At 52.7% G+C, this 102,158-nt stretch carries 115 protein-coding genes, 1 tRNA gene, 1 pseudogene and 2 other annotated features (2 of these 119 running past the window's edge); of the genes and pseudogenes, 8 read left to right on the top strand and 109 right to left on the bottom strand.

The window, feature by feature from the left end:
* On the bottom strand, positions 1-57 hold the beginning of the coding sequence (locus KI215_RS01145; protein WP_212773818.1) for a stage II sporulation protein M. Its footprint begins 555 nt before the window's first position; only the first 57 of its 612 coding nucleotides appear in the window; it begins with the start codon at positions 55-57; the stop codon falls past the left edge of the window.
* A gap of 129 nt (positions 58-186) precedes the next feature.
* Here KI215_RS01145 and pdaB point away from each other — a divergent pair, with 129 nt between their 5' ends.
* Positions 187-951, top strand: a complete 765-nt coding sequence (gene pdaB / locus KI215_RS01140; protein WP_212773817.1) for a polysaccharide deacetylase family sporulation protein PdaB — start codon at positions 187-189, stop codon at positions 949-951.
* 138 nt (positions 952-1,089) lie between these two features.
* Here pdaB and KI215_RS01135 read toward each other — a convergent pair whose 3' ends face one another.
* Positions 1,090-1,677, bottom strand: coding sequence for a KinB-signaling pathway activation protein (locus KI215_RS01135; protein ID WP_212773816.1), 588 nt, complete (start codon positions 1,675-1,677; stop codon positions 1,090-1,092).
* Between the two features lie 132 nt (positions 1,678-1,809).
* On the opposite strand from KI215_RS01135, the gene gerD reads away from it, so the two are divergent.
* Positions 1,810-2,439 (top strand): spore germination lipoprotein GerD, encoded by a 630-nt coding sequence (gene gerD, locus KI215_RS01130; RefSeq protein WP_212773815.1) that lies wholly within the window; start codon positions 1,810-1,812, stop codon positions 2,437-2,439.
* Positions 2,440-2,493: 54 nt separating this feature from the next.
* Here gerD and KI215_RS01125 read toward each other — a convergent pair whose 3' ends face one another.
* The 70 genes and pseudogenes from KI215_RS01125 to KI215_RS00780 all read right to left on the bottom strand — a co-directional run bounded on the left by KI215_RS01125 (position 2,494) and on the right by KI215_RS00780 (position 58,254).
* Positions 2,494-4,215 (bottom strand): cell wall-binding repeat-containing protein, encoded by a 1,722-nt coding sequence (locus tag KI215_RS01125; protein WP_212773814.1) that lies wholly within the window; start codon positions 4,213-4,215, stop codon positions 2,494-2,496.
* A gap of 147 nt (positions 4,216-4,362) precedes the next feature.
* Entirely contained in the window at positions 4,363-6,063 is a 1,701-nt protein-coding gene (locus KI215_RS01120) for a cell wall-binding repeat-containing protein (RefSeq protein ID WP_212773813.1), read from the bottom strand.
* A gap of 223 nt (positions 6,064-6,286) precedes the next feature.
* Positions 6,287-7,054, bottom strand: coding sequence for an ABC transporter permease (locus KI215_RS01115; RefSeq protein ID WP_212773812.1), 768 nt, complete (start codon positions 7,052-7,054; stop codon positions 6,287-6,289).
* Positions 7,051-7,731: an ABC transporter ATP-binding protein gene (locus tag KI215_RS01110; RefSeq protein ID WP_212773811.1), complete on the bottom strand. Its 681-nt coding sequence runs from the start codon at positions 7,729-7,731 to the stop codon at positions 7,051-7,053. Before KI215_RS01110 ends, KI215_RS01115 begins: the two co-directional genes overlap by 4 nt.
* A 184-nt stretch (positions 7,732-7,915) precedes the next feature.
* Positions 7,916-9,025, bottom strand: a complete 1,110-nt coding sequence (locus KI215_RS01105; RefSeq protein ID WP_212773810.1) for an Mrp/NBP35 family ATP-binding protein — start codon at positions 9,023-9,025, stop codon at positions 7,916-7,918.
* Between the two features lie 49 nt (positions 9,026-9,074).
* A complete protein-coding gene (gene cwlD, locus KI215_RS01100) occupies positions 9,075-9,839 on the bottom strand; it encodes an N-acetylmuramoyl-L-alanine amidase CwlD (protein ID WP_212773809.1) in 765 nt (254 codons plus the stop codon).
* Between the two features lie 63 nt (positions 9,840-9,902).
* Positions 9,903-10,424 carry a hypothetical protein gene (locus KI215_RS01095; RefSeq protein ID WP_212773808.1) on the bottom strand — a complete coding sequence of 174 codons (522 nt, stop codon included), beginning with the start codon at positions 10,422-10,424 and terminating at the stop codon, positions 9,903-9,905.
* 421 nt (positions 10,425-10,845) lie between these two features.
* Positions 10,846-11,238 (bottom strand): 30S ribosomal protein S9, encoded by a 393-nt coding sequence (gene rpsI, locus KI215_RS01090; RefSeq protein ID WP_205494233.1) that lies wholly within the window; start codon positions 11,236-11,238, stop codon positions 10,846-10,848.
* Between the two features lie 20 nt (positions 11,239-11,258).
* Complete coding sequence (gene rplM / locus KI215_RS01085; protein ID WP_205494232.1) at positions 11,259-11,696, bottom strand: 50S ribosomal protein L13; 438 nt, start codon at positions 11,694-11,696, stop codon at positions 11,259-11,261.
* A gap of 458 nt (positions 11,697-12,154) precedes the next feature.
* Entirely contained in the window at positions 12,155-12,910 is a 756-nt protein-coding gene (truA, locus tag KI215_RS01080; protein ID WP_212773807.1) for a tRNA pseudouridine(38-40) synthase TruA, read from the bottom strand.
* A 122-nt stretch (positions 12,911-13,032) separates the two neighbouring features.
* Positions 13,033-13,839, bottom strand: a complete 807-nt coding sequence (locus KI215_RS01075) for an energy-coupling factor transporter transmembrane component T family protein (RefSeq protein WP_212773806.1) — start codon at positions 13,837-13,839, stop codon at positions 13,033-13,035.
* The gene (locus KI215_RS01070) at positions 13,823-14,632 is read right to left on the bottom strand and encodes an energy-coupling factor transporter ATPase (protein WP_246512155.1); all 810 of its coding nucleotides are present in this window, start codon (positions 14,630-14,632) and stop codon (positions 13,823-13,825) included. The genes KI215_RS01075 and KI215_RS01070 overlap by 17 nt, the downstream gene beginning before the upstream one ends.
* The gene (locus KI215_RS01065; protein ID WP_212773804.1) at positions 14,629-15,522 is read right to left on the bottom strand and encodes an energy-coupling factor transporter ATPase; all 894 of its coding nucleotides are present in this window, start codon (positions 15,520-15,522) and stop codon (positions 14,629-14,631) included. Before KI215_RS01065 ends, KI215_RS01070 begins: the two co-directional genes overlap by 4 nt.
* Before the next feature lie 96 nt (positions 15,523-15,618).
* Positions 15,619-16,008, bottom strand: a complete 390-nt coding sequence (gene rplQ, locus KI215_RS01060; protein WP_205494223.1) for a 50S ribosomal protein L17 — start codon at positions 16,006-16,008, stop codon at positions 15,619-15,621.
* Positions 16,009-16,041: 33 nt separating this feature from the next.
* The gene (locus tag KI215_RS01055) at positions 16,042-16,986 is read right to left on the bottom strand and encodes a DNA-directed RNA polymerase subunit alpha (RefSeq protein ID WP_212773803.1); all 945 of its coding nucleotides are present in this window, start codon (positions 16,984-16,986) and stop codon (positions 16,042-16,044) included.
* A 174-nt stretch (positions 16,987-17,160) separates the two neighbouring features.
* Positions 17,161-17,559: a 30S ribosomal protein S11 gene (rpsK, locus tag KI215_RS01050; RefSeq protein WP_205494219.1), complete on the bottom strand. Its 399-nt coding sequence runs from the start codon at positions 17,557-17,559 to the stop codon at positions 17,161-17,163.
* A gap of 17 nt (positions 17,560-17,576) precedes the next feature.
* On the bottom strand, positions 17,577-17,945 hold the full coding sequence (rpsM, locus tag KI215_RS01045) for a 30S ribosomal protein S13 (protein ID WP_212773802.1): 369 nt from the start codon (positions 17,943-17,945) through the stop codon (positions 17,577-17,579).
* Positions 17,946-17,962: 17 nt separating this feature from the next.
* A complete protein-coding gene (gene rpmJ, locus KI215_RS01040) occupies positions 17,963-18,076 on the bottom strand; it encodes a 50S ribosomal protein L36 (RefSeq protein ID WP_003322638.1) in 114 nt (37 codons plus the stop codon).
* Between the two features lie 112 nt (positions 18,077-18,188).
* On the bottom strand, positions 18,189-18,407 hold the full coding sequence (infA, locus tag KI215_RS01035) for a translation initiation factor IF-1 (protein ID WP_173224352.1): 219 nt from the start codon (positions 18,405-18,407) through the stop codon (positions 18,189-18,191).
* 5 nt (positions 18,408-18,412) lie between these two features.
* Complete coding sequence (locus KI215_RS01030) at positions 18,413-18,718, bottom strand: KOW domain-containing RNA-binding protein (protein WP_212773801.1); 306 nt, start codon at positions 18,716-18,718, stop codon at positions 18,413-18,415.
* Positions 18,719-18,732: 14 nt separating this feature from the next.
* Complete coding sequence (gene map / locus KI215_RS01025) at positions 18,733-19,488, bottom strand: type I methionyl aminopeptidase (protein WP_212773800.1); 756 nt, start codon at positions 19,486-19,488, stop codon at positions 18,733-18,735.
* Positions 19,485-20,138, bottom strand: coding sequence for an adenylate kinase (locus KI215_RS01020; protein WP_212773799.1), 654 nt, complete (start codon positions 20,136-20,138; stop codon positions 19,485-19,487). The genes map and KI215_RS01020 overlap by 4 nt, the downstream gene beginning before the upstream one ends.
* Positions 20,139-20,264: 126 nt before the next feature.
* The gene (secY, locus tag KI215_RS01015) at positions 20,265-21,569 is read right to left on the bottom strand and encodes a preprotein translocase subunit SecY (RefSeq protein WP_212773798.1); all 1,305 of its coding nucleotides are present in this window, start codon (positions 21,567-21,569) and stop codon (positions 20,265-20,267) included.
* Positions 21,569-22,002, bottom strand: a pseudogene (gene rplO, locus KI215_RS01010) (50S ribosomal protein L15). The gene secY and the pseudogene rplO overlap by 1 nt, the downstream one beginning before the upstream one ends.
* A 34-nt stretch (positions 22,003-22,036) precedes the next feature.
* A complete protein-coding gene (gene rpmD / locus KI215_RS01005) occupies positions 22,037-22,225 on the bottom strand; it encodes a 50S ribosomal protein L30 (RefSeq protein ID WP_212773797.1) in 189 nt (62 codons plus the stop codon).
* Between the two features lie 12 nt (positions 22,226-22,237).
* Positions 22,238-22,735, bottom strand: coding sequence for a 30S ribosomal protein S5 (gene rpsE / locus KI215_RS01000; protein ID WP_212773796.1), 498 nt, complete (start codon positions 22,733-22,735; stop codon positions 22,238-22,240).
* Between the two features lie 17 nt (positions 22,736-22,752).
* A complete protein-coding gene (gene rplR / locus KI215_RS00995) occupies positions 22,753-23,121 on the bottom strand; it encodes a 50S ribosomal protein L18 (RefSeq protein WP_205494194.1) in 369 nt (122 codons plus the stop codon).
* Positions 23,122-23,151: 30 nt separating this feature from the next.
* On the bottom strand, positions 23,152-23,688 hold the full coding sequence (gene rplF, locus KI215_RS00990) for a 50S ribosomal protein L6 (RefSeq protein WP_212773795.1): 537 nt from the start codon (positions 23,686-23,688) through the stop codon (positions 23,152-23,154).
* A 31-nt stretch (positions 23,689-23,719) separates the two neighbouring features.
* Positions 23,720-24,118: a 30S ribosomal protein S8 gene (gene rpsH / locus KI215_RS00985; protein WP_212773794.1), complete on the bottom strand. Its 399-nt coding sequence runs from the start codon at positions 24,116-24,118 to the stop codon at positions 23,720-23,722.
* Between the two features lie 24 nt (positions 24,119-24,142).
* Positions 24,143-24,328 carry a type Z 30S ribosomal protein S14 gene (locus KI215_RS00980; protein ID WP_205494188.1) on the bottom strand — a complete coding sequence of 62 codons (186 nt, stop codon included), beginning with the start codon at positions 24,326-24,328 and terminating at the stop codon, positions 24,143-24,145.
* Between the two features lie 37 nt (positions 24,329-24,365).
* Positions 24,366-24,914, bottom strand: a complete 549-nt coding sequence (rplE, locus tag KI215_RS00975; protein WP_205494186.1) for a 50S ribosomal protein L5 — start codon at positions 24,912-24,914, stop codon at positions 24,366-24,368.
* 30 nt (positions 24,915-24,944) lie between these two features.
* Entirely contained in the window at positions 24,945-25,325 is a 381-nt protein-coding gene (gene rplX / locus KI215_RS00970) for a 50S ribosomal protein L24 (RefSeq protein WP_212773793.1), read from the bottom strand.
* A 45-nt stretch (positions 25,326-25,370) separates the two neighbouring features.
* On the bottom strand, positions 25,371-25,739 hold the full coding sequence (rplN, locus tag KI215_RS00965) for a 50S ribosomal protein L14 (RefSeq protein WP_212773792.1): 369 nt from the start codon (positions 25,737-25,739) through the stop codon (positions 25,371-25,373).
* Positions 25,740-25,771: 32 nt separating this feature from the next.
* The gene (gene rpsQ, locus KI215_RS00960; RefSeq protein WP_212773791.1) at positions 25,772-26,035 is read right to left on the bottom strand and encodes a 30S ribosomal protein S17; all 264 of its coding nucleotides are present in this window, start codon (positions 26,033-26,035) and stop codon (positions 25,772-25,774) included.
* Positions 26,032-26,244 carry a 50S ribosomal protein L29 gene (rpmC, locus tag KI215_RS00955; RefSeq protein WP_205494174.1) on the bottom strand — a complete coding sequence of 71 codons (213 nt, stop codon included), beginning with the start codon at positions 26,242-26,244 and terminating at the stop codon, positions 26,032-26,034. Before rpmC ends, rpsQ begins: the two co-directional genes overlap by 4 nt.
* Complete coding sequence (gene rplP / locus KI215_RS00950; RefSeq protein ID WP_205494172.1) at positions 26,241-26,666, bottom strand: 50S ribosomal protein L16; 426 nt, start codon at positions 26,664-26,666, stop codon at positions 26,241-26,243. Before rplP ends, rpmC begins: the two co-directional genes overlap by 4 nt.
* Positions 26,667-26,668: 2 nt before the next feature.
* Positions 26,669-27,328 (bottom strand): 30S ribosomal protein S3, encoded by a 660-nt coding sequence (gene rpsC / locus KI215_RS00945; RefSeq protein ID WP_205494163.1) that lies wholly within the window; start codon positions 27,326-27,328, stop codon positions 26,669-26,671.
* 14 nt (positions 27,329-27,342) lie between these two features.
* Positions 27,343-27,675 carry a 50S ribosomal protein L22 gene (gene rplV, locus KI215_RS00940; RefSeq protein ID WP_212773790.1) on the bottom strand — a complete coding sequence of 111 codons (333 nt, stop codon included), beginning with the start codon at positions 27,673-27,675 and terminating at the stop codon, positions 27,343-27,345.
* 36 nt (positions 27,676-27,711) lie between these two features.
* Positions 27,712-27,993: a 30S ribosomal protein S19 gene (gene rpsS, locus KI215_RS00935; RefSeq protein WP_205494156.1), complete on the bottom strand. Its 282-nt coding sequence runs from the start codon at positions 27,991-27,993 to the stop codon at positions 27,712-27,714.
* Positions 27,994-28,038: 45 nt separating this feature from the next.
* Positions 28,039-28,869 (bottom strand): 50S ribosomal protein L2, encoded by an 831-nt coding sequence (gene rplB, locus KI215_RS00930; protein ID WP_205494154.1) that lies wholly within the window; start codon positions 28,867-28,869, stop codon positions 28,039-28,041.
* Positions 28,870-28,895: 26 nt separating this feature from the next.
* On the bottom strand, positions 28,896-29,183 hold the full coding sequence (gene rplW / locus KI215_RS00925) for a 50S ribosomal protein L23 (protein WP_205494152.1): 288 nt from the start codon (positions 29,181-29,183) through the stop codon (positions 28,896-28,898).
* Positions 29,180-29,806 carry a 50S ribosomal protein L4 gene (gene rplD, locus KI215_RS00920; RefSeq protein WP_212773789.1) on the bottom strand — a complete coding sequence of 209 codons (627 nt, stop codon included), beginning with the start codon at positions 29,804-29,806 and terminating at the stop codon, positions 29,180-29,182. The genes rplW and rplD overlap by 4 nt, the downstream gene beginning before the upstream one ends.
* A gap of 27 nt (positions 29,807-29,833) precedes the next feature.
* A complete protein-coding gene (gene rplC, locus KI215_RS00915; RefSeq protein ID WP_212773788.1) occupies positions 29,834-30,460 on the bottom strand; it encodes a 50S ribosomal protein L3 in 627 nt (208 codons plus the stop codon).
* 42 nt (positions 30,461-30,502) lie between these two features.
* Positions 30,503-30,811, bottom strand: a complete 309-nt coding sequence (gene rpsJ, locus KI215_RS00910) for a 30S ribosomal protein S10 (RefSeq protein WP_205494146.1) — start codon at positions 30,809-30,811, stop codon at positions 30,503-30,505.
* A gap of 505 nt (positions 30,812-31,316) precedes the next feature.
* Complete coding sequence (gene tuf / locus KI215_RS00905) at positions 31,317-32,507, bottom strand: elongation factor Tu (protein WP_212773787.1); 1,191 nt, start codon at positions 32,505-32,507, stop codon at positions 31,317-31,319.
* A gap of 238 nt (positions 32,508-32,745) precedes the next feature.
* Positions 32,746-34,821 carry an elongation factor G gene (gene fusA, locus KI215_RS00900; RefSeq protein ID WP_212773786.1) on the bottom strand — a complete coding sequence of 692 codons (2,076 nt, stop codon included), beginning with the start codon at positions 34,819-34,821 and terminating at the stop codon, positions 32,746-32,748.
* Between the two features lie 34 nt (positions 34,822-34,855).
* A complete protein-coding gene (rpsG, locus tag KI215_RS00895; protein WP_212773785.1) occupies positions 34,856-35,326 on the bottom strand; it encodes a 30S ribosomal protein S7 in 471 nt (156 codons plus the stop codon).
* Positions 35,327-35,361: 35 nt separating this feature from the next.
* Positions 35,362-35,775, bottom strand: a complete 414-nt coding sequence (gene rpsL / locus KI215_RS00890; protein WP_212773784.1) for a 30S ribosomal protein S12 — start codon at positions 35,773-35,775, stop codon at positions 35,362-35,364.
* A 153-nt stretch (positions 35,776-35,928) separates the two neighbouring features.
* Positions 35,929-36,177 carry a 50S ribosomal protein L7ae-like protein gene (locus tag KI215_RS00885; RefSeq protein WP_212773783.1) on the bottom strand — a complete coding sequence of 83 codons (249 nt, stop codon included), beginning with the start codon at positions 36,175-36,177 and terminating at the stop codon, positions 35,929-35,931.
* Between the two features lie 255 nt (positions 36,178-36,432).
* On the bottom strand, positions 36,433-40,047 hold the full coding sequence (gene rpoC, locus KI215_RS00880) for a DNA-directed RNA polymerase subunit beta' (protein WP_212773782.1): 3,615 nt from the start codon (positions 40,045-40,047) through the stop codon (positions 36,433-36,435).
* 73 nt (positions 40,048-40,120) lie between these two features.
* Positions 40,121-43,675, bottom strand: coding sequence for a DNA-directed RNA polymerase subunit beta (rpoB, locus tag KI215_RS00875; protein ID WP_212773781.1), 3,555 nt, complete (start codon positions 43,673-43,675; stop codon positions 40,121-40,123).
* A 235-nt stretch (positions 43,676-43,910) separates the two neighbouring features.
* A complete protein-coding gene (locus tag KI215_RS00870; protein ID WP_212773780.1) occupies positions 43,911-44,522 on the bottom strand; it encodes a class I SAM-dependent methyltransferase in 612 nt (203 codons plus the stop codon).
* Positions 44,523-44,587: 65 nt separating this feature from the next.
* Complete coding sequence (gene rplL, locus KI215_RS00865; RefSeq protein WP_212773779.1) at positions 44,588-44,953, bottom strand: 50S ribosomal protein L7/L12; 366 nt, start codon at positions 44,951-44,953, stop codon at positions 44,588-44,590.
* Positions 44,954-45,040: 87 nt separating this feature from the next.
* Positions 45,041-45,553: a 50S ribosomal protein L10 gene (gene rplJ, locus KI215_RS00860; protein ID WP_205494110.1), complete on the bottom strand. Its 513-nt coding sequence runs from the start codon at positions 45,551-45,553 to the stop codon at positions 45,041-45,043.
* Between the two features lie 20 nt (positions 45,554-45,573).
* Positions 45,574-45,706: a sequence feature (ribosomal protein L10 leader region), on the bottom strand.
* 71 nt (positions 45,707-45,777) lie between these two features.
* Complete coding sequence (gene rplA / locus KI215_RS00855) at positions 45,778-46,476, bottom strand: 50S ribosomal protein L1 (protein ID WP_212773778.1); 699 nt, start codon at positions 46,474-46,476, stop codon at positions 45,778-45,780.
* Between the two features lie 93 nt (positions 46,477-46,569).
* Positions 46,570-46,995, bottom strand: coding sequence for a 50S ribosomal protein L11 (gene rplK / locus KI215_RS00850; protein ID WP_212773777.1), 426 nt, complete (start codon positions 46,993-46,995; stop codon positions 46,570-46,572).
* Between the two features lie 159 nt (positions 46,996-47,154).
* Positions 47,155-47,688 (bottom strand): transcription termination/antitermination protein NusG, encoded by a 534-nt coding sequence (gene nusG / locus KI215_RS00845; RefSeq protein WP_212773776.1) that lies wholly within the window; start codon positions 47,686-47,688, stop codon positions 47,155-47,157.
* Positions 47,689-47,746: 58 nt separating this feature from the next.
* A complete protein-coding gene (secE, locus tag KI215_RS00840; protein WP_212773775.1) occupies positions 47,747-47,971 on the bottom strand; it encodes a preprotein translocase subunit SecE in 225 nt (74 codons plus the stop codon).
* A gap of 33 nt (positions 47,972-48,004) precedes the next feature.
* On the bottom strand, positions 48,005-48,154 hold the full coding sequence (gene rpmG / locus KI215_RS00835; protein ID WP_212773774.1) for a 50S ribosomal protein L33: 150 nt from the start codon (positions 48,152-48,154) through the stop codon (positions 48,005-48,007).
* A 365-nt stretch (positions 48,155-48,519) separates the two neighbouring features.
* Entirely contained in the window at positions 48,520-49,182 is a 663-nt protein-coding gene (gene sigH / locus KI215_RS00830) for an RNA polymerase sporulation sigma factor SigH (protein WP_212773773.1), read from the bottom strand.
* Between the two features lie 77 nt (positions 49,183-49,259).
* The gene (locus KI215_RS00825) at positions 49,260-49,769 is read right to left on the bottom strand and encodes an NYN domain-containing protein (RefSeq protein WP_212773772.1); all 510 of its coding nucleotides are present in this window, start codon (positions 49,767-49,769) and stop codon (positions 49,260-49,262) included.
* A 12-nt stretch (positions 49,770-49,781) separates the two neighbouring features.
* Positions 49,782-50,516, bottom strand: a complete 735-nt coding sequence (gene rlmB / locus KI215_RS00820) for a 23S rRNA (guanosine(2251)-2'-O)-methyltransferase RlmB (RefSeq protein ID WP_212773771.1) — start codon at positions 50,514-50,516, stop codon at positions 49,782-49,784.
* 342 nt (positions 50,517-50,858) lie between these two features.
* Positions 50,859-51,299: a Mini-ribonuclease 3 gene (locus KI215_RS00815; protein ID WP_246512153.1), complete on the bottom strand. Its 441-nt coding sequence runs from the start codon at positions 51,297-51,299 to the stop codon at positions 50,859-50,861.
* Positions 51,296-52,696 (bottom strand): cysteine--tRNA ligase, encoded by a 1,401-nt coding sequence (gene cysS, locus KI215_RS00810; RefSeq protein ID WP_212773770.1) that lies wholly within the window; start codon positions 52,694-52,696, stop codon positions 51,296-51,298. Before cysS ends, KI215_RS00815 begins: the two co-directional genes overlap by 4 nt.
* On the bottom strand, positions 52,665-53,387 hold the full coding sequence (cysE, locus tag KI215_RS00805) for a serine O-acetyltransferase (protein ID WP_212773769.1): 723 nt from the start codon (positions 53,385-53,387) through the stop codon (positions 52,665-52,667). Before cysE ends, cysS begins: the two co-directional genes overlap by 32 nt.
* A 41-nt stretch (positions 53,388-53,428) precedes the next feature.
* Positions 53,429-53,666, bottom strand: a binding site (T-box leader).
* Positions 53,667-53,830: 164 nt separating this feature from the next.
* On the bottom strand, positions 53,831-55,297 hold the full coding sequence (gene gltX, locus KI215_RS00800) for a glutamate--tRNA ligase (RefSeq protein ID WP_212773768.1): 1,467 nt from the start codon (positions 55,295-55,297) through the stop codon (positions 53,831-53,833).
* 33 nt (positions 55,298-55,330) lie between these two features.
* Positions 55,331-55,813, bottom strand: a complete 483-nt coding sequence (gene ispF / locus KI215_RS00795; protein WP_212773767.1) for a 2-C-methyl-D-erythritol 2,4-cyclodiphosphate synthase — start codon at positions 55,811-55,813, stop codon at positions 55,331-55,333.
* On the bottom strand, positions 55,810-56,454 hold the full coding sequence (gene ispD / locus KI215_RS00790; protein WP_212774998.1) for a 2-C-methyl-D-erythritol 4-phosphate cytidylyltransferase: 645 nt from the start codon (positions 56,452-56,454) through the stop codon (positions 55,810-55,812). Before ispD ends, ispF begins: the two co-directional genes overlap by 4 nt.
* A gap of 130 nt (positions 56,455-56,584) precedes the next feature.
* The gene (locus KI215_RS00785; RefSeq protein ID WP_212773766.1) at positions 56,585-57,673 is read right to left on the bottom strand and encodes a PIN/TRAM domain-containing protein; all 1,089 of its coding nucleotides are present in this window, start codon (positions 57,671-57,673) and stop codon (positions 56,585-56,587) included.
* Positions 57,674-57,756: 83 nt separating this feature from the next.
* Positions 57,757-58,254 (bottom strand): CarD family transcriptional regulator, encoded by a 498-nt coding sequence (locus tag KI215_RS00780; RefSeq protein WP_212773765.1) that lies wholly within the window; start codon positions 58,252-58,254, stop codon positions 57,757-57,759.
* A 244-nt stretch (positions 58,255-58,498) separates the two neighbouring features.
* Between KI215_RS00780 and KI215_RS00775 the strand changes: the two genes are divergently transcribed.
* Positions 58,499-58,894 carry a nucleoside triphosphate pyrophosphohydrolase family protein gene (locus KI215_RS00775; protein WP_212773764.1) on the top strand — a complete coding sequence of 132 codons (396 nt, stop codon included), beginning with the start codon at positions 58,499-58,501 and terminating at the stop codon, positions 58,892-58,894.
* A gap of 268 nt (positions 58,895-59,162) precedes the next feature.
* On the opposite strand, the gene pssA is transcribed toward KI215_RS00775, so the two are convergent.
* From pssA to KI215_RS00730, 9 genes are all read right to left on the bottom strand, one after another.
* Positions 59,163-59,867, bottom strand: coding sequence for a CDP-diacylglycerol--serine O-phosphatidyltransferase (gene pssA / locus KI215_RS00770; RefSeq protein WP_212773763.1), 705 nt, complete (start codon positions 59,865-59,867; stop codon positions 59,163-59,165).
* Positions 59,868-59,972: 105 nt separating this feature from the next.
* Positions 59,973-61,052: a DNA integrity scanning diadenylate cyclase DisA gene (gene disA / locus KI215_RS00765; protein WP_212773762.1), complete on the bottom strand. Its 1,080-nt coding sequence runs from the start codon at positions 61,050-61,052 to the stop codon at positions 59,973-59,975.
* Positions 61,052-62,431, bottom strand: coding sequence for a DNA repair protein RadA (radA, locus tag KI215_RS00760; protein WP_212773761.1), 1,380 nt, complete (start codon positions 62,429-62,431; stop codon positions 61,052-61,054). Before radA ends, disA begins: the two co-directional genes overlap by 1 nt.
* Before the next feature lie 112 nt (positions 62,432-62,543).
* Complete coding sequence (gene clpC, locus KI215_RS00755; protein ID WP_212773760.1) at positions 62,544-64,985, bottom strand: ATP-dependent Clp protease ATP-binding subunit; 2,442 nt, start codon at positions 64,983-64,985, stop codon at positions 62,544-62,546.
* A 17-nt stretch (positions 64,986-65,002) separates the two neighbouring features.
* Positions 65,003-66,082: a protein-arginine kinase McsB gene (locus KI215_RS00750; RefSeq protein ID WP_212773759.1), complete on the bottom strand. Its 1,080-nt coding sequence runs from the start codon at positions 66,080-66,082 to the stop codon at positions 65,003-65,005.
* 15 nt (positions 66,083-66,097) lie between these two features.
* Complete coding sequence (locus tag KI215_RS00745) at positions 66,098-66,625, bottom strand: protein-arginine kinase activator protein McsA (RefSeq protein ID WP_212773758.1); 528 nt, start codon at positions 66,623-66,625, stop codon at positions 66,098-66,100.
* Between the two features lie 5 nt (positions 66,626-66,630).
* Entirely contained in the window at positions 66,631-67,101 is a 471-nt protein-coding gene (locus tag KI215_RS00740) for a CtsR family transcriptional regulator (protein WP_212773757.1), read from the bottom strand.
* A 142-nt stretch (positions 67,102-67,243) separates the two neighbouring features.
* On the bottom strand, positions 67,244-67,933 hold the full coding sequence (locus KI215_RS00735) for an MgtC/SapB family protein (RefSeq protein WP_212773756.1): 690 nt from the start codon (positions 67,931-67,933) through the stop codon (positions 67,244-67,246).
* 66 nt (positions 67,934-67,999) lie between these two features.
* Complete coding sequence (locus KI215_RS00730) at positions 68,000-68,683, bottom strand: HAD family hydrolase (protein WP_212773755.1); 684 nt, start codon at positions 68,681-68,683, stop codon at positions 68,000-68,002.
* A gap of 233 nt (positions 68,684-68,916) precedes the next feature.
* Here KI215_RS00730 and KI215_RS00725 point away from each other — a divergent pair, with 233 nt between their 5' ends.
* Complete coding sequence (locus KI215_RS00725) at positions 68,917-69,792, top strand: ABC transporter ATP-binding protein (RefSeq protein ID WP_212773754.1); 876 nt, start codon at positions 68,917-68,919, stop codon at positions 69,790-69,792.
* Positions 69,773-70,585 (top strand): ABC transporter permease, encoded by an 813-nt coding sequence (locus KI215_RS00720; protein WP_212773753.1) that lies wholly within the window; start codon positions 69,773-69,775, stop codon positions 70,583-70,585. Before KI215_RS00725 ends, KI215_RS00720 begins: the two co-directional genes overlap by 20 nt.
* A gap of 471 nt (positions 70,586-71,056) precedes the next feature.
* Here KI215_RS00720 and KI215_RS00715 read toward each other — a convergent pair whose 3' ends face one another.
* The 5 genes from KI215_RS00715 to KI215_RS00695 all read right to left on the bottom strand — a co-directional run bounded on the left by KI215_RS00715 (position 71,057) and on the right by KI215_RS00695 (position 75,670).
* Positions 71,057-72,169 (bottom strand): site-2 protease family protein, encoded by a 1,113-nt coding sequence (locus KI215_RS00715; RefSeq protein WP_212773752.1) that lies wholly within the window; start codon positions 72,167-72,169, stop codon positions 71,057-71,059.
* A gap of 265 nt (positions 72,170-72,434) precedes the next feature.
* Entirely contained in the window at positions 72,435-73,643 is a 1,209-nt protein-coding gene (locus tag KI215_RS00710) for a nitrate/nitrite transporter (protein ID WP_246512152.1), read from the bottom strand.
* Positions 73,644-73,669: 26 nt separating this feature from the next.
* A complete protein-coding gene (locus KI215_RS00705) occupies positions 73,670-74,272 on the bottom strand; it encodes an ANTAR domain-containing response regulator (RefSeq protein WP_212773750.1) in 603 nt (200 codons plus the stop codon).
* A gap of 223 nt (positions 74,273-74,495) precedes the next feature.
* Positions 74,496-74,571, bottom strand: a tRNA-Ala gene (locus tag KI215_RS00700).
* Positions 74,572-74,857: 286 nt separating this feature from the next.
* Positions 74,858-75,670, bottom strand: a complete 813-nt coding sequence (locus tag KI215_RS00695; protein ID WP_212773749.1) for a serine/threonine-protein kinase — start codon at positions 75,668-75,670, stop codon at positions 74,858-74,860.
* Positions 75,671-75,972: 302 nt separating this feature from the next.
* Between KI215_RS00695 and KI215_RS00690 the strand changes: the two genes are divergently transcribed.
* Positions 75,973-77,124, top strand: a complete 1,152-nt coding sequence (locus KI215_RS00690) for an MFS transporter (protein ID WP_338048315.1) — start codon at positions 75,973-75,975, stop codon at positions 77,122-77,124.
* Positions 77,125-77,465: 341 nt separating this feature from the next.
* On the opposite strand, the gene KI215_RS00685 is transcribed toward KI215_RS00690, so the two are convergent.
* The 4 genes from KI215_RS00685 to KI215_RS00670 all read right to left on the bottom strand — a co-directional run bounded on the left by KI215_RS00685 (position 77,466) and on the right by KI215_RS00670 (position 80,891).
* The gene (locus KI215_RS00685; RefSeq protein WP_212773748.1) at positions 77,466-77,936 is read right to left on the bottom strand and encodes an SRPBCC family protein; all 471 of its coding nucleotides are present in this window, start codon (positions 77,934-77,936) and stop codon (positions 77,466-77,468) included.
* Between the two features lie 249 nt (positions 77,937-78,185).
* On the bottom strand, positions 78,186-79,766 hold the full coding sequence (locus KI215_RS00680; protein ID WP_212773747.1) for a DHA2 family efflux MFS transporter permease subunit: 1,581 nt from the start codon (positions 79,764-79,766) through the stop codon (positions 78,186-78,188).
* A gap of 36 nt (positions 79,767-79,802) precedes the next feature.
* The gene (locus tag KI215_RS00675) at positions 79,803-80,456 is read right to left on the bottom strand and encodes an HlyD family secretion protein (RefSeq protein WP_212773746.1); all 654 of its coding nucleotides are present in this window, start codon (positions 80,454-80,456) and stop codon (positions 79,803-79,805) included.
* Positions 80,457-80,474: 18 nt separating this feature from the next.
* Complete coding sequence (locus KI215_RS00670) at positions 80,475-80,891, bottom strand: MarR family winged helix-turn-helix transcriptional regulator (RefSeq protein ID WP_212773745.1); 417 nt, start codon at positions 80,889-80,891, stop codon at positions 80,475-80,477.
* A gap of 342 nt (positions 80,892-81,233) precedes the next feature.
* On the opposite strand from KI215_RS00670, the gene KI215_RS00665 reads away from it, so the two are divergent.
* Positions 81,234-82,031: an SDR family NAD(P)-dependent oxidoreductase gene (locus KI215_RS00665; RefSeq protein WP_212773744.1), complete on the top strand. Its 798-nt coding sequence runs from the start codon at positions 81,234-81,236 to the stop codon at positions 82,029-82,031.
* Between the two features lie 134 nt (positions 82,032-82,165).
* Here KI215_RS00665 and KI215_RS00660 read toward each other — a convergent pair whose 3' ends face one another.
* Together KI215_RS00660 and KI215_RS00655 are read right to left on the bottom strand one after the other, a co-directional pair.
* A complete protein-coding gene (locus tag KI215_RS00660; RefSeq protein ID WP_212773743.1) occupies positions 82,166-82,390 on the bottom strand; it encodes a zinc ribbon domain-containing protein in 225 nt (74 codons plus the stop codon).
* Positions 82,391-82,409: 19 nt separating this feature from the next.
* The gene (locus KI215_RS00655; protein ID WP_212773742.1) at positions 82,410-83,768 is read right to left on the bottom strand and encodes a vWA domain-containing protein; all 1,359 of its coding nucleotides are present in this window, start codon (positions 83,766-83,768) and stop codon (positions 82,410-82,412) included.
* A gap of 265 nt (positions 83,769-84,033) precedes the next feature.
* Between KI215_RS00655 and KI215_RS00650 the strand changes: the two genes are divergently transcribed.
* Positions 84,034-84,837 carry a hypothetical protein gene (locus tag KI215_RS00650; RefSeq protein WP_212773741.1) on the top strand — a complete coding sequence of 268 codons (804 nt, stop codon included), beginning with the start codon at positions 84,034-84,036 and terminating at the stop codon, positions 84,835-84,837.
* A gap of 203 nt (positions 84,838-85,040) precedes the next feature.
* Here KI215_RS00650 and KI215_RS00645 read toward each other — a convergent pair whose 3' ends face one another.
* From KI215_RS00645 to KI215_RS00565, 17 genes are all read right to left on the bottom strand, one after another.
* Positions 85,041-85,439, bottom strand: a complete 399-nt coding sequence (locus KI215_RS00645) for an Imm1 family immunity protein (RefSeq protein ID WP_212773740.1) — start codon at positions 85,437-85,439, stop codon at positions 85,041-85,043.
* Positions 85,440-85,452: 13 nt separating this feature from the next.
* Positions 85,453-86,952, bottom strand: coding sequence for a deaminase (locus tag KI215_RS00640; RefSeq protein ID WP_212773739.1), 1,500 nt, complete (start codon positions 86,950-86,952; stop codon positions 85,453-85,455).
* Between the two features lie 195 nt (positions 86,953-87,147).
* A complete protein-coding gene (locus tag KI215_RS00635) occupies positions 87,148-87,774 on the bottom strand; it encodes a hypothetical protein (protein ID WP_212773738.1) in 627 nt (208 codons plus the stop codon).
* Positions 87,775-87,837: 63 nt separating this feature from the next.
* Positions 87,838-88,650 carry a hypothetical protein gene (locus KI215_RS00630; protein WP_212773737.1) on the bottom strand — a complete coding sequence of 271 codons (813 nt, stop codon included), beginning with the start codon at positions 88,648-88,650 and terminating at the stop codon, positions 87,838-87,840.
* Between the two features lie 44 nt (positions 88,651-88,694).
* Positions 88,695-89,630 (bottom strand): hypothetical protein, encoded by a 936-nt coding sequence (locus KI215_RS00625; RefSeq protein ID WP_212773736.1) that lies wholly within the window; start codon positions 89,628-89,630, stop codon positions 88,695-88,697.
* Between the two features lie 53 nt (positions 89,631-89,683).
* Complete coding sequence (locus tag KI215_RS00620) at positions 89,684-90,064, bottom strand: TadE/TadG family type IV pilus assembly protein (RefSeq protein ID WP_212773735.1); 381 nt, start codon at positions 90,062-90,064, stop codon at positions 89,684-89,686.
* A 14-nt stretch (positions 90,065-90,078) separates the two neighbouring features.
* A complete protein-coding gene (locus KI215_RS00615) occupies positions 90,079-90,642 on the bottom strand; it encodes a Tad domain-containing protein (protein ID WP_212773734.1) in 564 nt (187 codons plus the stop codon).
* Between the two features lie 18 nt (positions 90,643-90,660).
* Positions 90,661-91,971 (bottom strand): vWA domain-containing protein, encoded by a 1,311-nt coding sequence (locus tag KI215_RS00610; protein WP_212773733.1) that lies wholly within the window; start codon positions 91,969-91,971, stop codon positions 90,661-90,663.
* Between the two features lie 81 nt (positions 91,972-92,052).
* Complete coding sequence (locus tag KI215_RS00605; protein WP_212773732.1) at positions 92,053-92,268, bottom strand: hypothetical protein; 216 nt, start codon at positions 92,266-92,268, stop codon at positions 92,053-92,055.
* Between the two features lie 90 nt (positions 92,269-92,358).
* The gene (locus tag KI215_RS00600) at positions 92,359-93,273 is read right to left on the bottom strand and encodes a type II secretion system F family protein (protein WP_212773731.1); all 915 of its coding nucleotides are present in this window, start codon (positions 93,271-93,273) and stop codon (positions 92,359-92,361) included.
* A 12-nt stretch (positions 93,274-93,285) separates the two neighbouring features.
* Entirely contained in the window at positions 93,286-94,212 is a 927-nt protein-coding gene (locus tag KI215_RS00595; protein ID WP_212773730.1) for a type II secretion system F family protein, read from the bottom strand.
* A complete protein-coding gene (locus KI215_RS00590) occupies positions 94,209-95,570 on the bottom strand; it encodes a TadA family conjugal transfer-associated ATPase (protein WP_212773729.1) in 1,362 nt (453 codons plus the stop codon). Before KI215_RS00590 ends, KI215_RS00595 begins: the two co-directional genes overlap by 4 nt.
* A 17-nt stretch (positions 95,571-95,587) precedes the next feature.
* Entirely contained in the window at positions 95,588-96,760 is a 1,173-nt protein-coding gene (locus KI215_RS00585) for a CpaE/TadZ family protein (RefSeq protein ID WP_212773728.1), read from the bottom strand.
* A gap of 30 nt (positions 96,761-96,790) precedes the next feature.
* Positions 96,791-97,570 carry a CpaB family protein gene (locus tag KI215_RS00580; protein ID WP_212773727.1) on the bottom strand — a complete coding sequence of 260 codons (780 nt, stop codon included), beginning with the start codon at positions 97,568-97,570 and terminating at the stop codon, positions 96,791-96,793.
* 126 nt (positions 97,571-97,696) lie between these two features.
* Positions 97,697-99,043, bottom strand: a complete 1,347-nt coding sequence (locus tag KI215_RS00575) for a tetratricopeptide repeat protein (protein WP_212773726.1) — start codon at positions 99,041-99,043, stop codon at positions 97,697-97,699.
* A 42-nt stretch (positions 99,044-99,085) separates the two neighbouring features.
* Positions 99,086-100,609, bottom strand: coding sequence for an Hsp70 family protein (locus tag KI215_RS00570; RefSeq protein WP_212773725.1), 1,524 nt, complete (start codon positions 100,607-100,609; stop codon positions 99,086-99,088).
* A 43-nt stretch (positions 100,610-100,652) separates the two neighbouring features.
* Positions 100,653-102,158, bottom strand: partial view of an Hsp70 family protein gene (locus KI215_RS00565; RefSeq protein ID WP_212773724.1) — the 3' portion only. Its footprint extends 39 nt past the window's final position; the window shows 1,506 of its 1,545 coding nt (coding positions 40-1,545); the start codon falls outside the window, past its right edge — the gene reads right to left on this strand; it ends in the stop codon at positions 100,653-100,655.

Genomic DNA, 102,158 nt, shown 5'->3' with positions numbered 1-102,158 from the left:
CCCTGCCACCGCAATCCACCGTCGTTCCTCTCGCAGCGCCCGCATCAATCGTACCATGTCCACTTTCCCCTTTCACGCCGGGATGAATCTGTCCCTTTTTTGATCATATCGCGGCTCGTCCCTCCATACATTTAAGTATGGGACAAAGGACAGGTTTCCCAATCCGTATTGCAAGGAGGTGGAGGGATGAATTTCTTCTGGATCTGGTCCGGTAAACGGCTGAAACGATATTTTATCGCCGTCGTCGCACTTCTTTTTGCCTTGGGAATTTATTATGCCGACCATCAGCATATCCAAGTGTTCCTGCCGTTCGATTCCGGGCCGTCAGCTGTCTACAGCGTGGATACACAGAAGAAGGAAATTGCCTTGACGTTCGACATCAGTTGGGGGGAGGAGAGAGCCGGTCCCATTTTGGATGTATTGGAACAAAAAGGGGTGAAAAAGGCGACTTTCTTCCTGTCGTCCCCTTGGGCGGAAAGTCATCCCGACATTGTCAAACGCATCGTGGATGCCGGATATGAAATCGGCTCGCACGGCCATCGTCACGACAACTACAGCCAGTACAACGAAGCACAAATCCGCACGCAAATCACGAAAGCGCACCAAATTCTCTCCAAAGTGACAAGCAAAGAGCCAAACCTGATCCGGTTTCCCAATGGCGACTTCGATAAACGAGTCCTGCGTATCGCAAACAGCCTGGGGTATACGACAATCCAGTGGGATACGGATTCCCTGGACTGGATGAATCCCGGCACGCAAAAAATCGTCAGCCGTGTTTTAAGCAAGGCCCATCCCGGCGACATCATCCTTATGCATGCGAGCGATTCCTGCAAACAGACTCACGAAGCACTTCCGCAGATCATCGATGGATTGACATCCAAAGGGTACAAATTCGTTACTGTCTCTGAATTGATCGCCGGTGCCAAGACAGACACCAAAGCGGTGGAATGAACAACCTGTACGTAAGTGAAACTGCCGGTCCATTTTGCAAAAAGCCGTCTCCCGTGTCGTCCAAATCCAGCTGGGAGATGGCTTTCACTCTTCAATGGATCATGAATCCCTATTCTGAAATTTTTGGCCTGACCGTGTTTATGTCTTTTCTCCTGACCTGCTGGTTGGCGCTACCAACCGGTGCAACTGCAAAATCTGCCAGGCATTGCACACCATCAGCGTGAGAACCATGAAAAACACCATCACAAGGGGCGCTTGTTTCAACGAGGGCCCCGCTTCCATGATGGTGGCAACCACCATGAAAAACAGTGTCGGTATAAAAGCGGTCCGATTCGTCAGGCGGACTTTGACATAGGCTACAATCCATGCGAGGATCAGGACACTGATCGGCAGTCCCAACTGGGGCCAAATCCCGCCGACTTCGCCAAACTTCACAATGCGCAAATAAGCCAGATCAACCAACACCAAAACAGTCAGCAACACCTGAATCAAGCGAAACCAAAACGGATCGCGGAAAAATCCGTTACCCAGCCAGTTGAACATCAAATAAGCAAAAAACCCCAGTTCCGCCACTGCTGCAAACATCAGACCCGCAAACAGTTGTTTTTTGATGTCCAAACCGAGCGGTCCTGCTATCCCATTGAGCACTCCGCCTACCACGACGGCGCCAACCGCCCCCCACACCATCGTCGTCCAAAACAGATAAAACCATTTCCGTAGCGTCATTGTTTCGTCGCTCCCCGTTTCACTCACTGCAACTGGATTGTACCAAATGGAGAACCCCTTTGGCCAGTCGGCATAATCGAAGCGGATTTCATCCATATTAATGGTATGAGCAAATGGAAACGGGGGCGAACCATGCGGTACCTAGCCTTTCTGACCGGTCTGGTGATCTTGGTGACGGCGGGCTGCAGCCCCGCTCAAAAACCAGAAGAATCTCAAGGACCGGACTATCAGCAGATGAAACAGATGGTGATGGACGTCCTTCACACCAAAGAAGGAGAGAAAGCGCTTCAGGAAGTGATGAAGGACCCCGAATTCAAAAAGAATATGGTCTTTACACAAAAGGACCTGGAAATGGCGGTTGCCAGATCCTTTACGGACCCCAAAGCGAAAAAGGAATTGGAATCGCTGTTGAAAAAGCCGGAAGTGGCCAAAAACCTGTTCAAAACGGTGGAAAACGAGCAGAAAAACCTGATGAAGCAACTGATGAAAGATCCGCAATACCAACAATTGATGATCGATATCATGAAAGATCCACAGTTTGAGAAAAATGTCCTGCAATTGATGAAAAGCCAGCAATACCGCAAAGAAACCATGAAAGTAATGGAAGATGCCCTGCAAACCCCCAGCTTCAAGGAGAAATTCATGAAACTCCTGCAAGAGGCGGTGAAACAAGCCCAGAGCCAAAAAGGCGGGCAAGGACAAGGGGGTGGAGGTGGTCAAGGCGGACAACAAGGCGGCAGTCAAGGTCAAGGCGGTCAGTAGACAACAAAAATGAACACCCCGACAGCATGATTGTCGGGGTGTGAAACCATCGCTTTACGGAATATACCCGTATAACTGTTTGGCCACTTGATCGGAAACCGAGGCCGGTCCACCGAAAATGTAAACCACATCGGTATTGCCCTCGTTGACATCCAGATACCGTTGCACCTTGGGATCCAGTTTGGTTGACGGTGTCAACAGAATCGGCGCACCCATATAGGCGGCCAGCGGTGCTCCGGAAAGTGCATCGGTAAACAGGTCGCCACGGGCAAAAGTTAATGCGAACGGCGGCAATCCGAAGTAATGGATGACATTGACCCCCACTTCATATCGGTCCGCACCACCTATACGCTCCACTGATGCACCGGGACGAGCTTGAAGCAATTGGGCTTTCACCTGATCGGAAACGGTGCCTGGCCCACCGACGATAATGAAGTTTTCGATCTGCGGGTTTTTAGCGATGAAGGTTTTAATGGAGGCGGGCAGTTGATCTTTGAGCGTCAGCAGGATGGGTATGCCACCCCAACCCGCCACACTGGAACTGCTCAAGGCATCGGAAAAAACGGTTCCGCTTACGACGATCGCAGTATCCGATCCGATCTCAGCCACTTTGGAACTTACGGCTGCCGAAACGGCAAACCGATCGGAACCGGAAATTCGCTCCACATCTTGAATACCCAGTTGTTTCAACTGTGTTTCCACAGAAGTTGAGATGGAACCGGTGCCTCCCAGAATCACTGCCCTTTCGGGAGCCAATCGCTTGATCTCCTCCTTGATAGCAGTGGGCAGTCCATTGGTGTTGGTCAACAGAATCGGAGCCCCTTCCAATGCAACGGCCAAAGGCACTCCAGACAAGGCGTCGGTGAACACATCCCCACGCGCCAGCACAACGGTGGATGGACGGAAGAAACGGTAGCTGATCTCCTTGCTGATATTGGCCGACACTTCAAACCGGTCTTTTCCACCCATGCGTTTCAAGCCCGGTTTGATCACATGGAACCCTTTCCATAATGCACTGCCGTCATGGTTCAGTGCCATCAATGACATGGTGTTGAATCCCAATTGCAAATAGACATCCTGTTGCACATCTTGCGGGTTGTTCAGCTCCAACGGCTCATCATCATTGACGAACAGCACGGCCATCGGCGCGTCTGTACTGGCTTTCACCGTCAGTTTCTGATCTGATTTGTTCATCCGATAGAAGCTTTTGTCCGGGCTGGTCACATTCCATTGCGGCAGCTTTTGGGAGATATACGTGAAGGGGATTCCGGTCAGCTTTACCGAATAATCGACAGAGGTTTCCGAGCCTCCGAAGACGACCAGACCGTAAGCCCCGGCGGGCAAATTATCACCGTCGTAGTAGACGTTGTCATCATCGGGATCCATCGGGACAATCATATACCCCACCGAGCCGTCGGATGGTGACAACTCCACATGTACCATACCTCCGTCAGTTTGAAACGCATGCTGGTGAACGGTGAAAAAGTCGATTTGCCCTTGGAACAGCGCCTCGTTTTCAACTGTTTGCGCATTGGCGGGATGCTTGTCTGCCCTGTTCATCATGGGACGGAATCGCTGATCCTGCTTGGCTTCTTTCCACTGATGGAGCAACAGTTGCTTTTTGACCAATACCTTGCCTTTCTGGACCGCAGGCTGTTTCCGGAAGACCTGTTTCGCAGCGTCCGCAGAAGGCGTCGAAAATCCTGTAGCGACAAGCGCAACCACCAACACCACCACAAGCAAAACCGAAAATCGACGCGCATTTGACAACGCCACCGAACTCCTCTCCAATTTTCCAAATTTCAACTGCAACTCCATTTTAATGGGTTCAAGGGCACTTGTAATGAGTCGAAAGACCTAAAATACGACTTTCGACATAAAAAATCACCGGCCAGTATGGCCGGTGATGAGAGAGTTGCTCGCTCAATTGAGATAATTGGACAATTGTTGTTCCGTCGTGGAAGACACCGATCCGTAACCACCCAAAATATACATTTGGTCGGTTTCCCCGCGATGTTCGGAAAGGAACGCATCCACGTTGGACTCCAGCTTGGTCGAGGTGGTCAACATGATGGGCGCACCGGTGAATACCGCCAACGGACCACCGGACAGCGCATCGGCAAAGACATCCCCGCGGGCGAACACCATCGTGGACAGATCCATACCGTAATGATCCATACCATATTTGGCGACGTTGATGGCCACCTGATAACGGTTGGCGCCGCTGATGCGTTCCACGGTGCCGTATTTGCTCAATTCGTTTTTCACGTTTTCGGATACCGTCGCCGGTCCGCCGACGATGATGAAATGCTTGATATTCGGGTGACTTTGGATGAACGAAGCGATGGAAGCCGGCACTTTATCCTGCCCCACCAGCAAAATCGGCATGCCCATCTGCCCCGCCAAGCTGGACGACGACAGCGCATCCGGGAAGTTCAACCCGCTCGCCACAATGGCGGTGTCTTGGTACGGGCTCGCCACTTTGGCAGCCACGGCGGCCGACACAGCGAAACGGTCGCTTCCGGCAATACGCTCAATCTCGCTCACGCCCAGCGACTTCAACTGGCTTTCCACCGTGGTGGAAACGGACCCCGTTCCGCCAAGAATGATGGCTCTGCGCGGATGAAGCCGTTGGACTTCCGATTTGATGGAGCTGGGAAGCGAACTGGTCGCCGTCAGCAAAATCGGAGCTGCTTCCTGAGCCGCCAGCGGACCTCCGGACAACGCGTCCGTGAACAGGTCGCCGCGGGCGATCACAATCGTATCCGGATACAGACCGATTTGCTCCAGTTCTTTGCTGATGTTGGCCGATACCTCATAACGATCCGCTCCCGCCAAACGCTTCAGGCTGGGCACAATCAAATCGTAATGAGACATCACTGCGTTGCCGGTGTTGGTGTCCAGCGCATAGAAATCGGCGGTATTCCAGCCTCCCCGCAGGTTCATGTTGTACGAGAAGGCACCGGGTGCCGTCAGGCTGACCGGCTCTTCGTCGTTCGGATATACATCCAAACTGTCGGCGTCGGTGCTCCCTTTGAACGTATAGCTGGTCGTTCCCTTGGCCAGCCGGGTTTCATGACCGCTCGGATTGGTGACGGAGAGAGAAGGCAATTGGGTCGGGGCGTTGCTGAACGTCACACCGCTCAGTTGGTAATGATAGCTTACCGGTGTGTCGGATATGCTGTACACAGCAAACACATAATCCCCTGCAGCCAACTGATTGCCTTCCACGGGTTCTCCCGTATACGCATCATAGATCTCGTAATCCAGCCATTCACTGGGGGCGAGATCCTTCACTTCCAGTGTACCGCCGCTGCTCACACTGAAAAAGTATTCATGGGATGCGTACACATCCAGCTGGTTTTGGTAATCCACCGTGGACACATCCATCGCCCGGATCGTGCCCGACTCGGTCGACGAGGTGCGTGCCGCCTGCTTCATCTCGGAAGCATGGTCACGAATGGCCTCCTGCAAACGTTGCTCCCAGGCTTGTTTTTTCAAATCCGCTTGAGCGGAAGCCGCGTCTGACCGTCCTTCCGCATGAACCGCAGGCGAAAAGACCATAGTGGATACCAGCGCCAACGACAATACGGAAGAAACCAACTTGATCGATTTGTTCGGCAAACAGACCTCTCCTTTCAACCCCTAAAAAGTAGCAAAATAGGACCCGAGCGATACTCATTATAAACCGTTGGGTCCTTGAAGTAATGGGCCTAAAGTCCCAGAAAATGATTTTATTTTTGGTGGAAATAATGGGTTTCCAGGATAGGATTTACATGGGCGAGAGAGTAACCTGCTTACCCGGGAAAAGGGATTGATGAAACACCATCCTAACACCTGACACGACCTAGGTCGTGTCAGGTTCACGCCACCCGATCCATTGGTGAGCCGGTGTGAACAGTGTCGGATAGACGAGAAATCCCAACAAAATGCTGGTCAATGCAGAAGAGGCCGTGAACGAAAACATGATCAGCAATTGGTACCGTACGGCTTCAATCGGATTGGTACCCGCAATGATCAATCCGGTCATCATCCCGGGCAACTGAACCAGACCGACAGTTTTCAACGAGTCAATGATCGGAATCATGCCAGAACGAATCGAGCGCTTCAACAAACGCGCACTGGCCTGACGGCGTGTTGCACCGAGAGACAATGCGACCAGAATTTCCTCGCGCATCGATTCGGACAGTTCTTTCATCCGGTTGAGCAACAGGGACGAAACCACCATACTGTTACCGATGACCATCCCGCTGACAGGAATCAAAACCTGTACCTTGACCGGTATCAGTTTCAGCCAGATCATCATCAGCAAAGTGAATCCGGTAACAACGGACAATGTAAAGAAAATGCGTATGAAAACCCAGGGAATGCCCTTGCCGCGGGTCGCCGAATTGCGTGCGGCGACCACGATCATCACTGTCCACATCAACACCATCCAATAGACGCTCTGCTGACTGAAAACGAAATGCAGTACATACCCGACCGCGATCAACTGAATGGCTGCGCGTATCGTACCGATGACAAGATCTCTTTCCAACCCCAGCCGTAACCATAGCGAGAACCCCATCGCCACCAAAACAAACGCCAGTGTCCAAACGGTTGCGGTTGCAGTCATGTATTCACCCCCTCCTTTCTCTGCAATTGGCCGTTTTCAAGGACCCAGATTTCCTCGGCGATTCGCTCGGCCTGTAGCGGATCATGTGTGATCCAGACGATGGTTTTTCCCGCCTTGTGCAAGCGACAAATCTCCTGTTCCACCATTGATGCTCCTTCCGGATCCAGTGCGGAAGTGGGCTCATCCAGCAACAGTACAGGTGAGTCCAATGCCAAAGACCGGGCCAAGTTGACCCGTTGTTTTTCTCCACCTGACATCTGTTCCACACGCCGCGTCAGATACGATGCGGGCAATCCCACCCGCTCCAACAATTGCGCCAATTCCTCCCGGTCAGCTCTCTCTCCCACCAATTTGTAGGGATAGGACAGGTTGTCTTCCACCGTTCCGGGCAACAGCACAGGCGTTTGAAATACATAGTGCACCTCCCGTCGAAGCCGAATGGGGTGCCACTCGGTCAAGGGTTTCCCCTGGTAAGTGATGCTTCCCCGATCCGGATCCTCCAAGCGGTTGAGCAAGCGGAACAATGTGCTTTTCCCGGTACCGGAAGGCCCCATGACGGCAATCATTCGCCCCGCATCGATCGAGGCGGTCACCCCGTCGAGGGGGCGCCACTCCCCTTCCGCTGTCCGGTATATCTTGACCACATCCTGTAATTGGATGAGCGGTGCTCGTCCCATCGTCATCCTCCCTTCACAAAAAAAGCACCGGTAAACCCGGTGAAAGAGATTAATTCGCCTCAACCCCTTGAATGCTTGCACGGCTCTTTTTCCTCTTGCCCTAAACGCTTCCATTCAAAGGATCGATCGCTGATCATGATTATTCTGACCTGAATCGGTCATTTCTTTCCCCATGCGTTTTCCGTCAGGCAGTGGTTACTTGTGTCAAGCGAATCACCTTTTGTGCCAATTGACGGTACAGTTTCCCTGTTTCCGTTTCCGGCCGGTAAACGGAAGGCGCAAAATCAGGCGCGTCCATGTCGTTGTCCGGTGCCCCCAGCGGGATCTGCACCAACAATTCAGTGCGCAGTTCCTGTGCCAATTTTTCCCCGCCGCCTTTCCCGAACACGTAATCGCGGTGACCGCACTCGGAACATTGATACCACGACATGTTCTCCACCACACCCAAGATTTCGTGTTTGGTGTGCAACGCCATCGCACCTGCGCGGGCGGCGACAAATGCAGCGGTCGCATGCGGCGTCGTAACGATGATCTCCGAGCTTTGCGGGATCAATTGATGCACGTCCAAGGCCACATCCCCGGTTCCAGGCGGCAAGTCCAACAGCATGTAGTCCAATTCGCCCCAGTGCACCTCGGTGAAGAAGTTGCGCAACATCTTGCCCAGCATGGGACCGCGCCAGATGACGGGGGAATTGTCCTGTACGAAAAAGCCCATCGACATTACTTTGACTCCGAAGCGTTCCACCGGCAAAATCGTTTTGTCGATCACGGTGGGTCGCTGTTCGATCCCCATCATATCCGGAACACTGAACCCGTAAATGTCGGCGTCGATGATCCCCACTTTTTTTCCTTCACGTGCCAAGGCGACGGCGAGGTTGACCGTGACCGTCGATTTGCCGACGCCCCCTTTCCCGCTAGCCACGGCGATAAACCGGGTCGGAGAGTCCTCCGCCAATAGCGGAGAAATCGGCTGTCCCGGTGCCGGTCCGCCTCCAGCCGACGCCCCCTTCCGTTCCGCTTGCAGACGAGCAGACAGGGCAGCACGCTCTTCATCGGTCATGGAACCGAAACGCACGTCCACTTCCTTGGCACCCAATGACTCGATGGACCGTACCACATCTTCACGGATTCTTTCCTTGAGCGGACATCCTTGGATGGTCAAAATCACATCCAGTGATACTTTTTTCCCTTGGATGCGAATATTGCGAATCATATTGAGCTCAACCAAGCTCTTGTTGATCTCGGGGTCTTTCACATCGCGCAGGGCATCCAATACTTTTTCTTCGGTCAACATCGATGACAACACCCCAGTGTTCATTCAGTTTCAATGCCATTATATCACACTATCGTTCCTCATCCGGTAAGCGTTCACCCGAAAAGAACCGGAGAATCCCGTAATAGATGGCCGCCGCCAGCTTTTTTTGATATCCCTCATCCCTCAGCATCGCCGCTTCCTGGGGATTGGACAAAAAACCGACCTCAACCAAAGCGGCCGGCACCGGCGAAGTTTTCAACAGGAAGACCTCACCGTTTTGTTTGGATAACCGGGTTGTGTTGCCCAGCTTGTGAACCAATTCTTTCTGAATCCAGGTAGCCAATCGTTTGTTGGCCTCCCTGCTGGGATGATAAAACGTCTGAGCCCCTGACCAACGGGAAGAAGGTATCGCATTGAGATGAATGCTGATCAAGGCGTCCGCCCGACTGCTTTTAATCAATCGCGCCCGCGAGAACAAATCCTGCGTTTTGCGACGGCTCAATCCTTTGGTGCCTTCCTCGGCCAAATCGCGGTCGGATTCCCGAGTCAACACGACAAGGGCACCTGCTTCCTGTAAATAGTCTCGAAGATAAAAGGTGATCGGTAAGGTCACATCTTTTTCCACCAACCCGTCTGCACTGACGGCCCCGCCATCGGGTCCACCGTGACCCGGGTCCAGCACGATTACCTTTCCTGCCAGCGGCATATTCCACGCTGTACGGAAACCCGAGTCCGTCCATTTGTACAATCCGATCGCCACCACGAAGGACAACGCGACAAGTGCCAACCACCCGCCTGAGCGCCTGCCGATGATCTGCCGCCTCAGCAGTACCCACCACCAAGATTCCCGCATAAAATCCCGCCCTTTTCGCGATTGATCCTGTCCCATGTATATGGGACGAGCGGGTTGGATATGTTATCGTTTTTCCAGGCGTTGGGACAAGCCGTGGTGGACACCCAGCGAAAACCATTCCGGAACCATTGCTTCCATCGCGATCCAGACCGACTCAACCGCCCAGTCGGCCAATATGACGGACAAGCTGAACTCGTCGGCGATCGATTGGATCAGGGCCTTTCCCCGAGGTTCATATGCTTCATCGTAGATCCCCACCCATCCCAAGGGACGGCTTGCAATACGCGGGAGACGCCGGTCGTGAAAAATGGACTGACTGGCTGTGAGTCCCAGCAAAAACGATTCATATGCAAGCCGATACAACGCTTCGCAAACCGGAATCTGACGTTCTTCCGGCAAATACACCAGCGTGGGAATCATCACTTTATCCATAAAACGATCCATTCGGTACCACGGAAAACCTTCCAACGCTTCCTGCCGAAGGCGTTCCTCCCGGGCAGCCCGCAACCGTTCGAATGGTATGACGCGTGCCATATTGCCATCTCCGTTTCCAATCTCCAACCAACCGGAACTCCGGCAAACCATCCAGAGTGTATCTCCCTATTGTCTGGTTGTATCACATCAGCTTATCAGCCGCTCGTGGGAAACAGACTACTCTTTCCCGATCATGCCTGGGGTGCTGGTAAAAGCGTAAGGGGGCAAATGCTTTCCCGGGTGAGCGAAGACCTAATCCCTGCCGAGCAAAGACCCGGAAAGCGCAGGAATGAAATTACGGACAACTTCCTCCTCTAAGAAAGCTCCGAGTTGGAGTGGCCATCAACTGCTTCCTTGCAGGGCGCAGGTAAAGCGAGCCGGAAAAGCATTTGCACAATATTCACCAGACATGCTCTACAGTACACGCGCTTAGGTTCCCTCTGCCCACGGCTCTTCATGCGCAAAATGACTGATCACATGCGAGAAAACAAAAACCCCCGCCTGCATAGGCGAGGGTGTGTGATTCTGCCGATTACCGTTTGGAGAATTGCGGAGCACGGCGGGCTTTTTTCAAGCCGTATTTCTTCCGTTCTTTCATCCGCGGGTCGCGTGTCAGGAAGCCAGCTTTTTTCAGGGTCGGGCGAAGATCCGGATCCACTTTCAACAGAGCACGGGCGATGCCGTGACGGATCGCACCCGCTTGACCGGTGAAGCCGCCCCCATGCACGTTCACCAACACGTCGTAACGGTTCAAGGTATCGGTCAACACCAACGGTTGACGTACGATGGCTTTCAACGTTTCCAAGCCGAAATATTGGTCCAAGTCGCGGCCGTTGACCACGATGCGGCCGTCACCGGGAACCAGCCGAACGCGGGCGACCGATTCCTTGCGGCGACCGGTTCCGTAAAATTGGACTTGTGCCACGATCGGTTCCCTCCTTTAGATTATCCGCGAAGCTCCCACACTTCAGGATTTTGCGCCTGATGGGGATGTTCCGGTCCTGCATAGACTTTCAGTTTTTTGAACTGCTTCCGTCCCAAGCTGTTTTTGGGCAGCATGCCTTTGACGGCCAGCTCGATCATCCGTTCCGGACGGTTGTTCCGCATGTCACCGGCAGTGGTCGCTTTCAATCCACCAGGGTAACCGGAGTGGCGGTAGTAGATTTTCTTGGTCGCTTTTTTACCGGTCAATTCCACTTCGCTCGCGTTGATCACGATGACGAAATCGCCGGTGTCAACGTGAGGGGTGAATTGCGGTTTGTGCTTCCCGCGCAAAATCGCCGCGACTTGGGAAGCGACCCGGCCAAGGGGTTTCCCCTTCGCGTCGACCACATACCATTTCCGCTCCACCTCATTCGGTTTGGCCATATATGTGGTTCGCATCGATGATCCTCCTCGATTGCAGACGATTGATCGTCCGTCACAATTTGCAGGTGATATATCCAAAACGTTCGCGCCGAATTGTTTCCACCGGGGCTATTCAGTGGAAAATACCAACGATCATAATATATCAAATGGAGAGCGATGTCAAGGCAAAGCCCTTGATCATCCTGGAGGTGATGTTTGCCAACCCCACATTACCCGGATGAGCCTATCCTTCCGGCTCTTGTAACGCCTATGCGCAAAATCGGACACACTACTGTCCACATTCCTTCCCCGCTCACTCCACCTGCGCCCGCAAGGAAGAAGGTTATAGCCGCTCCGACCCGAAGAGTGGTGCAGAACGAGGGCAAAGTCCGCTTCGCCCTTAGAGGAAATTGCCCGCAATTCCATTCCTGCACTACCCGCACCTTCACTCGCCCGGGAAAACATTTCCCTCTTACGGCTTCATCAGAGACGACCTAGTCCATTCCCTCCCACGGTTCATAGCCCACTTCGACCATCGTCAACCCTTCCGGAGGCATGGTTTTGCCTGCAGCGGAACGATCTTTGGCAGCCAAGGAACGGGAAATCGATTCCGGGGCTCGTTTGCCCGTGCCCACTTCCACCAGTGTCCCGACGATGATCCGGACCATGTTGTACAAAAATCCGTTGCCCGTCACTTCGATCCGCAGTTTGTCTCCTTGTTCACGAATTTCACAACGGTAGATGGTACGCACCCGATCTTCCACTGACGATTTGGCCGAGGAAAACGAGGTGAAGTCGTGCGTCCCCACCAATTGCTCGGCGGCGCGCTGCATCCGCCGTACATCCAATGATACGGGAAGATGGGTGGCGTACCGGCGGGTGAACACGTCCGGTACCGGCGAACGGTCGATGACGTAGCGATAGGTTTTCCAGCAGGCGTCTTTGCGCGCATGGAAGGACGGCGCCACCTCCTCGGCCATACGGATGACCAAATCCCGGGGAAGAGTCTGGTTGAGCACGGTGACCCATTTTTCGACGGGCATGGGATTTCCCGTTTCAAAGTGACACACCTGAGCCCACGCATGAACGCCGGCGTCGGTGCGCCCCGCTCCCGTCACATGGGTTTCGGTACCGTTCAATCTCGAGATGGCAGCTTCCAAAGTACCCTGCACCGTCCGCTTGCCGGGCTGGCGCTGAAATCCGTGAAAATCGGTGCCGTCGTAAGCAACCGTCAATTTAATCTTGCGCACGTCCCTCCCCCCTTTTCAGCCGGACTCTAGAGTGTGTTTGATCCATATGGCCCGCATGGTTCCCTGTTCGCTCCACCCGCACTCCAAGGAACCCGGGAAAACATCGCCCACTTACAGTCTCATCAGACACGCCCTAACATCCATGAGCCGATGATCAGTCCGCCCATCACCGCCCACAACGCCCAGTCGAGCTGCGAAAAACGCAATTCCCGTAACCGAGTGCGTCCTTCCCCTCCCCGGTATGCGCGTGCTTCCATCGCCATCGCCAGATCTTCCGCTCTCTTGAGTGCGGAGACGAAGAGGGGAATCAGGACAGGGATGAAACTTTTGGCCCGCTTGAGCATACCACCCGATTCAAAATCGGCACCGCGGGCCATCTGCGCCCGCATGATTTTCTCCGTCTCTTCCCACAATGTCGGGATAAACCGGAGTGCGATCGACATCATCAGCGCCAGTTCATGAACGGGTACGCCGATCCATTTGAGCGGTTTCATCAACCGCTCCATCCCTTCGGTCAGATCCATGGGTGTCGTGGTCAACGTGAGCAGGGTGGCCATCGTGATCAGCAAAAGGAACCGCACAGACATCCAACCCGCCTGTTTGACGCCTTGTTCATGGATGCTGATCGGTCCCCATTGCCACCACAGATCACCGCCTTTGGTCAGGAATATGTGCAACAACGCTGTGACAGCAATCAGCCACAAAATCGGCTTCATTCCATGCAGCAGCTGTCGCCAGGACACCCTCGACAACCACACGCCAACGAGGTTGACGAGGATGAACAACAGATATGCTGCCGGAACTCGCACCCAGAAAACAGCGGTGAGATAAACAAATACAAACACCAGCTTGGCCCGAGGATCCATCCGATGAACAGGGGAATCTCCGGGCACGTACTGCCCGATGATCGGTTTACCGAACGGGTTCATGGGATGCTCCCTCCCCGCGCCGGTTCGCCAGTAACCGCGCCAACGCCTCTACCGTGAAACAATCCAGGGGAAGCGGCGGGTCCAGTTTGCGATTCAATCGGTGAATCAATGCGGTGATCTCGGGAATGTCCAACCCCCATCCCTTCAATCGGCCTTCGTCGGCAAAAACCTCGGCAGGCGACCCTTGCAACACGCATCTGCCCTGGTGCAATACAAAAATTCGTTCTGCATAACGGGCCACCTCTTCCATGCTGTGAGAGACCAGCAGAACGGTCATCCGCCGCTCGCGGCGCAATCGGTCAATCCGTTGCAACAAAGCCTCTCTCCCTGCCGGATCGAGGCCCGCCGTCGGCTCATCCAATATCAGGACTTGCGGGAGCATGGCCAATACACCGGCAATGGCGACCCGCCGCATCTGTCCACCGCTCAGTTGAAACGGAGAACGATCCGACAATGATTCGGGCAGTCCCACCCAATGCATCGCCTGTTTTACCCGGTTGCGAACTTCTTCTTCCGGAACGCCCCGGTTGCGGGGACCGTAGGCGATGTCATGTTCCACCGTATCCGCAAACAACTGATGCTCGGGATATTGAAAGACAATGCCCACATGACGGCGCAACGGAGAGAGAGAGGAACTCCGTTCGTTCACTTCCGTCTCACCGACACGGATGATGCCCTCCTCCGGTCGGAGCAACCCGCCGATCAACTGTACCAATGTGGACTTTCCCGATCCCGTCGGCCCGATCACTGCAGCCAGCGCTCCGGCCGGCACATGGAGATCCAGTTGCTTCAAGGCTTGTTTTTCCTGCTGTGTTCCTTGTCCATAAGTGAAACTGACTCCCCTGAGATCAATCTGCATACCGCTTCCACCCATTTCTCCGTCTCCGTCCACGATACGGGCAAATCAAACCCGGACCGGGTCAACCGGTGGTGCAATTCCGCCATCAACGGGACTTCGAGCCTCCACACTGACAACCGGTCGACATCCTGGAACACTTCCTCGGGTGTTCCATCCATCTTCACTTCCCCGTCCGCCATGATCAGCAAACGTTCGGCGTGTGCCGCCTCTTTTGCCGAGTGCGTAATGTGGATGATGGTCATCCCTTCTCGATGCATCCGATGCAGAATATCCAACACAGCCTGCCGCCCTGCGGGGTCCAGCATCGACGTCGCTTCGTCCAACACAATCGCCTCTGGTCGCATCGCCAGTACGGCAGCGATGGCGAGACGCTGCTTTTGTCCCCCGGACAAAAGGTGGGGTGGCCACTCCTCCATGCCTTCCAAACCCACTTGCGCCAACACTTCGGGTATACGGCGCACCATCTCCTCACGCGGAACGCCGAGGTTTTCCATCCCGAAGGCGATCTCGTCCCGCACAGTGGTGGCCACCAACTGGTTGTCCGGGTTTTGAAAGACCATGCCCACTCTCTGCCGTACTTGCCAAAGATGGGTTTCGTCATCGGTGTTGTACCCGCCGATCCGTACTTTGCCTTCCTTGGGCAGAAGCAAGCCGTTCATCAGTCGAGCCAGGGTCGATTTGCCTGACCCGTTGGGGCCCATGATTGCCACGTATTCTCCTCTGGCAACGGTAAGTTGCACCTCTTTCAATACCCACTGGTCTTTCGGCGGCGGGTCCGTTTCATACCAGAAACTTACATCTCCCACCTCGATAAAGGGCCGCATGCCGTCCATGCCTCCATAAAGAAAAAAGGGCAGATTTCAGGACCAAAGTGATCCTGCCCTCTCCCTTTCATCCAAAAACAACGAGCTGGTTCCACATTACTTGACGAGTTCCAGATAGACCATCGGAGCGGCGTCGCCGCGGCGCGGTCCGATCTTGATAATACGGGTGTATCCCCCTTGTCGTTCCGCGTAGCGGGGCGCGATTTCGTCAAAGAGCTTTTTCACCGCGTCCACTTTTTCGTGCGTCACTTCCGCCCCGTCTTTTACCGTGTGGGAACGATGCTTGCGAACGAAAGCCGCCGCTTGACGACGGGCGTGCAAGTCGCCGCGTTTGGCCAAGGTGATCATTTTTTCGACGATGGAACGCACTTCTTTGGCTTTCGCTTCGCTGGTTTCAATCCGTTCATTGATGATCAGGTCGGTGACGAGGTCGCGGAACAACGCTTTGCGTGCCGCGGAATTACGACCCAATTTCGCGTATGCCATGGGTTATCCCTCCCCCTTGATCCAAGTTGTCGATTACTCTTCTTTGCGCAAGGAGAGACCCAGTTCGGCCAATTTCTCCTGCACTTCCTCCAGGGACTTCCGCCCCAGGTTCCGGACTTTCATCATATCTTCTTCCGTTTTTTGCGTCAGCTCTTGCACAGTGTTGATGCCGGCCCGCTTCAGGCAGTTGTAAGACCGGACGGACAGATCCAGCTCCTCGATGGTCATTTCCATGACTTTTTCTTTTTTATCTTCTTCTTTCTCTACCATGATCTCGGCTTCTTTGGCTTCATCCGTCAGGCCGACAAACAACATCAGGTGTTCGGTAAGAATCTTGGCGCCCAAGCTGACCGCTTCATCCGGACGCAAGCTGCCGTTGGTCCACACTTCCAGCGTCAGCTTGTCGTAGTTGGTCACTTGACCCACGCGCGTATTCTCAACTTTGTAGTTCACCCGCTCGATCGGGGTGTAAATCGAATCGATCGGAATCACACCGATCGGTTGATCTTCTTTTTTGTTCCGTTCGGCCGGAACATATCCACGTCCGCGGTTGGCAGTCATCCGGATTCGCAAATGGCCGTCATCGGCCAGAGTGGCGATGTGCAAATCCGGGTTCAACACCTCGACATCGCTGTCAGCTCGAATGTCGCCCGCTTTGACTTCTCCGCCGCCTTCCACATCGATCTCCAGCACTTTTTCTTCGTCCGAATGGATCTTCAATGCTAGCTTTTTCAGGTTCAAAATGATCTCCGTAGTATCTTCGACAACACCCGGAATGGTGGAGAACTCATGCAAGACTCCGTCGATCTGGATGGAGGTGACTGCCGCACCCGGAAGGGAGGACAGCAAAATGCGGCGGAGGGAGTTACCCAGCGTGGTGCCGTACCCCCGTTCAAGGGGCTCCACCACAAACTTGCCGTACCGGTTATCTTCACTCATTTCCACGGCTTCGATTTTCGGTTTTTCGATTTCAATCATACGGTTAGAAACCCTCCTTCAGAACGTCGCGTTCCGGGTGAGATCGCACCTATAGGCAGTTTCTCTCACCCTCTTTCATTCGCCGGAGGGCAAGAGACTACCTCCCGTCCTATCCAGTATACACACATTTTTGGCAAGGTAAACCAAATCAGAGACTGGAAGGTTTCTATCCGCTCAGACACGACGACGTTTCGGCGGACGGCATCCGTTATGCGGAATCGGCGTCACGTCTTTGATCAAGCTGACTTCCAATCCGGCCGCCTGCAAGGAACGGATCGCCGCTTCACGCCCCGCACCCGGGCCTTTCACCAACACTTCCACTGTACGCATCCCTTGTTCCATCGCTTGTTTTGCTGCAGATTCGGCAGCCATTTGCGCCGCGAACGGAGTGCTTTTGCGCGAGCCCTTGAAGCCCATCGTGCCGGCGCTCGCCCAAGCCACTGCGTTGCCGCGCGGATCGGTGATGGTGATGATAGTGTTGTTGAACGTCGAACGGATGTGCGCCACACCGGATTCAATGTTCTTACGCACACGACGCTTCACGCGCTGAGTGGTGGTTTTCCGCTTGGCCATGGTATTCCCTCCTTACATTATTTCTTCTTGTTCGCAACCGTCCGGCGCGGACCTTTCCGAGTCCGGGCGTTGGTTTTCGTCCGTTGTCCGCGCACCGGCAATCCGCGGCGGTGACGGATTCCACGATAACTACCGATCTCGATCAAGCGTTTGATGTTGAGCGCGACTTCGCGGCGGAGGTCCCCCTCAACGACCAGGTTTTTGTCGATGTAGCTCCGCAGTTTGGACACTTCGTCTTCGGTGAGGTCACGCGTGCGGGTGTCCGGGTTGATGCCGGTTTCCGCCAGAATTTTTTTCGCCGTAGAGCGGCCAATGCCGTAGATATAGGTCAGGGCGATTTCGATCCGTTTCTCGCGCGGCAGGTCTACCCCTGCAATCCGTGCCATGTGTCACACCTCCAGTCTTATCCTTGTTTTTGCTTGTGCTTCGGGTTTTCGCAAATCACCATTACGGTACCTTTGCGACGAATCACTTTGCATTTTTCGCAAATCGGTTTTACCGAAGGTCTCACTTTCATTCGGTTTCCCTCCTGTCTTCCCACGTGGTGCCCAGCCAATGTCGATTCCTCACGTGAATCGTCCGATCCAACCCGAAACCGAACCCGTCTGTGCCAGGCACCGCCATCACGCTTACTTGTACCGGTACGTGATGCGGCCGCGGGTTAAGTCGTACGGGGAGAGCTGGACCGTCACCTTGTCACCGGGCAAGATTCGGATGAAATGCATGCGAATTTTGCCGGAAACATGCGCGAGCACTTTGTGTCCGTTCTCCAGTTCCACTCGAAACATCGCATTGGGCAACGGCTCGATAACGGTTCCTTCCACCTCGATCACATCTTCTTTGGCCATTGACCTCACTCTCCTTTCTGCTCCTCACCGTGGTGAAGCAGGTATTGGTTCAGGGCGTACCGTAACTTCGCGTTCGTGACGCGACCGGTCTCAGCCAACGCATCCGCTACTTCCTGGGCGATATAATGAGTTGGCTGGATATGCCTGATATTCTTTTTCTTCGGGCGGTCGAATTTCCTTTTGTCTCCGTCTGCCAACAAGACAAAACGCGGTTCTTCCACTCCGACGATGATCGCATACGTCCCCGCCTCCCGACCGCGAAGCACGCGGACGATCTGGCCAAGACGTGGTCGACTTTCGGCATCAGTCACGTCTACATCACCCTTCACCCGTTTTCCACTGTGGTCAATATTTCATGGCCGTCTTCCGTGATCGCGATGGTGTGTTCAAAATGGGCACATAAGGAACCATCCTGTGTCACAACCGTCCAATTGTCCGCCAGGGTACGTACAAAACGGCTCCCGGCGTTGACCATCGGTTCAACGGCCAAGGTCATACCCGGTTTTAACCGAGGGCCACGCCCCGGCGTCCCGAAGTTAGGAACACTCGGTTCCTCATGCAGGTTTTGACCGATGCCATGCCCCACGTATTCCCGGACGATTGAAAACCCCGCTTGCTCGACATGCGACTGGATCGCGTGCGCGATGTCGCCAATCCGTGCCCCGGGCTTGGCCTGCTCCAATCCCTTGTATAGGGATTCCTCCGTCACTTTCAGAAGACGGGCTGCTGTTTCGGAAACCTTGCCAACCGGGTATGTCCAAGCCGAATCGCCATGGTATCCTTGGTAACAAGCACCGATGTCCACACTGATGATGTCTCCCTCTTGGAGCACACGGTCTCCCGGAATCCCGTGCACAAGCTCATCGTTGACCGAGGTGCAGACACTCCCGGGGAATCCGTTGTACCCTTTAAACGAAGGAGTGGCACCGTGCTTGCGAATCACCTGTTCGGCTATCCGATCCAGTTCCCGAGTGGTGATTCCAGGACGAATCGCTTCCCTGATCGCCTGATGGGTGAGGTACACAATCCGCCCGGCCTTCCGCATGCGTTCCAGTTCCTTCGCCGACTTCAGGATAATCATGCGTTCGACCCTCTAATTGTCGTCATAATGGAAGCTGTCACTTGTTCGATCGGTTGTTCGCCGTCAATCGGACGCAGAATCCCCGTGGACTCATAGTACTTCAACAGGTGATTCGTTTGTTCCAAGTTGACTTGGAGCCTTTTGGCCACGGTTTCCTCGCGATCATCATCTCTTTGATACAATTCCCCGCCACAGCGGTCACACACACCTTCCTGACGCGGTGGTGCAAACACCACGTGATAGGTGGCACCGCAATCGCGGCAAATGCGACGGCCGGTGAGCCTTTTGATTAATTCCTCTTCGCCGACGCGAATATAGATCACATGATCCAATCGGCGTCCCATTTCCTTCAACAATTCATCCAACGCTTCCGCCTGCGGGACCGTTCGAGGAAATCCGTCCAACAAAAAGCCTTCCGCACAATCATCTTTGCCCAAGCGGTCCCTGACAATACCGATCGTCACTCGGTCCGGTACCAGTTGTCCTTGATCCATATAGGACTTGGCTTCCAAACCGAGCGGCGTACCCTCTTTTACCGCTTGCCGAAACATATCACCTGTCGAGATGTGCGGGACGGAGAATGCTGCGACGATCCGTTCAGCCTGCGTGCCTTTACCGGCTCCGGGCAGTCCCATCAGGACCATATTCAAGGTGCATCCCTCCCGGTTTCCACTCACAGTACGTGCGTTCCGCATGGACACAATCCATCACATTTGTTCGGCCTTTCACTAGGTGCACTACGGTCCCCGGTTCCGATCAGCCCCGGGGTACCTGTGCTATTTGATGAATCCTTTGTAATGCCGTTTGATCAGCTGACTCTCGATCGTTTTCATCGTTTCCAGCGCGACACCGATCACGATCAGCAGCGATGTCCCACCAATCTGTACCGTATTCGGCAGTTTCGCCACGGATGAGAAGAAGACAGGCAGAATCGAAACCGCAGCAAGGAACAGCGCCCCGGCCAAGGTGAGGCGATTCATGACCCTGGTCAGATAGACAGATGTGTTTTTGCCTGGTCGAATCCCTGGGATGTAGCCGCCGTTCTTTTTCATCTGGTCCGCCAACTGCACCGGATTGATCTGCACGAACGTGTAGAAATAGGTAAATCCGATGATCAACAACACGTACAGGGTCATCCCCAACGGTGCGGTATAGATCAGGTTGGTGTAGATCCACACAGCCACCGGATTGTTCGGCCAGAACTGAGCGATGGTGGTCGGGAACGTCAGCAACGACAGGGCAAAGATTACCGGAATTACGCCTGCCGCATTGACCCGCATCGGAATGTGGGTGGATTGACCCCCGAACATTTTCCGGCCTACTACCCGTTTGGCGTATTGTACCGGTATCTTGCGAACACCTTGTTGGATGTAGATCACACCGGCCACGATCAACACCAGCACGGCCACGATGATGACCAGCTTCACGATCACGAGGAAGATCTGATCACCGGCATTTGCGAATTGGGACTCGTAAATCTGCGCGATCGCGCTGGGAATCCCCGCCACAATCCCGGCAAAGATCAGAATGGAAATGCCGTTTCCGATTCCCTTTTCCGTGATCTGCTCGCCTAGCCACATCAAAAAGGCCGTTCCTGCGGTAAGCGTCAGCGAGATCAGCGCATAAGAGGCAAAGCTCTTGTCTGTGATGAAATCCACTCCCGGTAAGGCCCTACTAGCAACACGGTCAAAACCGATCGCCAAACCGACGGACTGGATCAAGGCCAGCACAATGGTGAGATAGCGGGTGACTTGCGCCAATTTGCGGCGACCCACTTCTCCTTCCTTAGCCCACTGCGCAAACTTCGGAATGACGTCCATGGTCAATAATTGGACGATGATCGATGCCGTGATATACGGCATGATACCCATCGCAAAGATGGAGAATTGGCGCAAAGCACCACCGGAAAAGGTGTTCAGCAAGTTGAACGCTCCCGATTCCAGCACCTTCAAGGCTTCCTCATTGGTGTTGGGGACCGGGATGAAGCTACCGATCCGGAAGACGACCAGCATCAACAAGGTGAATAAGATACGACGGCGCAGGTCTTCCACTTTGAAAATGTTGCCCAGGGTCTGAAACATCAGAGCACCTCCGTCGCTCCACCGGCGGCTTCGATTTTCTCCACGGCAGTGCGGGAGAATTTGTGGGCTTTCACCGTCAGCTTCACTTTCAGCTCACCGTCGCCCAGCACTTTCAAGCCGTCTTGCAATTTCTTCACAATCCCGGTTTCCATCAGCAACTCCGGCGTTACAACCGTGCCTTCCTCGAAACGATTCAACGTGCTGAGGTTAACCACCGCGTACTCTTTCCGGTTGGGGTTGGTAAAACCGCGTTTAGGCAAACGACGGTAAATGGGGTTTTGTCCCCCCTCAAATCCCGGACGAACACCGCCGCCCGAACGCGCTTTTTGGTGCCCCGGCCCGCCGTTTTACCTTGTCCGGCGGCAATTCCGCGGCCCACCCGCTTTTTCGGTTTCCGGGAACCCGGAGCAGGTTGCAGCTCATGGAGCTTCATCACTCGCACCTCCTCTTCGTCGTGTGCTCGTCGATTACTCGTCGATTTCCTTTACTTCCACCAGGTGCTTGACTTGATTGACCATCCCGCGAATGGCCGGATTGTCACTGTGAACCACGGTTTGTTCCCGTTTACGAAGACCCAACGTGCGAAGGGTGACCCGGTGCTTTTCCGGACGGCCGATCATACTCCGTTTGAGGGTGATAGCCAGTTTCTTTGCCACGGTCATCCCTCCTTATCCTAACAGTTCCTCGACGGTTTTTCCGCGCAGGCGCGCTACGTCCTCCGGCCGTTTCAATCCTTTCAGGCCTTCCAACGTCGCCCGCACCATGTTGATCGGGTTGTTGGAACCGATCGATTTCGTCAGGATGTCGCCTACACCGGCCACGGTCAACACGTCACGCACCGGACCGCCGGCGATCACACCCGTACCTTCGGAAGCCGGCATCAACAGAACGCGGCCGGCACCAAATTTGCCGATGATTTCATGCGGAATCGTGGTCCCCATCAACGGGACACGGATCATATTCTTCTTCGCGTCTTCGATCCCCTTCCGGATCGCTTCCGGCACTTCAGCAGCCTTACCGATCCCAGCACCGACCATGCCTTTGCCGTCACCGACGACAACCAGCGCGCTGAAGCTGAACCGGCGACCCCCTTTCACCACTTTGGCCACCCGGTTGATGCTGACCACTTTTTCAATCAGTTCGGTCGCAGCCGGTTCGTTTTTCATCGGTTTCCCTCCTTTGCTCAAAACTCGAGCCCTCCTTCCCGGGCACCTTCGGCCAGGGCTTTCACCCGTCCGTGATAGAGGTAACCCGCGCGGTCGAAGACCACTTTTTTGTATCCTTTTTCAATCGCCCGTTTTGCGATCAATTCACCGACTTTGCGGGCGGCTTCGACATTGCCGCCGTAGATCCCGAGTTCCTTGAATTCCGGATCCAAGGTGGAAGCGGAAGCCACCGTGTGGCCGGCCACGTCATCGATCAATTGCGCGTAGATGTTCTTGGACGAGCGGAACACGTTCAAACGCGGACGCTCAGCCGTGCCGAACACTTTTTTCCGCACACGCAGATGACGCTTTTTCCGCTTTTGATTGCGGTCCACTTTGGTGATCACGCCGCATTCACTCCCTTCACGTTCCTAAGATTACTTACCGGTTTTACCCTCTTTGCGCCGAATCCGTTCATCAATGTATTTGATCCCTTTGCCTTTATACGGCTCAGGTTCGCGAATGGCGCGAATGTTGGCCGCCACGGCACCCACGAGCTGTTTGTCGATCCCTTTGACCACGATTTGGTTTTGTGCCGGGACTTCCAGCTCGATGCCTTCCCGTTGTTCCACCTCAACCGGGTGGGAGTAACCGACGCTGATGACGACCGTGTTGCCTTTTTTCTGGGCGCGGTAACCGACGCCGACCAGCTCAAGCGTTTTGCTGAATCCCTTCGTCACACCTTCGATCATATTGGCCAAAAGGCTGCGGGTGGTTCCGTGCAACGCGCGATGATGACGTTCATCGCTCGGCCGCTCCACCACCAGTTGGTTGTTTTCCAGTTTGATCGTCATATCGGGGTGGAACGTCCGTTCCAATGTGCCTTTCGGTCCTTTCACGACCACGTGGCTTCCATTGATTGTTACTTCCACCCCGTTGGGGATGTCAATCGGTTTCTTGCCGATCCGCGACATGCGTGTTCACCTCCATTCATTTCCGCCGATATTACCACACGTAACAGATAACTTCGCCGCCGACCTTGGCTTGACGCGCTTCTTTGTCCGTCATGACCCCTTTCGAGGTGGACAAGATCGCAATGCCGAGACCGCGCAGTACCCGCGGAATTTCGTTGTGCTTCGCGTAGACGCGCAAGCCCGGTTTGCTGATCCGCTTCAGCCCGGTGATGACGCGTTCATTGTTCTTGCCGTACTTCAGGAAGATCCGGATGATCCCTTGTTTTCCGTCCTCAATGTATTCCGCGTCGCGGATGAACCCTTCGCGCTTCAGAATTTCGCAGATCTCGCGTTTCATTTTGGAAGCAGGCACTTCCAAGCTCTCATGGCGAACCAAGTTCGCGTTGCGGATCCGTGTCAGCATGTCAGCAATCGGGTCTGTCATCACCATGCTCTTTCCCTCCTTCCACTTCCATTACCAGCTGGCTTTTTTCACGCCGGGAATCTGCCCTTTGTACGCCAATTCACGGAAGCAAATCCGGCAGAGGCGGAACTTGCGCATGACGGCGTGCGGCCGTCCGCACCGCTCACACCGGGTGTAGGCGCGCACTTTGAATTTCGGTTTGCGCTTCGCTTTGGCGATCATCGACTTCTTGGCCAACGGATCCCCCTCCTTTGCCGTTTAGTTACGTTCCCGTTTATTGTTTGCGAAAGGGCATACCCAATTGCGCGAGCAATTCACGGGCTTCTTCGTCCGTCTCGGCGGTAGTGACGATAATGACGTCCATCCCGCGCACTTTGTCCACTTTATCATAGTCGATTTCCGGGAAGATCAGCTGCTCTTTCAAGCCGAGCGTGTAGTTGCCGCGACCGTCGAAGGATTTCGGGGACACCCCGCGGAAGTCGCGCACGCGCGGCAGCGCCACGTTAAACAATTTGTCCAGGAAGTAATACATCCGATCGCCACGCAACGTCACTTTGCAACCGATCGGCATGCCTTCCCGCAATTTGAATCCTGCGATCGATTTTTTCGCCCGGGTGATCACCGGTTTTTGACCGGAAATCAGGGTTAGGTCTTCCACGGCGCCATCCAGCACTTTCGGATTTTGCACCGCTTCACCCACACCCATGTTGATCACCACTTTTTCCACTTTCGGCACCTGCATCGGCGAAGAGTAGTTGAACTTCTTCATCAGGGCCGGGGTGATCTCTTCACGATACTTTTGTTTGAGCCTGGGTGTTGCCAACAGAGGTCCCTCCCTTCCTCAATCCGTCCGTCATTTGTCGATAATTTCGCCGGATTTTTTGGCATAGCGCACTTTTTTCAGCTTGCCGTCTTTGCCTTCGATGAATTTGTATCCGATCCGGGTCGGTTCTTTCGTTTTCGGGTCTTCCAACATCAGGTTGGAGATGTGAATCGGCGCTTCTTTTTCAATGATGCCGCCTTGCGGGTTGTTCGGGGTCGGGCGGGTGTGCTTCTTCACCATGTTGACCCCTTCCACTAACGCGCGTTGCTCTTTCGGGAACACTTTCAATACCCGACCTTTGGTGTACACTTTGTTCCCGTTTTTGTCGCGCGTCGGCGCTTCTTTCCCGCGCATCACGATCACGGTGTCTCCCGTTTTGATGTGCAATTTGTTCGGGCGCTTGGCGCTCATGCTCGGCACCTCCTCACGTTCCGTTGCTTGGGTTACGCCACGCCGTCACAGTACTTCCGGCGCCAGCGAGATGATTTTCATGAAGTCTTTTTCGCGCAATTCCCGGGCCACAGGTCCGAAAATCCGGGTACCACGCGGGCTTTTGTCTTCCTTGATCACCACAGCGGCGTTTTCGTCAAAACGGATGTAGGAACCATCGCTACGACGAGTCGGACGCACCGTACGAACCACGACAGCTTTCACGACGTCCCCTTTCTTGACAACGCCACCGGGTGTTGCCTGTTTCACGGAAGCTACGATGATGTCACCAATCCCGGCGGATTTCCGTTTCGATCCGCCCAGCACTTTGATGCACATCAACTCTTTGGCTCCGGAGTTGTCAGCTACACGCAGGCGGCTTTGCGGTTGAATCATCGATTTCCCTCCTTCCCTTCACTTCCCGAGCGTCAGATGATCACGGCTTCTTCGACGATCTCAACCAAACGCCAACGCTTCTCTTTGGAAAGCGGCCGCGTTTCCATGATCTTTACGATGTCGCCCACTTTGGCTTGGTTTTGCTCATCATGGGCTTTGAACTTTTTGGTGTATTTCACGCGCTTGCCGTACAGCGGATCACGTTTGTAGGTCTCCACCGCCACGACAATCGTCTTGTCCATCTTATCGCTGACCACTTTGCCGACGCGTACTTTCCGACGATTGCGCTCGGTCATGCCTGTTTCCTCCTTTCGATCCCCAGTTCGCGCTCCCGCAAAACGGTTTTAGCGCGGGCGATGTCTTTGCGAACCTGACGGATCCGGGCCGGGTTCTCCAATTGCCCGGTCGCTTTTTGGAACCGGAGGTTAAACAGTTCTTCCTTGAGCTCACGCAGTTTTTGTTCGATTTCCGCGGTGGTCATGTCCATCAGCTCTTTCGCTTTCATTCGCTACCACCCGCTTCATTCCGTTTTACGAATTTCGTTTTGATCGGCAGTTTGTGAGCCGCCAGCCGCATCGCTTCACGTGCGACTTCTTCCGGCACACCTGCCAGTTCGAACAAGATCTTACCCGGTTTCACGACGGCCACCCATTTTTCGGGCGAACCTTTACCGCTACCCATCCGCACCTCAAGCGGTTTTTGGGTTACCGGTTTGTCCGGGAAGATTTTGATCCAGACTTTCCCGCCCCGTTTGATGTAACGGGTCATGGCAACACGGGCTGCTTCGATTTGCCGGTTGGTGATCCAAGACGGCTCCAAAGCTTGCAGACCGTATTCACCAAATGCCACTTCGGTACCGCCTTTGGCCCGGCCTTTCATCCGGCCGCGGTGCTCTTTGCGGTACTTGGTGCGTTTCGGCATCAGCATCGTTATTCGCCCCCTTCCGCGTCTCCTTTTTTCTTCTTGGGAAGCACTTCACCGCGATAAATCCACACTTTCACGCCAATCCGTCCGTAGGTCGTGTGCGCTTCGGCAAAACCGTAGTCAATATCCGCACGCAGAGTGTGAAGCGGCACCGTACCTTCGCTGTAGCCTTCCGTACGCGCAATGTCCGCACCACCCAGACGTCCGCTCACTTGGGTGCGAATCCCTTTCGCTCCAGCGCGCAAGGTGCGTTGGATCGCCTGTTTCATCGCACGGCGGAAGGAAATACGGCGCTCCAGTTGTTGCGCGATGTTTTCCGCCACCAGATAGGCGTCCAGTTCCGGATTTTTGATTTCGCTGATGTTGATGTGCACTTTTTTACCGGTCAATTTGTTCAGCGCTTGACGCAATGCTTCGACTTCCGAACCGCCCTTCCCGATCACCATCCCCGGTTTCGCGGTGTGAATGGTGATGTTGACGCGGTTGGCTGCCCGCTCAATCTCGATGCTCGAGATCGCGGCGTCTTTCATCCGTTTGCGAATGAACTCTCGAATCTTGATGTCCTCGTGCAACAGGTCGGCATAATCTTTCCCGGCAAACCATTTGGATTCCCAGTCACGGATGATGCCAACCCGCAAACCTACCGGGCTTACCTTTTGACCCACCGTTTCATCCCTCCTTATTTCTCAGATACGATGACCGTGATGTGGCTGGTCCGTTTGTTGATCCGGCTGGCACGTCCTTGTGCGCGCGGACGGTACCGTTTCATCGTGGGCCCTTCGTCCACGTACGCTTTTTCCACGACCAACCGCCGTACGTCCATGTTGTGATTGTGCTCAGCGTTCGCGATGGCGGACTTGAGCACTTTCTCGATGATCGGAGAAGCGGCGCGCGGGGTGAAACGCAGGATCGCCAACGCTTCCTCCACCGATTTGCCGCGGATCAAGTCGATTACCAAACGCGCTTTGCGAGGTGCAATCCGTACGTAACGAGCGACGGCTTTCGCTTGCATGTGACGACCTCCTCTCTCGCTAACCTAGCGCCTTCCTTACCGCTTCTTCGTTTTCTTGTCATCTCCCGCATGACCGCGGAAGGTGCGGGTCGGCACAAACTCACCCAGTTTGTGTCCCACCATGTCTTCCGTGATGTACACCGGCACGTGTTTGCGTCCGTCGTGCACGGCGATTGTGTGTCCAACGAATTCCGGGAAAATGGTGGAACGACGGGACCAGGTTTTGATCACGCGCTTCTCGTTCTTCTCGTTCAGCTCCCGCACTTTTTTCAACAGATGCTCATCCGCAAAGGGCCCTTTCTTCAGGCTGCGACCCATGCATCCAACCTCCCTTCCGGTAGGTGCTTATGACCCAAAAAGCCGTTACTTCTTGCGACGACGGATGATGTATTTGTCCGAAGGCTTGTTTTTCTTCCGTGTTTTGTAGCCCAATGTCGGTTTGCCCCACGGGGTGACCGGAGATTTCCGACCGATCGGAGCCTTACCTTCACCACCGCCGTGCGGGTGGTCGCTCGGGTTCATCACGGAACCGCGTACCGTCGGGCGTTTGCCGAGCCAACGAGCACGTCCGGCTTTCCCGATCGTGATCAGCTCGTGATCCAGGTTACCCACTTGACCAATCGTTGCGCGGCAGTTGATGTGGATCATCCGCATTTCGCCAGAGGTCAAACGTACGATGGCGTATTTGCCTTCTTTCCCCATCAATTGTGCTTGCGCACCAGCAGCACGAACCAATTGTCCACCGCGCCCCGGTTTCAGCTCGATGTTGTGGATCACCGTACCGACCGGAATGTTAGCCAGCGGCAGGGCGTTCCCCACTTTGATGTCAGCATCGGGACCGGACATGATTTCCTGACCCACTTTCAAGCCGTGCGGCGCCAGGATGTACCGTTTTTCACCGTCCGCATAATGAATGAGGGCGATGTTGGCCGAACGGTTCGGATCGTATTCGATTGTGGCAACGCGGCCGGGAATACCGTCTTTGTCGCGCTTGAAGTCGATGATCCGGTATTTCCGCTTGTGACCGCCACCTTGGTGCCGGACCGTGATTTTCCCTTGGTTGTTACGGCCGGACTTTTTGGGCAAAGTAACAACAAGCGATTTTTCCGGTTTATCCGTCGTAATCTCCTCAAAAGTGGACACCGTCATTTGACGACGACCCGGAGAAGTCGGTTTAAAACGTTTGATGCCCATGCCTCATTCCCTCCTTTTCCCTGGGCTTACACTTCGAACAGTTCGATGGGCTTGCTGTCAGCCGTCAGTTTCACGATCGCTTTTTTACGTTCAGGCGTGCGGCCGGTAAAACGACCATAGCGTTTTTTCTTGCCGCGAACACGCATCGTGTTCACTTTCTCCACTTTCACGCCGAAGATTTTTTCAACGGCTTGTTTGATCTCCGTTTTGTTGGCACGCAGATCCACTTCAAAGACGTATTTCCGCTCTTCGTTCATCTCGGTCGATTTTTCCGTGATGATCGGACGACGGATGATGTCACGCGGGTCTTTCACCGGCTGAACACCTCCTCCACCCGGGCAATGGCGTCCCGAGTCATGATGAGCTTGTCGTGGCTCAGAACATCCAGCACGTTGATACCGTCAGCTTGGATGAACTTCACGCCGGGAATGTTGCGCGCGGACAAGGCCACGTTCTCATCGAACGCACCGCTGACGACCAGCGCTTTGCGGTCAGCGTTCAGGTTGTTGAGCACGCGTACCATTTCACGCGTTTTCGGTTGTTCCATTTTCAGATCGTCCAGCACGATCAGCTCGTTGTCCTTCACTTTCGCGGACAATGCGGATTTGATGGCCAGACGACGTACTTTCTTCGGCAATTTGTAAGCGTAGCTGCGCGGAGTCGGTCCGAACACCACGCCACCGCCCACCCACAGAGGCGAACGAATGCTTCCGTGACGCGCGCGCCCGGTACCTTTTTGCCGCCAGGGTTTCCGTCCACCGCCGCGTACGGCTGCACGGTTTTTCACCGCGTGGGTCCCCCGGCGCAGAGATGCCTGTTGCATCACAACGGCATCATGCAGAACGGCCTTGTTGGGCTCGATGCCGAAGATCGCTTCGGACAGTTCGATTTCCCCCACTTGGCTGCCGTTCATGTCGTATACTGCTACCTTGGGCATGTCGTCTCCCTCCTTCTCTGACATTCATTACCGGCTTTTTACCGCGGATTTCACGATCACGTAGCTGTTTCGCGGACCCGGAATGGAGCCTTTGACCAACAGCAGGTTGTTGTCCGTGTCCACTTTTACGATTTCCAGGTTTTGAATCGTCACGCGTTCACCGCCCATGCGTCCCGGGAGCGTTTGCCCCTTGAACACGCGGTTCGGCGCGATCGGACCCAAGGAACCAGGACCCCGATGATAACGGGAACCGTGGCTCATCGGACCGCGAGCTTGGTTGTGCCGCTTGATGGCACCGGCAAACCCTTTCCCTTTCGACGTGCCGGTCACGTCCACGATTTCCCCTTCTTGAAACAAGTCCACTTTGATTTCTTGGCCCACTTCGTATTCAGCCGGATTCATGCCGCGGATTTCGCGCACAAATTTTTTCGGCGTCGTGTTCGCTTTTTTCGCATGGCCGATTTCCGGTTTGTTGGCCCGATGCTCTTTTTTGTCTTCAAAGCCCAATTGAATGGCTTCGTATCCGTCGGTGGTTTCTTCTTTCTTTTGAAGAACCACGCACGGACCGGCCTGAATCACCGTAACCGGCACCACGGTACCATCGGCAGTGAACACCTGAGTCATCCCCAGTTTTTTGCCGAGAATCCCTTTCACGTCGCACACCTCCTACCACCGTGTTTCCTCTCTGATGCTGTATCACAATTTGATTTCGATATCCACGCCGGACGGCAGATCCAAACGCATCAAGGCATCCACCGTTTGCGGAGTGGGGTTGACGATGTCGATCAACCGTTTATGCGTGCGCATCTCGAATTGCTCGCGCGAGTCTTTGTACTTGTGCACCGCCCGCAGGATTGTGTAGACGGAACGCTCCGTCGGCAGCGGAATCGGACCAGATACACCAGCACCCGTCCGTTTCGCCGTATCGACGATTTTCTCCGCCGATTGATCCAGAATGCGGTGGTCGTACGCTTTGAGCCGGATGCGAATCTTTTGTTTTGCCATGGATACCCCTCCTTTTCGCCCATTTTGCAAATGGACTTCTCCGCGAAAATTTCCCGCCCCGGCCATGGCAAAGGGGCCGGGTGTGTCGGCAACCTTCCGCATCATCGCTGTCCACGACCAACATTCCCTATTATAATGAATTCATCAGGCCGATGCAAGGAAAACCGTGATTTTTTCCCGGTTCTCCTCTTTTACGGGGTCAGAGATTTTAAATTGCCCATCAACCGTGGGAAAATCGCGACTCTACGTTCAAGCTTACTCGAATCTATGAATGTCCACACACATGCTTAGTAGACCATACTGCGTTCTGTTTGCTCAATATCGCACGCATCTTTTTCAGCCCCGCTCCCCCGCGCCCTCAAAAAAGCGGGATCAGAGCGATTTCTGATGAAACCGTAGGGGCAATATTTTCATCGGCGAGCGGCTGACCAAGCCCTGCCGAGCTCACTAAGAGAATAAAACCCTCCGGGTAAATTCCCGGAGGGTTTGTCCATTTCCACGCTTATTAGCCGAGGATTTTGGACACGGCACCGGCACCCACGGTGCGTCCACCTTCGCGGATCGCGAAACGTGTACCTTCTTCGATCGCGATCGGAGCGATCAGTTCCACTTCCATTTTGATGTTGTCACCAGGCATCACCATTTCAGTGCCTTCCGGCAGTTTGATGACGCCGGTCACGTCCGTGGTCCGGAAGTAGAACTGCGGACGATAACCGTTGAAGAACGGGGTGTGACGGCCGCCCTCTTCTTTGGTCAGAATGTACACTTGAGCTTCAAATTTGGTGTGCGGGTTCACGCTGCCCGGTTTGGCCAACACTTGACCGCGTTCAACTTCTTTCCGGTCAACCCCACGCAGCAGGGCACCGATGTTGTCACCAGCTTCAGCCACATCCAGCAGCTTGCGGAACATTTCCACGCCGGTAACAACCGTTTTCTTGGTTTCGTCGGCCAGACCCACGATTTCCACTTCGTCGCCAACTTTAATGGTACCGCGTTCCACACGACCGGTGGCCACCGTACCACGACCGGTGATGGAGAACACGTCCTCGACCGGCATCAGGAACGGTTTGTCTTTGTCGCGTTCCGGGGTCGGGATGTACTCGTCCACGGCTTTCATCAGTTCGAGAATGGCGTCGGCCCACTCGCTGTCCGGGTTTTCCAGCGCTTTCAGAGCGGAACCTTTCACAACCGGGATTTCGTCGCCCGGGAATTCATACTCGGACAACAGGTCGCGCACTTCCATTTCCACCAGTTCTAACAGCTCTTCGTCGTCCACCATGTCCACTTTGTTCAGGAACACAACGATGTACGGAACGCCGACCTGACGGGACAGCAGGATGTGCTCCCGGGTTTGCGGCATCGGACCGTCCGCAGCGGACACTACGAGGATCGCACCGTCCATTTGGGCCGCACCGGTGATCATGTTTTTCACGTAGTCGGCGTGACCCGGGCAGTCCACGTGCGCATAGTGACGGTTTTCAGTTTCATATTCCACGTGAGCCGTGGAGATCGTGATGCCCCGTTCTTTTTCTTCCGGAGCTTTGTCGATTTGGTCGTAAGCAGTTGCTACAGCGCCACCGGTTTTCGCCAAAACGGTGGTGATAGCGGCGGTCAACGTGGTTTTACCGTGGTCAACGTGACCGATCGTACCAATGTTGACGTGCGGTTTCGTACGCTCAAATTTGGCTTTGGCCATTTTTCGTGATCCTCCTTCAAATTTGCCAATGTTTTTTAGATGTATGTGAGAAAGTCGGAGGCGAAATCATTCACATAGGTTCGCCTCTGACTTTCATGATGATGCACCGCAGGCATGTCAGATTGCGAAAAGGTTCCGCGGAACGCCGTCCCCCGATCGATGCTCCGACGGCCAAGCCGCGGATGAATCATTCAGAGACGGCTTCCGCCTTAGTGAACACTTGTCAACAACCGAGAGATTATTTACCCGCGTTGTTCGCGATAATCTCTTCCGCGATGTTTTTCGGCACTTCTTCATAGTGGTCGAATTGCATCGTGAAGGTACCGCGTCCTTGCGTTTTGGACCGCAGGCTGGTCGCATAACCGAACATTTCGGCCAGCGGTACCATACCGCGAATCACTTGGGCACCGCCGCGTGCTTCCATGCCCTCGACGCGACCGCGGCGGGAGTTGATGTCACCCATGATGTCTCCCATGTATTCTTCCGGAACGACCACTTCCACTCTCATGATCGGCTCCAGAAGCACAGGGTCACATTTGTCCTTGGCCGCTTTCAGGGCAAGAGAGCCGGCGATCTTGAAGGCCATTTCCGAAGAGTCGACATCGTGGTACGAACCATCGAAGATGGTCGCCTTGATGTCCACCATCGGATATCCGGCCAACACGCCATTTTGCATGGCTTCCTCGATCCCCGCCTGTACGGCCGGGATGTATTCTTTCGGCACCACACCACCGACGATTTTGTTTTCGAATACGAAACCGGAGCCTTCCGGCAGCGGTTCGAATTCGATCCAGACGTGACCGTATTGACCGCGTCCACCCGTTTGCCGGATGAATTTCCCTTCCACTTTGGCCGATTTGCGGAAGGTTTCTTTGTAAGCCACTTGCGGTTTACCAACTTTGGCTTCCACTTTGAACTCGCGGCGCAGACGGTCCACGATGATGTCGAGGTGCAGCTCGCCCATACCGGAGATGATGGTTTGTCCCGTCTCTTCGTCCGTATGGGTGCGGAACGTCGGATCTTCCTCGGCTAGTTTGGCCAGCGCCATCGCCATCTTGTCTTGGTCCGCTTTAGATTTCGGCTCGATGGCGATCGAGATCACCGGTTCCGGGAAGACCATGGATTCCAGGATAATCGGGTGTTTTTCATCGCACAAGGTGTCCCCGGTCGTCGTGTCTTTCAGACCGACCGCGGCCGCGATGTCCCCGGCGTACACGGTGCTGATCTCTTCACGGTGGTTAGCGTGCATTTGCAGGATCCGACCGATCCGTTCACGCTTCCCTTTGGTGGAGTTCAGCACGTAGGAACCGGAGTTGAGCGTACCCGAATACACCCGGAAGAAGGTGAGTTTTCCGACGTAGGGGTCGGACATGATCTTGAACGCCAATGCAGCGAACGGTTCGTCGTCGCCCGATTTCCGGGTCGCTTCCGTTCCGTCCGGCAGTTCGCCGCGAATATCCGGCACGTCCACCGGAGACGGCAGATATGCGACTACTGCATCCAGGAGCATTTGAACCCCTTTGTTTTTGTACGAGGAACCGCACAGTACCGGAGTGATTTTCACTTCACAGGTACCTTTCCGCAAAGCGGCCACGATTTCCTCTTCGGTGATTTCTTCCCCTTCGAGGTATTTCATCATTAGTTCCTCGTCAATCTCCGCGACGGCTTCCAAGAGAGCGGTACGGTATTCTTCCGCTTTCTCCTTGTACTCGTCGGGAATCTCCCGCGCTTCCGTCTGTGTACCCAGATCATCCAGGTAGAAGTATGCGCAGTTTTTGACGAGGTCGATGATTCCTTCGAAGGTGTCTTCGGCACCAATCGGCAACTGAATCGGAACGGCGTTGGCTTGCAGGCGATCCCGCATTTGCTCCACCGCACCGTAGAAGTCAGCGCCGACGATGTCCATTTTGTTCACGTACGCGATCCGCGGTACGCCATATTTGTCAGCTTGACGCCACACAGTTTCCGATTGCGGCTCCACGCCACCCTTGGCGCAGAACACCCCAACCGCTCCATCCAATACGCGCAGGGATCGTTCCACTTCGACCGTAAAGTCCACGTGACCCGGAGTGTCGATAATATTGATCCGGTGCCCTTTCCACTGGCAGGTCGTCGCCGCGGAAGTGATGGTGATCCCGCGTTCTTGTTCTTGTTCCATCCAGTCCATGGTGGCCGCGCCTTCGTGCACTTCCCCGATTTTGTGCACACGGCCGGTGTAGAACAAGATCCGCTCAGTGGTCGTGGTTTTACCGGCGTCGATGTGAGCCATGATCCCGATATTCCGCGTTTTCTCCAAGGAGAACTCACGTGCCATCGGATATGTCTCCTTTCGTGTTCAAGCAGTCCGCTTACCAGCGGTAGTGAGCAAAAGCACGGTTGGCTTCCGCCATCCGGTGCGTGTCTTCTTTCTTCTTCACAGCCGCGCCGGTGTTGTTCGCCGCGTCCATGATTTCATTGGCCAGACGCTCCTGCATCGTTTTTTCACCACGCAGGCGGGCGTAGTTGACCAACCAACGCAGCCCCAAGCTCGTGCGCCGTTCCGGTTTCACTTCCACCGGCACTTGGTAGTTGGCGCCCCCAACCCGGCGGGCTTTCACTTCCAAGACCGGCATCACGTTTTTCAGGGCTTGTTCAAACACTTCCATCGGATCTTTGCCCGTACGCTCGCGAATGATATCAAACGCTTCGTACAGGATTTTTTGTGCCTTCCCCTTCTTCCCGTCGTACATCAACCGGTTGATCAAGCGCGTCACCAGTTTGCTGTTGTAAATCGGATCCGGGAGGGCATCACGGCGAGGCACTGGTCCCTTACGAGGCATGCTGATCCCTCCTTTGCATCATGGTTCTGTAACCGTTACTTCTTCGGCCGTTTGGCCCCGTACTTGGAGCGGCCCTGCATCCGGTTCTGCACGCCAGCCGTATCCAAAGCACCACGCACGATGTGGTAGCGCACACCCGGCAGGTCTTTCACCCGTCCGCCGCGCACCAATACGACGGAGTGCTCTTGCAGGTTGTGACCCTCTCCCGGAATATAGGCGGTCACTTCGATGCCGTTGGTCAAGCGCACACGGGCGTATTTCCGCAGTGCTGAGTTCGGCTTTTTCGGGGTCATGGTCCCCACACGGGTGCAGACGCCCCGTTTTTGCGGAGAGCTCTGCTTGATCAACTCTTTGCGCAAGCTGTTGTAGCCGTATTGCAGCGCCGGAGATTTGGATTTGGTTTTTTTCTGCTTCCGGCCTTTCCGTACCAGCTGGTTAATCGTGGGCATCCTGGTCCACCTCCTCTTGATTCGGTGTTTCACAAGACCACAGAGCCGGGCGGCTCATCAAAAAGCAAGGAACACGAACGACTTTCACATGCATGATTGAACCGCGTTCCGTGCCATCGCCGGTACGCGGTCATCTATCTTGTCGTTCCTTATTTACTTCAGGATCGCAACCGCGGCTGCGCCGACTTCGATTCCACATGCTTTTCCGAGTTCGCGCATGGAATCGACATGAACAACGGCGATACCCCGATCACGGCACATCGAGATGATGGGGGCCGTCACCTTGTCGTCGGCATCCTTCGCCACGATCACCTCTTGTGCTTTTCCTTGCTCGATCGCTTTTTTGGTCTGCTTGGTACCGATCACCATGTTGGTCGCTTGTTTCACTTTTTCATAAAGCACTATAAAGCCCTCCAAAGTGAAATTTACCAAGCACACGGAGATATATTACCACCTGGATCAGAGGATGTCAATAAGGGGATGGGGCGGGCGATTTCCCACATGGGGTCGCCCTATCCCCCCAAGTCGTGTAGCGAGAGAGGGTTTTCGCCCTCTCCATCACTTTTGCCGACAATCTGCTTTCTCGTTTCCACTTTCGCCAGGGAAAGATTCGCTGCAGAATTTGAGACTTCATGCCGACATATAACCGGACATCTCTCAGTCGACCGTGACGGCTTCCTTGGAATCTGCACCTTCTTCGGCGCCCTGACCTTTTATGTTCAATTTCAAGGAGCGGTAACGGGCCATACCGGTACCCGCCGGGATCAGTTTCCCGATGATCACGTTCTCCTTCAGCCCGAGCAAACGGTCGACTTTGCCCTTGATGGCTGCATCCGTCAACACGCGCGTCGTCTCTTGGAACGAAGCCGCCGACAGGAACGATTCGGTTTCCAGCGAAGCTTTCGTGATCCCCAAGAGAACCGGCCGCGCAACAGCGGGTTCACCGCCGTTCAACAGCACTTTTTTGTTGGCTTCTTCGTATTCGTGCAAATCCACGTACGAACCAGGCAAAAGATCGGTGTCGCCGGCATCGGTGATGCGCACCTTGCGCAACATCTGCCGGATCATCACTTCCACGTGCTTGTCGTTGATCTCCACGCCTTGCATCCGGTATACCTTCTGTACTTCGGCCAGCAGATATTCCTGCACGCCCAGCACACCGCGAATCCGGAGCAGGTCTTTCGGATCAACGGAGCCCTCCGTCAGCACATCGCCCGCCTGCACGGTATCGCCGACAGCCACGGAGATGCGGGAACCAAAGGGCACTTGATACACTTTGGTCTCCACGTCGCCTTTGATCTCGATTTCGCGGCGATCCTTCACTTCGCGGATGTCCACAACTTCCCCGTCAATTTCGGTAATGACGGCCTGCCCTTTCGGATTGCGCGCTTCAAACAGCTCTTGAATCCGCGGCAAACCTTGGGTGATGTCGTCGCCGGCCACACCGCCGGTGTGGAAGGTCCGCATGGTCAACTGGGTACCCGGTTCCCCGATCGACTGAGCGGCGATGATTCCGACCGCTTCGCCGATTTCCACCTGCGTGCCCAGTGCCAGGTTGCGTCCGTAACAACGTTTGCAGACACCGTGGTTGGTGCGGCAGGTGAGCACCGAGCGAATTTCCACTTCCTTGATGCCGGCCTCGACAATCTTGCTGGCGATCACTTCGTCGATCATTTGGTTGCGTTCGACAATCACTTCGCCCGTTTCCGGATGGCGAATCGTTTTGAACGCCAACCGGCCGACGATCCGGTCGTACAGTTCCTCGATCACTTCGTTGCCTTCTTGAATCGTGCGCACGGTCAGACCCTTGTCCGTACCGCAATCCTCTTCGCGAACGATGACGTCTTGCGCCACGTCGACCAAACGTCGGGTGAGGTATCCCGAGTCCGCGGTCCGAAGCGCCGTATCCGCCAATCCTTTCCGCGCCCCGTGGGTGGAGATGAAGTACTCCAACACTGTCAAGCCTTCGCGGAAGTTGGATTTGATGGGCAACTCGATGATCCGACCCGACGGGTTGGCCATCAGACCCCGCATTCCAGCGAGCTGGGTAATCTGAGAGACGTTCCCCCGCGCACCTGAGTTGGCCATCATGTAGATCGGGTTGAATTTGCCAAGCTTCTTCATCAAGATATTCGTGATGTCGTCCTTGGCTTGGCTCCAGATCGAGATCACCCGGTTATACCGCTCTTCGTCCGTAATCAGACCGCGGCGGTACTGCTTCAGCACGGCCTGTACCTTTTCTTCCGCTTCTTTCAGGATATCCTGCTTTTCTTCCGGCACCACCACGTCGGACACCGCCATCGTGATCCCGGCCTTGGTCGAGTATTTGAAGCCGAGCTCCTTGATGTTGTCCAGAATGATCGCGGTTTGCGTGGTGCCGAACCGGCGGAAGCACTCGGCGATGAGCGTGCCGAGATATCCTTTTTTCACTGCACCGGGATCCGGAAGTTGCCGGATGAACTCCGGAATGTTGACCCCTTTTTCAAAGATGAAGTACCGATCCGGCGTGCCTTTCAAGTTGGCTTTGGTCGGTTCGTTGATATACGGGAACTCTTTCGGGAAAATCTCGTTGAAAATGATCTTCCCGACCGTCGTCACCAACAAGGCGTTTTGTTGTTTTTCCGTGAAAGACGTTTTATTCAGGCTCCGCGCCGGAATCGCAATCCGCGAGTGCAGGGTGACATACCCCTGTTGATAGGCGTTGATCGCTTCACCCGGCGTGGCGAAGACGCGGCCTTCGCCTTTTTCGCCCTCTTTTTCAAGCGTGAGGTAATACGACCCCAACACCATGTCCTGTGACGGCGTGACGACCGGTTTTCCGTCTTTGGGGTTCAAGATGTTCTGTGCCGCCAGCATCAGGACGCGCGCCTCCGCTTGCGCTTCCGCCGACAACGGCACGTGTACGGCCATCTGGTCCCCGTCGAAGTCAGCGTTGTACGCCGTACAGACGAGCGGATGCAGTTTGATGGCACGTCCTTCCACCAAGACCGGCTCAAACGCCTGAATCCCCAACCGGTGCAACGTCGGCGCCCGGTTCAGCAGGACGGGATGTTCTTTGATCACTTCTTCCAGAACGTCCCACACTTCAGGATGGACTCGCTCCACTTTGCGTTTCGCGCTTTTGATGTTGTGAGCCAGGCCTTTGGCCACCAATTCTTTCATCACGAACGGTTTGAACAGCTCCAGTGCCATTTCCTTCGGCAGGCCGCACTGATACATTTTCAGGTTGGGCCCTACCACGATCACGGAACGGCCGGAGTAGTCAACCCGTTTACCGAGCAGGTTTTGACGGAACCGCCCTTGTTTCCCTTTCAGCATGTGTGAAAGAGATTTGAGCGGCCGATTACCCGGGCCTGTCACCGGACGGCCGCGGCGTCCGTTGTCGATCAGCGCATCCACGGCCTCTTGCAGCATCCGCTTCTCGTTTTGAACGATGATATCCGGCGCACCCAGGTCCAACAGCCGTTTCAACCGGTTGTTCCGGTTGATCACGCGGCGGTACAGGTCGTTCAGGTCGGATGTGGCGAAACGTCCGCCGTCCAGCTGGACCATCGGCCGCAATTCCGGCGGAATGACCGGCAACACGTCAAGGATCATCCACTCAGGCCGGTTGCCGGAGTTGCGGAACGCCTCCAGCACTTCCAACCGCTTGATCGCCCGGTTACGGCGTTGTCCTTGCGCCGTTTGGATTTCTTCCTTCAGTGCTTCGACCTCTTTGTCCAGATCGATCTCCTGCAGGAGGCGCTTGATCGCTTCCGCCCCCATCATCGCCGTGAAGGCGTTGCCGTACTTCTCACGATACGCACGGTACTCTTTTTCGGAAAGCAATTGCTTTTTCTCCAGCGGTGTCGGTCCCGGATCCACCACCACGTAGGAGGCGAAATAGATCACTTCCTCCAGTGCGCGGGGCGACATGTCCAGAACCAACCCCATACGGCTGGGGATCCCTTTGAAGTACCAAATGTGGGAGACAGGTGCGGCGAGCTCAATGTGCCCCATCCGCTCACGCCGCACTTTGGACCGCGTCACTTCCACACCGCATCGATCGCAGACGACGCCTTTATACCGGACGCGCTTGTATTTGCCGCAATGACACTCCCAGTCCTTGGTCGGACCGAAGATTTTCTCGCAGAATAACCCTTCCTTCTCGGGCTTCAGCGTCCGGTAGTTGATCGTTTCCGGCTTCTTTACCTCACCACGAGACCAGGAGCGAATTTTATCCGGAGAGGCCAGGCCGATTTTCATAAATTCAAAGTTGTTGACATCGAGCACAGGGCATTCCTCCCTCAGGATCATCCCATATCACGCCGGATTTTCTCCGCAAAACCCACGGGATTCGGCGCGCTCACGACGACGAAGACTTTTTCTCGCCTTCCCCGCTGTCCAGATCGAATCCCAGCCTGTCGTTCGCTGGCTCATCTTCCTCATCGATCTCCCGAATCTCGATTTCCTGCTCGTCTCCCGACAGGATCTTGACATCCATACCGAGACTTTGCAGTTCCTTGATCAACACCTTGAACGATTCAGGCACACCGGGCTCCGGTACGTTCTCTCCCTTGACGATCGATTCGTAGGTTTTGACGCGACCAACCACGTCGTCCGATTTGACCGTCAGTATCTCCTGCAATGTGTAGGCGGCACCGTAAGCTTCGAGCGCCCACACCTCCATCTCTCCGAAACGCTGACCGCCGAACTGCGCCTTTCCGCCCAGCGGTTGTTGCGTGACCAACGAGTAAGGACCGGTCGAACGCGCGTGAATCTTGTCGTCCACCATGTGGGCCAGCTTGATCATGTACATCACGCCCACGGTGACACGGTTTTCGAACGGCTCACCCGTGCGCCCGTCGTAAAGGATGGTTTTTCCGTCTTCAGGCAATCCCGCTTCTTTCAGCGTTTCGAACACATCCTGCTCCGTCGCACCGTCGAACACCGGTGTTGCCATGTGCAGGCCCATCGCTTTGGCCGCCATTCCCAAGTGCACTTCCAGCACCTGACCGATGTTCATCCGCGACGGCACGCCGAGCGGGTTCAAAACGACTTCCACCGGGGTTCCGTCCGGCAAGAACGGCATGTCTTCCTCCGGCAGAACGCGGGCAATAACCCCTTTGTTTCCGTGACGTCCCGCCATTTTGTCCCCTTCGGAAATCTTCCGTTTCTGCGCAATGTAGACGCGCACCAATTGGTTGACTCCCGGGGGCAGTTCGTCGCCGTTTTCGCGAGTGAAGACCTTGACGTCAACGACGATCCCATCCGTGCCGTGCGGTACACGCAGGGACGTATCCCGCACCTCGCGGGCCTTTTCCCCGAAGATGGCGTGAAGCAGCCGCTCTTCGGCCGTCAGTTCGGTCACACCTTTGGGCGTTACTTTTCCGACGAGGATATCCCCCGCTTTGATTTCTGCCCCAATGCGGATGATGCCACGCTCATCCAAATTCTTGAGCGCATCTTCTCCGACGTTGGGGATGTCGCGGGTGATTTCTTCAGGCCCCAGTTTGGTGTCGCGGGCTTCACACTCGTATTCCTCAATGTGAATGGAGGTGTAGACGTCCTCCTTCACCAACTTCTCACTGAGCAAAATGGCGTCTTCGTAGTTGTACCCTTCCCATGTCATAAAAGCAACCAACACGTTGCGGCCCAACGCCAATTCCCCTTGTTCGGTGGAAGGACCGTCGGCCAACGTGTCGCCTTTTTGCACACGGTCGCCCACCTTGACGATCGGGCGCTGGTTGATGCAGGTCCCTTGGTTGGAACGTTGGAACTTGATGAGCTTGTATTTATCCAGGTCGCCTTTTACCAGCTTACCGTCCACTTCTTCTTCGTGGCGAACCCAGATTTCGTCCGCGGTGACCCGCTCGACGACGCCCGGACGTTTCGCCAGAACCATCACACCCGAGTCACGGGCCGCTTTGTATTCCATCCCCGTACCGATGAACGGCGCTTCCGGCTTCAGCAGCGGCACGGCTTGACGCTGCATGTTGGACCCCATCAGCGCCCGGTTGGAGTCGTCGTTCTCCAGGAACGGAATACACGCCGTCGCGACAGAGACCACCTGTTTGGGCGATACGTCCATGAAGTCGACCCGCTCACGAGGAACAATCAAATGCTCGTCTTTGTAACGGACAATAATCTGCTCATTGACGAAGCGCCCTTCTTCATCCAATTCCTCGTTGGCCTGTGCGATATAGTAGTTGTCCTCTTCGTCGGCCGTCAGATACACGATCTCGTCTGTGACCACGTGCGTATCCGGGTCCACTTTGCGATAGGGAGTTTCGATAAACCCGTATTCGTTCACCCGTGCATAGGTAGACAGCGAGTTGATCAGCCCGATGTTGGGACCCTCCGGCGTTTCGATCGGACACATCCGGCCGTAGTGCGAGTGGTGAACGTCCCGCACCTCGAAACCGGCGCGTTCCCGGGTCAGTCCACCCGGTCCCAGCGCGGACAGACGCCGTTTGTGCGTCAGTTCGGCCAACGGGTTGGTCTGGTCCATGAATTGCGACAACTGGCTGCTGCCGAAGAATTCCTTGATCGATGCGATCACCGGGCGGATATTGATCAACGCCTGCGGTGTAATGGCATTGGCATCCTGAATCGACATCCGCTCGCGAACCACCCGTTCCATCCTGGACAAACCAATACGGAACTGGTTTTGCAGCAGCTCGCCGACAGAACGCAAACGCCGGTTCCCCAGGTGGTCAATATCGTCCGTGCTGCCCACACCGTGGAGCAGGTTGATAAAGTAGTTGATTGAGGCGACGATATCGGCCGGGGTGATGTGTTTCACCGACGAATCGACATTACCGTTGGAGATGACCTTGATCACCTTGCCGTCTTCTACAGGAGAGAAGATCTTGACCGATTGCAGTCGTACGGTCCCGTCCTCCGGCACCCCACCGCGAACGGTGTGTTCCTCCCAACCGAGACCGTCTTCTTTCTCCAAAAGCGGCAGAATTTTGTTGAGCACACGACGGTCGATCACCTGCCCGGCTTCCGCAATGATCTCACCGGTTTCGGGATCGACGATCGGCTCCGCCAACCGTTGGTTGAGGAGGCGATTTTTGATATGCAGCTTCTTGTTCATCTTATAGCGACCCACACTCGCCAAATCATAGCGTTTGGGGTCGAAGAAGCGAGAATACAAGAGGCTCTTCGCGTTGTCCGCAGTCGGAGGTTCACCCGGACGCAAACGTTCGTAGATTTCGATCAGCGCTTTTTCCGTTGAACCGGTGTTGTCTTTGTCCAACGTATTGCGTACGTATTCGTCATCGCCCAAGAGTTCCAAAATCTCGGCATCAGTACTGAAACCGAGGGCACGCAAAAGCACCGTCACAGGGATCTTCCGGGTACGGTCGATCCGGACATAGAGGATGTCTTTGGCATCGGTTTCGTACTCCAGCCAAGCACCACGATTTGGAATCACTGTGGCGGTGTATGCAGGTTTTCCGTTTTTATCCACTTTGGTGCTGTAGTAGACACTCGGCGAACGGACCAGCTGGCTAACGATGACCCGTTCGGCCCCGTTGATGATGAACGTTCCCGTTTCCGTCATCAGCGGGAAATCACCCATGAACACTTCCTGCTCCTTCACTTCGCCCGTCTCCTTATTGATGAGACGCACTTTTACACGAAGCGGAGCAGCATAAGTAACATCCCGTTCCTTGCACTCTTCGACCGAATACTTGGGCTCACCCAGACTGTAGTCAATAAACTCCAAGACCAAGTTTCCGGTGAAATCTTCGATCGGCGAGATGTCCTGGAACATTTCGCGCAGTCCCTCTTCCAAGAACCACTGGTACGACCGTTGCTGAATCTCAATCAGGTTGGGCAGTTCCAGAACCTCGTTGATCCTCGCATAACTTCTGCGCTGTCGCCGACCATATTGGACAAGTTTGCCTGCCAAGCAAGTTCCCCCCTCGTACCCAGTCGATTGACGCGCGAATCAAACAGCAAAAAAAGAAAATGGGCGAGGACACCTCATTTTTCCAGCTACTAAGCGTCTATTTACCTATGTTAACCAATTGCTAGCGCCCTTAAACTGCTTCAAGGAAAAATTCCCTCGTACGCCTAAAAAAAGGTATACTACGCCCGACTAGTTTATTAGCATTTTATAACGATATCATAGGCGGGATATTGTGTCAATACTCTCTTCCCTGTTCAGCTCGGAGAATCCAATACCCCTTTTTTTGTTTCGCCACATCAACCGATGTGAACAACCGATTCAGCTCGTCGCGTGCAGAAGCCGCCCCTTGTTTCTTGCGGATAACGACCCACAGCGTTCCGCTCGGTTTCAGATGGTCCCTCGCTTCCGCAAACAGCCGGTATACCACCTGTTTACCCGCACGAATCGGCGGATTGATCAGCACAGCGTCAAAACGACGTTCCCCCACCGCCTCGAACCCGTCACTAACGAGCGCCGTAACGCGGTCCGCCACACCGTTGATCTCCGCATTTTTCCGTGCCAGTTCCACTGCGCGGGTGTTGACATCCAACAAAACAGCCTGACTGTTCGGTACGGTCGCAACCAGCGCGATGCCAATCGGTCCGTAGCCGCATCCGACGTCAGCAAACACGCCCTCATCCGGCAATGCCGCCGTCTCAATCAACAGGCGGCTGCCGAAATCAACTCCTTTTTTGGAAAAAACGCCTGCATCCGTCAGAAATCGAAATGCCCGTCCGCGCAGTTCGGCGTGTATCTCCCGCACATCGGAAGCGGTATCCGGTTGTGAGCTGTAGTAATGTTCGGTCATGTGACGTTCCTCCTATGAAAAAACAACCCGCCGGCCCAGTTGCCGGCGGGTCAACCGGCGGGTGGTTACTTGAGTTCCACCTTCGCACCGGCTTCTTCCAGTTGGGATTTGATGTTTTCGGCTTCTTCTTTGGAGACGCCTTCTTTGATCGGGCTCGGCGCACCATCGACCAACGCTTTGGCTTCTTTCAGGCCGAGGCCGGTAATGCTGCGCACCACTTTGATAACGTTGATTTTGGAAGCACCCGCATCCGCCAGGATGACGTCGAATTCGGTTTTTTCGGCAGCCGCATCCGCAGCAGCACCCGGAGCAGCAACAGCCACGGGAGCAGCAGCAGTCACGCCGAATTCTTCCTCGATCGCTTTCACCAATTCATTCAGTTCGAGCACGCTCATGCCTTTGATCGCTTCAATGATTTGCTCTTTGGTCATGCGAAACAACCTCCTTGTATCAGATCAATTGAAATTCGCAAATGAAAATGGTCCCGGCGTATCACGCCGGCAAACGGACTCGGTGCATCAGGCTTCCGCCGCTTCGCCCGCTTCTCCGTTTTTGTCGGCCACCGCTTTGACCGCCAGGGCAAAGTTCCGCATCGGCGCCTGCAACACGCTGAGCAACATGGACAAGAGCCCTTCGCGGGACGGCAGTTCCGCCAGCGCCTTCACTTCGTCCAGGCTGACGATGCGGCCTTCTACCACGCCGCCCTTGATTTCCAGCGCTTCGTGGTCTTTGGCGAATTTGTGCAGGATCTTCGCCGGCGCTACCACATCTTCATAGCTGAACGCAATGGCGGTCGGACCGGTCAGGGATTCGTTCAGTTCTGTCAAGCCCACTTCTTCGGTCGCGCGGCGGGTCAACGTGTTTTTCAACACCTTGAACTCAACGCCGGCTTCGCGCAACTGCTTCCGCAGCTCGGTCATTTCAGCGACGGTGAGACCGCGGTAATCCGTCAAAATCGTGCTTTTGCTGGTTTTCAGCTTTTCCACGATCTCCGCCACGACTTGTTTCTTCTTTTCGATCGCTTTGGACATCGTCACACCTCCTCGCAGGGATTGCAAACAAAAAAGCCTTCGTAGACACACGAAGGCCGGGAAAATCCTCTATCAATACGAATCGGAATCCCTACCTCGGCAGGATATTAAGCCGGCGGCACCTGCTGTCTACGGTAGAAGCGGGTGTTCAATTGTCAAGTAACCCAAACAAACGTTTATAGCATAACCAATGGGTCCGTCATTGTCAAGAACGGAACAAGTTCTTAGCGTCCCATAAACCGTGCCGGGTTGATCGAGATGCCCGGTCCCATGGTGGAAGAAACGGTAACGCTCTTCATATATTGCCCTTTTGCCGCAGCCGGTTTGGCTTTGATCAGTGCTTCAGCCAGCGCTTGCAAGTTTTCCACCAGTTTCTCGACGTCAAAGGAAACCTTGCCGATCGGCGCGTGAACGTTACCGGCTTTGTCGGCCCGGTATTCGATTTTACCGGCTTTGATTTCCTGAACCGCTTTGGCCACATCAAAGGTGACGGTTCCCGTTTTCGGGTTGGGCATCAAGCCTTTGGGACCCAGGATGCGGCCCAGTTTCCCGACTTGACCCATCATATCCGGGGTGGCCACCACCACGTCGAAATCGAACCAGCCTTGGCTCACTTTGTTGATCAGGTCTTCATCGCCCACATAGTCGGCACCGGCTTGTTCCGCTTCTTTGGCTTTCTCACCTTTGGCGAAAACCAGCACCCGTTTGGTTTTTCCGGTACCATGCGGCAGAACCACAGCTCCGCGCACTTGTTGGTCCGCGCGTTTGGTGTCGATCCCCAGACGGAACGCCGCTTCCACCGTCTCATCGAATTTGGCCGAAGCCAGCTCTTTCACCAGTTGGAGCGCTTCGGTCGGATCGTATTGCTTTTCCCGGTCCACTTTTTTGATCGCTTCGAGATACTTTTTCCCATGCTTAGCCACGGTTGCTTCCTCCTTTCGTGGTCATAACGGATAATCCTCCCACTTGCAGCCATCACCCGTGGCGGCGACAACTGCGACAGATCTTCTATCCGATCAGTCTACGATTTCGATTCCCATGCTGCGGGCGGTACCTTCCACCATGCGCATCGCCGCTTCCACCGAAGCCGCGTTCAGATCGGGCATTTTCAGCTCGGCGATTTCGCGCACTTTGTCCCGCGACACTTTGGCCACTTTCTTTTTGTTCGGTTCACCGGAACCGGACTCGATACCGGCCGCTTTTTTGAGCAACACGGCTGCCGGCGGGGTTTTGGTGACGAAGGTGAACGAACGGTCTTCGTACACCGTGATCTCAACCGGAATGATCAGCCCCGCTTGGTCCGCGGTACGCGCGTTGAACTCTTTGCAGAATCCCATGATGTTGACCCCGGCTTGACCCAGCGCAGGACCGACCGGCGGCGCCGGGTTGGCTTTACCAGCGGGGATTTGCAGCTTGACCACTTTGATGACTTTTTTGGCCACGCCAACCAACCTCCTTACAAAAATGTGGTTCTTTCGGGTCGCACCCTCCCACGGAAAAAAGGTTCGCCCATCCACGGACGACCCCCGAACCCCCGAAGGGGATCCCAAAACATATACACTTTAACACAAACAGGCACCCGAGGGGAAGATGTGATCGCTTCAAATTTTTTCCACTTGGGCAAAGTCCAGCTCCACCGGAGTTTCGCGCCCAAACATGTTGACGAGCACCTTCAGCTTGCCTCGGCTCGCATCCACCTCTTCGATGGTTCCAACAAAGTTCGCGAACGGTCCTTCCTTGACTTTGACGTTGTCATTGACGGCAAAGTCCACTTTGGGACGCGCCTCTTCCATCCCCATTTGGCGCAGAATCGCATGCACTTCTTCCGGCATAAGGGGAGTGGGCTTGGAACCGGCTCCGGATGATCCGACGAACCCCGTGACTCCCGGCGTGTTGCGCACGACATACCATGAGTCATCCGTCATGATCATCTCCACAAGGACGTATCCCGGAAAAACCTTGCGCTGGACGGTTTTCTTCTTGCCATCCTTGTGCTCGATCTCTTCTTCAGTCGGAACGAGAACACGGAAAATCTTGTCCTCCATGTCCATCGAGCGCACACGCTTTTCCAGGTTGGTTTTTACTTTGTTTTCGTAGCCGGAATAAGTGTGAACAACATACCAATTCTTCTCCATGATTCAGGGCCGAATCGCACCCTGTCCCCCCTTATGGCGTAATTTCGACGACGCCGTCTCACCTTGTGAGCAATGCCAGCAATTGACCAATCCCAAAGTCCACGGCCGCGAAGAAGAGGGTGAGAATCGTCACCGTCACGATGACGATCGTCGTATAGCTGATCAGCTCTTGTCGATTGGGCCAGCGTACCTTTTTCAGCTCGGCGATCCCGCTCCGGAAAAACTGAGCGGTGCCGGATATGCTTTTGGAAATCCCGGAACCGAGGCGACCTAGCAAACCCATGAGCGTCCCCCCAAATGTTTAAGCGATCAATCGTTATTTTGTCTCGCGATGCACCTTGTGAGCATTGCAGCGGGGGCAGTACTTCCGGAACTCAAGACGATCCGGGTGTTTCCGTTTGTTTTTGCTGCTGGTGTAGTTACGCTCCCCGCACTCGGTGCAAGCCAAGGTAATTGTGACCCGCATGTGACACACCTCCTTGCTTATGCCGACGGCCAAAACGGCCATAGTGTACCGGAATATAACATACCCTATCCACTTTAGCACAAGGCCTGACGGGTGTCAAACAGGTCCCGCTTGTTTCTCTCATTATAGACAAAATAAGTGAAAGCCAAAACTGGCGCTGTCTACGTCATATCTTCCAAATTCCGTCTGATTCATACCGTTCGACTCGATTTCCCATTCGCTCTTTATAAAAAAAGACCCCGTGTCTGTCGACGGGGTTTTACAATTTTTTTACACAGCCAAGAGGATTTTGGGGGTTTCTGTCGAATAACTACCACATGAGATCGCACTTCCCGCAAGGGGGGCGGGAAGCGGCGGTTCAGGCGTTACAGGGTGACTTCGCGCACCTCCAGGTATCGTTCCAGTTTGCGTTTGACGCGTTGCAAGGCATTGTCGATTGACTTGACGTGTCGATTCAGGTCGACAGCGATTTCCTGATACGAGCGGCCGTCCAGGTAGAGCATCAGTACCTGCCGTTCCAATTCGCTCAGGATTTGCGACATTTTATCCTCTATGTCATCGTATTCTTCCTGATTGATGTACAACTCCTCCGGATCTGACACCCGGCCGCCGGTCAGGATATCCATGAGCGTTCTGTCCGAATCCTCGTCATAGATGGGCTTGTCCAACGACACATAAGAGTTCAGCGGAATGTGTTTCTGGCGCGTCGCCGTCTTGATGGCCGTAATAATTTGCCGCGTGATGCACAGCTCCGCAAACGCCTTGAACGAGGCAAGCTTGTCCCCGCGAAAGTCGCGAATCGCTTTGTAAAGGCCAATCATCCCTTCCTGTACGATGTCCTCATGATCGGCGCCGATCAAAAAGTATGAGCGCGCCTTGGCACGGACGAAATTTTTATACTTATGGATCAAATACTCCAGCGCCCCACTGTCCCCCATCCGCACACCGTCCACCAGCTGTTCATCGGTCATCGTTTCATAGTTCACCGTGTCCCGTACACTGGTTTGAAGGTTTGCGCTCACTCTCATCCCTCCGACCACGTTTGCTGGAAAGCCCAGGGTAAACTTATTATATCTGACTTGCAACAAAAACGTCAAATTTTCCCCTATTTTTTCCTTCTCCAACCTTCTAATTTGCGCCATATTTCCGCCTTTAGCCCCTGTCCCAGCGTGGGCCTTTTTGGGGGGTACCGCTCCTGTATTTCCCGGGTCGCCTCCCGCCTGGCACTTTTCATCTCGCGCAACAGTTCACGTGCACTGATTCGATACGCCCCTTGTCCGAAGATCAGGCGTTGTTCCAGGTAGTCGGACGTGGCCACATAGATGCGCCGATGTTCCCCGCTCAATTTGCGCACCAGTTTTTCGATGCATTCATCCGCCGTCTCATGCTGTTTGGTGTAATGAATGATGATTTTCTGCTCCAACAGCTTGGCACCGGCTCCCGGAACCCGATGCGCATCAAAAACCAGGATGACTTTTCTCCCCGACAGCGCCTGATATTCGGACAACGCACGTACAAGCCTGTCCCGCGCCTCTTCCAAGGAATCGCCCAACCATTCCACGTCGGGCTGGGCGCCGATCACATTGTAACCGTCGACTATCAGCCACTCTTCCATGCTGTTCCCCCGCTATCGGCGCCGTGCGCGAAATACCTCGTACATCATCAAACCGGCGGCGACCGACGCATTGAGAGAGGCCACTCGTCCGGCCATCGGCAACTGCACCAGGTAATCGCATTTCTCTTTCATCAATCGGCTAATCCCTTGTCCCTCATTCCCTATAACGAGCGCGACGGGAACAGTGTAGTCAATCTCGTCGAAAGAATGCGCTGCCGAGGCGTCCGCACCCACAATCCACAATCCGGCTTCCTTCAGCTCCTCCACAGTCCGGTTCAGATTGGTGACACGAGCCACTGGCACGTACTCGATCGCGCCCGCAGACGTCTTGGCCACCACCTTTGTGAGCCCGACTGCCCGTCGCTTGGGTATGATCACACCATGCACGCCGGCCGCATCCGCCGTGCGCAAAATGGAGCCCAGGTTGTGAGGATCTTCGATACCGTCCAACAACACGAAAAACGGAGGTTCATCGCGGGACTGCGCCCGTTCGAACAGCTCGTCCAGCGATGCGTAACGATAAGCGGATACCAGGGCGAGCACCCCCTGATGATGATCACCGTCCGCCAATTGATCCAATCGGTTCCGAGGTGCATGCTGAACGGGGATCCCCCTTTCCTTCGCCACACGGATCAGGGATTGGACCCCCTTGCCTGCTCCTTCGGCGATCAGCACTTTTTCTATCTCCCTGCCCGCTTTCAGGGCTTCATGGACGGATTGCCTCCCCATAATCCATTCTGTCTTCATCGTTCTCGCCTTCTTCCGTGTTTTGAAAGAATTGACCGAGGTGAACCATTTTCCCTTGTTCAAGAGAAAACGGTCACCCAGTTCTTGGTTCGTCGAATGCTTGTTGGATTTACCAGACATGATCCAGGGCGTATCTGGAACATCCGTGAGGGAGAGATGCTTTCCCAGGTGAGCGAAGGCTAAAGCCCGACAGAGCGAAGACTCGTATAGCGCAGGAATTTAACATCGCGGGCCTTCCTTAGTCGAAGCATACGTTGCCTGTCCCTGCGCTCCAGGTCAGAGTGGCCATACCCTGGAGCGAACCGGGAAAGCAAAGACATTATTCACCAGACACGCTCTAGTCTAATCCGATGAATCATCCACATCCGATCGGGTTATTTGGAACATCCGCTCCATCATCTCGGTCAACCGCCCGATCTGTCCGGTGAGATACCAATAACCGACCAATGCTTCCAGTCCGGTACTCGCACGGTATTGGGATACCGACGCCCGTCTGGGCACCCGTCCGCTTTTCACATTGCGACCCCGGCGCCATACGGCCAACTCCTCTTCGGTCAGAATCGGTTCCCAATCGCGAAACGCCGCCGCTTGCGCCCCGGCCGACACATACCGTACCGCCGCTTGCTGCAGTTCCTGAGGCTTGACGATGCCTTCAGTCAACAAATGATAACGGACATACAACTCATAGACGGCATCACCCACATAGGCGAGCACCAACGGATTGAGCTGTTCGGGGGAACGGGGGAGCGGACGCCGGGTCATTCCAACCGAAAGTCCGCTCATTTTCTCCGCCACCGGACACCCTGCGGCGTATCTTCCAACAGGATTCCCATCGCGGCCAGCTGGTCGCGAATCGCATCAGCCCGCGCGAAATCGCGACGCTTTCTCGCCTGTTGGCGTTCTTCGATCAGAGCTTCAATCTCCCGATCCAACGCGTCTTCCCCCTCCAGCTCGATCAAGCCCAAAATCTCTCCCCCGAACGTGGTCATCCACTCCTTCAATGCTTCCAATGTTCCCAGCGTCACAACCGGTTGGGCCACCGTCTCGTTCACCAGTTTGACCGCTTCAAACAGCACGCTTAGCGCATTGGCGGTGTTCATGTCGTCGTCCATGGCCGCCTCAAATTGCGCGGTCAACGAACTCAGCTGTTCCTTCACCGCAGGATCCGCCGGCCCCTCCGTTGCCGCAGTCATCCGGTGCCGCAAGTTGAACCAGGCGTTGTCGATCCGCTCCAACCCGTTTTTCAGCTGATCCATCACCTCTTCGCTGAACTGGATTGGATTGCGGTAATGAGCCGAGATCAGGAAATAGCGGATCACCCGTGCCGGATATCGTTTCCGCAAATCATAAACGGTGACGATGTTTCCGAGCGACTTGGACATTTTTTCGCCGCCCATGTTGACAAATTCATTGTGCATCCAATAGCGGGCAAACGGTTTTCCCGTCAGGGCCTCACTCTGCGCGATTTCGTTTTCGTGGTGCGGAAAACACAAGTCCTTGCCGCCAGCGTGGATATCGAGCGTTTCGCCCAAATATTTGCGAGACATGACCGAGCACTCGATATGCCATCCAGGCCGCCCTTCCCCCCATGGGCTATCCCATTTGATTTCACCTGGTTTGGCCTTTTTCCACAGGGCGAAATCGAGCGGGTGTTCCTTGCGCTCGTTCACCTCGATCCGTGCGCCCGCTTTCAGATCGGCGATCGCTTGGTGGGACAATTTGCCGTAATCATCCTTCTTCAGCGCACGGTAGTACACATCCCCGTCACGTTCATAGGCCCAGCCCTTGTCGATCAATTCGCGAATCGCCTCGATCATGTCCGGGATGTGTTCTGTCGCCCGTGGATGCACATCCGCCCGGCGAACACCCAACGCATCCATATCTTCGAAATAGGCCCGGATGTAGCGCTCGGCAACTTCCGGTACGGTCGTTCCCTCTTCATTGGCCGTTCGAATCAGCTTGTCGTCGACATCGGTGAAGTTTTGCACGTACTTTACGTCATAGCCTTTGTATTGCAGGTAACGCCGCACCACGTCGAAAAACACGAACACCCGGGCGTTGCCGATGTGAATATAGTTGTAGACGGTCGGTCCGCACACATACATGTTCACTTTGCCGGGATGGACCGTCTCCAACGGTTCTTTTTTTCTAGTCAGCGTGTTGTATATTTGCACCGACATCGTGTTTCTCTCCTCCTTCTGCTTCCCGCCCCTTTTTCAAGGCGTCCACTTCTTGTCGCAGACGACTGATTTCCTCCTGCATCGAGCGAATCATATCCGCAACCGGATCAGGCAAATTGACATGATCCAAATCGTTTGGAACCCGCTTACCATTTTGGACGACAACGCGCCCGGGGACGCCTACGACGGTGGAATGGGGCGGCACTTCCCGCAATACGACCGAACCCGCTCCGATTTTGGAGCAGCGTCCAATCCGCATGGAACCCAATACTTTGGCTCCGGATGCGATCAATACATGATCCTCGATCGTGGGATGACGTTTTCCCTTTTCCTTCCCAGTCCCTCCCAATGTCACCCCTTGATAAATGGTGACGTAATCGCCGATTTCGCATGTTTCTCCGATCACGACACCCATGCCGTGATCAATGAACAACCCTTTACCGATTTTGGCGCCGGGATGGATTTCGATGCCTGTCAGAAAGCGGTTGAACTGCGAAATGATTCTCGCCAACAAAAACCATTTCCGCTTATAGAGTGCATGCGCGATCCGATGCATCCAAATCGCATGCAAACCGGAGTAGGTCAACACAACCTCCAGTGTGCTGCGCGCAGCCGGATCCCTGTCAAACACGGCTTGAATATCCGCCCGGATGACTTCCCGCATCTCTTTCCAACGTTGAATCCAAGACATCTGTTCCACCCCCCAAATAAAAAAGCCTCCGCAGCTCACGCTGCAGAGACGGTGTATTCCCGCGGTTCCACTCTGCTTGGACGAATCCCTGGCGGGACTCATCCCCCTCTGGTCCGTTAACGGCGGAAAGCCGGTCGCGCCTACTCCCCTCAGATCGAGTTTCGGGCGACAGCTCACGGGTGCATTTCCCGCGCGCTGTTCGCAGGACGCTTCCAGCCTTCGGCGTCCCTCTCTGGAGCGAACCAGACATCGCGGTACTCTCCCGTTCATCGCTTCTTATCATCATATCCTAAAGTTGAAGATGGCCTGTTTGTGTTTAGTTTAACACAGAGCGGTCCAACTGACGAGCGAAAGAAGCATGTGAGACGAAGACACCCCTGAGACGGACAGTTTCATCCGCATGGACCTGTCCTGTGATCAGAAAAGCAACCAGCTTTCCATTATCATATCCGATTTTCCATAAAGTGTTGCAGACGGGTGCGAACCGTTTCCGGCCCCAGCAGTGACAAGGTTTCGCGCAAATCAGGGCCGTGCACTTCTCCCGTCACTGCGGCACGGATCGGCATGAACAGCTGTTTCCCTTTATAACCCGTCTCTTTCTGCACTTGTTTCAACTTCGCCTTGATGTCGTCCGGTGTGAGCGTATCTACACCCTCCAACTGTTTCAGGAACGCTTCAATCACTTCCGGGACGTGTTCTTGAGCGAGCACTTCTTTGGCCTCATCGGAATATGTTACCTTGGAGCGGAAGAACATCTCCGACAATTCCACGATTTGCGCCACGTAGTCCAACTGTTCCTGGTACAATCCGACCAATCGCGTCACCCACGCCCGTTTTTCCTCGTCGAGCGGCAAGGTGATTCGTCCGGCTTTTTCAAGGTGCGGCAGGGCCAGTTCCGTGATGCGTTCAACCGGCGCCTGTTTGATGTAATGGTTGTTCATCCATTTCAGTTTGCCGGTATCAAACACAGCTGGCGCTTTGGAAACACGATCCAGGGAGAAGCGCTCAATCAGCTCTTCCTTGCTGAAGATCTCCTTTTCCCCTTCCGGAGCCCAACCGAGCAATACGATGAAGTTGATCAAGGCTTCCGGCAAATAGCCCAACTCGCGGTACTGGTCGATAAACTGAATGATCGACTCGTCCCGCTTGCTCATCTTTTTGCCTTCCGGATTGAGAATCAACGACACGTGAGCAAATTTCGGAGGCGTGAAGCCCATCGCCTCGTACAGCAATATTTGCCGCGGCGTATTGGACAAGTGCTCCTCTCCCCGCACCACATGGGTGATCTCCATCAGCGCGTCATCCACGGTCACGGCGAAGTTGTAGGTTGGCCGTCCGTCGGGACGTACCAGAATAAAATCTCCGATTCCGTCCGATTCGAATTGCACCTGGCCGCGCACTTCATCTTCCACGGTGATCGTGCGCCCTTCGGGTACACGGAAACGAATGCTGGGCTTGCGCCCTTCCGCTTCCAACTTGGCTCGTTCTTCCGGCGTGAGGTGACGGCACCGCCCGGAGTATTTGGGTGCGACACCGCGGGCCAGCTGAGCTTCCCGCTCCCGTTCAAGCTCCTCCGGCGTACAGTAGCAGGGATAGGCATGCCCTTCCTTCAACAACTTGTCCAGATACTGCTTGTAAATGTCCAACCGTTCCATTGAGCGGTACGGGCCGTAGGGTCCTCCCACATCAACGCTCTCATCCCAATCAATACCGAGCCATTTCAATCCCGCCAACTGTTTTTGCTCGGCGTCGGCCACGTTCCGTTCCACATCAGTGTCCTCGATGCGAACGATAAAGGAACCACCGTGTTTTTTCGCATACAAATAGCTGAACAGTGCCGTTCGCGCCCCGCCGATATGCAAATGACCCGTCGGGCTGGGCGCGTAACGCGTGCGTACCGTTTTTGCCATCTCGATCCACTCCCTCCTGCTCTCCTGTCCCGTTCAAGCTTGGTGCGCGATCAGACAGACAACAGCCATCGCCGCGATGCCTTCCCCCCGACCGGTGAAACCAAGCCGTTCGGTGGTGGTCGCTTTGATGTTCACCTGATCCGCATCCGCCTCCAACAATGTCGCCACCCGTTCGCGCATGGCCGGGATGTGCGGTGCCATTTTCGGCGCTTGGGCGATGATTGTGGCATCCACGTTGCCCAGTTTATACCCTTTTTCCTTGGCCAGTTTCCACACTTCGCGGAGCAACACCGCACTGTCCGCATCCTTGTAAGCCGGGTCCGTGTCCGGGAAATGCTTACCGATATCCCCCTCACCGAGCGCACCCAACACCGCATCGGTGATGGCGTGCAACAGCACGTCGGCATCGGAATGGCCCAACAATCCCAGCGGGTGCGGGATCCGCACACCCCCGATAATCAACGGACGCCCTTCAACCAATTGATGCACATCAAAACCTTGTCCGATGCGAATCATCTTTCCGTACCCCTCATTTTCCAGATCGCTTCCGCAATCGCCAAATCCTCGGGCGTGGTCAACTTGATATTCTGATAATCCCCCATCACTACTCGGACGTCGATCCCCAACTCTTCCACCAACATCGCATCGTCCGTTCCTGTCATCCCCTGTTCCAAGGCCCTCTGATGGGCTTGTACCAACAGAGAACGGCGAAAAGCTTGGGGGGTCTGCACCGCCCACAACGATTGGCGATCCGGTGTCCGTTCCACGATGCCGGCAGGGTCCACCTGTTTGATCGTATCCTTGACCGGCACGGCCAAAATGGCCGCTCCGTGCAGGCGAACCACTTTTAGCAACTCCGTGATGTGCCCGTGAGTGACAAACGGACGAGCGGCATCGTGTACCAGCACCCATTCGGTTTGCAAATGCTCCAGTCCTGATCGTACGCTATCCTGCCGTTCTTGTCCACCGGTCGCAACTGCACTGATTTTTTCCAAGCCGTACTGCGCGACCATCTCCTCGACGCGAGACACTTCTCCAGCGCCGGCCACCACGACGATCTCATCCACTTCCGGATGGGTTTCAAACACCATCAACGTATGAATGAGTACAGGCTTGTCCCCCAACGGGAGAAATTGTTTGCTTACTTTGGTCCCCATCCGCTTTCCCCGTCCGGCGGCCGGGATGATGACGCCTACGCTCAAACCGAAAATCCCCCTTCAGACACAGCATCGCCCGACGGTTGTTTCACCGCGGGCGATGCGGTCAGCCTCCATTGATCCGTTTTTATTATAGCGCACGTTCCAGCAATTTCGGCTTGGCAAAAATCATCCGACCGGCGGACGTTTGCAGGACACTGGTCACCAGGACGTCAATCCGTTCACCGATGTACTCACGGCCGCCTTCGATGACGATCATCGTGCCGTCATCCAGATAGGCGACACCTTGTCCGTGCTCTTTACCGTCCTTGATCACCTGGACGTTGATCTCTTCTCCCGGCAAGACGACCGGTTTGACCGCATTGGCCAGATCGTTGATGTTCAACACCTTGACGCCCTGCAATTCGCATACTTTATTCAGGTTAAAATCGTTGGTGACCACTTTCCCCGACAACACTTTGGCCAGCTTGACCAGTTTGCTGTCCACTTCGGACACTTCGTCAAAATCGCCCTCATAAATCAGCACTTCCATACGAAGTTCCTTTTGGATCTTGTTCAAAATGTCCAGACCGCGGCGACCGCGGTTCCGCTTCAGCACGTCCGAAGAATCCGCTATATGTTGCAACTCCTCCAGCACGAAGCTGGGGATTACCAATGTTCCTTCCAAAAAGCCGGTACGGCAAATGTCAAAAATGCGGCCATCGATGATCACACTGGTATCCAAGATTTTATGTTCAATATCCCGCGATTCTTTTTTCTTTTGGTCCTTGCCTTGGCGACCCATCGTAAAAATGGATAAGAGTTCATCGCGCTTCTTGTAACCGACTCGAAACCCGAGATATCCCAACAACCCGGAGACCAAAAACGGAAGGATCGACGAAATCCCAGGAATGGGCAGTTTGGACAACGGTGGTTCGATCAAAAATGCGACGATCAGTCCGAAGATGAGACCCAAGGCACCGAACAGGATGTCTGCGGCCGGTATTTTCACCAACCGTTCCTCGCTCCATTTTATCCACTGCACGACATTGGTTGAAAGCCATATCGCCGACAGATACAGGAGGAGCGCCCCCAAAACGGCTCCGATGTAATGTGGTGCGGGTACGTCGCCGAAATTCAGGGGAGATTGACGAAGCATCGCAAATAGCGCGGGACCCAACGTGTACCCCAACGTTGCGCCAGTCAATGCAAAGGCGAGATGCACAAATCGCTTCAACATGGGGCTTCACCTCCTTCTTAATACTCATTATAGACAATCCTTCGAAATGAAAACCCGGTTCCTGGGATTTTATTGTGAACCTTTCAACTGGAGGCATTTTCGGTTGAACAAACCAATTCGTCAAGCAGAGAGAAAGCTTGTTCTTCATTCATTCCTTTGGCCAAAACCAATTCGCTGATCAATATCTGGCGGGCATTGTCCAACATCTTGCGTTCACCGGTGGATAATCCTTTTTCGCGATCCCTGAGCATCAAGCTTCTGACGACGTCTGCCACTTCATAGATGTCCCCGCTTTTTATCTTGTCCATATTGGCACGATATCGACGATTCCAATTGTCCGTCAAACCCTTGTCCCGATTGCGCAACCGGACAATGACACGCTCAACAGTCTCTTCATCCACCACTTCGCGCAATCCGATACTTTGCACATTGTTCATCGGGATCATCACTTTCATATCCCCGATCGGCATGCGCATGACATAGTACTTCTTGCGTTCACCGAGAATCTCTTTCTCTTCGATCGATTCGATGACGCCTGCGCCATGCATCGGATATACCACCTTGTCACCGATGTTGAACAATCAACCCACCTCCAAAGGGCAATATCTATTTCCAAGATATCACATGCCTGGAGATATGTCAACAAATTTAAAAACATTATATTATCATACCTGACAAATTAGCGTCAATAGATTTTTTGATGTAAACCCCTTGTTTGAACAAATTGACACCATGTTTCCCTGACAGCTATAATGGGCATAGACATTTTCCAAACGTTGCCTGATCCATCCGACATATCCAAGCTCAACGAAAGAGGTGAAAACGATGGGCGACAGCCGTCTGACCTCGTTTCAAAAGCAGGTGTCGGACCTATTGTTGCGCCACCGCAGTTTTCTCGATGTAACCTCCAAATTCCAAGATTCCACCTCACGCGTCAACCGCGCGCTGATGAAGGCCGTAACGGAATGCGGATGCATCGAAGTCCACGCAGCACGACAACCAGTGGACTATGAGGCTTCGATTTCTGAATTAAAGGACAGATTCAAGACGCATTTGTCCGGCCGCTTGTGCGACCATTGTCAAGATGTGGTCAAAGCGGAAATGGGAAAACACCTATTCTATTTCACCGCCTTGTGCAATCTGCTGGAATTGCCCCTGGATGAGATCGTGCACCAGGAGTCGGACAAGCTGTCCACTCTGGGGGTGTTCAACTTGCGATAATGCGGAAGGGCCAAGGGTATCCGACTTTTTTCTATTATTCAAAAATATCATATACCTGTGTGTATTATAATCAACGCGTTTTCCTTAAAAAAGGTTGCAAAATCCATCACAGCAGATAAAAAAGCCGCCAAGTAACAACTTGGCGGCGATACTGCTGACAGCGTTTTGTGAAGAAATCCACTTGCGATTCTGGGGTCGACCGTTTTCCTGCTCGCTCGCGGGTAAATGGTCACCCTCATTCCCATTCTCTTTGAACTTTTCCCTTTTGTTATTCCTCGACCGGTTCTTCCAAATCCTCTCTTCTCCGCTTGAGGATGGATTTTTTCATCAGTCCGTAAAAAGCATACAACGCAAGCGGTACAAATACGACTTTGGGAAACTGCTCTGGATAACGCACGGCGATCATCGCGATGAAAACCAGCAACAGTGGAGCCATCCAAAAGGAGCTCCGTGAAAACCCGATTTTTTTGAAGTTAGGGTACTTGATTTGACTGATCATCAGATACGACAGCAGCAACATGCCCAATACCAACATCGGTCGCTGAACGAGGTCGCTGTACAGGACCATCGTCGCCAACACGCCGCCCGCGGCTGTAATCGGCAAACCAATAAAATAGCCGGGAATCCCCGGTTGCACGTTGAATCGGGCTAACCGCAACGCACCACAAATGGGGAACACCGCGGTGATGATCCATCCCCAGATATCGTAATCCTTCAAAACCGCTACATACATGATTAAAGCGGGGGCTACTCCGAAGGAGATGACATCGGACAGCGAATCCAGCTCTTTGCCGAACTCGCTTTGCGTGTTGAGCATGCGAGCCACTCGGCCGTCCAAACCATCCAACAACATACCGATAATGACCATAATCGCAGCATATTGCCACTCGCTCTGAACAGCGAGGATAATCGATATAATTCCTAAGAATAAGTTCCCGATAGTAAAAAAGCTGGGCAGTGCTCTAGCGAACATAGAAGGGAACCCCCCAAATCCTTTAAAATGCCGTTTCCGCGAACGATAAAAACGTCATCTCCCTTCATAATTGGCAGGTTTTGTTGTGGTTTCATTCTAGGTTATTTAGATATGTCTGTCAATAAAGACCTGTTCCTGAATGCGTTTCAGCCCCTCCTTGATGGCCCGGGCTCGTACGTCTCCGATTCCCTCCACTTCGTCCAGCTCTTCGATCGTCGCCATCATCACACGCGGCAACGAACCGAATTTGTCGATCAGCTTTTGGATGATGGGGGCAGGAAGACGCGGGATTTTGTTCAGGATTCTGTACCCTCGCGGTGAGACGGCCTCTTCCTGAATATTGATATTCGACGGATATCCCAAAATGCGTACAATGTTGCTGTGTTCCAACAACTCATCCGCAGACAGTTCCTTCAGTTCCTTTAACACGTCCTCCGGCGAGATTTTACGCGGATCATAACAGTAATCCTTGATCAGCCGATACGCTTCGTCTTCGACATTGGCCACCAGCTCTTCCAGCTGCATGCTGATCAGACGGCCTTCCGTCCCCAGCTCATTGATGTAGGTCTGGATTTCGCTCTTGATGCGCAATACCATCTCGATCCGCTGGATCACCATAGCCACTTCGTTTAACGTAACCAACTCTTCAAATTCCAATGCACTCAGGTTGGTCGTCGATTGATCCAATACGGATTTGTACTTCTCCAGCGTCTGGATGGCCTGATTGGCTTTGGTGAGAATGACGCCGATATCCTTGAGCGCATAACGGAAGTTGCCCTGGTACAGCGTGATCACGTTTCGCCGCTGGGAAATGGCGATGACCAATTTGTTCGTCTGCCGGGCCGTTCGTTGAGCCGTTCGGTGCCGGATCCCCGTTTCCGTCGAAGGGATGGACGAGCTGGGCACCAATTGGGTGTTGGCGTACAAAATGCGTTTCCCGTCGTCACTTAAAATGATGGCGCCATCCATTTTGGCCAGCTCATACAGATGAGCGGCCGAAAAAGGGCTGTCAATGTGGAATCCGCCATCCACAATCTCCCGTACGCTGTCATCGTAGCCCACCACGATCAACGCCCCGGTCTTGGCCCCCAACACATTGTCCAATCCTTCACGAAATTGGGTTCCGGGAGCAACCATACGCAACACACGGCTGACAAATTGATCCCGTTCACTTTTTTCTCTCACTAATCCGACCCTCCCAACGCGACTTCCAATGCCTCTTCAACCGTCGAAACCCCGATCACTTCCAACCCGGCCGGCGGCGTCCAGCCTTTTCGGCTTTTCTCCGGGATAATGACTCGTTGAAAGCCCATTTGATGGGCTTCCGCCACTCGCTGCTCAATTCGGGAAACACCCCGAACCTCACCAGTTAAACCCACTTCTCCGATGACGACGTCACGCGCTCTCGTTGGACGATCGCGAAAACTGGAAGCGATGCTGACGGCTACAGCCAAATCGGCGGCCGGTTCGTCCAAACGCACGCCTCCCACCACATTGACGTAAGCATCCTGATTTTGCAGAAACATGCCCAGCCTCTTTTCCAGCACGGCCAAAATCATCGCCACACGATGGTGGTCCACACCGGTCGCCATCCGTTTGGGGGTCGCAAAACTGGTGGGTGCCACCAACGCTTGCAATTCAACCAGAATCGGCCGTGTTCCTTCGACACTCGCCGTTACGGCCGAACCGGCCACACCGGACGGACGCTGGGACAAAAACATTTCCGAAGGATTGGATACTTCGGCCAATCCTTCCGACTTCATCTCAAACACACCGATCTCATTGGTGGAGCCGAACCGGTTTTTCACGGCACGAAGCACTCGATAGGTGTGATGTCGCTCTCCTTCGAAATACAACACCGCGTCCACCATATGCTCCAACAGTCGGGGACCTGCGATCGCACCCGCTTTGGTGACATGACCGACGATGATGACCGTTACTCCCCGTTCCTTGGCGAGTCGCATCAACTGTCCGGTGCATTCCCGCACTTGCGCGACGCTCCCGGGAGCCGATCCGACGTCGGGATGGTATATCGTCTGGATGGAGTCGATCACCAACACTTTCGGTTCTACCTGCTCCACCAGCGACTCCACGGCGGTCAGGTCCGTTTCCGCTGCCACCAGCAAACGCTCATCCAACGCCCCGAGGCGATCGGCACGCATCCGGGTCTGCTCCGTGGATTCTTCCCCCGAGACATAGAGTACCGAGACGCCGCGAGTAGCCAACTGAAATGATGCCTGCAACAGCAACGTTGATTTGCCGATGCCCGGATCTCCTCCCACCAAGATGAGCGATCCCGGCACCACACCGCCGCCCAGTACCCGGTTCAGTTCACGAATGCCTGTGTCTGCACGGGTTTGTCGTGCCTGTTCCACCTGTGTGATTGGAACAGCCTTCTGTTGTTTTTTACGGGATACACCGCCCCATCCTCCTGCTCGGGATCCAGTTGTTTCTCTTTCTTCCACCATGGTGTTCCATTCACCGCATCCGGGGCAGCGTCCCATCCATTTGGCCGATATGTACCCGCATTCTTGACAGGCGAATTTGCTTTTCGTTTTTGCCACTTGGCGACCCCATCCATCATCGATATTCATTCTCATTATAGCACGATTATTCGGGTTCGGCACGTTGGTCAGAAAACCGGAAGGCCCCTCGCAAGAGGGGCCTTGGCAACCGTCACTGCGAATGAGACGGACTCAGTTCCGTTTTTTCCACCGTCAACTGACCGTCCTTCACATCGATTTTCACAGTATCACCCCGTTGAATCGTGCCGCGCAAGAGCTCTTCGGAAAGCCGATCTTCGATGTGTTTCTGAATGGCACGGCGCAGCGGACGGGCACCGTATTGTGGGTCGAATCCGACTTTGGCCAGGTGTTCTTTGGCCTTGTCGGTCAGCACGAAGTCAATGTCCTGTTCTTTCAGGCGTTTACGCAGTTCTTCGGACATCAAGGTGACGATTTGTTGCAAATGCTCTTCTTTCAGGGAGTGGAACACAATGACATCGTCGATCCGGTTGAGGAACTCGGGACGGAAACTGCGTTTGAGTTCCTGCATCACTTTTTCCTTCATGTCCTCGTAACCGTCACTGTCACCCGTCGTGAAACCGAGTCGAGTGCTTTTGCGAATCATGTCCGCCCCAACGTTGGAGGTCATGATAATCACGGTGTTGCGGAAGTCGACCAAACGTCCCTTACCGTCGGTCAAACGACCGTCCTCCAACACTTGCAACAGAATGTTGAATACTTCGGGGTGCGCTTTTTCGATTTCGTCGAACAACACTACCGAATACGGTTTGCGCCGCACTTTTTCGGTCAGTTGGCCGCCTTCTTCGTAGCCCACGTATCCCGGAGGCGCTCCCACCAACCGGCTGGTGGAGTGTTTCTCCATATACTCGGACATATCGATGCGAATCATCGCATTTTCATCCCCGAACAGCGCTTCGGCCAGCGCCCGGGCCAATTCGGTTTTCCCCACACCGGTCGGACCGAGGAAGATGAAGGACCCGATCGGACGCTTCGGATCTTTCAATCCCGCTCGCGCCCGGCGGATTGCCCGAGAAACGGCTTTGACCGCTTCATCCTGTCCGATGACGCGCTGATGCAGGATTTCTTCCATTTTCAACAGGCGCTCCGTCTCTTCCTCGGCCAATTTGCGCACCGGAATACCCGTCCACTGCGAGACGATATCCGCGATATCTTCGGCCGTCACCTCGGAATCGGTTTTGCCTTGATCGGCTTTCCACCGATTGCGCGTCTCCTCCAATTCCTCACGCAGTTTTTGTTCCCGATCGCGGAGGGACGCGGCTTTTTCAAACTCCTGACTCTGCACGGCCGCATCTTTTTCCTTGCGCACTTCCTCCAGTTTTTGCTCCAGCTCTTTCAACTCAGGCGGCACCGTGTAGGAACGCAGCCGGACACGGGAGGCCGCTTCGTCGATCAGGTCGATCGCTTTGTCCGGCAAGAACCGGTCAGTGATGTAACGATCAGACAGTTTCACCGCGGCTTCGATCGCTTCATCAGTAATCTTCACACGATGATGCGCTTCATAACGGTCGCGCAGACCCTGCAGAATCAGGATAGCTTCCTCCGGCGTCGGCTCGTCGACCTGGATCGGTTGGAAACGCCGTTCCAAAGCTGCATCTTTCTCGATGTATTTTCGGTACTCATCAAGTGTGGTGGCACCGATGCACTGCAGATCACCGCGGGCCAATGCCGGTTTCAGGATGTTGGAAGCGTCGATCGCTCCTTCCGCACCACCAGCACCGATCAAGGTGTGCAGCTCGTCGATGAACAGGATGATGTTGCCCGCCTGCCGGATCTCGTCCATGATTTTTTTCAGCCGATCCTCAAATTCCCCACGGTATTTGGTACCGGCAACCACGGTACCCATATCAAGCGTCATCACCCGTTTGCCCCGGAGGGTTTCCGGAATTTCACCGTCGACGATCCGTTGCGCCAATCCTTCAGCGATCGCCGTTTTCCCGACACCGGGCTCCCCGATCAGGACCGGGTTGTTTTTGGTCCGCCGAGACAATACTTGGATCACCCGTTCAATTTCCTTGCTCCGACCGATTACCGGGTCCAGGTTACCTTCCCGGGCCGCAGCGGTCAGATCGCGGGCGAGGCTATCCAACGTCGGTGTATTGGCTCCGGTTCCCCCGCCTTGGTGAGAGGAAACGGCTTCATTGCTTCCCAACAGTTGCAACACTTGCTGCCGCGCTTTATTCAGGCTGACACCCAAATTGTTCAGCACACGGGCAGCCACACCTTCCCCCTCACGGATGAGGCCGAGCAGGATATGCTCCGTACCCACATAGGTATGACCCAGTTTGCGCGCTTCATCCATCGACAGTTCAATCACCTTTTTCGCCCGGGGCGTATAGGCGATGTTGGTCGGTTGTCCCTGTCCCCTGCCGATGAGGGATTCCACTTCGTTTTGGATTTTTTCCAATCCCAAACCCAGTCCGATCAGCGCCTTGGCAGCGATGCCTTCTCCTTCACGCACCAAACCGAGCAAAATATGTTCCGTACCGATATTGCTGTGACCCAAACGAACGGCTTCCTCCTGTGCCAATGCCAACACTTTTTGTGCGCGTTCCGTAAATCGGCCAAACATCATCGTTCATCCACCTCACTTTAGTTTTCGTCGTCGTGTTCGAATGCCAAACGCTCGCGGATCAACACCGCCCGGCGGATGTCCCGTTCGCCAGGGTCCAAACGCTGACCGGCATATTGCTGCAAAAATCCGGGTTGGGTCATTACCATCAATTCATTCAGCACCGTGGCCGAAACACCTTTGATCAACCCCAGGTCGATGCCCAACCGAACATCGGACAGCCGTTGCATTGCCTCCTTGGAATCCATCACCCTGGCATGGGCCAGAATGCCGTAGGACCGGTGCACCCGATCTTCCAGCTGAATCGGGGAAGATTCGAGTAACCGCCGGCGGGCCGATTGCTCCTGGTCGATGATCTGACCGACCACACTGACCAAATTATCGATGATCTCTTCTTCTTCCTGCCCCAATGTAACTTGGTTGGACACCTGGTACAGGTTACCCAGCGCTTCGCTCCCCTCACCATAGATCCCGCGAACGGCCAACCCGACTTGCGTAATCGCCGGGAACAGACGGTTCAACTGCTGGGTTATGGCCAACGCGGGCAGATGCAACATCACCGATGCCCGAATGGCCGTGCCCACATTGGTGGGACAGCTGGTCAAAAACCCGCATTGTTCGTCAAATGCGTAAGACAGATGACGTTCCAGCGTATCATCGATATGATCGGCCAACTTCCAGGCTTGCTTCAGCTGAAATCCCGGGAACAGGCACTGTATCCGCAGATGATCCTCTTCGTTGACCATGATGCTGACCGCTTCATTCCCGCTTAAAATCACTGCACCATGGCGGGACTCTTCCGCCAGATGAGGGCTGATCAAATGCTTTTCCACTAACACACGCTTCTGCAAGTCATTCAACGTGTCCATCCGGATTAATTCCGCGTCTCGAAAATACGGCTGTTCCTTCTCTTCCTGAAATGCTTCTTCTACTCGCCGTACCACTTCTTCTGACTGGGATGCGGTCGCCAGCATCGGGAAGGGAAGTCCGGCCAAATTTCGTGCGATGCGAACGCGGGAGCTGATCACGATGTCGGATTGGGGCCCTCCGCCTCGCATCCACTCGCTCATCGCGCTTTGGATAAAGCGTTGAAGCGACAACTTTCTCCCTCCCTTTCAGCCTTCCAGTTTCCTCTGCAGGGCGCGGATCCGGTCACGCAGTCGGGCAGCTTCCTCGAATGCTTCCCGGGCAACGCACTGCTTTAGCTGTTCCTTAAGCTGTTCGATTTCCCGCCGAATCTTCAACCGTCCCCCCGTTCGTTCCGGGACTTTACCACGGTGGTTAGTACTGCCGTGAACCCGACGAAACAGCGGAATCAGTCGCTCCCCGAATGCTTGGTAACAATCACTACATCCCAACCGTCCGATCTTGCTGAATTGCGTGTAGGTCAATCCACACGTGGGACAGCGGAGCGCACCGGACTGCACCGTCTGCTTCGCCTGCTCACCTTCCGTGTAAGGAGCATCGAAGTTGAGCAGTCCGGACAACAGTTGATGAATGGAAAACCCGTTTTCCATCATGGGGATCTGTTCCCCTTTTTCTTGGGCACAAACTTCGCAGAGATGAAATTCCGTTTTCTCGCCGTTGACGATTTTGGTGTAATGAAGTGTCGCCGGCCGTTTTCCGCACTCTTGACAAAGCATCGGCGTCACTCTCCTTTGTCCGCCAGTAAAATCGCAACCCACGCCCGCATCAAACCAGCCCGCACCTGGTCCCGAACGTTGACGGGTAATGTTAACACTTCGCGGGACACCGATTTGCGCATCAACTTGGCTTCCCGCTCCGTGATGATGCCGTCATCCCGCAGACGGTCGATCACGTCTTCGGCAGCCGCCTGATGGATCGACTGACCGATCTGCTTAAGCAACACATCGAAATAGGTACGTTTGGAAGCGTGTTTCACTTTGCGAATGCGGATAAAACCCCCACCGCCCCGTTTGCTCTCCACCACGTACCCTTTTTCCAAAGTAAAACGGGTACTGATCACATAGTTGATCTGCGACGGCACACATTGAAACAGGTGAGCCAGTTCGCTCCTTTTTATCTCAATCATCCCCGTCGGGCTTTCATTGAGAATTTTCTTCAGATGATGTTCGATGATGTCCGTGATACATCTCATCGGACAACCTCCTGCTGACTTTGACTAACTTTGACCTTCTGACTTTATTATAATTCATTCCCATTTGTTCGCCAAGAGGGATACAGCCGTCCTTCTCATTTTTTCTTGATCTCCAGCATTTCATACCGCCTCACTTACTGAATTACCCGGAGATAACCGCCATCACACCTTCCACTTGCCTCAATTTTTCAATCAAGTCGCTTTCCGGGAATTTTTCCGGCATCCGAATCGTAAACACAATATCGATCATCTCTTCATCAGGGTCCTCCTCTTCAATGGAGACTCTGCGGATGCTGGCACCGAACTGCGCCAAGATCGTCGCCAAATCCCCCAATGTACCCGGCCTGTCCTTCACTCGGATGCGCAACGTTTTTTGACGCCGGGAGACGAACAGGAGATGTTCCACCCGATTCAACAATTCCAAACTGATCAGCGCCAGTGCGGTAGTCAATATGGCAGGGTAATAAAAACCCGCACCCGCCGACAACCCGATGCCGGAAACCACCCACAACGAGGCGGCAGTGGTGAGTCCCGTCACCGAAAATCCGTGACGCAAAATCGTACCTGCTCCCAGAAACCCGATTCCGCTGACGACCTGAGCCGCCAACCGTGCCGGATCGGTCCTGACATTGGGCTCATATACAAACTCCGAAAAACCGTAGATGGACAACAGCATGATCAGCGCCGATCCCAAACTCACCAAAATATGTGTTCGAAAACCGGCGGGATGGTTGTTGTGTTCTCTCTCCCACCCGATTAAACCACCCAAAACCACCGCTAAAAATAACCGTAATGTGGCTTCCCCGATGGAAATCGACCATATATTCTCCATCTGTTTTCCCTCCTCATCCTCCCTGAATTCCGTCATCGTTTTCGGACGTTAACGAGCTTCTCCCATTTACCTTTGGTCAGACACGCTTTTTATCACGTTCAATAAAGATGGGAACGAATCGATTACCACATGCGCCCCATCCAGCTCACTTTCTCCGCTGAAATTGGGAAAACCGGCATATCGGCATCCAATGACCGTCAGACCATTGGCCAGACCGGCTTCCACGTCCGAACTGCGGTCACCCACCATATATCCGCCCGTCACCCCATGTTCGTTCATCAAAATGCGAACGAGATCCTTTTTTTCACGGGTCTGGTATTCACCCGCAGTATAGATGCCGGAAAACAGCGGCAGTAGCTCAAATGCCGTCAATACGCCTTTCACATAGGGTAAAATCCCGTTACTGGCGATAAACAGAGGCCATCCTTCCCGCGCAAGCCGGTGCAACGTCTCACCCACACCGGGATATAACGCTCCCATTCCCTGCTGCAAACAGTGCAGCTCTTCCTCCAACATCCATCGATCGGCCGTCTGTTTGGTTTGTTCGTCCGCCCCGGGGAGCAGTCGGTTCCAGATCTCCACATGAGTGAGACCAAATACGGATTGGATCTCTTCATCGGTCGGTAAAGATCCTTCATAACGACCCGACCGGCGCAATCGCTCAAATGTCCGGCGAAAAGCCGGTACCGCCACTTTCTCCGTTTGAAACAACGTTCCATCCAAATCAAAAATCATAGCATGTTGCGACATCGTCCCACGACTCCTTGTTTATTTATGTATATTTCGATCAACTTGACGATACCATACCGGACAAACGGAAGATAGGCAAGTCGATGATATCGAGGAAAAAAGAACATGGGATGGTTGACTTTTCCTGGAAAAATCGATAATATAAAAGTTGTTGGTTATTATTTTATCGTTGCTGCACGTACGCCACAGGCCTGCCGGCTTGTGGCATTTTCTTTGGAAAGGAGTGCGTGCTCATGACACAAGCCGTCTCAACCCCGGAACATTCTACCCACCGTCAATCTGAGGATGATGTCGCCATCCATTGTCAGCACGTCAACAAAGAATTCGTGGAAACTGTGGAAGGCAGCCGACGCTGGTCCAACTGGTTTCGTGGCGAACGTCGGGTGGTGAAAGCAGTGGACGACGTGTCGTTCAAGGTACAGCGAGGAGAAATCTTCGGTTTATTGGGACCCAATGGATCAGGTAAATCGACATTGATCCGATTGCTGTCGACGCTCCTGTTTCCCGACAGTGGTACGGTGACCATTTTCGGCAAGGATGTCGTTCGCCATCAGCACGAAGTGCGTCGATGGATCAACCGCGTTTCGGTGGAGGCATCCTTTTTCAAAAAGCTGTCGGCGATGGAAAACCTGCGGTATGCCGCCCGCTTGTACGGATTGCCCGTAGACGAAGGAGAAAAACGAGCGATGGAGATTCTTCGGCGGCTGGGTATTCGGAAAAACAAGGTACACACGCCGTTGGAGAATCTCTCCCGGGGAATGCAGCAAAAAGTGGCAATCGCCCGGGCTCTGATGACCTCCCCGGTACTGATCTTACTGGATGAACCCACGACAGGTCTGGATCCAAAATCAAAAAGGGATGTGCAGAGATACATCAAGGAAGTAATGCAAACACATGATGCGACCATCTTCTTAACCACACATGATATGGAAGAAGCGGAATCATTGTGCGACCGGATCGCCATCATCGACCAAGGTCGCATCGTCGCCTTGGACACGCCCGACGGTTTGAAACGGCTCGTCGGAGCCGACTCAATGGAAACCGTCTTTTTTGAACTGACAGGGAAAGATTGGGAGGAGGCATTGGCCGATGAAGACATGGATGCGTGAGTGGAACGCCGCTTATGCATTCGTCGAGCGCAGCTTCCGTCTGATCCGGCGCTATCTGGCTTGGGAAGTGGTGTTTCTCTTCTATAATATCGTCAACACCTTGACGATCGGATTGATCGGGTTGACAATGCAGGGTACGCCCAACCAGGGGCAAATGGTACTGTATCTGGTGATCGGCGCGCTTTTCTGGGGATTCATGTCCGTATTGTTTGAAGAGGTAGCCAACTCCATCACGTGGGAACGATGGGAAGGAACGATCGAATACACGTTTATGGCACCGATCCGCCGCATCACGCACTTGGCGGGGATGTGCTTGTTTGCAGTGCTGTACGGAACGATCCGTTCCATTATCGTCTTGGCTGTCGTGGCCCTCTTTTTCGACCTGCCTTTGGCGCAGGCGAATTTCCCTGCCGCACTGATCGTACTGGCGGTTGCCAGTCCCGCTTTTATGGGTCTGGGCCTGATCGCTGCAGTTCTTCCCCTGTTGTCCCCCGAACGCGGCACCCAGGCGACGCATATCATTCAGGGCATCATCTTGCTCGTCTCCGGTGTGTACTATCCAATCGACGTGTTGCCCAAATGGCTTCACCCCCTGTCCGCCATCTCTCCCGCGACATATGCGCTGGATGCGGCACGGGACGCCATCCTGCACGGCACCGGTGTCGTCGCACTTTTGCCGAAGTTGGGCATCCTGCTGTTGATTGGCGTCATACTGGTTCCGCTGGGCTTGTGGATCTTCCTGCAGGCGGAACGTTATGCGATGCGCACGGGCAAGCTGAAGCGGAATGGATAAAAAAAACGGAAACCATAGTCTATCATACGGATTTGCGTGCCGTTTTCCCTTTCGATCCCTGATGGACAATGCAAGGTCTCTTGAGGGAAGACGGCCACCCTCTTTCAGAGGGGACGAATGCACCGTCGATCCACTCTCGAAGTGTTTGATCCATATGTCCCCACGAGATAAAATTGCGAAATTCCCCTCTACACTCACGATCTGACACAATGTCGGAAGCATACCGGCAGGGGCATCCGCTTTGTAAAGTGGGATGGCCGAATATGGGCGATTAAGTGCGCAAAATCGACGGGGCAGACGCCATCGTCAACTTCACCGAACCGAGTGTCAACTGACCGAAGAAAGTCCTGTGCAGAGCCGTCCCCCATCGTTTTTCGTATCGATGTATTTCAGGCCTCTTTGCTGGGGGACGGCTTTTTTCTTTTCACACCCTTTTGTTCCGAAGCAAACAACCACACTTTCGCTTTTTCTCTACAGATCAAAACCGGATATCATCCTATGCGTTACGCCCATCAGCAACACCAATGCCAAAATGAGTCCGAAATAGGCTACCCCGTACACAAAGCGTGTCCTTCCGGGAACTTGATAGTATTCCGCACTTTTGCGCAACGACGGATCTTCCTCAGGGGATGGTATATATTGAGCTTCCAGTCGCAAACGGACAAGGGGTTGACCGGTGTCGTGATCCATGAAGCGGTCGGCCCCGTTCATCCGCACTTCTTCAAACCGCCCCTTCACACCTTCGAATTGAAAGACTTGCCCTATACCCGGGTAGACGACCGAACACACATGTTCTCGGTCTTCCACCCGACAATACTGTATATGGGGCAAGACCCGCTGATGGGACTCGGCAGGTATCCAGACACCCGCCTCCTCCCAGCGGCTTTCCGGTACAAACGCCTCCACATGGATCTTCCTGGGCTTTTTGCGCCTGTCGGAGAGAAAGGCCGACCACAATTCCCAAGCAAATAACAACCAGATCAGCAACAGCAGCGGGCTGAACGTGACAATCACCAAGACGAGGCCTCCAACGAGCCCCACCACCCACAACCAACGGGAGATGGCGGTCACGATCCGCCCGCCGTCCAAGGGGTGAATCGGCAACAGGTTAAACAGATTGAGCAAAAACCCCACCTGCGCAATCGAGTAGAGCGGTTTGTATCCGGTCACCACACCGACCACCAAACACAGCACCGCACCGATGGTACCCACGAATGGACCGCCGTAGGCAATATAAGCCTCAGTCACGGCATCAGCGGGCATTTTCCGCATCATGATCAACGCTCCCAGAAATGGGATGAATGACGGCGCTGACACGGGCAATCCTTTCCTGCGCGCGGCCCACACATGCCCCATCTCGTGGATGAGCATCATCACCACCAATCCGAGCGCAAAGGTCCATGGATAAAACAGGGCATACGCACCGATGGACAAAAGCATGGTCCAGATGGTTCCTCCCGCTTTTCCCAGTTTGAGAATGGGGAGCAAAAACTTGAGTTTCCCGCCAAAGCCGATCAAAAGCGCAATCAAACCGCCCCACCATGTTTTTTTCATGCCGCTGTTCCTGTTATCACGGTTAGCCAAACGCTTACTCCTCCTTATCCGTCACACAATCGCCTCTCTTTTTCATGTTATCACAAGTTTCGACTTTTCACGCACGACAATCCGAACAGCGTTTCATCGTTTGAAAGACGGGGAGTAAAAAAAGATCTGGCAACAGGCCAGATCTCATAGACACTCTATCCGAAATTGCTGACAAGCGGCCGATCCGCCGTGACCAGAGCCATACCATTCATTTTTCCTACTTTCAGCACTCCGATCGTTACACAGCAAGAAAACTTGTCCCGTCTCACACCGTGACGTTGCCGACCGACGATTGACGCGCCCACTCACGGCGCCAACGCCGGCTGACCACCCACATCGAGATAAACGCCAATGCCACCACAGCCGCAATCGCCCACAAACCAGTGGAGTAGGTACCAGTCATGTCTTTGAGCGCACCCAAACCGAACGGAAGATAAAAACCACCGATACCGCCGGCTGCACCGACCATCCCGGTGATCACGCCGATCTCTTTGGCAAACCGCTGGGGCACCAACTGGAACACGGCACCGTTGCCCATGCCCAGCCCGATCATCAACATGATCAACAGTCCCATCATCCAGCCAAACGGCGGCAATTGAGCAGCAGAGGCCACCAGGCAGGCAATGACGGAAAAGAGAACCAGCAACATGCGAATTCCGCCGATGCGATCAGCCAACCAACCGCCGATCGGACGGACAAAACTACCCGCAAACACGCAAGCCGTCACGAAACTGGATGCCTGTACCTGATTCAGCCCGTACAGATCATGAATCAGAATCGGCAAGAAACTGGAGAACCCGACAAAACCACCAAACGTGACACTGTAAAAGAAGCAAAACAGCCATGCATCTTTTTCTTTCCATACAGCAAAATACGAATGAAGCGGTTGTGCCGGCGGTTGATCAGGCGCGTCCTTGGCGAATAGAGCAAAAATAATCATGACCAGTCCGATCGGGATCATCGCCAATCCGAACACGGCATGCCAACTGCCGAACGTCTCCGCCAAACGGGGAGCAAACCACACAGCAAACACTGTACCGCTGTTACCAGCCCCAGCAATCCCCATCGCCAACCCCCGGTACTCCGGTGGGTACCAACGACTGGCCAACGGAATGGCTGCAGCGAAACTGGCACCGGCAATCCCCAGCAGAAAACCGGCGGCAAACACCTGTGGCAAGTTGGTGCCCATCAACCACAGCAAACAGAGCGGTATCATCGTGGCGGTCATTCCGATCAGACCGGTGCGCTTGGCACCGATCCGATCGGTCAAAAGTCCCATGATGATGCGAAAGATGGAACCTCCCAGGATCGGCACCGCCACCATCAGACCTTTTTGTGTCGCATTCAAATTGAGATCCTGCGCCACCATCACACCCAAAGCACCCAACAACACCCACACCATGAAACTGACATCAAAATACAAAAATGCTGACAACAAACTGGGCAAATGTCCAGCTCTCAAAAACGAGCGCACTGTTTTCCCCCACTTCGTTGTAAGGTTTATTTCCATTTACCCGAACCAGCTCGTATGGTACGGGTCGTGGAACCTGCAAAAATGGGTTGTCGCTTTGCTGACAAGACTTCATCAGCGACTTGCTGCATCGTCTTCCTCTCGTTCATCGCCGCCTGCCGCAAATAATGGTACGCTTGCTCCTCCGTCCATCTCCGCTCGTCCATCAGCTTCCCCTTGGCCCGATCAATCACGGCGCGTTGGGCCAAACGGCGTTCCAACTGTTGGATGCGCTTTTGCCAAGAGACTCGTTCCTTTGCTTGATACACCCCTTGTCGGATCGCCCAAACGGCATGGCGAACATCCATCGTCGTCGCGATGACGGCGGACGGACGGCAGTTTTCATCCCATTCATCCGCTCGTGGCAGACCCCCTCGGTCCAACATCAACACCCACGGGCATTTTTCCGAAACCGCCTTTACCCGACGTTTCCATCCTTCCGACGGATAAACCAACATGACCGCATCGGGAACACCGGTTTCCAACGCCTTTTCATCCACGGCGGTGATGGAAAGCCCCGCCCGGCGCAGACTGTCCACATAAGCACCTGCCGACATCGTAAACGGCTGCTCATGCAACACCCAGATATTCAACGGGAGGGCACACTCCTTTGTGTCAGTTTTATTTACACGAAAATTCAGCACGACTTCATTGTAACGAATCCCCTGCCTGTTTCGCAAGACTTATGTAATATTTTTTTACATTAATAACCCCAAACAAATGAGTCTTCTTTCACTTTCTAGTTCATCATGTCACATTTCATGACATAAAACCACATAAAAAACACCTCGTTGAATCATCAACGAGGTGTTCGTCTGGTGGAGCTGAGCGGGCTCGAACCGCCGACCTCCTCGTTGCGAACGAGGCGCTCTCCCAGCTGAGCTACAGCCCCACGAAGCTTTCAATCAGCGACAGGAATTATTGTACACGGGTCCTCGGAGAAAGTCAAGCACCTTTTTCAGGTGAGTAGCTCATCTCAAAGGTCGCCCGCGTGAAATTCAGACTCCCCAATAAGAAGGTGGCCGATTTCCTACGGGCGACCTTTGAGCGCAGGCGTAGCAGGAGCGAGAGGTGCTCTTGGAACTTCTCGGCCGCTTTTTGGGGCAATTGCTTCATTTCTTAGCAACCCATGGCTCACAAATTCGGCGCTTTCCCGATCCATGCTCAGTCGAGATTCACTACAACAGCATGCGTTCCCATCCGAATAAACCTTCTGATTCCCCTTCGATCTTGGCCGTCACTTTATGAAAAAACCGGGCCATCTCCTCGATCGTGGGACGTTGCTCCGGATTGAAGGACAGGGTGCGCATGATCCAATCTTCCAGCTCTTCCGGCACATCCTCCCGAAACTGGCGGATGGGAGCAGGGGTAAGCGAAAATGCCGTTGGACTGTTGCCCGTAAACATCGTGTATGCCAATGCCCCGACCGTAAACGCATCATACGTATCTTCCCGCCGCTGACCATCCGCAGACGGTTGCGGATGAAGTCCTCCTTTGGGCAACAGCCCGACGGGGCCACCGTAGATGAAACGCACCGCCCCGCCCGGGGCCAAAAGAACATTTTGTGGATGAACCATGGTAAACTGATCTTGGTCATACAAGCGCAACAGATGACCAGTGATCCGTCGCAATATCCACATCGCCCGATCCAGCGGCAACGGTAACGTATGGTACAAATAGTGCGCGAGGAGCGTCCCCTCTAATTTTCGATATACTTGATACAGGACTCCATCTTCGATGAACACTTCCTGAACCGGGAAAAACGCATCTTCATCCCGCATGAGCAGTTTCTCAAAATCGCGACCGCTTTCCCCGTGAAAAGCGCGCGCATCCAACGCGTGAACAAACCGCGTTCGAACCGGTTCTCCCTCGGATACCGCCTCGTTTTTTTGTCGATATGCCGTGTAATAAAGAACCCCCTGTACAAAGGGGAATGCATCGATCACTTCATACGACTCCCGTATCCACTCACCTTTCTCTTTCATTCGCATTTGTTTCAATCACCTTTCTTGCCGGGGTCGTGTGAATGAAAAGGAAAACGTCTCAAAATATGTAAGTCTGGTTTTTGACGGCTTAACCGATACAGACATTTGCTTTCTTATTTTATCACGAACGGTTATTTCTGGACAGCCAAAACCCTTTCTTTTCTTCTTCTCTTTCTTGACCTTTGATGGTTTTCTATTTGTGCTTTCCATGATTTTCTTTCTCATCCATACCTGTGATCTAACTGAGGTGAAAGGTGTATTTTCTGAATAGATTGAAATGGATGAGGCCGCAAAAGGAGGCTTTTTCCATGGATGATCGCGCTGTCCGTGCGTGGGTGATGTATGACTGGGCCAATTCGGCGTTTGCCACCACCGTCATGGCAACGGTGATGCCGATCTTTTTTTCCGACGTCGCCGGCCACGATCTCGGTGCCACGAAAGCGACGGCTTATTGGGGGTACACCCAATCCATCGCTCTGGTCCTGATCGTCCTGCTCTCTCCGGTTTTGGGTGCGATCGCTGACGCCGGTCGGTTCAAGCGGAGATTTCTCCTTTGGTTCACCTGGATCGGGATTGCTTCGTCCCTGCTGATGGCCACGATCGAACCGGGTGAGTGGGTGTGGGCATCGATCTTAGTCATCTTCGGCACGTTGGGCTTTTCCGGCGGCAACGTGTTCTATGACGCGTTTCTCAGCGATGTGGTGTCCGAAAACGAACGCGACCGCATCTCCGCTCGCGGTTACGCTTTTGGCTATATCGGCGGCGGCATCCTGCTCGCCCTCAACCTGGCCATGATCACATTTCACAATATGTTGGGCATCACCGCCCTCGCTGCCACACAAGCATCCTTTTTCAGCGTCGGGATCTGGTGGTGGCTGTTTTCTCTTCCGCTGTTCCACCATGTGCACGACCGACCGCTGTCGGGATATCCATCGACACCGGCCAAACATCTCGCAGCGGAAGGGATCCGTACCGTGTGGAAGACCCTGCGCTCCCTGAACCGATATCCGGAAATGCTCAAATTTCTCATCGCATTCTGGCTCTTCAGCGACGGGATCAATACGATCATCAAGATGGCCACCATCTATGGACGGGAAATCGGGATCGGCCAGACGGATCTGATCGCTGCTCTCCTGATCACCCAGTTTGTGGGCATCCCCCTTACTCTGCTGTTCGGTCGATTAGCCGACCGATTCGGCCCGATGCCATCTCTGATCGGCTCACTGGTCATCTATTTGGTCATCGTGATGCTGGGTTATTTCATGACCACCGCACTTCATTTCTATTTACTCGCCATCCTTGTCGGGTGCGTGCAGGGCGGCAGTCAGGCGCTGTCCCGCTCCATCTTCAGCCGTCTCGTCCCCGTTCACAGGAACGCGGAATTCTTCGGCTTCTTCGGGTTATCCGGCAAGTTTGCAGCTGTTTTCGGCCCAGCTGTTTTCGGCTTGGTGGGGCAGTAGTTCGACTCGAGCCGGATGGGCATCCTATCCATCGCACTGTTTTTCTTGGTAGGCATCTTGTTGCTATTTGCGGTGGATCTGGAAAAAGGAACATCCGAAGCAAACGCCGCCGAACAGGAATCACCCGCCATTCCTGCGACAGAAGGCCCTTCGGCTCCACTGTGACTGCTCCACACGACTACAACACCAGAGGTACTCCCTTTCGTCACCATAGGCTTCTCCCTTTATCCGACGTGGCAACTCACATCCATCCACGATTGTTTCGTCCAAGCCTGGGTGATTTCGCACACGTAGTTGAGCGTATCTGGTGAATACTGAGCAAATGGTTTTCCGGCTGTTCATTAGGTATTTGCCATCATCCGCCTGTCAAGATGCTCAAGCACAAACGGCCATGCCTGTTCGTGCTGATTCCTCGACTCCTCATCTGGAAACCCCGCGTGCGTAAGACGTAGTAACGTGCCGTTACCGTGAGGCTCAAGTTCAACCGTAACAATCGTCTCAGCTCCCTTTGTTCCCTCAGCGCCGGTAACCCAAGTCATTTCGACGAGGCGATCGCGCTTGAGCCTGAGAAATCGACCATAATGGGGATGACGCTGTGCTTCACTATGTGTCTCAAATTTGTAGATTGTCTCAAAGAAGAAGACCGTGTTGACTTCTCCCTCCATTAACACTGATCCAGGCGCTGCAAACCAGCGATCGAACTGCTTCGTCCACGCTTGGAACAGTACGTCGGGCGCTGAATCCATCAGACGTTCCACTGTCAGAGAAAACGGTCTTGATGAAAGATCGGGTATACAAATAGGTTTTGTCATCAGATCCCTATCCTTTCCTTTAGTGACGTTTCAACATTTCAGGCGTCGCCGTATATCACCATTAAATTAAGGTCTCTCCCGATAACAAAAAAATGCTTCTCCTTGAACCCCTTCCACCTCCGACGCTCGCTATCATCCCAATCCTGAAGGGTTGGGTTTCCCGCTCGCTCTTTATAAAAACAACCAGGGGCCACCCCCTTTTGTCCGAAGGTGGCCCCTGGTGTTAACCATGCATATCCGTCACAATTGTCATCCCATCATCGAACGCCGCTTGGCTCCGTTTCCTTTGTTTTTCAAGAAGAAAGCCAATGCGATGGTGGCGATGGTGATCCACATCGTTACCCAAAACACGTCATCCATCGCCTGTACCATGGCGTGGGCCTGGATCTGTCCCATTAACAAGCCCAATGCGGATGCCTTGGCCTGGAACAGCGGCTGGCCCATCGAGATAAACATATTTTGGAGTTGCTGCAACGTCTCATTCGCCTGCGGCGAAAACAGCGAAAACTGCTCGGCCCCCACCGCTGTATGATACGCCTGGCGATGGGACAACAGCAACGTCGCCCATGCGATCCCGAACGAGGCGCTCACTTGGCGGAACGTATTGTTGATGGCCGTGGCCTGCCCCACTTTTTCGCTGGGCACTGCGTTCATCCCGGCCGTGGTCACGGGCATCATCAACAGGGAGACGCCGATGCCCCGAAGCACCATCCACCAGATAAGCGTCGCATGAGGCGTGTTCACATCGAGAAAATGGGTCAAATAGAGCGAGTACGCCGTCAGGCACAAACCGATTATTGCCGGCCAGCGTGCCCCGATCCGGTCAAACAGAAAGCCGGCGATCGGCATCATCAGCCCCGTCACCAACGCTTGAGGCAGCAGCAGCAATCCGGTGTCGATCGGAGACAATCCCGAGATATTCTGCAAAAACAGCGGGATCATGAACAGCGGCACAAACAGGGCGATGCTGGTGATGCTGACAATCGCCAGCGATACTGAGAAAGCGCCGTTGCGGATCAGTCTCAAATCCAGCATCGGCTGATCAATGTTCCACTCGATCAGGACGAACACGATCAGCGACACAATGGCCACCGACAAAAATCCGATCACTTCCGGATCGGTCCATCCTTTGTCCGGTACGATCCCCAATCCGTACAGCAAAGTGGAAAATCCCAACGTCGAGGTGAGAAATCCCCACAGGTCAAACCGTTGCCGGGTGCCGTGAGACAACTCCTTCAACAGAAACATCGCGAGGAAGAAGTCCAGGATGCCGATAGGTACGTTGATGTAGAAGATCAGCCGCCAATTGAGGTATTCCGTCAAATATCCGCTCAGCGTAGGCCCCACCGCGGGCGCGAACATGATGGCGATCCCGAAAAAGCCCATCGCCGTTCCGCGCCGTTCCGGCGGGAACATCCGGAAAATCATCGCCATCGACACCGGCATCAATGCCCCGCCGCCAAGACCCTGAATGATGCGAAACAGGATCATCGAGAGGTTATTCCAAGCCAATCCGCAAAGAAACGATCCGACGGTAAACAGGACCAGCGCCAGCATAAAGACACGCTTGTATCCGAACCGATCGCTGACAAATCCGGTAACAGGAACAAGCGTCCCCACCACCAGCGTGTATGCGGTGATCACCCACTGAATGTCGGACGTATCCACACCGAACTCCGTCATCATGCTGGGCAACGCCACGTTAACGATGCTCATGTCCAATACGGCCATGAAAACGGCGATGATCAGCACGACGGTTGCCGCTAACCGGTTTTCCACACCACCGTTTTCACGTTGCTCTGTCGGCGGGGTCGGGATGTGGTCAGCCATGTCAAACCCTCCTTTCCATCAGTGATCATGCCCAGATCATTTCTCAATTTTGACGTCCGCGTTCAACCCCGGGACCAATCGGGCACCAGCGTATCCATCCAACGAGATTTTGACCGGGATGCGTTGCACCACTTCCGTATAATTACCGCCGGTGTTGATGTTGGGCATCATCGAGAAAGTAGACTCGGTTCCCAGTCCGATCTGCTCCACTTTACCTGTAAACTTTTGATCCGGGAAGGCATCAATCGAGATTTTCACCGCATTCCCCTGTTTGACGTCCTGAATTTTGGTTTCGTCCACCTCAGCAACCACGTACAGGTGATTCAGATCCGTGGTCATCGCGAGCGGCGTACCCGCTGACACCAAATTACCCGTCTCAGATTTGGATTGGATCACGGTACCGGACTGAGGTGCAGTGACATTTACAGTTTGCGGCGCTTCACCCGGTTGCGTCGGCGACGCCTGAATCCGGGCCACCACATCCCCCTTGTTCACATACTGCCCCTCTTTCACTTTCCACTCCGTGATCTTCCCGGCAACGGGTGCGGTGATCATCGTCAGGTTTCCTTGCACCTTGGCATTATCCACCAAGACGTAATTTTGCACTTCATTCATGTAGTACAATGCAGCAGCACCACCGCCGAAGATGACGACAGCAAACACAATCATAATGGCGATCATCTTTTTCATCCGAAAATCCCTCCTTACTCACAATTGGTTGACCATTTTTTCCAGGAGACGAAGGAACTCCTGTTCTTCCTTCGGGGTCAATGTGCTCAACATCTTCTCCCATACCCGGTGCCGCTTCTCCACCAACCGCAGGATGAGCGACCGCCCCTTCTCGGTCAACTCCACCCACACGATGCGTCGATCTTCCTTATCCCGTGAACGAACGATGAGCCCCTCTTTCTCCAAACGGTTCAGCGCGAGGGTGGTCGCACCCGAGGAGAGATTCACTTCCTGCGCCAAATCATTTACCTTGCACTTCTTCATCCGCAACAAACTGTTTAACAGCAGAAATTTCTGCGGCGTAATCTCATCCTCCAACGCGGCATCGAAGGAACGGGCCATACGCAGCAACATTTTGCTCAACCGCTCCATACTCGGTCTATCTTTTGAATCCATTCGCACACATCACCCCGTAAATCTCTTTCCACAAAAACATCTTTATTATAAAGAGATTAACCATATAAAACAATCCCCTTTTTCGCTTCTACATTTTTCTTTTCCGACTCGCGGCTGTTATGGGAACCCTTTCCCCAATCAATCCCCACATGGTGAAGTCACTCTCCAGGTAAAGAGTTCCCTCTATGGACAACTTTCATCGTTTCGACTACATTCAACGCTCCCTTTCAACATTAAAAAGGCTTGACAACGGTGCGTCATAGCTTGATGACGCATAGTTGCCAAGCCTTTCACCTTCATCTTATGATGGGACCGTAAAACCTGCACGAACGAGGTGATCCCATGAGCCAACCCCCTACTTCTCCACGCGTCCTGATCACAGGTGCTTCCGGCGGAATCGGCTATGAGCTGGCCAAACGCTTCGCCCGAGATGGCCACGATCTGATCCTGGTGGCACGCAGTGAAGACAAGTTACGGCAGTTGGCGGAAGAATTATCCCGGACACATGGGGTAAAAGCCGACGTGGTTCCCCAAGATCTGGCCGATCCGTCCGGACCGGATGCAGTTATACGGTCGGTAAGGGAGCAAGGCTGGAACGTGGAGATCCTGGTCAACAATGCCGGCTTTGGTTTGTACGGGTTTTTCGCGGAAACCGATTGGCAAAAGGAAATGGACATGATTCAGGTCAATATCACGGCCCTGACCCATCTGACCAAACATTTCCTTCCGGATATGATCCAACGGGGACGGGGCAAAATCCTGAATGTCGCCTCCACCGCCTCATTTCAACCAGGGCCATTGATGGCCGTCTATTACGCGACCAAAGCGTACGTACTCTCCTTCTCCGAAGCGATCGCCAACGAGTTGAAAGGGACCGGCGTCACCGTCACCGCACTCTGTCCGGGACCGACCGAGACCGGATTCATCACCCGCGCCAATCTGGAGCAGTCCAAGCTGTTCCGCATTAACAAAGTGATGGATCCCGCTACCGTTGCCGAAATCGGCTACCGCGGATTAATGCGGGGTGATCGAATCGTCATCCCCGGTCTGCATAACTGGTTACTGGCCCAATCCGTTCGCTTCCTGCCGCGAAAAGCCGTCACAGCCGTTGTGCGCAAAATCTCCGAACGTGCAGAGTAGAATGAACGCCATATGAAGCAAAAAGACGCTGATCATTCCACTTTTGCCCGCTGGCTAAAGTCAGCTTTACTATAGTAGGAATGATCAGCGTCCGTTTAACTGGTAAAACCGTTTTGATCGGGTGTACTTTTTCCCTATTTCCCGAAAAAGAAATCCACTACTTCCGCCAGGGTAGGGGAAGTTTTCCGGTAAAACTCGGAGTACCCACACCCTACACAGGAAACGACCAAAAACTCGCGGTTCTGCACATCAAAAAACCGACTCAATCCAGAACCCGTCACGGCAATCCGGTCCGTCTTTACTTCCCGGCACCCGCATTTGGGACAACCGTTGGGGCGTGTTTGTTTATCTTCTTCCATTGGCGCTTCACCCACTTCGTTACTGGGACTGTTTTTGCAATACCCTGTCTTGCTCTTGATTTTGCTTCTCCAAAATGGCATCCTGCATCTCATCTTGATGTTTCAGGACCTGCTCTTTCAATTGATTACCCTCATCAAAAATATAATCGCCCAACAGGTTACTGCGCTGTGAGATCATATCCCCCAAATCCGAAATGAATCCCCGTTTGCTGTCTAAATAATTCTTTGCGTCCCACAATCGATTGATCTCCTGGGTCTTCGAATCGTAAAATTCGTTTTCTACCTTGGTCAACTCGTCATATTTCCGGTTTCCTTCTTTTGTCACTTTGTCGTAGTTTTCGTTCCCCCATCTGGTCCACTCATCATACAGCCGGTTGTACTCCGCATCAAACGCCTCTTCCAACTCCGTTTGGTTGTCCACCGTGGCAAACGTGCCGCCACCTGCGTCCGATACCGCCTTCAGCGCGCGTTGCCCTGAATCGTCCACATCGAAGCCGATAATGTTGACCACGGCCTGGATGTTGGATGCGTGCAACGCCTGCGCGGCCGCTACGGGATCACCGCCGCAGGTTTCCACGCCGTCACTCACCACGTAGACGATGTTGGTCGCTCCTTCACCGCCGCGGCTCACCAAATCCCGCTGGGCATCCTGAATCACCTTGGCGAGCGGGGTCCAACCGCCCGGTTTCAGTCCGTTCAGCGCTTGCTGCAAACGCCTCTCCTCATACCGGCTGGAGGAATAAATCACCTCGCTGCTTTGGCAGGAAAGCGCCTTGTCCTTGGGCTGGTTGGTTCCTTTATGTCCGTAGACACGAAGTGAGACGTTCGCTCCTTCCGGAAATTTGGCAGCAAACTCCTTCACCGCTTTTTTGGCCAAATCCAATTTGACACCGCCTGGCACCTTCCCTGCCATACTTCCGCTGTCGTCCAACAGAATGACCACATTCATCCTTTTTCCCTCAGGCAGGGCTGCCAGCTTTGCCTCTTTGGGCATGGGGGTCGTTTTCGTCTCGATGTAAGCTTTGAAGTTGTCGTATTTTTTCACATAAGGACGGTAATCATTGGCCAAGAGTGCGATGAGTTTGTCATAGATCTCCTCCGGCGACGCGTTGGAAGGGATTTTGTCCAGCTCTTTTTCCACCTTGGCCCGATCATAACGATCGTCACCGTATTTCCCCGGGCCCACCAACGCCATGGCGCGGGCATCCCCTCTTTTTAACAGCTCCGACGGTTTCACCGACAGATCCATCATCGGCTGCGCTTTCGGCTTCGGCGTTTGTTCCTGTTTGAGCGCCGGTTTGTCCGCCCCCAGCGGGAGTGTACATCCACCCGCCAGTACCAGCACCACAATCCAGGTCCACCATTTTCCGAACCGCACGGTTTCCTCACTCCCTTGGTCAAGCTGCCCGAATCTCAAACAACAACTTCCAAAGTTCGACAATTTTGATTGTATGCTTTTACTATTTTACAAGAAAACCCTCGTTTTTGGTTGAAAAAATAGAATTACCGAAATGATAGACCAAAAGAAGTAGACAGAATCCGACAAAAATAGTCCCCGAATCATGTCGAAAGGGGTTGACGGGCAGCGGAAAATATTGATAAAAATAGAACGATTGATACAGTTATCGAGGTGATGGCATCCAGTGAAACGTTTGTGGCTCGTCCTTATGATTTCTGTCATGGCGATCTTCTCCACCGGTTGCTCCACCGTGATCTCTTTGGCTCAACAGGTGATTCAGGCCCAACAACAAGCCAAGCAACAGCCGGTAGCCAAAAAGGAGCAGGACAAGCCCAAAAAAGAGCAGGCACAACAACAGAATGAGGACGACTTGTCCGACATCGCCCAGGCGCCCAACAACCAAGACGATGATCCCTCTCTCGACTCCGATGATTCGTCCGGCCAAGAGGATCCGGAAGATAAAAACATCCAAGTAGACGGGCGTACTTGGACACCGGTTGACGTTCACGCACAAAACGACGGCAATGTGCGGGTCCTGTACGTGCCGGAAGGGCAATCGGCGGACGACTGGACGGAAGCGATCACCATCGACGTTCACAAAGGTCTCCAAAACCAAGCAACCGTCAACGACTACGCCATGGAAATGCGCAAGTCGATCAACGAACAAGTCCGCGACGGCAAGGTCACCTGGCGTACGCTATCCAAACAACAGGACGATCTGATGTACGAATTCGTTATTGAAAACGACGGCTACCAAGACAACCAGCATGAGATCAGCCGTGTAGTGGCCACGGATGAAGAAATTATCGTTCTCCACTATACCAACAAACTGAGTGTGCCGATGTCGGAAGACGAGCGGCAAAAATGGATCCAGATCCTGCAGGAAGAAGATCCGAGCAGCGACTCGTCCGACGACTCATCCGACGACCCCTCGGACGGTTCGACCACGGACGATTCGTCCGACTCCGATAGCAGCGATACGTTGTAAGTCATATGAAAAACCCGTTGCCCATGGGGGTAACGGGTTTTCTTCATTATGTTTGGTTCGGATTTCTAACATACTGACCATCATCCCACACTTCTTTAAAGTCAAATCCCATTCACACCGAGCGTACCTCGCCTTTTTATTCAAAAACCTCAATCTTGCGGGAAACAGACATAATTTAGATTTTTATCGTAATATTTTTTAGCTTAATATTCCTCCCATTGAAGCTCTGGATTTCGTTGACCGGTTTTATAAAAATACTCAAACGCTTTAATAACATCTTCTTGTTTTACACAGTATTTAGCTGGTTGCACATCTGATACTTGAATAGTTAATTCATATTCCTTATCCTCTGGTTCTTCTGGATTGATTAAATAATACCCTGAACCATCTTCCTCATTAAAATACTCCACTTTGTATCTCCTTTCACCATCTATCAAATCTCCTCCACCACATAATAGAGAAGCGCCTTCACCATTTAGAGGATCTAATGAAAAATTGGTCAGCTTTTTACCATCCATTTGTTTTATTACCTCATAAACCCGTTCCCATGTTGGTAATGTTTCTACATAATCAATACGTTCTAAACACAACTCCCATTTCATATTATCCCTTCTCTCATTTATTTTCAGTTGGATACGGGGTATTTAAGATTTTCTTTGGATTATTCGGATCCCTATAGAATCTTACATAATGCATTTTCCCACCTTCAAGATAATACAAATCTAATTCATCCAAACCTACAGCTCTCATTAATGGTTTAATACCGCTTCTTTTACAAAAACCACAAGGCACTTTATCGACATATAATACTGCCTTCCCCCCTGTTATCCCTTTTTGCTGTCTGTATAGTAAAGCTTGGTAAAAAGCCATACCTTCTGCATGTCCTGCTGATTCACTATTGGTACCTAATAATTTTCTTATTTTATCATACTCTTCTTTACTTTTAAAGTTTGGTTCAACGCCGGGGGCTTTTTGCTTCCACTTCCCATTCTTACTCCAATATTCTCGACCATCCATTCTTAACACAGCTACTGTCCATTTATCATTATCCCCAGTTCTTGGAGGGATATTGAAGTGTTTTCTAACAATATTAAATTGACCTAGATCAACCGGTGGCCTTTTTACACCACCAACAATATTTGGATCTACATCATTTGTTGCATTTATTTTTCCTGTATTTTCTTCACCTATAGATGCAAACCTCTGCAACCACTGCCCAAATGATGTATCACCAATGGTTTTAGGACTTGCTGATAAGGATCCATCCGCAAAAACTTGGTAAACCGGTGAAGGGAGAGGAATTTTGTTGAATGCTGAAACTAACTGAGGCGTTGAATGAACACCGAATAATACCGCAAAGCCAAGAAGGGCACTCTTACCCGCTTTTCCCCAGTCGATCTTCCGGTTTTTCAACCAATCATACAGTGCACTATCCGTAAAAGCAGATACACTACCACTCAATAAATTAGGGATAGCTCTACCAAACCATGAACCAAATGTGTCTACAGCCCAAACACCGAATCTGGAACGGGCTAGCATACCCGCGACCAATCTAAAAATCCCCGCTGATGCAGCCCCTGATATACCTCCTGTAAAAACATCTCCGGTGAAAAGCGTTCCCAGCAGTCCTCCAATTCCCAATTCCCCAGCTCCGGCACCAATCCCGCCTGCAGCCAAACCTACTTCGCCCACACCGGACATAAATGCCGCTATAACCCCGATGGCAATCAGGATTGAAAGAATGGGATGTTCTTTTATCGATTCCCAAAGCTTGGTTCCATATTCCTCAACTTTTCCCCATATGTTACCCGCTACCTGAGATATGCCATCCCAAAGCTCTCCTAACCTGTTTTTTAATTTTTTTAATCCTCCTTTTAATCGATCCGACAACCCTCCCCCCCCATTCTCATTCACCTTAGTCTCCTCAGGATTGACAGTTGGAGGTTTAATGGAAGGAGCTTTGGGAGGAGAAGGTGGTGTAAAACTTGGCGGCTTAATTTTCGGTGGATGAATATCAGGAGGATTGATATTTGCATAGGCTACACTATGTAACGAGAAAACACCTAGTAAAACGAATAAAAGGGTAATTATGTAAATTCTAATCCCTTTTTTCATTGCCAGCCTCCATTATTGTATTGTATTTTAACTTAATTAATTTATTTCAATAAATAGTTATCACAAAAAACCTTCATAAAGATGGGTTAACTATTGATCAGTATACTTGGGGAATGTTTAATCGGCTTCTTGGGTGACCCTTTTCAAGATGAAAAAGGCCACCCTTTTACAGACCTGACTTACTGTAATTACTTGTTATGAAACCTCATTCACATAATAATACGTTATCGTGAATGCCATTAAGGGAATGAATAATATATTAATTAAATTTTGTATCATCGAAACTGTAGGTAAAGTAAATGATAAATAAATTGACCCGTACAAGGCACCGATACTGATTACCCACTCAACCAATCCAAATATGAAAATAAAGCCCAACAGACCCCAAAAATGCTGTTTTCCAAAATAGTACGCTTCCTTCAAAGCAGCCGTCCACTTTCTATTTTCAATCACCACAACATATGGAAAGCAGAAGAACAATATGGCTAAAATCACACCAGGGATTACAAGCAAAAGCATCCCAAATATAATGAGTAATCCGTAGAGAATACCCTTCATATAAACGGGAAATGCAATTTCCAGTGTACGACCATATATTTCTCCAAATTTAGCATCATGATGGTTTGCTTCTTGGTATGCCATATAGATAAAGGGAATTTGAGAGAGTGGGATCAATATTAAAGTAAAAAAGGTGTTAAACAAATTAGCCATCGGGTAAAATCGATCGCCTGCTATACTAAAATAGATATAAAAATAATTTGCTACTACATTATGAAAAACTTGAAGCGGTAGAATGAACGTAATACCCAATAATAGAATCACAAAAAAACGCCTTCTATATAAATAGAATGCATCCTTATATACCCCTATCATCTAAAGCACCTCTTATCTCGGATTTCTCGCTACCTTCTCAATTTCTTTTTCATAACCCTCAAAGTCAAGTAATGTATTATTTCTTTCCATCATTTCAGTAAGGATCCTCATGCTTTCCCTATCCTCGGAATCCATCTTATCCTCATTCAACATGCGTTTGTGGTGGTAATATAGTAACATTAATTTTACCCAAGCATAGAGATTGAAAGGATGAATATTGCTTGCTAGAAATCTAAGTAACTTTACCCTGCAAGGGTAACTTTGGATTTGGGATTGGTTTTGAAAATAACTTGCCTTTAACATAATATCTGTATACATGGTTGTTTTATGGTACATCTGCTCATCTACTATCTCTGACTCAAGTAATTCTTTCCTGATTTTTTTTCCAACCAAATAAGCTTCCTTTATTTGATATTGCTTTTCAATGTTCAATTTAGCTACTTCTAAAAACTGATTGAAGCAACCCTCAATTTCACGGTCCATTTTTTCTTCTAATTTTGATCTGAAATATTCCAATATCTTGATAACACTCTTAAAACCCCAAATCGTTAAGCCTTTCGACCATTTCCATCCAACGTTTACTAGAGTTTGTACTTGGTTATTTACCCTATTCCCCAAGATAAAAGCATATTCAACTTCTTGAAACCTAGGTACCTTACCATCCTTCGTTATTATAATTTGTCCAGATGGCAAATATTCTACCAAGTAATACTTTTGGCCATTTAAGACTATCATAGCAGGAAATACTTCGATTGACTCATTTCCTTTTTTATATTTGTGTATGGCATCTAGCACATGTTGAGGCAAATCTTTCACTTCAATCATATAACATCCATCCTTTGAACCAGGGCTGTAACAGCCCTGGTTTTTTATCCGAATAGACCTTTAATAAAACTTTTCCCTCTATTCCACAATTCTTTCCCTTTATTCAATAATTTTTTCGCTCCTTTTTTGAAGTTGGTAGCATTCGCTTTATACGTACCAACAGCCCATAACACTGTTCCACCGATGGCCAACGCTGCACCTGCTGGAGGACAAGCTACAGCTACCCAAGGGGCTGCAGAGGTTAAAACGTCCCCAAAATTGGACAACGCCGACCATCCTTTACTTGCATCACCCGTATGTCCCCATTGATATAAGTTTTTAACCATATCAACAGTTGCAACCCCACCATTTATTATACTTAAAGCAGGCGTAAACTTTGCCAGGGGCTTAGGTACTTTAGTGATTGCATTAAGAAACTTCATCATTCCGCCATTTTTAAGATTGCCAAAACCACCTACACTTTTAAGATTTTTAATGGCCTGAAGTATTTCCTTTGGTGATTTAAAATACGAACCGATATTCCAAATCTTTTTCCCTGCTTCAGTTAAGTTTGAGAGCAAAAATTGATACGAGTCTTTTGGGGGAGGTACTACAGTGCTTGTACCACTATAAAGGCTATACCCATATGTAAGGGTTCCCCATATTACATCCTTGGGTTGGGGGTTTCCTCCATTTTTTTCAAAAATACTATCCATAGTTTCAAGAAAACCACCCAAAGCTATTTTGAGAGTATACTTCATAACATCCCATGGATGCACATTTGGTGGTTGTCCCTCTGTACCCGGAGTCGGATTTGATCCATTGCCATGGTTCGAATCTTGTGGATTAACTTCTGGATTCGTTACTTCCGGTGGTGTAAACGTTGGGGCCTTAATGTCCGGTGGCGTAATTTCAGGTGGATGAATTTCCGGTCCTGCTGCTAATGCCGTTAACGGAAATAAATTCATCAATAATATAATAGATAACATTAATACTGCCAAGTTTCTCTGGGAAGATCTTCTCATAAGTTCACCAACCCGTCATTGTTATAAGCTCAATCGATCACCGGGGCTTGAGCTGAATCCGAATAGGAGATCGACTGTGATTTTAGGAATAACAGGCGGATTTCTGTAGTTGCGGTCACCATAGCTTGATCATCATTAATACTCACGTTTACTTTGCTGAGATTATAGTTTGCAGAACTGCCAAAGGATGAATAGGCTTGTTGTCTTGCTTTATTTACATCCCCAGTCACTGCCGCCACTCTGACAGCATCTCTTAATGCGGATTCCGTCTGAATAACTGCCAAACCTGCCAATGCCACCTGCCAAAGGAACAGTGCCATGAAGATAAAGAGAGGGATCAAAAAGACAAACTCTATGGTTACCGATCCTTTTCTTGCTTTGAGAGCTTTGAAAAGCACATTGGCTTTCACTGAACTTCCCTCCGTTAAAAGGTAATCTCTCGTTTGGGAAGCAATTTTAAAAACTCACGTTTCGGCCCCATCCCTGATCCTTGAATATAGGTATCTTGGAAAAAGTCCTGAAAAATCGGTGGCCGATACTTAACTCTGGCTCGGACTTCGATTCTCCCTCCCTCCACTGGATAGATGATCTTCCCGTGAGCATCCCCGCCATTTTTTTGAACATAGTAGCGAACAGCTTCCACCATCTCTTGTTCCTTTTGTTTTAATATCTGATCCGCTAAATTTGCCAACAGCTGTTGATCCACCTTGGACAGCATTTCTTGAATCTTCTCGTTCCCCAATCTATCTGTTGCACCAGGTATGGTGACAGGTCCTTGTGCCGGCAAGGGGAGTTTGGGAAGTATCCATTCATCGAGTTTCTTGGTAGCGGCAATACTTCCCGCATCCGCTGCTACTTCGGCAGATGAATGCGACATTTTCACCATAAACATACTGCCAAAAAACAGCCCAATCATCAGGAAGGCGGGCAACAACATCAACCACATCGTTGTTGCCCCACCTTTTTTATTTCCAAGTACCTTTAACATGGTACTCCCCCACTTAAATCATTTTAATTTATTTCGCTCCTCTTGTTCTTTTTTATTTATATCCTCGATCGTCTTTGCTTCATTGCTGTTTATAGCAGTTTCGATGTTCTTGTTCCTATCTACAATGTATTTTTTGATCAATTCAAACCGCTGAACAATCATGGTTTTTAATGCATCTTCATTTTCGATTTTTCCATTTTCCACTAGAATATCTTTTAGTGAGTGCAAATGATCATTTTCCCGAGAGTTCATATCATGAAAACTAAATACAATTTCTTTAAGATTATTCCATTTAGAGATTGATTTGTCCGTAACGTCTTTCCAACTATTAAGTGACCACTCGCGCCATTCTTCATCCAATCGAGCTTTTTCCCTCTCAAAATAGGATCTTAGATCCTCTTGATTATTCACCGTTTGATAGGAACCCCCACCCGCTTCGGCGACTGCTTTTAATGCTTTCTGTCCTGCATCATCCACATCAAAACCAATAATGTTGACCACTGCCTTGATGTTGGAGTTATGCAGGTTTTTGGCTTCCTGAACAGGGTTTCCTCCACACGTTTCCACCCCGTCACTTACAACATAGATAATGTTTTGGATTCCTTCTCCCTGTTGTTTAGCCAAATCATTTTGTGCGGATTTGATCGAAGCCGCCAACGGTGTCCACCCAGCTGGTTTTAAATTGGCGATTGATTGTTGGAAGCGACTGGCATCATATTTTTGAAGCGGGTAAAGGATTTCACTGCTGCTGCATGAAATGGCCTTATCTTTTTCACTGTTTGTACCTTTATTACCGTAAACACGAACTGCAACATTAGCCCCTTCCGGTAAATTGGCCGCAAATTGTTGGACTGCTTGCTTGGCTAGATCCATTTTTGTTTGTCCCTGAACCTGACCGGCCATGCTTCCACTGCTATCTATGAGGATTTCCACATTCATCTTGGTAAGTGGTTGTCCATTGGGTGCTTTAATGCTGCCGGGTTGTTTAATATCGGATTTTATCGTTGGGTCCAGGTTGTCGAGCTTTTTTACTTGTGAAGCGTAATCTTCCGCTACCAAAGGAACGATGCGGTTATATGCCTCTTGGGCCGACATGTTGTTCGGCCATAATTGGATGATCTTTTTCAGTTGGTTTTCATCAAAGTGGTCCCCGGAAAATTTTCCTGGTTTTTGCTTGAGAATACCCTGGATATCTGTCGCAACAGCAGGGGATTTATTGGATTCTTTGGCTTGGGTGTTTTTATGTACATTATTTGTTTGGGAGCAGCCACTAAACAGGAGCGAAGTAAAAATCACCCCAATAAAAAGTTTTTTCAATGTGCACTTCATGATTTGTTTCCTCCTAAAAGAACTGTTTTGGGATTGTTGCTCAACAATCCCAAAACAGTTGTTAAGTGGGGCCTTAGATAATTAAGAGTTTTTAACAAATTCCTCGATCTTTTTTCGGAGTGCTTCCGCCAAATCATCAGTTGCAACTGATTTCAACAAAGCAGCAATGGCAATAACTCCAGCTACCAGGAACACATACTCTACTGTTTGGGAACCTTTACGATTTGAAAAGGCTTTTTTGTACGCGAGATAACCTTTGATGAATCCCTTGTTAATGGCTTCCATCATTTTGTTCATTCACAATACCTCCCTTAATGAATGAATAAGACTAATGTATCAAGTTGCCAAGATATGAAACCTTCCTTCCGGTCATCACCTCCTATGCATTTACATTTTTAACGGGCTGTTGGGGCTAATCACATACTGGAGGATGATCACACCTAAGATCAGGATCATTACGGAAGGAGCAATGAGAGCACCACCGACGATCGTGATTTTGGGTCCTGCTTTCCCTGCTGCTTCTTTCGCCCTTTCCGCCCGCATACGACGCATTTCATCAGCCTGCTCCATAAAGGTGCTGGCGATGGGAGTCCCCAGGTTATGAGCTTGAATCAATGATTGAATTAGCCCTTCCAACTCCGGAGAAGCCGTTCGGCGTAAAAGGGAACGGTAAGCCACTTCTCTTTGCACACCAAACTTGATCTCATGATTGAGACGGGCAAACTCCTCACTCAAAGGACCTTTGGTAGTCTCCACGTAGTAGGCTAAAGCAGAGTCCAAGCTCATCCCTGCTTGGAGAGTAATACTCATCATATCCAAGAAATCGGGTAGGTCCATCCGAATTTGCTCTTGACGACTTTTTGCCAGTTGTTTAATCCCCAAAACGGGAATCAAATACCCCACTAAAGGCAGTGCAGCAATCAATACAACGGCTAAAGGTAAACCCAACAAATAATATGGCAATGCAATTAGTAATCCTGCCAACAGTCCTACAATCTTCGCGCCCTGCAACCGTTCCACTGTTAAGTCAAAGGGATATCCCGCTTTGATGAGGGCATCCTCCAACACAAGCGGATCACTCAAAAATTGAATTTTTTCCCCCATCGCGGAAAACCGATCAAACCATTGATTCAAACTGTCCATCCACGATTTTTTTTTCGTAAAAACAGTGTTGGGCAAGTGATAAGATTCTAGGTGATCCAATACTTCTTGTTGCTTCTTTCGATATGAATAGTAATGATAGCTTGCCGCTACCCAACATACCCATGATGTAAAGACTAGCAAAACCAACGTGCTATCCATGTCAGCACCTTCTTATACTCGTATATCCGCAATCTTCCTTACCACCAAAACCCCGATGACTTGAAGAACTACAAAAATCACCAATACGATGATTCCAAAGGGGTGTGTAAACAGCTGATCAAATCCTTCCATCATCTTGCTTAGGACAAACACAACCAATAGAGAGACAACGGGCAACATATAAGCGGAGTAACGCGATTGTGCAGTCGCCGCTTGAATCGTTTGATGAATGATTTTTCTTTCTTCCATTGTCCGTGCCATTTCACTTAAAACCCGAGCCAAATCTCCACCGGCTCTCCTTTGGATGATAAGGGCATTGACAAACACTTGCATATCCTTGCTGTTAACCCGATTCAACAGATCTTTTAATGCCCCTTCCAGATCTCTACCCAACTGAACTTCCCGCACCACAATGGACAGTTCGTTTTTAATCGGAGGAGGCAACTCCTTAACCACCAATTCCAAACCTTGAGGGATGGAAAGTCCTGCTCTGGCAGCACTGCTCAGCAATCGACAAGCCTCTGACAATTGTCCATCGATTCTCTGGACGTAAATTTTTCTTCTGGATCGGAGAAAAAGTTTTGATCCAAAAGGCGCCGCGGCCATTGCTAAGGAGATGCTGATGAAAGTAGGTGCACCAAATACCATCTTCAATGCAAATGCAACAATCCCCGCACCCAAGAGTACGACTAGGCTGTATTCCGCTGGACGCAAGGGAATACTGGCCTTCTCCAGTTCAGGCTCCAATTTCTTCATCATCTCAAGCCGGTCCAGTTTTTCCACCAATTCATCAGACCAGCTTTTTGTCACCGTTTGTTGGGACAGCCATTTGGAGATCCGGTTCGATATTTCACCCCGTTCGCCACGAAGCGTGATAAACGAATAAAATGCTAATAGAGCAAAAAATACGGAACCTCCCCCGAACAGCGCAATCATCATTGCATGTCACCCCTGACAGGGCGAAAGATCTTCGGATCAACTGGTACGCCATATGCTTTCAGACGGGGTAAACACTTGGGAAGAATCCCTGTTGGTGAGAAATATCCTACCACAGTTCCATCTTCCTTCACCCCGGTTTGGTTGAATCGGAAGATTTCCTTCATCTCAAAGTGACCCTGATCATCTTTTTGAATTTCGGCAATGGACAACATTTTCCGTTGTCCGTCAGGCAGACGTCCGATTTGAATAATAAAATCAACTGCCCCCACGATATATTCGCGAATGATAGCGGCAGGTAGATCAAGGCTGGACATCATCACCATACCTTCCAACCGCCTCATGGCATCATCGGGTGAGTTGGCATGGATTGTGGTAAGTGAACCTTCATGCCCTGTGTTCATGGCTTGAAGCATATCAAATGCCTCCGCCCCCCGCACCTCACCGACGATGATCCGGTCGGGACGCATCCGGAGAGCATTTCGGACCAATTGACGAATGGTGATTTCCCCTTTTCCCTCCACGTTGGCAGGACGGGCTTCCATCCCGGCCACATGTCCATGGGGGATGCGGAGCTCAGCCATATCCTCGATGGTAATGATCCGCTCATTCTCAGGGATGAAACAGGCCAATGCGTTCAACAAAGTCGTTTTCCCACTGCCCGTTCCCCCCGAAATAATCAGATTGAGTTTTGCCCGTACCAGACTCGTCAGAAATTGGGCCATATCCGGTGTTAAACTTCCAAATCGAATGAGGTCGTCCATCCTGATCGGGTCTTTTCGGAATTTACGGATCGATAATAGTGAACCCTTCAGTGCGATAGGTGGAATAACAGCATTCACACGCGAACCGTCAGGTAAACGGGCATCCACCATGGGTGAGCTCACGTCGATACGACGCCCGATCGGTGCCACAATCCGGTCAATCACATGTCGAAGTGCTTCTTCATCCCGGAATTTGATGTCTGTTTTGTGAAGCTTTCCGTTTTTCTCGTAGTAAACTTCCTCAGGTCCATTCACCACGATTTCCGTGATCTCTTCGTCCATCAATAATGGTTCCAACGGACCATAACCCACTGATTCGTCAATGATTTTGCTGATTAAACGATCACGTTCTTGCCGGGTGATCACCACTTGTTCATCCGCAAGGTAGCGACCAACAATCCTGTCTAAAGTGATCCTCAGCTCATTGGAGGGTAATTGTGTTAATTTTTCAAGATCTGTCTCCCTTAACAAACGGGCTTTAAAATGCTGAGCCAATTGATCAATCCGGTTTTGATTGATTGAAGACAACGATTGTGCTTGATTGGAGCGGCGACGTGTCTTTTGAGGACGGTTTTGAATCCGATCGAATAACGCCAACCGTCACACCCCCTTTTTTAGGCTGTTTTTCCGGCTTGTTGAGAAAGTAGTCTCTTGGCTATCTTCTGAATGTCTCTGGCGAAAACCGAAAGCCCCCGCTCTCTTCTGGAAGTGCGCAACGGTGTTCCGCGGTTAATCATTTGTTGCAGTCTTTTCGTATCTTCATGAATTTCTCCAATAACTGGATAGGGGAAATGTTGTTGGACAGTTTTTGCATTAAGCTCATAATCCCTGCTTATCCGGTTGAGAATCACTTCCAGCCGATCACTTGTATCCACGCCGATTTTGCCAAATAGATCAAGCACCCTCCCAAAAATTCTCATAGAAACCGAATCAGGATTCATCACATAAAACAACTTATCTGACTCTTCCAATGCGGTGAAGGTAAGGGTACTCATTTCCGTAGGCAAATCCACCAGAATGTAGTCGTAGTAAAGGCGAGCGGCACGCAACAACCGCTCAACATGATCTTCCGTCACTTGATCAGCTATTTCGGCATCAGCGGGACTGGTTAAAACCTCTACTTGTGAATACGGCTCTACCACTGTAACGTTCCGGATATGGTTATCATTCAGCTCTTCCAATACCGGTGTTAGATCATAGATTGACCGATCGCTCTCGATGTTGAGATAACTCTCCAATCCTCCGTACTGCAAATTCAAATCGACCAACAACACACCTGAGGTGGAATCGAGTTGCAATGTTTGGGCCAATGTGGAGGATATCAAACTCCGTCCACATCCCCCTTTGCCACTGTAAAAAGAAATGATTTGCCCGCGCCCCCAGGTGAAACTCGCACTGGCCTCCGATCGATACTCCTTCGCCTGATGGGCTTTTACCGCTCTGCTTAAAACATCCTCCAAGGCGGTAATTTCATCCGGTAAAAACAGTACATCAAATGCCCCTGCTCTACTCACATCACGGGTTCGAACCGGGTCACGACGTTCCGTTAAATAAATGATAAATACATCCGACACTTCCCTGGAAATATAGGGAATCAACTGTATTCCTGAACCGTCCTTCATCTCATGCAGTAAAACGATATCCGGTTGTAAACGGGCAATCTCACGTCTTACTTCACTGGGATGAATATGTAAAAACTGCGGGAACTGATTTCCGACTCGTGATTGGATATCTTCTGCTTGTGCCGGTTCTTCCGTCACGACCAACAGCTTAATTTCCGCACTCATTGTAAACTTTGCCTCCAAAGGGATAGTCTATTATTGCGTCTCTTTCTTAGAGGGCTTTTTATTATTCCGAACATCATTAGAGGGTGCACCCTTTTTATTGGATGCTAAATTTTGACCCTTGGATTTGTCCTTTTCATTATCATCGTAAGTTTGCTTGTTGTCCGACACTGAGCCTCCTACCTGGGGAGCCTTCAATACACGTATGGACTGAGCAAAATTCTCGTATTTAATCAGATTGACAGCATCGTTGAATTCCAGTTCCAGCCATATTGCCTTGCCATCGGAGGATACCATGACAACCGGCTTGTCAAGTAGCAAAGGTTTTGTATCCACCTCATCTTGTCCATTTTTCTGAGTCGTAACTATCACATCTACACGATCATTTACCGAGAGTGGTTGATCAAAGAAAATTCGCTCCGAGGTTGTTAATGCTACTAAACGCTTATCTCCCGAGGACGTATCATTTATTGGTTTCAAGATGTTGGTTGTAAGTGGTTCACCCTTTTTCATCGGTACAATGGTAACAAGATGATCGATTGGATATTGGTAACCACCATTGATTGGAATGGCGTTCAAGTTATTGACTATTGATCCCATAGCATACTTTCTTGGAACTGGAACTTGCGTGAAATCACTCGGTTTCAAAGGTTGACGGGCTGTGATCGGTTTAGCGGCCACATACATCGATATCGTTTGACCGTAATCAGCCTCCAATTCATTTTGTTTTTGCAAAAACATAAAACCTGCAATGGCAGCCAAAACCACGGAAATAACGGTAAAAATAATGGCTCTGCGTTTTGCATCTTGCATGTTGGGTCAACACCTGCTTATTGTAAGATGGGAAAAGTGTTGGTGGATGAAACTAGAATTATTACAATATGCTATTGCTAGACAATATAATAGCAACTCTTTCCACCTATGACAATACTCATTTTTTCATAACTCTCTTTTTTTCGACATAGTTTGCCTTTTCCATCGGGAAAAAACGACATCCAACCATCTTCTCACAGGATAGTTATGGTAGAAGTTGTTTAACGTCGCGGCTAACATTACCCATGGCATGAAGTAGATGCCAAGGATGACAAGTACGATGATCGATCCGGTACGACGAATCCGTTTACTCAGCCATTCGTCCGCCAATGCCAGATCGGAATGCGGGGTGCCGCGGCGGATCAGGCGCTGATACACTTTGTATTTGGGCGTCAACGCCGAGGCAATATACAAAGCCGGCAACAGGAACAAAAACACCCGTGCGCCGACGGTGGCGTCGACAAACAGGCTGTAGACCGCCAATGCCCAGACGATGCCGATGGACAACTTGCTGCCGGTGAACAGTCGGGTGCCCTCTTTCTCCACCTTTTTCAGCGTTTCCCGCAGGCTCTGCCGCAGCTGAGGGTTGTCGAACCGCAGAGACAATGCTTTACTCAGGTAGCGCAGAGCCGTGCGGTACTGCTGATAGTTGGTCGGGTACCGCCCTTCTGCCATCATCGGATGGCCGGCGGGCACTTCGGTCCAGCTGTAGTAGGCTTTGGCCTGGTACCCAATCGCCAGGCTCTCCTGGTAAACCGGGTTGTCCGGTTCGGCTTGCGCGCACTGTTCCAGCAGAGCCACCCCCTCATCGAAGTGCTCCGTCCGGATCAGCGCCATGCCGAGAGCGACCTGGTACTGATGGTTGTCCGGTTCCGTTTTGCTGGCACGTTGGTACTGGGTGACGGCATCCTCCCAACGATTCAGCTGCTCGTAGGTTTGGCCGAGACCGTAGTAGTACCGCCCGTCATTCGGTTTCAGCTCGATCGCCTGCCGGAATGCTTCCACTGCCTGCTCCGGTTCGCCCCACTCCAACTTGGCGTGGGCCAGCAACGCCCATGCGTCGGGGTTATGCGGGTCCTGCTCGGTGGCCTGGCGCGCGAGGACGATCGTGTCCGCCACCCGGTTTTGCTCCAACAGTTCCGTTCCCCGGGAAATAATGGCTTCCACCGAAGTAACCGTACCGGTTCCCGTCCGGTTGGCAGCGGATGCCGCGACCTGCTCCCGGCGCGCAGACGTTTGGGGCCGGGAAGTGGCGGCCAATTGCCGATCATAAGCCGCCCGTTTGTCAGGGTCGAGCAGGATTTCCTCCGCTTCCTCCAGCAGTTGCACCATCCGCTCCGCCTCCTGGCGGCGCTCCATTTGCGGGGCGTTGGTCCGGTTGCTCCATTTGCGCAGTTCTTGGTGAATCTGTTTGCGGATTTCCCCCTCGTCCGCTTCGCGGGGAATCCCGAAAAGTTCGTAGTAGTTTTCCATTGCCAACAACCCTTTTCCGTCTCAAAATGGGAAGGATGCGCCTCAGCCGATGGCCAGTTTGCCGAGGCGTTGTTGTTTTTCCGCCACTTCTTCTTCGGTCAGGTTGGAGACACGTTCGATCTTCAGCTCCCCCAACCGCTGGCCGGAGGTCAAATCGACGACGGAGACGTGGATGATCCCGTCGCGGTCATACTCGAAGATCACTTCCAACGGCGATCCTTTCGGACGCGGCGGCAGGTCCATCACGCCTTCGCCCACGATCTTCACGTAGTTTAGATCGGTGTCCTCTCCTTCCGTCACCTGCACATGAAGCTGGGTCTGGTTGTCCACGCTGGTGACGTAGCGACCGCTCACCTTGCACGGGATGGGGGTATCCTTTTTCAACACGATCGAGTTGATTTCCCGGTCGTTCTCGTCCAAGGCAACGACACCCAAACTGTGGGAGTTGACATCCTGCACCTCCACGATCGGGAAATCCGCCGCTTCGTGCAATTGGGCCGTACCCTGTTGCACCTGGATCAACGTACCCTGAATGGCCGCCCCCATCGCCACCACTTCATCCGGGTTGACATCCATTGACGGTTTGATCCCCGTCACGCGCTCGATCATGGCCGGAACGGCCTTCATGCGGGTGGATCCGCCGACGAGCAGGATCTTGTCGATATCCTTCCACTGCATACCCGCGTCTTCCAGCACAAACTCCATGATACTCTGCGTCTGACGCAACAGATGGCGCGTGATCGTCTCAAACGTTTCACGCGTCAGCGTGATGGAGGCGGTCACTCCGCCTGCGGATAGAAAGACGCTGGTCTTTTCACGCGAGGAAAGGGTACGCTTGGCCATCTCCGCTTTGTCACGCAGATCCTGTTCCATCACCGGGTCGTCAAACAGATTGGGGCCGCCTTGTTTTTGAAACTCCTCATTCAGATATTTCATAATCTCGTTGTCCCAGTCGAAGCCGCCCAGGTTTTTTGCCCCGCCGGTGGCGACCACCTCGATGCGCTCTCCGTTCAGCCGCATGATGGTAACGTCAAACGTGCCGCCGCCCAGGTCATAGACGAGGATGGTCTGCTCCTCTCCCACCTTGTTCAACCCGTAGGCGAGGGCGGCCGCCGTCGGCTCGTTGATGATGCGCAACACATTGAGCCCCGCGATCCGTCCGGCGTCCAACGTTGCTTTTCGCTGCGCGTCATCGAAATAGGCGGGAACGGTGATAACGGCATCCCGGATCTCCTCGCCCAAAAGCATTTCCGCATCTTCCTTGAGCCGTTTCAAAATGATGGCGGAGATGTCCTCCGCGTTGTAAATCTCTCCGGTTTCCGTGCGGAATTTCCAGGATTTCACGCCCATCTGCCGTTTGGCAAACTGCACGACGTTGAGCGGCGACATCACCGCCGACCGCTTGGCGATGCTGCCGACGATCGGCTCGTTTCCCTCAAACAACACGACGGAGGGGGTGATACGTTCCCCCTCGCGGTTGACCAGAATCTCCGGCTTCCCGTAAGGGTTGACGACGGCGATCGCCGAGTTGGTCGTGCCGAGATCAATGCCCACAACCTTGCTCATCGATTGTCCACTCCTTCATCCGGTTCCATCCGGTTCTCTCTGTTTACAACCTGACTGAATCCAGCAGTCGTTTCCGTTCTTCCAACACGTCTTCGGACAGGCTGTTCGTTTTCTGCATGACGACTTCGCGCGTCTTCTGCCCGCTCTTCAGTTCTTTGGCCACCACTTCGATCACGCCGTCGGCGTCATAGCGGAGCGTTATCTCGATCATCAGCTCCCCGGCCTTATGAGGCGGCAGGTTGCGCAAGCCCGCTTTTCCGATCAGCTGTACGTTGGGGGAGTTGGGATCTTCGTCCTCTCCCTGCAGCACCTCGATCTCCACTCGCGGTTGGTTGTCCTCACCGGTGACGTAAGTACGGGTCCGTTCGCAGGGAATCGGCGTGTGCTTGGGAATGATGATGCTGTTGACATAACGCGTCTTGTCCGAAGACAGCGCCTTGACGCCCAAACTGTGGGAGGCCACGTCCTGGACGACGATGTCGACGGCCCCTTCCAGCGGTGGCGCGGATTCCTGCTCCCCTTTTTCCATCATAGAGACGACTGCCTGGATCGCCGCGCCCATCGCCACGCATTCGTCCGGGTTCATGTTGCGTGCCGCATCCTTGCCGGTGACGCGCTTGATCATCTCCTTCACGGCGGGAATCCGGCTGGAACCTCCGGCGAGCAGAATCGTGTCAATCCGGTCCCACGTCAAACCAGCCGACTGGATCACCCGTTGCATGCAGGCTTCCGTCCGGGCGATCAGATCGTGGGTCAACTCGTCAAACAGCTCCCGGTCGATGTCCACCCGCAACGCTTTATCCCCGGTGGCCAACGTGACGGCCAATTGATTGCGGAAGGAGAGATCCTTTTTGGCGATCTCCGCCTTGTCCCACAAATCCTGCAAGGTGTGCGGTTCCTGGCGGAGATCCATCCAGTAGGCCCGCATGAATTCCTCGGCGAAGTAATCGACCAGCCGCTCGTCGATATCCTTACCGCCCAGGTGGGAATCCCCGTCAGTGGCCAGGATGGTGAACCGTTGCCCCTCCACGCGCATCACCGTCACATCAAACGTCCCGCCGCCGAAATCGTACACCAAAATGGTCTGGTTGCCCTCAGCCTTGTCCAATCCGTAAGCGAGTGCGGCCGCAGTCGGCTCGTTGATGATGCGGATCACATCGAGTCCGGCGATTTTTCCCGCTTGCCGGGTGCATTCCCGCTGAGCGTCCTTGAAGTAGGCCGGCACGCTGATGACGGCTTTATTCACCGGCTTGCCCAAGTAAGTTTCCGCGTCCGCCTTCAGTTTTTTCAGGATCAATGCGGAGAGATCCTCGGGAAAATAGTCCTGACCGTTCACATTAAAACGATACGAGGGGTTCCCCATCTCCCGTTTGATGAAACGAACCGCCCGGCGCGGGTCCACCAAAGCTTGGTGGCGCGCTTCCTTGCCTACAATCGGAGTACTGTCCGGCTCGAAAAAGATGACAGACGGGGTGGTCCGATCTCCTTCGCGGTTGGGAATCACCTCCGGCTTCCCGTATGCGTTGACGTAGGCGATGGCGGAAAACGT

It is taken from the genome of Polycladomyces abyssicola (assembly GCF_018326425.1).
Taxonomy (GTDB): domain Bacteria; phylum Bacillota; class Bacilli; order Thermoactinomycetales; family JIR-001; genus Polycladomyces; species Polycladomyces abyssicola.
This window is presented reverse-complemented; position numbering and strand designations above follow the sequence as displayed.

Bases quoted from the DNA above. Each gene is read 5' to 3' on its own strand.
- infA (WP_173224352.1), bottom strand. From the start codon at position 18,407: ATGGCCAAAGAAGATGTGATCGAGGTGGAAGGAACCGTTATCGAGCCG.
- rplP (WP_205494172.1), bottom strand. From the start codon at position 26,666: ATGCTGATGCCGAAACGCACCAAGTACCGCAAAGAGCACCGCGGCCGG.
- rpsE (WP_212773796.1), bottom strand. From the start codon at position 22,735: ATGAAAAACGAACCGGCTGCGACCGAACTGATTGAAAAAGTGGTCAGC.
- rlmB (WP_212773771.1), bottom strand. From the start codon at position 50,516: ATGAAGACAGAATGGATTATGGGGAGGCAATCCGTCCATGAAGCCCTG.
- KI215_RS00645 (WP_212773740.1), bottom strand. From the start codon at position 85,439: ATGAAATGGGAGTTGTGTTTAGAACGTATTGATTATGTAGAAACATTA.
- KI215_RS00605 (WP_212773732.1), bottom strand. From the start codon at position 92,268: ATGAACAAAATGATGGAAGCCATTAACAAGGGATTCATCAAAGGTTAT.
- rplQ (WP_205494223.1), bottom strand. From the start codon at position 16,008: ATGGCATACGCGAAATTGGGTCGTAATTCCGCGGCACGCAAAGCGTTG.
- KI215_RS01065 (WP_212773804.1), bottom strand. From the start codon at position 15,522: ATGCGGCCCTTTATCGAGGTGGGAGATGTAAGTTTCTGGTATGAAACG.
- KI215_RS00725 (WP_212773754.1), top strand. From the start codon at position 68,917: ATGACACAAGCCGTCTCAACCCCGGAACATTCTACCCACCGTCAATCT.
- rpsK (WP_205494219.1), bottom strand. From the start codon at position 17,559: ATGGCCAAGCGGAAAACCACCACTCAGCGCGTGAAGCGTCGTGTGCGT.
- ispF (WP_212773767.1), bottom strand. From the start codon at position 55,813: ATGATTCGCATCGGACAAGGTTTTGATGTGCATCAATTGGTTGAAGGG.
- KI215_RS00630 (WP_212773737.1), bottom strand. From the start codon at position 88,650: ATGATTGAAGTGAAAGATTTGCCTCAACATGTGCTAGATGCCATACAC.
- pssA (WP_212773763.1), bottom strand. From the start codon at position 59,867: ATGTTCGCTAGAGCACTGCCCAGCTTTTTTACTATCGGGAACTTATTC.
- clpC (WP_212773760.1), bottom strand. From the start codon at position 64,985: ATGATGTTTGGCCGATTTACGGAACGCGCACAAAAAGTGTTGGCATTG.
- rpsS (WP_205494156.1), bottom strand. From the start codon at position 27,993: ATGGGTCGCAGCCTGAAGAAAGGGCCCTTTGCGGATGAGCATCTGTTG.
- KI215_RS00680 (WP_212773747.1), bottom strand. From the start codon at position 79,766: ATGGCTGACCACATCCCGACCCCGCCGACAGAGCAACGTGAAAACGGT.
- KI215_RS01055 (WP_212773803.1), bottom strand. From the start codon at position 16,986: ATGATTGAAATCGAAAAACCGAAAATCGAAGCCGTGGAAATGAGTGAA.
- sigH (WP_212773773.1), bottom strand. From the start codon at position 49,182: ATGAGAGTGAGCGCAAACCTTCAAACCAGTGTACGGGACACGGTGAAC.
- KI215_RS00665 (WP_212773744.1), top strand. From the start codon at position 81,234: ATGAGCCAACCCCCTACTTCTCCACGCGTCCTGATCACAGGTGCTTCC.
- map (WP_212773800.1), bottom strand. From the start codon at position 19,488: ATGATTATCCTGAAGTCGGCGAAGGAACTGGAACGCATGCGGAAGGCC.
- KI215_RS00600 (WP_212773731.1), bottom strand. From the start codon at position 93,273: ATGGATAGCACGTTGGTTTTGCTAGTCTTTACATCATGGGTATGTTGG.
- KI215_RS00775 (WP_212773764.1), top strand. From the start codon at position 58,499: ATGGGCGACAGCCGTCTGACCTCGTTTCAAAAGCAGGTGTCGGACCTA.
- rplF (WP_212773795.1), bottom strand. From the start codon at position 23,688: ATGTCGCGGATCGGCAAGAAACCGATTGACATCCCCAACGGGGTGGAA.
- pdaB (WP_212773817.1), top strand. From the start codon at position 187: ATGAATTTCTTCTGGATCTGGTCCGGTAAACGGCTGAAACGATATTTT.
- rpsM (WP_212773802.1), bottom strand. From the start codon at position 17,945: ATGGCACGGATTGCAGGGGTAGACCTGCCGCGCGAGAAACGGATCGAA.
- rpsJ (WP_205494146.1), bottom strand. From the start codon at position 30,811: ATGGCAAAACAAAAGATTCGCATCCGGCTCAAAGCGTACGACCACCGC.
- KI215_RS00825 (WP_212773772.1), bottom strand. From the start codon at position 49,769: ATGGAAGAGTGGCTGATAGTCGACGGTTACAATGTGATCGGCGCCCAG.
- KI215_RS00580 (WP_212773727.1), bottom strand. From the start codon at position 97,570: ATGCAAGATGCAAAACGCAGAGCCATTATTTTTACCGTTATTTCCGTG.
- rpsQ (WP_212773791.1), bottom strand. From the start codon at position 26,035: ATGACCGAGCGCAATCGTCGGAAAGTACGCGTCGGCAAAGTGGTCAGC.
- KI215_RS00745 (WP_212773758.1), bottom strand. From the start codon at position 66,625: ATGCTTTGTCAAGAGTGCGGAAAACGGCCGGCGACACTTCATTACACC.
- rplB (WP_205494154.1), bottom strand. From the start codon at position 28,869: ATGGGCATCAAACGTTTTAAACCGACTTCTCCGGGTCGTCGTCAAATG.
- nusG (WP_212773776.1), bottom strand. From the start codon at position 47,688: ATGGAGAAGAATTGGTATGTTGTTCACACTTATTCCGGCTACGAAAAC.
- KI215_RS00785 (WP_212773766.1), bottom strand. From the start codon at position 57,673: ATGTTGAAGCGATTTGTGCATCTCGCCTTTGCATTGACTGGCGCAACG.
- rpmC (WP_205494174.1), bottom strand. From the start codon at position 26,244: ATGAAAGCGAAAGAGCTGATGGACATGACCACCGCGGAAATCGAACAA.
- rplJ (WP_205494110.1), bottom strand. From the start codon at position 45,553: ATGTCCAAAGCGATCGAAAAGAAGAAACAAGTCGTGGCGGAGATCGTG.
- rpsG (WP_212773785.1), bottom strand. From the start codon at position 35,326: ATGCCTCGTAAGGGACCAGTGCCTCGCCGTGATGCCCTCCCGGATCCG.
- rpmG (WP_212773774.1), bottom strand. From the start codon at position 48,154: ATGCGGGTCACAATTACCTTGGCTTGCACCGAGTGCGGGGAGCGTAAC.
- rplX (WP_212773793.1), bottom strand. From the start codon at position 25,325: ATGAGCGCCAAGCGCCCGAACAAATTGCACATCAAAACGGGAGACACC.
- KI215_RS01075 (WP_212773806.1), bottom strand. From the start codon at position 13,839: ATGAACCCGTTCGGTAAACCGATCATCGGGCAGTACGTGCCCGGAGAT.
- fusA (WP_212773786.1), bottom strand. From the start codon at position 34,821: ATGGCACGTGAGTTCTCCTTGGAGAAAACGCGGAATATCGGGATCATG.
- KI215_RS00870 (WP_212773780.1), bottom strand. From the start codon at position 44,522: ATGACCGAACATTACTACAGCTCACAACCGGATACCGCTTCCGATGTG.
- KI215_RS00640 (WP_212773739.1), bottom strand. From the start codon at position 86,952: ATGAAAAAAGGGATTAGAATTTACATAATTACCCTTTTATTCGTTTTA.
- KI215_RS00675 (WP_212773746.1), bottom strand. From the start codon at position 80,456: ATGAAAAAGATGATCGCCATTATGATTGTGTTTGCTGTCGTCATCTTC.
- cysS (WP_212773770.1), bottom strand. From the start codon at position 52,696: ATGTCGGTGCAAATATACAACACGCTGACTAGAAAAAAAGAACCGTTG.
- tuf (WP_212773787.1), bottom strand. From the start codon at position 32,507: ATGGCCAAAGCCAAATTTGAGCGTACGAAACCGCACGTCAACATTGGT.
- KI215_RS00615 (WP_212773734.1), bottom strand. From the start codon at position 90,642: ATGTTAAAGGTACTTGGAAATAAAAAAGGTGGGGCAACAACGATGTGG.
- KI215_RS00585 (WP_212773728.1), bottom strand. From the start codon at position 96,760: ATGAGTGCGGAAATTAAGCTGTTGGTCGTGACGGAAGAACCGGCACAA.
- KI215_RS00685 (WP_212773748.1), bottom strand. From the start codon at position 77,936: ATGACAAAACCTATTTGTATACCCGATCTTTCATCAAGACCGTTTTCT.
- rplV (WP_212773790.1), bottom strand. From the start codon at position 27,675: ATGCAAGCGAAAGCCGTCGCTCGTTACGTACGGATTGCACCTCGCAAA.
- rpmJ (WP_003322638.1), bottom strand. From the start codon at position 18,076: ATGAAAGTGAGACCTTCGGTAAAACCGATTTGCGAAAAATGCAAAGTG.
- KI215_RS01135 (WP_212773816.1), bottom strand. From the start codon at position 1,677: ATGACGCTACGGAAATGGTTTTATCTGTTTTGGACGACGATGGTGTGG.
- rplL (WP_212773779.1), bottom strand. From the start codon at position 44,953: ATGACCAAAGAGCAAATCATTGAAGCGATCAAAGGCATGAGCGTGCTC.
- rpsL (WP_212773784.1), bottom strand. From the start codon at position 35,775: ATGCCCACGATTAACCAGCTGGTACGGAAAGGCCGGAAGCAGAAAAAA.
- KI215_RS00575 (WP_212773726.1), bottom strand. From the start codon at position 99,043: ATGGAAAACTACTACGAACTTTTCGGGATTCCCCGCGAAGCGGACGAG.
- cysE (WP_212773769.1), bottom strand. From the start codon at position 53,387: ATGTCTTGGATTCAACGTTGGAAAGAGATGCGGGAAGTCATCCGGGCG.
- KI215_RS00610 (WP_212773733.1), bottom strand. From the start codon at position 91,971: ATGAAGTGCACATTGAAAAAACTTTTTATTGGGGTGATTTTTACTTCG.
- rplN (WP_212773792.1), bottom strand. From the start codon at position 25,739: ATGATTCAACCGCAAAGCCGCCTGCGTGTAGCTGACAACTCCGGAGCC.
- ispD (WP_212774998.1), bottom strand. From the start codon at position 56,454: ATGGGGACCAAAGTAAGCAAACAATTTCTCCCGTTGGGGGACAAGCCT.
- KI215_RS00815 (WP_246512153.1), bottom strand. From the start codon at position 51,299: ATGAGCGGACTTTCGGTTGGAATGACCCGGCGTCCGCTCCCCCGTTCC.
- KI215_RS00690 (WP_338048315.1), top strand. From the start codon at position 75,973: ATGGATGATCGCGCTGTCCGTGCGTGGGTGATGTATGACTGGGCCAAT.
- KI215_RS01115 (WP_212773812.1), bottom strand. From the start codon at position 7,054: ATGACTGCAACCGCAACCGTTTGGACACTGGCGTTTGTTTTGGTGGCG.
- KI215_RS00695 (WP_212773749.1), bottom strand. From the start codon at position 75,670: ATGCGAATGAAAGAGAAAGGTGAGTGGATACGGGAGTCGTATGAAGTG.
- KI215_RS00595 (WP_212773730.1), bottom strand. From the start codon at position 94,212: ATGATGATTGCGCTGTTCGGGGGAGGTTCCGTATTTTTTGCTCTATTA.
- KI215_RS01095 (WP_212773808.1), bottom strand. From the start codon at position 10,424: ATGGTTTGCCGGAGTTCCGGTTGGTTGGAGATTGGAAACGGAGATGGC.
- KI215_RS00735 (WP_212773756.1), bottom strand. From the start codon at position 67,933: ATGGAGAATATATGGTCGATTTCCATCGGGGAAGCCACATTACGGTTA.
- KI215_RS00570 (WP_212773725.1), bottom strand. From the start codon at position 100,609: ATGAGCAAGGTTGTGGGCATTGATCTCGGCACGACCAACTCGGCGATC.
- KI215_RS00670 (WP_212773745.1), bottom strand. From the start codon at position 80,891: ATGGATTCAAAAGATAGACCGAGTATGGAGCGGTTGAGCAAAATGTTG.
- KI215_RS00730 (WP_212773755.1), bottom strand. From the start codon at position 68,683: ATGTCGCAACATGCTATGATTTTTGATTTGGATGGAACGTTGTTTCAA.
- rplD (WP_212773789.1), bottom strand. From the start codon at position 29,806: ATGCCCAAGGTAGCAGTATACGACATGAACGGCAGCCAAGTGGGGGAA.
- KI215_RS00660 (WP_212773743.1), bottom strand. From the start codon at position 82,390: ATGGAAGAAGATAAACAAACACGCCCCAACGGTTGTCCCAAATGCGGG.
- cwlD (WP_212773809.1), bottom strand. From the start codon at position 9,839: ATGCGGGAATCTTGGTGGTGGGTACTGCTGAGGCGGCAGATCATCGGC.
- rpsH (WP_212773794.1), bottom strand. From the start codon at position 24,118: ATGGTGATGACAGACCCGATTGCTGACATGCTGACACGGATCCGCAAC.
- KI215_RS01105 (WP_212773810.1), bottom strand. From the start codon at position 9,025: ATGTTGACCGAAGAAAAAGTATTGGATGCCCTGCGCGATGTGAAAGAC.
- KI215_RS00740 (WP_212773757.1), bottom strand. From the start codon at position 67,101: ATGAGATGTATCACGGACATCATCGAACATCATCTGAAGAAAATTCTC.
- secE (WP_212773775.1), bottom strand. From the start codon at position 47,971: ATGGGTTTGCTAGGTCGCCTCGGTTCCGGGATTTCCAAAAGCATATCC.
- KI215_RS01110 (WP_212773811.1), bottom strand. From the start codon at position 7,731: ATGGGACGAGCACCGCTCATCCAATTACAGGATGTGGTCAAGATATAC.
- gerD (WP_212773815.1), top strand. From the start codon at position 1,810: ATGCGGTACCTAGCCTTTCTGACCGGTCTGGTGATCTTGGTGACGGCG.
- gltX (WP_212773768.1), bottom strand. From the start codon at position 55,297: ATGGCAAAAACGGTACGCACGCGTTACGCGCCCAGCCCGACGGGTCAT.
- secY (WP_212773798.1), bottom strand. From the start codon at position 21,569: ATGTTTCAGACCCTGGGCAACATTTTCAAAGTGGAAGACCTGCGCCGT.
- KI215_RS00720 (WP_212773753.1), top strand. From the start codon at position 69,773: ATGAAGACATGGATGCGTGAGTGGAACGCCGCTTATGCATTCGTCGAG.
- rplM (WP_205494232.1), bottom strand. From the start codon at position 11,696: ATGCGAACCACATATATGGCCAAACCGAATGAGGTGGAGCGGAAATGG.